Origin of the sequence: Streptomyces sp. MMG1533 (assembly GCF_001279775.1) — a bacterium.
Classification (GTDB): domain Bacteria; phylum Actinomycetota; class Actinomycetes; order Streptomycetales; family Streptomycetaceae; genus Streptomyces.
This window is the reverse complement of sequence record NZ_LGDG01000145.1, coordinates 1-114,007: the sequence shown is the minus strand read 5'-3', so window position 1 is coordinate 114,007 and position 114,007 is coordinate 1. Positions and strand designations below refer to the sequence as shown.

The 114,007-nt window shown below is 70.3% G+C and carries 105 protein-coding genes, 2 tRNA genes and 1 riboswitch (1 of these 108 cut by a window edge); of the genes, 60 read left to right on the top strand and 47 right to left on the bottom strand.

The window, feature by feature from the left end; all coding sequences use genetic code 11:
* Positions 1-1,011 carry the 3' portion of an adenylyltransferase/sulfurtransferase MoeZ gene (moeZ, locus tag ADK57_RS16565; RefSeq protein WP_053750235.1) on the top strand. Its footprint begins 168 nt before the window's first position, so the window shows 1,011 of its 1,179 coding nt (coding positions 169-1,179); the start codon falls outside the window, past its left edge; the stop codon is at positions 1,009-1,011.
* 86 nt (positions 1,012-1,097) lie between these two features.
* Here moeZ and ADK57_RS16560 read toward each other — a convergent pair whose 3' ends face one another.
* From ADK57_RS16560 to ADK57_RS16550, 3 genes are all read right to left on the bottom strand, one after another.
* Positions 1,098-2,648, bottom strand: coding sequence for an alpha/beta hydrolase (locus ADK57_RS16560; RefSeq protein ID WP_053750234.1), 1,551 nt, complete (start codon positions 2,646-2,648; stop codon positions 1,098-1,100).
* A gap of 137 nt (positions 2,649-2,785) precedes the next feature.
* A complete protein-coding gene (locus tag ADK57_RS16555; protein ID WP_053750233.1) occupies positions 2,786-4,330 on the bottom strand; it encodes an alpha/beta hydrolase in 1,545 nt (514 codons plus the stop codon).
* Positions 4,331-4,418: 88 nt separating this feature from the next.
* Complete coding sequence (locus tag ADK57_RS16550) at positions 4,419-7,184, bottom strand: lysylphosphatidylglycerol synthase transmembrane domain-containing protein (RefSeq protein ID WP_053750232.1); 2,766 nt, start codon at positions 7,182-7,184, stop codon at positions 4,419-4,421.
* Positions 7,185-7,370: 186 nt separating this feature from the next.
* On the opposite strand from ADK57_RS16550, the gene ADK57_RS16545 reads away from it, so the two are divergent.
* The 6 genes from ADK57_RS16545 (at position 7,371) to ADK57_RS16520 (ending at position 18,159) form a co-directional block, all read left to right on the top strand.
* On the top strand, positions 7,371-7,757 hold the full coding sequence (locus tag ADK57_RS16545; protein ID WP_053750231.1) for an MGMT family protein: 387 nt from the start codon (positions 7,371-7,373) through the stop codon (positions 7,755-7,757).
* A 339-nt stretch (positions 7,758-8,096) separates the two neighbouring features.
* Positions 8,097-11,417 (top strand): ATP-dependent helicase, encoded by a 3,321-nt coding sequence (locus ADK57_RS16540; protein WP_053750230.1) that lies wholly within the window; start codon positions 8,097-8,099, stop codon positions 11,415-11,417.
* A 106-nt stretch (positions 11,418-11,523) separates the two neighbouring features.
* A complete protein-coding gene (locus tag ADK57_RS16535; RefSeq protein ID WP_053750242.1) occupies positions 11,524-15,036 on the top strand; it encodes an ATP-dependent DNA helicase in 3,513 nt (1,170 codons plus the stop codon).
* A gap of 10 nt (positions 15,037-15,046) precedes the next feature.
* A complete protein-coding gene (locus ADK57_RS16530) occupies positions 15,047-16,459 on the top strand; it encodes a dipeptidase (RefSeq protein WP_053750241.1) in 1,413 nt (470 codons plus the stop codon).
* A gap of 154 nt (positions 16,460-16,613) precedes the next feature.
* Positions 16,614-17,558 (top strand): NAD(+) diphosphatase, encoded by a 945-nt coding sequence (nudC, locus tag ADK57_RS16525; RefSeq protein ID WP_053750229.1) that lies wholly within the window; start codon positions 16,614-16,616, stop codon positions 17,556-17,558.
* Between the two features lie 10 nt (positions 17,559-17,568).
* Complete coding sequence (locus ADK57_RS16520) at positions 17,569-18,159, top strand: class I SAM-dependent methyltransferase (protein ID WP_053750228.1); 591 nt, start codon at positions 17,569-17,571, stop codon at positions 18,157-18,159.
* Positions 18,160-18,201: 42 nt separating this feature from the next.
* Here ADK57_RS16520 and ADK57_RS16515 read toward each other — a convergent pair whose 3' ends face one another.
* Entirely contained in the window at positions 18,202-18,444 is a 243-nt protein-coding gene (locus tag ADK57_RS16515; RefSeq protein WP_053750227.1) for a mycoredoxin, read from the bottom strand.
* 198 nt (positions 18,445-18,642) lie between these two features.
* On the opposite strand from ADK57_RS16515, the gene ADK57_RS16510 reads away from it, so the two are divergent.
* From ADK57_RS16510 to ADK57_RS49940, 5 genes are all read left to right on the top strand, one after another.
* On the top strand, positions 18,643-20,844 hold the full coding sequence (locus ADK57_RS16510) for an ATP-dependent DNA helicase UvrD2 (RefSeq protein WP_199830597.1): 2,202 nt from the start codon (positions 18,643-18,645) through the stop codon (positions 20,842-20,844).
* Between the two features lie 166 nt (positions 20,845-21,010).
* Entirely contained in the window at positions 21,011-21,331 is a 321-nt protein-coding gene (locus ADK57_RS16505; protein ID WP_053750225.1) for a hypothetical protein, read from the top strand.
* A 175-nt stretch (positions 21,332-21,506) separates the two neighbouring features.
* On the top strand, positions 21,507-21,875 hold the full coding sequence (locus ADK57_RS16500) for a WhiB family transcriptional regulator (RefSeq protein ID WP_030038270.1): 369 nt from the start codon (positions 21,507-21,509) through the stop codon (positions 21,873-21,875).
* Positions 21,872-22,195, top strand: a complete 324-nt coding sequence (locus ADK57_RS16495; protein WP_053750224.1) for a hypothetical protein — start codon at positions 21,872-21,874, stop codon at positions 22,193-22,195. Before ADK57_RS16500 ends, ADK57_RS16495 begins: the two co-directional genes overlap by 4 nt.
* A 138-nt stretch (positions 22,196-22,333) precedes the next feature.
* Positions 22,334-22,543, top strand: coding sequence for a hypothetical protein (locus ADK57_RS49940; protein ID WP_159050076.1), 210 nt, complete (start codon positions 22,334-22,336; stop codon positions 22,541-22,543).
* 15 nt (positions 22,544-22,558) lie between these two features.
* Here ADK57_RS49940 and ADK57_RS16490 read toward each other — a convergent pair whose 3' ends face one another.
* The gene (locus ADK57_RS16490; protein ID WP_053750223.1) at positions 22,559-23,926 is read right to left on the bottom strand and encodes an ABC1 kinase family protein; all 1,368 of its coding nucleotides are present in this window, start codon (positions 23,924-23,926) and stop codon (positions 22,559-22,561) included.
* Positions 23,919-25,133, bottom strand: coding sequence for a TOMM precursor leader peptide-binding protein (locus ADK57_RS16485; protein WP_053750222.1), 1,215 nt, complete (start codon positions 25,131-25,133; stop codon positions 23,919-23,921). Before ADK57_RS16485 ends, ADK57_RS16490 begins: the two co-directional genes overlap by 8 nt.
* A 256-nt stretch (positions 25,134-25,389) precedes the next feature.
* Between ADK57_RS16485 and ADK57_RS16480 the strand changes: the two genes are divergently transcribed.
* The 4 genes from ADK57_RS16480 (at position 25,390) to ADK57_RS16465 (ending at position 29,133) form a co-directional block, all read left to right on the top strand.
* Complete coding sequence (locus tag ADK57_RS16480; protein WP_063785960.1) at positions 25,390-25,986, top strand: M48 family metallopeptidase; 597 nt, start codon at positions 25,390-25,392, stop codon at positions 25,984-25,986.
* 138 nt (positions 25,987-26,124) lie between these two features.
* Positions 26,125-27,693, top strand: coding sequence for a TerD family protein (locus ADK57_RS16475; protein WP_053750220.1), 1,569 nt, complete (start codon positions 26,125-26,127; stop codon positions 27,691-27,693).
* A gap of 5 nt (positions 27,694-27,698) precedes the next feature.
* On the top strand, positions 27,699-28,376 hold the full coding sequence (locus ADK57_RS16470; protein WP_053750219.1) for an AIM24 family protein: 678 nt from the start codon (positions 27,699-27,701) through the stop codon (positions 28,374-28,376).
* Between the two features lie 19 nt (positions 28,377-28,395).
* Entirely contained in the window at positions 28,396-29,133 is a 738-nt protein-coding gene (locus ADK57_RS16465; RefSeq protein WP_053750218.1) for an AIM24 family protein, read from the top strand.
* A 101-nt stretch (positions 29,134-29,234) separates the two neighbouring features.
* Here the strand turns inward: ADK57_RS16465 and ADK57_RS16460 are convergent, their stop codons facing one another.
* Positions 29,235-29,756 carry an NUDIX hydrolase gene (locus ADK57_RS16460; RefSeq protein WP_053750217.1) on the bottom strand — a complete coding sequence of 174 codons (522 nt, stop codon included), beginning with the start codon at positions 29,754-29,756 and terminating at the stop codon, positions 29,235-29,237.
* On the bottom strand, positions 29,753-31,201 hold the full coding sequence (locus tag ADK57_RS16455) for a zinc-dependent metalloprotease (RefSeq protein ID WP_053750216.1): 1,449 nt from the start codon (positions 31,199-31,201) through the stop codon (positions 29,753-29,755). The genes ADK57_RS16460 and ADK57_RS16455 overlap by 4 nt, the downstream gene beginning before the upstream one ends.
* 191 nt (positions 31,202-31,392) lie before the next feature.
* Here ADK57_RS16455 and ADK57_RS16450 point away from each other — a divergent pair, with 191 nt between their 5' ends.
* From ADK57_RS16450 to ADK57_RS16440, 3 genes are all read left to right on the top strand, one after another.
* The gene (locus ADK57_RS16450; protein ID WP_053750215.1) at positions 31,393-32,505 is read left to right on the top strand and encodes an SDR family oxidoreductase; all 1,113 of its coding nucleotides are present in this window, start codon (positions 31,393-31,395) and stop codon (positions 32,503-32,505) included.
* Positions 32,506-32,753: 248 nt separating this feature from the next.
* Complete coding sequence (locus ADK57_RS16445; RefSeq protein WP_053750214.1) at positions 32,754-33,215, top strand: molybdenum cofactor biosynthesis protein MoaE; 462 nt, start codon at positions 32,754-32,756, stop codon at positions 33,213-33,215.
* Positions 33,216-33,557: 342 nt separating this feature from the next.
* The gene (locus ADK57_RS16440) at positions 33,558-34,655 is read left to right on the top strand and encodes a PDZ domain-containing protein (protein WP_053750213.1); all 1,098 of its coding nucleotides are present in this window, start codon (positions 33,558-33,560) and stop codon (positions 34,653-34,655) included.
* Between the two features lie 91 nt (positions 34,656-34,746).
* Here ADK57_RS16440 and ADK57_RS16435 read toward each other — a convergent pair whose 3' ends face one another.
* A complete protein-coding gene (locus tag ADK57_RS16435) occupies positions 34,747-35,289 on the bottom strand; it encodes a PPA1309 family protein (RefSeq protein ID WP_053750212.1) in 543 nt (180 codons plus the stop codon).
* Positions 35,290-35,452: 163 nt separating this feature from the next.
* Here ADK57_RS16435 and ADK57_RS16430 point away from each other — a divergent pair, with 163 nt between their 5' ends.
* From ADK57_RS16430 to ADK57_RS16415, 4 genes are all read left to right on the top strand, one after another.
* Positions 35,453-38,413: a UPF0182 family protein gene (locus ADK57_RS16430; protein ID WP_078973161.1), complete on the top strand. Its 2,961-nt coding sequence runs from the start codon at positions 35,453-35,455 to the stop codon at positions 38,411-38,413.
* 89 nt (positions 38,414-38,502) lie between these two features.
* Positions 38,503-38,576 (top strand) — tRNA-Met (locus ADK57_RS16425).
* A gap of 231 nt (positions 38,577-38,807) precedes the next feature.
* A complete protein-coding gene (locus tag ADK57_RS16420) occupies positions 38,808-40,676 on the top strand; it encodes a tetratricopeptide repeat protein (protein WP_053750210.1) in 1,869 nt (622 codons plus the stop codon).
* Positions 40,677-41,349: 673 nt separating this feature from the next.
* Positions 41,350-41,423: transfer RNA gene (locus ADK57_RS16415), tRNA-Met, on the top strand.
* Positions 41,424-41,483: 60 nt separating this feature from the next.
* Here ADK57_RS16415 and ADK57_RS16410 read toward each other — a convergent pair.
* The 6 genes from ADK57_RS16410 to hisN all read right to left on the bottom strand — a co-directional run bounded on the left by ADK57_RS16410 (position 41,484) and on the right by hisN (position 46,446).
* Positions 41,484-42,623: an ABC transporter substrate-binding protein gene (locus ADK57_RS16410; RefSeq protein WP_053750209.1), complete on the bottom strand. Its 1,140-nt coding sequence runs from the start codon at positions 42,621-42,623 to the stop codon at positions 41,484-41,486.
* Positions 42,620-43,480 carry an ABC transporter permease gene (locus ADK57_RS16405; protein WP_053750208.1) on the bottom strand — a complete coding sequence of 287 codons (861 nt, stop codon included), beginning with the start codon at positions 43,478-43,480 and terminating at the stop codon, positions 42,620-42,622. Before ADK57_RS16405 ends, ADK57_RS16410 begins: the two co-directional genes overlap by 4 nt.
* Positions 43,477-44,244, bottom strand: a complete 768-nt coding sequence (locus ADK57_RS16400; RefSeq protein ID WP_053750207.1) for an ABC transporter ATP-binding protein — start codon at positions 44,242-44,244, stop codon at positions 43,477-43,479. Before ADK57_RS16400 ends, ADK57_RS16405 begins: the two co-directional genes overlap by 4 nt.
* Before the next feature lie 168 nt (positions 44,245-44,412).
* Complete coding sequence (locus tag ADK57_RS16395; RefSeq protein WP_053750206.1) at positions 44,413-44,829, bottom strand: Fur family transcriptional regulator; 417 nt, start codon at positions 44,827-44,829, stop codon at positions 44,413-44,415.
* A 276-nt stretch (positions 44,830-45,105) separates the two neighbouring features.
* Positions 45,106-45,498: a cyclic nucleotide-binding/CBS domain-containing protein gene (locus ADK57_RS16390; RefSeq protein WP_053750205.1), complete on the bottom strand. Its 393-nt coding sequence runs from the start codon at positions 45,496-45,498 to the stop codon at positions 45,106-45,108.
* Between the two features lie 147 nt (positions 45,499-45,645).
* Positions 45,646-46,446, bottom strand: coding sequence for a histidinol-phosphatase (gene hisN / locus ADK57_RS16385; protein ID WP_053750204.1), 801 nt, complete (start codon positions 46,444-46,446; stop codon positions 45,646-45,648).
* Positions 46,447-46,623: 177 nt separating this feature from the next.
* Here hisN and ADK57_RS16380 point away from each other — a divergent pair, with 177 nt between their 5' ends.
* Positions 46,624-47,235 carry a TetR/AcrR family transcriptional regulator gene (locus ADK57_RS16380; protein ID WP_053750203.1) on the top strand — a complete coding sequence of 204 codons (612 nt, stop codon included), beginning with the start codon at positions 46,624-46,626 and terminating at the stop codon, positions 47,233-47,235.
* A gap of 44 nt (positions 47,236-47,279) precedes the next feature.
* Here ADK57_RS16380 and ADK57_RS16375 read toward each other — a convergent pair whose 3' ends face one another.
* The 4 genes from ADK57_RS16375 to ADK57_RS16360 all read right to left on the bottom strand — a co-directional run bounded on the left by ADK57_RS16375 (position 47,280) and on the right by ADK57_RS16360 (position 50,942).
* On the bottom strand, positions 47,280-47,603 hold the full coding sequence (locus ADK57_RS16375) for a DMT family transporter (protein WP_053750202.1): 324 nt from the start codon (positions 47,601-47,603) through the stop codon (positions 47,280-47,282).
* A 168-nt stretch (positions 47,604-47,771) separates the two neighbouring features.
* Entirely contained in the window at positions 47,772-48,782 is a 1,011-nt protein-coding gene (gene rsgA / locus ADK57_RS16370; RefSeq protein ID WP_053750201.1) for a ribosome small subunit-dependent GTPase A, read from the bottom strand.
* 10 nt (positions 48,783-48,792) lie between these two features.
* Entirely contained in the window at positions 48,793-50,109 is a 1,317-nt protein-coding gene (aroA, locus tag ADK57_RS16365; protein ID WP_053750200.1) for a 3-phosphoshikimate 1-carboxyvinyltransferase, read from the bottom strand.
* A 110-nt stretch (positions 50,110-50,219) separates the two neighbouring features.
* Complete coding sequence (locus ADK57_RS16360) at positions 50,220-50,942, bottom strand: M50 family metallopeptidase (RefSeq protein WP_053750199.1); 723 nt, start codon at positions 50,940-50,942, stop codon at positions 50,220-50,222.
* Between the two features lie 50 nt (positions 50,943-50,992).
* On the opposite strand from ADK57_RS16360, the gene ADK57_RS16355 reads away from it, so the two are divergent.
* The 10 genes from ADK57_RS16355 to ADK57_RS16310 all read left to right on the top strand — a co-directional run bounded on the left by ADK57_RS16355 (position 50,993) and on the right by ADK57_RS16310 (position 60,922).
* Positions 50,993-51,808 carry an SOS response-associated peptidase gene (locus tag ADK57_RS16355; protein WP_078973160.1) on the top strand — a complete coding sequence of 272 codons (816 nt, stop codon included), beginning with the start codon at positions 50,993-50,995 and terminating at the stop codon, positions 51,806-51,808.
* 1 nt (position 51,809) lies between these two features.
* A complete protein-coding gene (locus ADK57_RS16350) occupies positions 51,810-52,439 on the top strand; it encodes an alpha/beta family hydrolase (protein WP_053750197.1) in 630 nt (209 codons plus the stop codon).
* Between the two features lie 258 nt (positions 52,440-52,697).
* The gene (sigR, locus tag ADK57_RS16345) at positions 52,698-53,384 is read left to right on the top strand and encodes an RNA polymerase sigma factor SigR (RefSeq protein ID WP_053750196.1); all 687 of its coding nucleotides are present in this window, start codon (positions 52,698-52,700) and stop codon (positions 53,382-53,384) included.
* Positions 53,381-53,683, top strand: coding sequence for a mycothiol system anti-sigma-R factor (gene rsrA, locus ADK57_RS16340; RefSeq protein ID WP_053750195.1), 303 nt, complete (start codon positions 53,381-53,383; stop codon positions 53,681-53,683). Before sigR ends, rsrA begins: the two co-directional genes overlap by 4 nt.
* Positions 53,684-53,813: 130 nt before the next feature.
* On the top strand, positions 53,814-55,121 hold the full coding sequence (locus tag ADK57_RS16335) for an HD-GYP domain-containing protein (protein WP_053750194.1): 1,308 nt from the start codon (positions 53,814-53,816) through the stop codon (positions 55,119-55,121).
* Positions 55,118-56,365: an HD-GYP domain-containing protein gene (locus ADK57_RS16330; protein ID WP_053750193.1), complete on the top strand. Its 1,248-nt coding sequence runs from the start codon at positions 55,118-55,120 to the stop codon at positions 56,363-56,365. Before ADK57_RS16335 ends, ADK57_RS16330 begins: the two co-directional genes overlap by 4 nt.
* 104 nt (positions 56,366-56,469) lie before the next feature.
* Positions 56,470-57,450 (top strand): tetratricopeptide repeat protein, encoded by a 981-nt coding sequence (locus ADK57_RS16325; RefSeq protein ID WP_053750192.1) that lies wholly within the window; start codon positions 56,470-56,472, stop codon positions 57,448-57,450.
* 75 nt (positions 57,451-57,525) lie between these two features.
* A complete protein-coding gene (gene def, locus ADK57_RS16320; protein WP_053750191.1) occupies positions 57,526-58,176 on the top strand; it encodes a peptide deformylase in 651 nt (216 codons plus the stop codon).
* A gap of 293 nt (positions 58,177-58,469) precedes the next feature.
* Positions 58,470-59,555, top strand: coding sequence for an epi-isozizaene synthase (gene cyc1, locus ADK57_RS16315; RefSeq protein ID WP_107091565.1), 1,086 nt, complete (start codon positions 58,470-58,472; stop codon positions 59,553-59,555).
* Positions 59,552-60,922 (top strand): cytochrome P450, encoded by a 1,371-nt coding sequence (locus tag ADK57_RS16310; protein ID WP_053750189.1) that lies wholly within the window; start codon positions 59,552-59,554, stop codon positions 60,920-60,922. Before cyc1 ends, ADK57_RS16310 begins: the two co-directional genes overlap by 4 nt.
* Positions 60,923-60,926: 4 nt before the next feature.
* On the opposite strand, the gene ADK57_RS16305 is transcribed toward ADK57_RS16310, so the two are convergent.
* Complete coding sequence (locus ADK57_RS16305; protein WP_053750188.1) at positions 60,927-61,892, bottom strand: GlxA family transcriptional regulator; 966 nt, start codon at positions 61,890-61,892, stop codon at positions 60,927-60,929.
* Positions 61,893-61,985: 93 nt separating this feature from the next.
* Between ADK57_RS16305 and ADK57_RS49935 the strand changes: the two genes are divergently transcribed.
* Positions 61,986-62,159, top strand: coding sequence for a hypothetical protein (locus tag ADK57_RS49935; protein ID WP_159050075.1), 174 nt, complete (start codon positions 61,986-61,988; stop codon positions 62,157-62,159).
* Between the two features lie 82 nt (positions 62,160-62,241).
* Complete coding sequence (locus ADK57_RS16300; RefSeq protein WP_234390221.1) at positions 62,242-63,039, top strand: hypothetical protein; 798 nt, start codon at positions 62,242-62,244, stop codon at positions 63,037-63,039.
* A gap of 43 nt (positions 63,040-63,082) precedes the next feature.
* On the opposite strand, the gene ADK57_RS16295 is transcribed toward ADK57_RS16300, so the two are convergent.
* The 8 genes from ADK57_RS16295 to ADK57_RS16260 all read right to left on the bottom strand — a co-directional run bounded on the left by ADK57_RS16295 (position 63,083) and on the right by ADK57_RS16260 (position 72,506).
* The gene (locus tag ADK57_RS16295; protein ID WP_053750186.1) at positions 63,083-64,111 is read right to left on the bottom strand and encodes a ribonucleotide-diphosphate reductase subunit beta; all 1,029 of its coding nucleotides are present in this window, start codon (positions 64,109-64,111) and stop codon (positions 63,083-63,085) included.
* On the bottom strand, positions 64,111-66,462 hold the full coding sequence (locus ADK57_RS16290) for a ribonucleoside-diphosphate reductase subunit alpha (RefSeq protein ID WP_053750185.1): 2,352 nt from the start codon (positions 66,460-66,462) through the stop codon (positions 64,111-64,113). The genes ADK57_RS16295 and ADK57_RS16290 overlap by 1 nt, the downstream gene beginning before the upstream one ends.
* 145 nt (positions 66,463-66,607) lie before the next feature.
* Positions 66,608-66,690, bottom strand: a riboswitch (cobalamin riboswitch).
* 77 nt (positions 66,691-66,767) lie between these two features.
* A complete protein-coding gene (locus ADK57_RS16285) occupies positions 66,768-67,274 on the bottom strand; it encodes a GNAT family N-acetyltransferase (RefSeq protein WP_053750184.1) in 507 nt (168 codons plus the stop codon).
* A gap of 72 nt (positions 67,275-67,346) precedes the next feature.
* Complete coding sequence (gene mctP / locus ADK57_RS16280) at positions 67,347-68,975, bottom strand: monocarboxylate uptake permease MctP (RefSeq protein WP_053750183.1); 1,629 nt, start codon at positions 68,973-68,975, stop codon at positions 67,347-67,349.
* Positions 68,972-69,226, bottom strand: coding sequence for a DUF3311 domain-containing protein (locus ADK57_RS16275; protein WP_078973157.1), 255 nt, complete (start codon positions 69,224-69,226; stop codon positions 68,972-68,974). Before ADK57_RS16275 ends, mctP begins: the two co-directional genes overlap by 4 nt.
* A gap of 115 nt (positions 69,227-69,341) precedes the next feature.
* A complete protein-coding gene (locus ADK57_RS16270; protein WP_053750181.1) occupies positions 69,342-69,542 on the bottom strand; it encodes a YbdD/YjiX family protein in 201 nt (66 codons plus the stop codon).
* Positions 69,514-71,652, bottom strand: a complete 2,139-nt coding sequence (locus ADK57_RS16265; RefSeq protein WP_053750180.1) for a carbon starvation CstA family protein — start codon at positions 71,650-71,652, stop codon at positions 69,514-69,516. Before ADK57_RS16265 ends, ADK57_RS16270 begins: the two co-directional genes overlap by 29 nt.
* Positions 71,653-71,741: 89 nt before the next feature.
* Complete coding sequence (locus ADK57_RS16260; protein WP_053750179.1) at positions 71,742-72,506, bottom strand: GntR family transcriptional regulator; 765 nt, start codon at positions 72,504-72,506, stop codon at positions 71,742-71,744.
* Positions 72,507-72,927: 421 nt separating this feature from the next.
* On the opposite strand from ADK57_RS16260, the gene ADK57_RS16255 reads away from it, so the two are divergent.
* The 4 genes from ADK57_RS16255 to ADK57_RS16240 all read left to right on the top strand — a co-directional run bounded on the left by ADK57_RS16255 (position 72,928) and on the right by ADK57_RS16240 (position 77,714).
* Positions 72,928-74,214, top strand: a complete 1,287-nt coding sequence (locus ADK57_RS16255; protein ID WP_053750178.1) for an extracellular solute-binding protein — start codon at positions 72,928-72,930, stop codon at positions 74,212-74,214.
* A 144-nt stretch (positions 74,215-74,358) separates the two neighbouring features.
* A complete protein-coding gene (locus ADK57_RS16250; protein WP_053750177.1) occupies positions 74,359-75,345 on the top strand; it encodes a carbohydrate ABC transporter permease in 987 nt (328 codons plus the stop codon).
* On the top strand, positions 75,342-76,208 hold the full coding sequence (locus ADK57_RS16245) for a carbohydrate ABC transporter permease (protein WP_053750176.1): 867 nt from the start codon (positions 75,342-75,344) through the stop codon (positions 76,206-76,208). The genes ADK57_RS16250 and ADK57_RS16245 overlap by 4 nt, the downstream gene beginning before the upstream one ends.
* 9 nt (positions 76,209-76,217) lie before the next feature.
* Positions 76,218-77,714, top strand: coding sequence for a glycoside hydrolase family 3 protein (locus ADK57_RS16240; RefSeq protein ID WP_053750175.1), 1,497 nt, complete (start codon positions 76,218-76,220; stop codon positions 77,712-77,714).
* A gap of 166 nt (positions 77,715-77,880) precedes the next feature.
* On the opposite strand, the gene nagB is transcribed toward ADK57_RS16240, so the two are convergent.
* Both nagB and ADK57_RS16230 read right to left on the bottom strand, forming a co-directional pair.
* On the bottom strand, positions 77,881-78,666 hold the full coding sequence (gene nagB, locus ADK57_RS16235) for a glucosamine-6-phosphate deaminase (protein ID WP_053750174.1): 786 nt from the start codon (positions 78,664-78,666) through the stop codon (positions 77,881-77,883).
* 264 nt (positions 78,667-78,930) lie between these two features.
* Positions 78,931-79,683, bottom strand: a complete 753-nt coding sequence (locus ADK57_RS16230) for an SDR family oxidoreductase (protein WP_053750173.1) — start codon at positions 79,681-79,683, stop codon at positions 78,931-78,933.
* Between the two features lie 95 nt (positions 79,684-79,778).
* Here ADK57_RS16230 and ADK57_RS16225 point away from each other — a divergent pair, with 95 nt between their 5' ends.
* Entirely contained in the window at positions 79,779-80,411 is a 633-nt protein-coding gene (locus tag ADK57_RS16225; protein ID WP_053750172.1) for a TetR/AcrR family transcriptional regulator, read from the top strand.
* A 375-nt stretch (positions 80,412-80,786) separates the two neighbouring features.
* On the top strand, positions 80,787-82,262 hold the full coding sequence (locus tag ADK57_RS16220; protein ID WP_199830596.1) for a sensor histidine kinase: 1,476 nt from the start codon (positions 80,787-80,789) through the stop codon (positions 82,260-82,262).
* Between the two features lie 193 nt (positions 82,263-82,455).
* Here ADK57_RS16220 and ADK57_RS16215 read toward each other — a convergent pair whose 3' ends face one another.
* Entirely contained in the window at positions 82,456-82,713 is a 258-nt protein-coding gene (locus ADK57_RS16215) for a WhiB family transcriptional regulator (protein ID WP_006142322.1), read from the bottom strand.
* Between the two features lie 319 nt (positions 82,714-83,032).
* Complete coding sequence (locus ADK57_RS16210; protein WP_053750170.1) at positions 83,033-84,001, bottom strand: diacylglycerol/lipid kinase family protein; 969 nt, start codon at positions 83,999-84,001, stop codon at positions 83,033-83,035.
* A 116-nt stretch (positions 84,002-84,117) separates the two neighbouring features.
* Between ADK57_RS16210 and ADK57_RS16205 the strand changes: the two genes are divergently transcribed.
* Positions 84,118-84,573: a hypothetical protein gene (locus ADK57_RS16205; RefSeq protein ID WP_053750169.1), complete on the top strand. Its 456-nt coding sequence runs from the start codon at positions 84,118-84,120 to the stop codon at positions 84,571-84,573.
* A 67-nt stretch (positions 84,574-84,640) separates the two neighbouring features.
* Here ADK57_RS16205 and ADK57_RS16200 read toward each other — a convergent pair whose 3' ends face one another.
* From ADK57_RS16200 to ADK57_RS16190, 3 genes are all read right to left on the bottom strand, one after another.
* Positions 84,641-85,750 (bottom strand): RNA polymerase sigma factor SigF, encoded by a 1,110-nt coding sequence (locus ADK57_RS16200; RefSeq protein WP_107091563.1) that lies wholly within the window; start codon positions 85,748-85,750, stop codon positions 84,641-84,643.
* Entirely contained in the window at positions 85,747-86,160 is a 414-nt protein-coding gene (locus tag ADK57_RS16195) for an anti-sigma regulatory factor (protein ID WP_004925829.1), read from the bottom strand. The genes ADK57_RS16200 and ADK57_RS16195 overlap by 4 nt, the downstream gene beginning before the upstream one ends.
* A 250-nt stretch (positions 86,161-86,410) precedes the next feature.
* Positions 86,411-86,671: a UBP-type zinc finger domain-containing protein gene (locus tag ADK57_RS16190; RefSeq protein ID WP_053750168.1), complete on the bottom strand. Its 261-nt coding sequence runs from the start codon at positions 86,669-86,671 to the stop codon at positions 86,411-86,413.
* Between the two features lie 87 nt (positions 86,672-86,758).
* Between ADK57_RS16190 and ADK57_RS16185 the strand changes: the two genes are divergently transcribed.
* Both ADK57_RS16185 and fxsT read left to right on the top strand, forming a co-directional pair.
* Positions 86,759-88,354 (top strand): Na+/H+ antiporter, encoded by a 1,596-nt coding sequence (locus tag ADK57_RS16185; protein WP_053750167.1) that lies wholly within the window; start codon positions 86,759-86,761, stop codon positions 88,352-88,354.
* A 108-nt stretch (positions 88,355-88,462) separates the two neighbouring features.
* Entirely contained in the window at positions 88,463-91,372 is a 2,910-nt protein-coding gene (gene fxsT, locus ADK57_RS16180) for an FxSxx-COOH system tetratricopeptide repeat protein (protein WP_053750166.1), read from the top strand.
* Here fxsT and ADK57_RS16175 read toward each other — a convergent pair whose 3' ends face one another.
* Together ADK57_RS16175 and ADK57_RS16170 are read right to left on the bottom strand one after the other, a co-directional pair.
* Positions 91,373-92,284, bottom strand: coding sequence for a 1-aminocyclopropane-1-carboxylate deaminase/D-cysteine desulfhydrase (locus ADK57_RS16175; RefSeq protein WP_053750165.1), 912 nt, complete (start codon positions 92,282-92,284; stop codon positions 91,373-91,375).
* Between the two features lie 49 nt (positions 92,285-92,333).
* On the bottom strand, positions 92,334-92,924 hold the full coding sequence (locus tag ADK57_RS16170; RefSeq protein ID WP_053750164.1) for an N-acetylmuramoyl-L-alanine amidase: 591 nt from the start codon (positions 92,922-92,924) through the stop codon (positions 92,334-92,336).
* A gap of 312 nt (positions 92,925-93,236) precedes the next feature.
* Here ADK57_RS16170 and ADK57_RS16165 point away from each other — a divergent pair, with 312 nt between their 5' ends.
* The 3 genes from ADK57_RS16165 to ADK57_RS16155 all read left to right on the top strand — a co-directional run bounded on the left by ADK57_RS16165 (position 93,237) and on the right by ADK57_RS16155 (position 96,746).
* Complete coding sequence (locus ADK57_RS16165; RefSeq protein WP_053750163.1) at positions 93,237-94,643, top strand: family 2B encapsulin nanocompartment shell protein; 1,407 nt, start codon at positions 93,237-93,239, stop codon at positions 94,641-94,643.
* A 125-nt stretch (positions 94,644-94,768) separates the two neighbouring features.
* Positions 94,769-95,845, top strand: a complete 1,077-nt coding sequence (locus ADK57_RS16160) for a family 2 encapsulin nanocompartment cargo protein polyprenyl transferase (protein WP_420711863.1) — start codon at positions 94,769-94,771, stop codon at positions 95,843-95,845.
* Positions 95,846-96,140: 295 nt separating this feature from the next.
* The gene (locus ADK57_RS16155) at positions 96,141-96,746 is read left to right on the top strand and encodes a GNAT family N-acetyltransferase (protein ID WP_053750161.1); all 606 of its coding nucleotides are present in this window, start codon (positions 96,141-96,143) and stop codon (positions 96,744-96,746) included.
* Positions 96,747-96,791: 45 nt separating this feature from the next.
* Here the strand turns inward: ADK57_RS16155 and ADK57_RS16150 are convergent, their stop codons facing one another.
* Positions 96,792-97,382, bottom strand: coding sequence for a TetR/AcrR family transcriptional regulator (locus ADK57_RS16150; protein ID WP_053750160.1), 591 nt, complete (start codon positions 97,380-97,382; stop codon positions 96,792-96,794).
* Between the two features lie 111 nt (positions 97,383-97,493).
* On the opposite strand from ADK57_RS16150, the gene ADK57_RS16145 reads away from it, so the two are divergent.
* The 5 genes from ADK57_RS16145 (at position 97,494) to ADK57_RS51200 (ending at position 100,433) form a co-directional block, all read left to right on the top strand.
* A complete protein-coding gene (locus tag ADK57_RS16145; protein ID WP_053750159.1) occupies positions 97,494-98,078 on the top strand; it encodes a dihydrofolate reductase family protein in 585 nt (194 codons plus the stop codon).
* Between the two features lie 27 nt (positions 98,079-98,105).
* Complete coding sequence (locus ADK57_RS16140) at positions 98,106-98,339, top strand: hypothetical protein (RefSeq protein WP_053750158.1); 234 nt, start codon at positions 98,106-98,108, stop codon at positions 98,337-98,339.
* 125 nt (positions 98,340-98,464) lie between these two features.
* Entirely contained in the window at positions 98,465-98,881 is a 417-nt protein-coding gene (locus tag ADK57_RS16135) for a YciI family protein (protein ID WP_053750157.1), read from the top strand.
* A 7-nt stretch (positions 98,882-98,888) separates the two neighbouring features.
* A complete protein-coding gene (locus ADK57_RS16130) occupies positions 98,889-100,103 on the top strand; it encodes an RNA polymerase sigma factor (RefSeq protein ID WP_053750156.1) in 1,215 nt (404 codons plus the stop codon).
* A gap of 9 nt (positions 100,104-100,112) precedes the next feature.
* Positions 100,113-100,433 carry a DUF952 domain-containing protein gene (locus tag ADK57_RS51200; protein WP_053750155.1) on the top strand — a complete coding sequence of 107 codons (321 nt, stop codon included), beginning with the start codon at positions 100,113-100,115 and terminating at the stop codon, positions 100,431-100,433.
* Here the strand turns inward: ADK57_RS51200 and ADK57_RS16120 are convergent.
* The 3 genes from ADK57_RS16120 to sodN all read right to left on the bottom strand — a co-directional run bounded on the left by ADK57_RS16120 (position 100,430) and on the right by sodN (position 102,014).
* Positions 100,430-101,164 carry a VOC family protein gene (locus tag ADK57_RS16120; protein WP_053750154.1) on the bottom strand — a complete coding sequence of 245 codons (735 nt, stop codon included), beginning with the start codon at positions 101,162-101,164 and terminating at the stop codon, positions 100,430-100,432. The two genes, ADK57_RS51200 and ADK57_RS16120, sit on opposite strands and share 4 nt — an antisense overlap.
* Positions 101,165-101,206: 42 nt before the next feature.
* Positions 101,207-101,368 (bottom strand): hypothetical protein, encoded by a 162-nt coding sequence (locus tag ADK57_RS49930; protein WP_159050074.1) that lies wholly within the window; start codon positions 101,366-101,368, stop codon positions 101,207-101,209.
* 250 nt (positions 101,369-101,618) lie between these two features.
* Positions 101,619-102,014, bottom strand: coding sequence for a superoxide dismutase, Ni (sodN, locus tag ADK57_RS16115; protein ID WP_030928916.1), 396 nt, complete (start codon positions 102,012-102,014; stop codon positions 101,619-101,621).
* 144 nt (positions 102,015-102,158) lie between these two features.
* On the opposite strand from sodN, the gene sodX reads away from it, so the two are divergent.
* Entirely contained in the window at positions 102,159-102,593 is a 435-nt protein-coding gene (sodX, locus tag ADK57_RS16110) for a nickel-type superoxide dismutase maturation protease (RefSeq protein ID WP_053750239.1), read from the top strand.
* On the opposite strand, the gene ADK57_RS16105 is transcribed toward sodX, so the two are convergent.
* Positions 102,497-103,126: a CGNR zinc finger domain-containing protein gene (locus ADK57_RS16105; RefSeq protein ID WP_053750153.1), complete on the bottom strand. Its 630-nt coding sequence runs from the start codon at positions 103,124-103,126 to the stop codon at positions 102,497-102,499. The two genes, sodX and ADK57_RS16105, sit on opposite strands and share 97 nt — an antisense overlap.
* A 101-nt stretch (positions 103,127-103,227) precedes the next feature.
* On the opposite strand from ADK57_RS16105, the gene ADK57_RS16100 reads away from it, so the two are divergent.
* Positions 103,228-103,998 carry a class I SAM-dependent methyltransferase gene (locus ADK57_RS16100; RefSeq protein WP_053750152.1) on the top strand — a complete coding sequence of 257 codons (771 nt, stop codon included), beginning with the start codon at positions 103,228-103,230 and terminating at the stop codon, positions 103,996-103,998.
* 116 nt (positions 103,999-104,114) lie between these two features.
* Here the strand turns inward: ADK57_RS16100 and ADK57_RS16095 are convergent, their stop codons facing one another.
* The 3 genes from ADK57_RS16095 to ADK57_RS16085 are packed head-to-tail and all read right to left on the bottom strand — an operon-like array spanning position 104,115 to position 106,814.
* On the bottom strand, positions 104,115-104,876 hold the full coding sequence (locus ADK57_RS16095; RefSeq protein WP_053750151.1) for an amino acid ABC transporter ATP-binding protein: 762 nt from the start codon (positions 104,874-104,876) through the stop codon (positions 104,115-104,117).
* The gene (locus tag ADK57_RS16090; protein ID WP_053750150.1) at positions 104,873-105,817 is read right to left on the bottom strand and encodes an amino acid ABC transporter permease; all 945 of its coding nucleotides are present in this window, start codon (positions 105,815-105,817) and stop codon (positions 104,873-104,875) included. The genes ADK57_RS16095 and ADK57_RS16090 overlap by 4 nt, the downstream gene beginning before the upstream one ends.
* A 34-nt stretch (positions 105,818-105,851) precedes the next feature.
* Entirely contained in the window at positions 105,852-106,814 is a 963-nt protein-coding gene (locus tag ADK57_RS16085) for an ABC transporter substrate-binding protein (RefSeq protein ID WP_053750149.1), read from the bottom strand.
* Positions 106,815-107,475: 661 nt separating this feature from the next.
* On the opposite strand from ADK57_RS16085, the gene ADK57_RS16080 reads away from it, so the two are divergent.
* The 4 genes from ADK57_RS16080 to ADK57_RS16065 all read left to right on the top strand — a co-directional run bounded on the left by ADK57_RS16080 (position 107,476) and on the right by ADK57_RS16065 (position 111,121).
* Positions 107,476-108,699 carry an NAD(P)-dependent malic enzyme gene (locus ADK57_RS16080; RefSeq protein WP_053750148.1) on the top strand — a complete coding sequence of 408 codons (1,224 nt, stop codon included), beginning with the start codon at positions 107,476-107,478 and terminating at the stop codon, positions 108,697-108,699.
* A 574-nt stretch (positions 108,700-109,273) separates the two neighbouring features.
* Positions 109,274-110,242: a zinc-binding dehydrogenase gene (locus ADK57_RS16075; RefSeq protein ID WP_053750147.1), complete on the top strand. Its 969-nt coding sequence runs from the start codon at positions 109,274-109,276 to the stop codon at positions 110,240-110,242.
* Positions 110,243-110,348: 106 nt separating this feature from the next.
* Positions 110,349-110,558, top strand: a complete 210-nt coding sequence (locus ADK57_RS16070; protein WP_004925761.1) for an HTH domain-containing protein — start codon at positions 110,349-110,351, stop codon at positions 110,556-110,558.
* On the top strand, positions 110,558-111,121 hold the full coding sequence (locus ADK57_RS16065) for a Clp protease N-terminal domain-containing protein (RefSeq protein ID WP_053750146.1): 564 nt from the start codon (positions 110,558-110,560) through the stop codon (positions 111,119-111,121). The genes ADK57_RS16070 and ADK57_RS16065 overlap by 1 nt, the downstream gene beginning before the upstream one ends.
* Before the next feature lie 38 nt (positions 111,122-111,159).
* On the opposite strand, the gene ADK57_RS16060 is transcribed toward ADK57_RS16065, so the two are convergent.
* Together ADK57_RS16060 and ADK57_RS16055 are read right to left on the bottom strand one after the other, a co-directional pair.
* Positions 111,160-112,242 (bottom strand): PadR family transcriptional regulator, encoded by a 1,083-nt coding sequence (locus tag ADK57_RS16060; RefSeq protein ID WP_053750145.1) that lies wholly within the window; start codon positions 112,240-112,242, stop codon positions 111,160-111,162.
* A gap of 1 nt (position 112,243) precedes the next feature.
* A complete protein-coding gene (locus ADK57_RS16055; protein ID WP_053750144.1) occupies positions 112,244-113,200 on the bottom strand; it encodes a DUF4097 family beta strand repeat-containing protein in 957 nt (318 codons plus the stop codon).
* Between the two features lie 148 nt (positions 113,201-113,348).
* Here ADK57_RS16055 and ADK57_RS16050 point away from each other — a divergent pair.
* The coding region (locus tag ADK57_RS16050) for a hypothetical protein (protein ID WP_053750238.1) at positions 113,349-114,007 on the top strand (659 nt) is incomplete at its 3' end.

Genomic DNA, 114,007 nt, shown 5'->3' with positions numbered 1-114,007 from the left:
ATGTACCTGGCCGCCGCGGGCGTGGGCACGCTCGGCATCGTGGAGTTCGACGAGGTCGACGAGTCGAACCTGCAGCGCCAGATCATTCACAGCCAGGCCGACATCGGCCGCTCCAAGGCCGAGTCCGCGCGCGACTCCGTCCTCGGCATCAACCCGTACGTGAACGTGGTCCTGCACGAAGAGCGGCTCGAGGCCGAGAACGTGATGGACATCTTCAGCCAGTACGACCTGATCGTCGACGGCACGGACAACTTCGCGACCCGCTACCTGGTCAACGACGCGTGCGTGCTGCTCAACAAGCCGTACGTGTGGGGCTCGATCTACCGCTTCGACGGCCAGGCCTCCGTCTTCTGGTCCGAGCACGGCCCCTGCTACCGCTGCCTCTACCCGGAGCCCCCGCCGCCGGGCATGGTCCCCTCCTGCGCCGAGGGCGGCGTCCTGGGCGTGCTGTGCGCGTCCATCGGCTCCATCCAGGTCAACGAGGCCATCAAGCTCCTCGCGGGCATCGGCGAGCCGCTCGTCGGCCGCCTGATGATCTACGACGCCCTGGAGATGCAGTACCGCCAGGTGAAGGTCCGCAAGGACCCCAACTGCGCCGTCTGCGGCGAGAACCCGACCGTCACCGAGCTCATCGACTACGAGGCCTTCTGCGGCGTCGTCTCCGAGGAGGCCCAGGAAGCGGCCGCCGGCTCGACGATCACTCCCAAGCAGCTCAAGGAGTGGATCGACGACGGCGAGAACATCGAGATCATCGACGTCCGCGAGATCAACGAGTACGAGATCGTCTCGATCCCCGGCGCCAAGCTGATCCCGAAGAACGAGTTCCTCATGGGCACCGCCCTGGAGGCCCTCCCGCAGGACAAGAAGATCGTCCTGCACTGCAAGACGGGTGTCCGCAGTGCGGAAGTCCTCGCGGTCCTGAAGTCCGCGGGCTTCTCCGACGCCGTGCACGTCGGCGGCGGCGTGATCGGCTGGGTCAACCAGATCGAGCCGAGCAAGCCGGTCTACTGACCCGGCATCCCGGCCTGAACGGCGGGGGGCCCCCGCCCCCCCGGGGGCCCGGGGCCCACCGACGGTGCCCGGGGCCCCCGCCGTCGTCATGAGCAGATCCTGCCGTCCCTCGGCACCGTCCCGGTCAGCAGGTACGCGTTCACCGCGGAGTCCACGCAGTCGCTCCCGCTCCCGTACGCACCGTGCCCCTCCCCCCTCCAGGTGAGCACCACGCCGACGTCCTCGCCCAGCTCGTCCGCCATCTTCCGGGCGCCCTCGTACGGTGTGGCAGGGTCCCCGGTGTTGCCGACCACCAGGACCGGCGCCGCACCCGGCGCGCTCACCTCCGGAGTCTCGTGCTGTCCGGCCACCGGCCAGTCGTGACACCAGCCGGCCGTGTCCCAGCCCAGGAAGTCCCCGAAGACGGGCGAGATCTTCTCGAACTCGGGCAGCAGCTTCTTCGTCTCCGCGGCGGTCGGCCGCTGCTTGTCGTCCAAGCACGATATGACCCGTTGCGAGTGGGTCGTCGTGCCGTAGCGGCCCGATGGGTCGCGCTCGTTGTAACCGTCGGCGAGCGCCAGGAGCTCCGACCCGTCTCCCTGCTCCGCCGCCTCCAGGGCGCTGGTCAGCGTCGGCCAGCTGTCCTGGCTGTACAGCGGCAGGATGATGCCGGTGACGGCGAGCGTCTGCGTCAGCTTCCGCCCGGAGGACGTCGGCAGCGGGGTTGCGTCGATCTCCTTCAGCAGGTCCGCGATCTTCTGCGAGCCCCGCTCCGGATCCTGGTCGGTGGACTTCAGGTAGTCGTCCAGCGCGCGCTGGAAGCCTCGGGCCTGGTTCTCCGCGTGGCCCACCGCGTCGGCGCTCGGGTCGACGACCGCGTCAAGGACCAGTCGTCCCACGTTCTTGGGGAACAAGTGGGCGTACACACCGCCGAGTTCGGTGCCGTACGAGATGCCGAAGTAGTGCGTCTTCTTGTCGCCGAGGACCTGGCGCATCAGGTCCATGTCGCGGGCGGTGTCGGTGGTCGAGACGTGCGCCAACAGCTTTCCGGCGTCCTTCGCGCAGCCCTTGCCGAAGTCGGCCGCGTCCTCGAAGTACGCGGTCTCCTCGGCCGGGGTGTCCGGTGAGACGTCCACCGACTCGGCGGCCTGGATCTCCTTGTCGCTGCGGCAGCGGATGCCCCCGCCGGCGCCGACCCCGCGCGGGTCCCAGCTGACCAGGTCGTACCGCTCACGGAGGAGGGAGACGGTGGCGGCGTACGCCGGCATCGTGGACACACCGGAGCCGCCGGGGCCGCCGAAGTTGAACAGGAGCGAGCCGATGCGGTTGTCGCCCCGGGCCTTGGTGCGGATCAGTGCGAGGCCGATCGTCTCGCCGTCCGGCTTCGACCAGTCCAGCGGCACCTTGAGCGTCGCGCACTGCCAGTCGCTGCCCGGCGCGGAGGAGTCCGCGGTGGCCTTGCAGCGTCCCCAGTCGAGCTTCTGGGAGGTCAGTGAGGAGGGCAGGGCGGAGTCGGCCGTACCGGAGGATTCGTCCGACGACTGCGCCCGGCCGGTCTTCCTGCCGCCCTTGTCGTCATCGGATGAGCCGCCGCTGCAGCCCGTCACCAGGAGCGCGGCGGCTGTCCCCAGCGCCGCCCACCGAATGAAACGCGTCATTGCAGGTCCCCCCTCGCAGGCCGTCCGCCCCATGCCGCGGATGGCTGTCCGGCCATAGTAGGCGGATCGCAGCACGGCCGCTGCGGCCTGTGGATAACGCTCTGACCTGCGCATTCTCCCGAGAATTGGGCGGGGTGTCAGGAGCAGACGGTTCCGGCCGCGGGAACCTTTCCGTCCAGCAGATATCCGTTCACGGCGCCCTGGACGCACTTGTTCTTGCTGTCGTACGCCCCGTGCCCCTGCCCCTTGTACGTCAGCTCGACACCGACGCCTTCACCCAGCGCGTCCACCATCTTCCTCGCGCCCTCGTACGGCGTGGCCGGGTCGCCCGTGTTGCCCACGACGAGGATCGGCGCGGAGCCGGGCGCGCTCACGTCGGGGTGGTCGGCTGCGCCCGGCACGGCCCAGTCGGTGCAGCTGACCATGCCCCAGGCCAGGAAGTCGCCGAACAGGGCGGAAGCGGCCTGGAACTTGGGCAGTTTCTGCTCCACGTGGTCGGCGGTGTACCGCGGCTTGTCGTCGGCGCAGTTGATGGCGATGTTGGCGGCGGTGATGTTGCTGTACTCGCCGTCCTGGTTGCGGCCGTTCATCGAGTCGGACAGCGCCATCAGGATCTGCCCGTTCCCGTCGTACGCCTGCTCGAGACCCTCGGTGAGGTACTCCCAGAAGTCCTGCGAGTACAGAGCCTGCGCGATGCCGTTGGTCGCTGCGGTCTGGGTCAACACACGCGGGTAGATACCGGGGATCGGCTTGCTGTCGAGGTCCTTGAGCAGCTTGGCGATGCGGTCCTTGACGTTCTGAGCGGTGTCGCCGACCGGGCAGTCCTCGGTCTTGGAGGTGCAGTCCTCGGCGTAGTTGTCGAGGGCGAGCTGGAACCCCCTGGCCTGCCCGAGCGAGCCCTGTTCGGGGTTCTGCGTCGGGTCCACGACCGCGTCGAAGACGGCGCGGCCGACCTTCTTCGGGAACAAGTGGGCGTAGACGCCGCCGAGTTCGGTGCCGTACGAGATGCCGAAGTAGTGCAGCTCGGCGTCGCCGAGGACCTGGCGCATCAGGTCCAGGTCGCGGGCCGCGTCGGTGGTGCGGACCCGCGGCAGCACCTTCTCGGAGTTGGTCTCGCAGGCTTCGTTGAACTCCTTGGTGTTGTCCAGGAACGTGCTGCGCTCGGCCGCGTCGTCGGGGGTCGCGTCCTGCTGGAAGTAGGCGTCGAGCTGGAGGTCGTTCTGGCACTCCACGGGGGCGCTGCGGCCGACCCCGCGCGGGTCGAAGCTGACCAGGTCGTAGCGGGTGCGCAGTTTCGCGTAGTCCTCGCCGAAGGCGGGCAGCGTGGTGACGCCGGAGCCGCCGGGGCCGCCGAAGTTGAAGAGCAGCGAGCCGATCCGTTTGCTCTCGTCGCCGCTCGCCTTCGCCCGGATCAGCGCGATCTTGATCGTGTCGCCCTTGGGATCGGCCCAGTCCAGGGGCGCCTTCATCGTGGCGCACTGCCATTTGTCGCCGTCCGCCAGGGGCGACGGGGCGTCACCGCCGCCCTCCGCCGCGGACGGTGCCGGGCAGCCCTTCCAGTTCAGTTCCTGAGCCGACAGGTCCTCGTCCTGGGAGTCGTCGCCGCAGCCCGCCAGCACGGAGGGCAGGAGAAGGGCGATGGTGGTGAGGGCAGCGGCGCGCAGCCGGGGAGGGTTCGGCATGAGCCCATCCTGCGGTCGCGCACGGTGAGACGCTCGGGGCGCGAGCCGTACGAGGTACGCCGTCGGACCTCCGTACCGGATGGTCGTCCTACAGCGAGCCCTTGCGCGTGAGGTGGTTGAAGGCGAGCCAACCCGGCAGCACCGGCAGCCACAGCGTCAGCAGACGGAACAGCAGCACCGCCGGCGCGGCGACCTCCTTGGGGAGGCCGACGGCGATCAGGCCGACCGTCAGGGTCGCCTCCACGGCGCCCACACCGCCCGGCGTCGGGGCCGCGGAGCCCAGCGCGTTGCCGGCGAGGAAGACGACGGCGACGCTGGCGATGCTGATCGAGGTCCCCTCGGTGCCGAAGGCCCGGATCGACGCGTCCAGACACATCACGAAGCAGGCCGTCAGGAGCAGCATGCCGCCGATGCCGGTGACCAGCTTCTGCGGCCGCTGGAGCACGTCGAGCATGCGCGGCACGACACCCGCGAACAGCGACCTCACGCGCGTGACGACGAATTTCCGCAGGAACGGCACCGAGGTCACCACGAGCACGAGCACCGCCACCGTCAGCAGACCCGCGATGACCGTCCGGGACGGCGACAGCGACGGGGTCTTCTCGGTACCGGTCAGATAGCCGAAGGACAGCAGCATCAGGATGTGGCAGCCGAGTCCGAACAGCTGCGACGCGCCGACGCTCGCCACCGCGAGCCCGGGGCGTACGCCCGAGCGTTGCAAGAAGCGCGTGTTGAGGGCGACGCCGCCCACGGCGGCCGGCGCGACGATCTTCACGAACGACCCGGCGACCTGAGCCGCCACGGTGCGCACGAAGGGCACCCGCTCGGGCACGAAGCCCAGCAGGGCCATCGCGGCCGCCAGGTAGCTCAGCGCGGAGAAGACCACGGCGGCGGCGACCCAGCCCCACTCGGCGTTCTCGATGAGCGGGCCGAACTCGATGTGCGTGAGCTGCGTCAGCAGGAAGTACGCGCCGATCGCGCCGGCGATGAAACTCAACAGCGTGCGCAGCCGCACCCGCTCCAGCCGGGCCGGCTCCACCGGGGCCTGCGGCCGGATCAGCAGCACCTCGTGGCGGATCTGCGTGAGCAGGTCCTCCTCGCGCGCCTCCTCAATGGCCTCGTCGATGGCCCGCTTCTCGGCCCTGGCTTCCGCCTTCACAGCCTTCTTGTCGAGCTTTTCGAGTACGGGCCCGGTCTCGTGCGGCGCCTCCTCCAGGCGGGCCTGCTTGTCCTGACGGGACGCCTCCAGGACCGCCTCGCGCTCGCGTTCGGCGCGCTCCCGGGCCAGTCTGCGCAGCGTCGCGCGCGTGGAGCGGCTCAGCGCGATGGGCTGCAGCATCGGCAGACAGTCGGCAACGGCGTCGGGGCCGAGCACACTCACGGCCGCGGTCACCGCGCGCTCGGCGCCCACTCTGAGGCCGAGCGTCACCAGCAGCTGGGAGGTGTCCATGCGCAGCAGCAGGTCGCCGGCCGCGATCTCGCCGACGCGCAGGTCGGTGAGGATCACCGTGCCGGAACGATCCACCAGAATCGCGTCGCCCACGAGCCTGCGATGCGCGATGCGCCGGGACTGCAGCGCCCGCACCTGGTGCCAGGTGTCGCGCAGGAGCTCGTCGGTGATCTCCTCGTCCGGCAGGGAGTCGAGGGTGCGCCCGCCGCTGTGCTCGTAGACGAGTATCACCGCGTCGGGGCCGAGCTCGGAGGTCGCGATCAGCTTGGGCGCGTTGGCGCCGGCCGCGATGGCGGCGTATGCGAGCAGTGCCTCCTGCTCCAGCGCCTGCCGCAGCGACTGGAGGCTGCTGCGGGTGGCGAAGCCGCGCAGGGTCAGGTTGCGATAGGCGCGGTAGAAGAAGCCCTGGGCCTGTTGTTCCCGGTCGACCACCGTGACGTCCAGCGGTGGACCGTCCTCCAGGGTGACGAAGTAGCGCCGCCCCCGGTCTCCCGTCTCCGGGGTCTCCGGCACCTCTTCGCGGGCCGCGCTCACCGGGCGGAAGCCGACGTGCCTGAGGCCCGCCATCAACGTCCGGCCGGTGGGACGGACGTTGGGCGAGCCGACCGCGTAGAGCGTCCCGTAGGCCACGGTCCAGCCGATGAGCACCGTCAGGATGATCGAGAACGGGGTCGTGTAGCCGGTGACGAGCATCGAGAACGCGTCGAGCATCAGCACGATCCACAGCACGGCCCGCCAGCGCGGCCGGCGCGACATGCCCACGGCGGTCATGTAGGCGATGACGGGCGCCAGATAGCCGTGCACGGGGTCGGTGAGGGCGTGGATGTCGCCGGGGGAGGGCTGGGTGAGCGCCTCCTGGATCGAGTCGGGGGCGGCCTTGGCGACCCACAGGTCGGTGGCCAGGGTCACTCCGTGCGCGAGGACGGCCGCGAGGACACCGTCGGCGATGCGCAGCCCGTCGCGTTTGATCAGCCGCTCGATCGCGAACGCGACCGGCACCAGGAGGATCGCGATGCTGGACGCCAGCCCCGCGATCTTGATCAGTAGATCCGGTGCCTGTCCGGTGCCCTTGTTGATGTCCTGTTCGAGGCCCGAGGTGGTGCCGTGGGCGAACGCGGCGATCGCGAGCAGTACGGCCACGGCCAGTACGCCCACCAGGAGCCGCATGAGATCGGAGGGCCGGTGCACGCGCGCGGGGAGCAGCGGTTCGTCACCCTCGACCTCGTCGGCGTACACCTCGTCGGGGTCGCCGGCGTCAGGCCCGGACGGGGTCGAGGGCGCCTTTTCGACGGCGTCCCCCGCGCCCTTCTTGGCGGGCTTCTCGTCCGCGTCGGCGGTACCAGGGCGCGACGATGCGGCAGGGGTGCTCTCCGCGTCCTCGGGATGCACACCCTGCTCTTTCATCGTCTCTTCTTGGTCTCGTATCACCAGTCACCGCCCGCACGATGGTGGCATGCCCCACCGACACAGGTGGGTGTCAGGGTGCACATGCGGGGGCGCACAGTCTGCCGGAAGCGCCGTCTCAGGGCGAGGTATACCCACAGTCGCGAGCGCGTCACATTGTCGGTGGGGTGGGGCAGGATGGGGCGGATGAGCGAGGAGAGCCTTCCGAACGACGCCCGCGCGGAGTACGCGGACGCGCTGCCGGAGTACGCCGAGCGGGTCCTCGACGTCGCCGAACGGATTCCGCCCGGCCGCGTCATGACGTACGGGGATGTCGCGGAGTGGCTGGAGGAGGGCGGTCCCCGTCAGGTCGGACGCGTCATGGCGCTCTACGGGGGAGCCGTTCCGTGGTGGCGGGTCGTTCGCGCGGACGGCGTCCTGCTGCCGGGCCACGAACTGGAGGCGCTCGGCCGCTACCGCGCGGAAGGCACCCCTCTGAAGGGGGCGAACAGGGCCGCCGAGGGCCATCTCCCGCGGCTCGACATGAGACGGGCGCGGTGGGACGGCGGCGAACGCGCGGAAGGTCACACCTGACAGCTTCCGCCATCGGACGGCCCCGCGTGCGGCCTGAGGTCCGTACGGGCGAAACGGAGCACGTCCATGACATGACGGCGGAAATGGGGCACGTCCGTGGCATGCCGTACGTTCGTGGGGCGAGGGGCTTACGTGTCTCGAGTGCCGTGAGGGAAGAAGAGGAAGCCCTGCTTCCGCGCCTCCCCTCGGCGTAGCGTCGTCTGCACGTGTCCCTCTCATCCCGCGGTCACCCTCCTCCTCGCGGAGGTCATCCCACCCGTCACCCGACCACCACCCCTCAACAACGGCGCTTCGCGCCGGCAGCGACAGATGGCACACCCACCAGGACCGGCGAACCACGTGAGCTCCTCTTCTTCCACCAAGCGCCTGTCGCACCCACAGGGGCGACAGGGGAACCGTGGCGCTTACCGACTGGTGCGTACCCCACCGGCCCGCGTGGATCCCCCTCGTCTGGACGCCGCACAGCACGCCGTGGTTGACCACGCCACCGGCCCGCTGCTCGTTCTCGCAGGTCCGGGCACCGGAAAGACCACCACGCTCGTCGAGTCGGTGGCGGCGAGGATCGCCCGAGGCGGTGACCCCGCGCGCGTCCTGGTGCTGACGTTCAGCCGCAAGGCGGCCGTCGAACTGCGCGACCGCATGGCGCTGCGCATCGGGGCGGCACGTGCCCCTCAGGCGACCACCTTCCACTCGTTCTGCTACGCCCTGGTCCGCGCCCATCAGGACGCCGACCTGTTCGTCGAGCCCCTCAGGCTGCTGTCCGGTCCCGAGCAGGACGTCGCCGTCCGTGAACTGCTCGCGGGCCAGCCCGACCTGGAACGTCTCGGCCTCGCGCACATGCGCTGGCCGGACGAACTGCGCGCCTGCCTGACCACCCGCGGCTTCGCCGACGAGGTCCGCGCGGTCCTCGCCCGCAGCCGCGAACTGGGCCTGGGCCCGGGCGCCCTGGACGCCTTCGCCCGCCGCATCGGCCGCCCCGACTGGCGCGCGGCAGCCGCCTTCCTCGCCGAGTACCTCGACGTCCTCGACCTGCAGGGCGTGCTCGACTACGCCGAACTGGTGCACCGCGCGGTCCTCCTCGCCCGCCGCCCCGAGGTCGCCGAGCGGCTCGCCGCGCAGTACGACGTCGTCTTCGTCGACGAGTACCAGGACACCGATCCGGCCCAGGTACGACTGCTGCACGCGCTCGCCGGCGGCGGCCGCACTCTTGTCGCCTTCGGCGACCCGGACCAGTCGATCTACGCGTTCCGCGGCGCGGACGTGAACGGCATCCTGAACTTCCCAGAGGCCTTCCCGCGCGCGGACGGCCGCCCGGCGCCCGTGGAGGTCCTGCGCACCTCCCGCCGCTCCGGCGCCGGCCTGCTGGCCGCGACCCGGCTGCTGACCCAGCGCATGCCACTGACCCGCCTCCCGGCCCACAAGGTGCGCGCCCACCGGGAGCTCACGCCGGTCCGGGACGGCGGGCACGCCGAGGTGTACACGTACCCGACGCCCGGCACCGAACTGGACAACATCGCCGACATCCTCCGCAGGGCGCACCTGGAGGACGGCGTCCCCTGGGGCGAGATGGCCGTCCTGGTGCGCGCCGGAGCCCGCACCATCCCCACGGTCCGCCGCGCGCTCACCGCGGCCGGCGTCCCCCTGGACATCGACGGCGACGACCTGCCGCTGCGGCACGAACCGGCGGTGGCGCCGTTGCTGACGGCACTGCGGGCGGTGGCTGCGGCGGAGGCCACGGAACAGCTCGAAGAAGGGGCTCCCTCTGAAGAGCGGGAGCCGGCGACCTGCTGGCTCGACACCGAAACCGCCCTCACCCTCCTCACCTCCCCTCTCGCGAGCATGGACGCCGCGGACCTGCGCCGCCTCGGCCGTGCCCTGCGTGACGAGGAGCGGGCCGCGGGCAACGCCTTGCCGCCGCCCTCGGACGAGCTGCTCGCGCGGGCCCTGGCCGAGCCGGAGCGCCTGGCCGTGCACGACCCCACGTACGCGCGTGGTGCCCAGCGGCTCGGCGCGCTGCTCAGGAAGGCCCGTGAGCGCCTCGCGGGCGGCGGTACGGCCGAAGAAGCGCTGTGGGACCTCTGGGAGGGCACGCCGTGGCCCACGCGCCTGGAGCGGGCCGCCCGACGCGGCGGCGCCGCGGGACGCAACGCAGACCGCGATCTGGACGCCGTGTGCGCGCTGTTCGCGACCGCGGCCCGCGCGGAGGAGCGCACCGGCGGCCGGGGCGCCCTGAACTTCCTGGCGGAGATCGACGCCGAGGACATCGCCGCCGACACGCTCACCCGGCGTGCCGTACGCCGCGACGCCGTCCGTCTGATGACCGCGCACCGCTCCAAGGGCCTGGAGTGGCGGCTCGTCGTCGTCGCGGGCGTCCAAGAAGGGCTGTGGCCGGACCTGCGCCGACGCGGCTCCCTTCTCGAGGCCGACCGCATCGGACGGGACGGGCTCGCCGAACCGCTCACCCCGGGGGCGCTGCTCGCCGAGGAACGCCGCCTGTTCTACGTGGCGGCCACGCGCGCGCGTGAACGCCTCGTCGTCACCGCGGTCAAGGCACCCGCGGACGACGGTGATCAACCCTCCCGCTTCCTGACCGAACTCGGCGTCGAACCGCGGGACGTCACGGGCCGCCCCCGCCGCCCTCTGGCGGTCGCCGCGCTCGTCGCCGAACTCCGCGCGACCACCGTCGACCCGCACGTCTCGGACACCCTCAGGGAGGCCGCCGCCCGCCGGCTGGCCCGGCTCGCCGCACTCGCCGACGAGGACGGCCGCCCCCTGGTGCCGTCCGCCCACCCCTACCGCTGGTGGGGAATGTTCGAGCCGACCGAGAGCAAGGTCCCGCTGCGCAACCGCGACCAGCCCGTCGTGCTCTCCGGCAGCGCCCTCGACCAGCTCGCCAACACCTGCGCCCTGCAGTGGTTCCTGGGCCGCGAGGTGAAGGCCGACGCGCCCGCGACGGTCGCCCAGGGCTTCGGCAACGTGGTGCACGTCCTCGCCGACGAGGTCGCCTCCGGGCACACCCCGGCCGACCTCGCCGTCCTCATGGAACGCCTCGACTCCGTGTGGAACGCGCTCGCCTTCGACGCGCCGTGGAAGTCGGCGCAGGAGAAGGACAACGCGCGCGTGGCGCTCGAACGCTTCCTGAAGTGGCACGTCATGGACCGCACCGGGCGCACACCGGTCGCCAGCGAGCACGACTTCGACGTCACCCTCGAAGCGGGCGAGGTCGAGGTGCGCATCCGCGGCCAGATGGACCGCGTGGAGGCCGACGACGAGGGCCGCGCCTACGTCGTCGACTTCAAGACCGGCAAGCAGGCGCCCAGCGCGGCCGAGGTGGAGCGCCACCCCCAGCTCGCCGTCTACCAGCTCGCCGTCCGCGAGGGTGCCGTCGACGAGGCCTTCGACGGAGCGCGCCCCGAGCCGGGCGGCGCCGAACTCGTCCAGCTGCGCCAAGGTGCCGCCAAGCGGGACGGCGGCGAGACCCTGCCCAAGGTGCAGGCCCAGGAGCCGCTGGAAGGAGAGTGGGTCGGCGACCTGCTCGCCACGGCAGCCGGCAAGGTCCTCGACGAACGGTTCACACCGAGCGCGGGCCAGCACTGCACGCACTGCGCGTTCCGGGCCTCGTGCAGCGCCCAGTCCGAGGGCCGGCACGTGGTGGAGTGAGCACACTGGTGTGATCCGTCGCACCACGCGTGCCGACCTGCGCTTCTCCGGGCCCCGGGGGGCGATGTGTCCTCCACTGTCGGTGGCCGCCGCTAGCCTCTCCGACATGCCCGCCCGTATCACCGATCCCGATCAGCTCAAGGAGCTCCTCGGCATCCCGTTCACCCCGGAGCAGACGGCCTGCATCACCGCGCCGCCCGCCCCGCAGGTGATCGTGGCCGGAGCAGGGTCGGGCAAGACGACGGTGATGGCGGCCCGCGTGGTGTGGCTGGTCGGCACCGGCCAGGTCGCCCCCGAGCAGGTGCTCGGCCTCACCTTCACCAACAAGGCCGCGGGTGAACTCGCCGAGCGCGTCCGCAAGGCGCTGATCAAGGCCGGCGTCACCGACCCCGACGTCATCGACCCGGACAACCCGCCGGGCGAACCGCTGATCTCCACGTACCACGCCTTCGCGGGCCGCCTGCTGACCGACCACGGCCTGCGCATCGGCCTCGAACCGACCTCCCGCCTGCTCGCCGACGCCACCCGCTTCCAGCTCGCCGCGCGCGTACTGCGCGAGGCACCCGGCCCCTACCCGGCGCTGACCCGCTCCTTCGCCGACCTGGTCAGCGACCTCCTGGCACTCGACGCCGAGCTCGCCGAACACCTGGTACGGCCCGAGGACCTGCGCGCGTACGACGCCGACCTGCTGCGTGCCCTCCAGGACGCCAAGCTCACCAACGAGGCCCTGCGCAAGGTCCCCGAGGCGGCTGCCGCCCGCCGTGAACTCGCCGAACTGGTCGTCCGCTACCGCACCGCCAAGCGCGAACGCGACCTGCTGGACTTCGGCGACCAGATCGCCCTGTCCGCCCAACTCGCCCGGATCCCAGAGGTGGGCCGTGTCCTGCGCGACGAGTTCCGGGTGGTGCTCCTCGACGAGTACCAGGACACCTCCGTGGCTCAGCGCATCCTGCTGGCGGGCCTGTTCGGCGGCGGCACCGGCCACCCGGTGACCGCGGTCGGCGACCCCTGCCAGGCGATCTACGGCTGGCGCGGCGCCTCCGTCGCCAACCTCGACGACTTCCCCGAGCACTTCGCCCACACCGACGGCCGCCTCGCCACCCGCCAGTCGCTCAGCGAGAACCGCCGCAGCGGCGGCCGCCTCCTCGACCTCGCCAACGGCCTCGCCGAGCCCCTGCGCGCCATGCACGCGGGCGTGGAGGCCCTGCGCCCGGCTCCCGGGGCCGAACGCGACGGCACGGTCCGCTGCGCCCTCCTGCCCACCCACGCCGAGGAGATCGACTGGATCGCCGACTCCATCGCGCACCTCGTGAACACCGGCAAGGCGCCCGGTGAGATCGCCGTCCTGTGCCGTACGGCCACCGACTTCGCCGAACTCCAGGGCGCGCTCGTCGCCCGGGACGTCCCCGTCGAGGTCGTCGGCCTGTCCGGGCTCCTGCACCTGCCCGAGATCGCCGACCTGGTCGCCGTCTGCGAGGTCCTCCAGGACCCCGGCGCCAATGCCTCCCTGGTCCGGCTGTTGACCGGCCCGCGCTGGCGTATCGGCCCGCGCGACCTCGCCCTCCTGGGGCGGCGCGCCCGACTGCTCGTCTCCCACGCGCGCGTGGACGGCGACGACGACCCGGACCGTCGGCTCGCCGCGGCCGTCGAGGGGGTCGACCCTTCCGAAGTGATATCGCTCGCGGACGCCCTGGACACGTTCTTGGAGACGCCGCTCGACGGCGACGGGGCCGACGACGGGCTGCCCTTCTCGCCGGACGCGCGCGTGCGGTTCGCGCGCCTGGCCACCGAACTGCGCGACCTGCGCCGCTCCCTGTCCGACCCGCTGATGGACGTCCTGCACCGCGTCCTCGCCGTTACCGGCCTGGAGGTGGAACTGTCGGCGTCCCCGCACGCCCTGGCCGCCCGCCGCCGCGAGACCCTGTCCAACTTCCTGGACGTGGCCGCCTCGTTCGCCGCCGGCGACAACGAGACGAGCCTGCTCGCCTTCCTCGGCTTCCTGCGCACCGCCGCCCAGTACGAGAAGGGCCTCGACAACGCCCTTCCCGGCGGCGAGAACACCGTCAAGGTGCTCACCGCGCACAAGTCCAAGGGCCTGGAATGGGACGTCGTGGCCGTCCCCGGCCTGGTCACCGGCACCTTCCCCAGCACCCAGGGCCGCGAGAAGTGGACCGCCCAGGGCAAGGTGCTGCCGCACGAACTGCGGGGCGACACCGCCACCCTCCCCGACATCACCTCCTGGGACTCCCGCGGCCTGAAGGCCTTCCACGAGGACATGAAGGAGCACCAGCACACGGAGGAACTCCGCCTCGGCTACGTCACCTTCACCCGCCCCCGCTCCCTCCTCCTCGGCTCCGGCCACTGGTGGGGCCCCACCCAGAAGAAGCCCCGCGGGCCGTCCGACTTCCTCCAGGCGCTGTACGAGCACTGCGCTGCCGGACACGGCGAGATCGAGGCCTGGGCGGACGAGCCCGCCGAGGACGAGGAAAACCCGGCACTGCACCAGCGGACCGCCGACCAGGTGTGGCCCCTGCCCCTGGACGAGACGTCCCTGGCCCGCCGCCGAGCGGCCGCCGAGACGGTCCTGGCCCACCTGGAACACCTCGCCTCCCACGAGGACGGCCACCCTGCGGCCACGCACGACCCGGACACCTTCGACGACCCGGACTGGCCCGTGCCGCCGGACGACGACGCGGTTCCCGAGGACGACCTCCACGAGCCCGACCTCCACGAGGAGGACCCTTTCGGCGAGGAGGACTCGGTCGGCTGGGACTCCTGGAGCGCGGCCCGCCCGACCGTCCCGCACCAGACTGCGGGTCCGGACGCCGTGGAGCACCCTCGCCCGGAACCCGCGCGCCCCCACCCCACGGAACCCGGGAGCGCACTCCTCACCCCCGAGGAGGCCCGCACCATCGCCTCCTGGGACCGCGACCTCGACGCCCTCACCGGCGAACTCCTGCGCGCCCGCGAGAGCGTCACCGACGTCCCCCTGCCGGCGTCGCTGACCGCGTCCCAGCTGATGCGCCTGGCCGCCGACCCGACCGGCCTCGCACAGGAACTGGCCCGCCCCATGCCCCGCCCGCCGCAGCCCGCGGCGCGCCGTGGCACCCGCTTCCACGCCTGGGTCGAGTCCCGCTTCGAGGCGCTCACGCTGCCCATGCTGGAGCCGGAGGAACTGCCCGGCAGCGAGGCCGAGATCGCCGACGAACGAGACCTCGAAGCCCTCAAAGACGCCTTCGAACGCACCGAGTACGCCCAGCGCACGCCCTACCGGGTCGAGGCCCCGTTCCAACTCGCGATCGCCGGTCGTGTGGTCCGGGGTCGTATCGACGCCGTCTACAAGGAAGGCGACGGCTCGGCGGCGACGTACGAGATCGTCGACTGGAAGACCAGCCGCACCCGCACCGCGGACCCGCTCCAGCTCGCCGTCTACCGGCTCGCCTGGGCCGAGCGGCAGGGCGTACCCCTGGACTCGGTCACGGCGACCTTCCTCTACGTACGCAGCGGCGAGGTCGTACGACCGGATGACCTGCCGGGCCGGGCAGCGCTGGAACGGCTGCTCCTGGAGGAGCCCGGGGGTGAGGAACCGCACGACGAGGATGTCGGTGCGGGCCGATAGGCTCGTGACCATGAGCCAGCCCGTTGACAGTGCCGTCAGCGCCGTCCGTACGTACATCGAGCAACACCGTGCCGCCTTCCTCGACGACCTCGCCGAGTGGCTGCGCATCCCGTCCGTGTCGGCCCAGCCCGACCACGCGACCGACGTACGCCGCAGCGCCGACTGGCTCGCCGCCAAGCTTGAGGAGACCGGCTTCCCGACCGCCGAAGTCTGGGAGACCCCGGGGGCGCCCGCCGTCTTCGCCGAGTGGCCCTGCGACGACCCCGAGGCGCCCACGGTCCTCGTCTACGGCCACCACGACGTGCAGCCCGCCGCCCGCGAGGACGGCTGGGACAGCGAGCCCTTCGAGCCCGTCGTCCGCGAGAACCGCCTCTACGCGCGCGGGGCGGCCGACGACAAGGGCCAGGTGTTCTTCCACACACTCGGCGTCCGCGCCCACCTCGCCGCCACCGGCCGCACCGTCCCGGCCGTGCACCTCAAGCTGCTGATCGAGGGCGAGGAGGAGTCCGGCTCCCCGCACTTCCGGGCACTGGTCGAGGAGCGGTCGGGCCGGCTCGCCGCCGACGCGGTGATCGTCTCCGACACGGGCATGTGGTCCGAGGACACCCCGACCGTGTGCACCGGCATGCGTGGCCTCGCCGAGTGCGAGATCCGGTTCCACGGCCCCGACCAGGACATCCACTCGGGCTCCTTCGGCGGCGCCGTCCCGAACCCGGCCACGGCCGCCGCCCGCCTCGTCGCCGCCCTGCACGACGAGCACGCGCGCGTGACGGTCCCCGGCTTCTACGACGGCATCGTCGAACTCACCGACCGCGAGCGCGCTCTCTTCGCCGAGCTGCCCTTCGACGAACGTCAGTGGCTGCGCACCGCCAAGTCGTACGCCACTCACGGCGAGGCCGGGCACACCACCCTGGAGCGCATCTGGGCCCGCCCCACCGCCGAGGTCAACGGCATCGGCGGCGGCTACCAGGGCCCCGGCAGCAAGACGATCGTTCCGTCCTCCGCCATGGTGAAGCTCTCGTTCCGACTGGTCGCGGGCCAGGACCCCGGCCACATCGAGAAGGCCGTCCGCGACTGGGCCGCCGAGCAGGTGCCCGCGGGCATCCGGCAGGAGATCACCTTCACCGGGTCCACGCGCCCGTGCCTGACACCGCTGGAGCACCCGGCCCTGCAGTCCGTCGTCCGCGCGATGGGCCGCGCCTTCGACAAGCCCGTCCGCTTCACCAGGGAAGGCGGTTCGGGTCCGGCCGCCGACCTCCAGGAGGTCCTCGGCGCACCCGTGCTCTTCCTCGGCATCTCCGTCCCGTCCGACGGCTGGCACGCCCCGAACGAGAAGGTCGAGCTGGACCTCCTCCTCAAGGGCGTCGAGACCACCGCGTACCTCTGGGGCGACCTCGCGGAGAACTGGCGCCATGCTCCCTGATCGCCCCGCACCGCCCGGATCGGCATGGCACGCGGGGCACACTGGAAGAACCGTCCCGCACCGCCACGCCCCGCCGGACGCGGTCGCCTCCCGCCGTACGTCCCGCTGAACCGCCCGTGAAACACCCTTTCCACCGGGGGAGTTGGAAGCACTCGTGACCACCTGGACCGACCACACCGCCGACCGCCCCATCTCGCTCACCGCTCCGAGCGGCATCGACCGGGCCGCCCACCACCGGCTCGACGAGGCCTGGCTCGCGGCGGCGTGGAGCCACCCCACAACCCGTTGCTTCGTGGTCTCCGGCGGCCAGGTCCTCATCGACGAGACGGCCGACGGCCACACCGAACTCGTCATGACCCCGTCCTTCGAGGCCCCCCTCACCGAGGCGCACCGCTACTTCCTCGGCATCGACGAGGACGGCGTGCGCTACTTCGCGCTCCAGAAGGACGCGCTCCCCGGCCGTATCGACCAGTCCGCGCGCCCGGCCGGTCTGCGCGAGGCCGGTCTGCTCCTCTCACCCCGCGAGGCCGGCCTGATGGTGCACGCGGTCGGCCTGGAGAACTGGCAGCGCACGCACCGCTTCTGCTCCCGTTGCGGCGAGCGCACGGTCATCGCCGCGGCCGGTCACATCCGCCGGTGCCAGGCCTGCGGTGCCGAGCACTACCCGCGCACCGACCCCGCCGTGATCATGGCCGTCACCGACGAGGACGACCGCATCCTGCTGGGACGCCAGGTCCACTGGCCCGAAGGACGCTTCTCGACGCTCGCCGGCTTCGTCGAGCCCGGTGAGTCCATCGAGCAGTCGGTGCGTCGCGAGGTCTTCGAGGAGGCCGGTGTCACCATCGGCCAGGTCGAGTACGTCGCCAGCCAGCCCTGGCCCTTCCCGTCCAGCCTCATGCTGGGCTTCACGGCCCGCGCCACCTCGACCGACATAGACGTCGACGGTGACGAGATCCACGAGGCCCGTTGGTTCTCCCGCGACGAGCTGAGCGCCGCCTTCGAGACCGGCGAGGTGCTCCCGCCGTACGGCATCTCGATCGCGGCCCGCCTGATCGAGCTCTGGTACGGCAAGCCGCTGCCGACGAGGAGCTTCGTCTGAGGCGCGGGACATGCCGGACCCGTACTGGAACCACAACGTCCACTACCACCCGGTGGTACTCGCCGCCGTGCCGGACGGCTGCGGTGACGGGCTGCTCGCGCGCAAGCTCGCGGCCGGAACGGGATCCGTCACGGGAATGGACCGCTCGCCGGAGATGATCCGGCTCGCGCGGGAGAGCGCGGAAGGGCTCGGCAACGTCACGTTCCTGGAGGGGGATTACCTCGACGCCCCGCGCCTGCCCGACGAAACGTACGGCTTTGTGAGTGCGGTCGCCGTCGTGCACCACTCGGAGTTCGAGCACGCGGTCGGACGGCTGGTACGGCTGCTGGCCCCCGGCGGACGGCTGGTGATCGTGGGGCTGGCGCGCGACCGGGCACCTCTCGACTGGGTCATCGGCGCACTCGGTGTGCCGGCGAACCTCTTCCACCGGTCACGCCGGAACGAGGGCGGCCCGGCGGGTATGCCCATCGAGGACTCGACGATGTCCTGGAGCGAGGTCCGGCAGGCCGCCCACCGACTCCTGCCCGGCTGCCGCTTCCGGCGCCGACTGCTGTGGCGCTACACGCTGGTGTGGGACAAACCACAAGAAGGCGGCCCCTGAAGCGCCAGGGACCGCCTTCCGGAAACCACGCCCGCGAAGCGGTTACGCGCCGATCCTCTGCTTGACCTGAGCCAGCGAAGGGTTCGTGAGCGTCGAGCCGTCCGGGAAAAGTACGGTCGGAACCGTCTGGTTTCCGCCATTCGCCTTTTCGACGAATGCGGCGGAGTCCGGGTCCTGCTCGATGTTGATCTCGTCGTACGCGATGCCCTCACGGTCCATCTGGCTCTTCAGCCGACGGCAGTAGCCGCACCACGTGGTGCTGTACATCGTCACAGTGCCCGGCATGTCTCTCGTGCTCCTTCGGCGGGTCGGCGGATGTGCGCTCGCAGTGGGGAACGTACTTGAAAGGGCCACCATTCCCAGTGGCCGGGTTCCGCCGGACGTGACGCCTGCCGCATCAGTACTGCCGCATTAGTACGACTGCGGGTGCCTGCCTGTGGACAACCGGCTCACCCGTCTCCGGCGACCTGGCAGCATGGCCGTGTGACAGCAGCAACGCACTCCACCCTCTTCCCGCAGACACCGGGCTCGGCCGACGCGGTGCTCGAAGGGCTCGACCCCGAGCAGCGCGAGGTGGCCACCGCCCTGCACGGCCCGGTGTGCGTGCTGGCGGGCGCCGGTACGGGCAAGACACGGGCGATCACCCATCGCATCGCCTACGGGGTGCGCGCCGGGATCCTCCAGCCCTCCACCGTGCTGGCCGTCACCTTCACCAACCGGGCCGCCGGGGAGATGCGCGGCCGACTGCGCCAGCTCGGCGCCGTCGGTGTCCAGGCCCGCACCTTCCACTCGGCCGCCCTGCGCCAGCTCCAGTACTTCTGGCCGAAAGCCGTCGGCGGCTCCATGCCCCGGCTGGTCGACCGCAAGATCCAGCTCGTCGCCGACGCGGCCGCCGCCTGCCGCATCCGCCTCGACCGGGGTGAGCTGCGGGACGTCACCGGTGAGATCGAGTGGTCCAAGGTCACCCAGACCGTCCCCGCCGACTACTTGCTCGCCGCCGCCAAGGCCGGCCGCGAGGCCCCCCGCGACCCCGCGGAGATCGCCCAGCTCTACTCCGCCTACGAGGATCTCAAGCGCGCCCGCGGGGTCATCGACTTCGAGGACGTCCTGCTGCTGACCGTGGCCGTCCTCCAGGACCGGCACGACATCGCCGAGCAGGTCCGCTCCCAGTACCAGCACTTCGTGGTCGACGAGTACCAGGACGTCAGCCCCCTCCAGCAGCGCCTCCTGGAGCTGTGGCTCGGCGAGCGGGAGAACCTGTGCGTGGTCGGCGACGCCAGCCAGACGATCTACTCGTTCACGGGAGCAACTCCCGACCACCTGCTCGACTTCCGCACCCGCCACCCCGGCGCCACCGTCGTCAAGCTGGTCCGCGACTACCGCTCCACCCCCCAGGTGGTGCACCTCGCCAACGGACTGCTCGCCCAGGCTCGCGGCCGTGCCGCCGACCACCGGCTGGAGCTGGTCTCCCAGCGTGCTGCCGGCCCCGAGCCCGTCTACACCGAGCACACCGACGAGCCCGCCGAGGCCGAGGGCGCCGCCCGCCGCATCCGCGAGCTCATCGACGCAGGCTGCCGGGCCAGCGAGATCGCCATCCTGTTCCGCACCAACTCCCAGTCCGAGACCTACGAACAGGCCCTCGCCGACGCCGGAGTCCCCTATCAGCTGCGGGGTGCCGAGCGGTTCTTCGACCGCCCCGAGGTGCGCAAGGCGGGCATCGCCCTGCGCGGCGCGGCCCGCTTCGGCGGCAACGACTCCCTCCTCGACGACGCCGTCGACCTGCCCTCCCAGGTGCGTGCCGTGCTGTCGGGCGAGGGCTGGACCACTCAGCCCCCGGCCGGATCCGGGGCCGTCCGAGAGCGCTGGGAGTCGCTGGCCGCCCTGGTGAACCTCGCGCATGACTTCGCCGCCTCCAGATCCGGCGCCACCCTCAGCGACCTGGTGGCCGAGCTGGACGAGCGGGCGAGCGCCCAGCACGCCCCGACCGTCGAGGGGGTCACGCTCGCCTCCCTGCACTCGGCCAAGGGACTGGAGTGGGATGTCGTCTTCCTGGTCGGTGTCGCCGAGGGCATGATGCCGATCACCTACGCAAAGACCGACGAGCAGATCGAGGAGGAGCGCCGCCTCCTCTATGTCGGCGTCACCCGTGCCAGAGAGCGCCTGTATGTGTCCTGGGCGCTGTCCCGTTCGCCCGGCGGCCGTCCGAGTCGCAGGCCCAGCCGCTTCCTCGACGGGCTGCGTCCCGGCTCGGCGGGCGTCGCCGGACGGAGTGCCGCGGGCGGTCCCGGGGGCGTCGAGCGCGGCTTCACCACCAGTAGGGCCGGTGCCGCCGTTCCACGGCGCACGCAGCGCACCCCGGCGCGCTGCCGGGTGTGCGGGCGTACGCTCACCGACGCCGGTGAGATGAAACTGATGCGCTGTGAGGACTGCCCGTCGGACATGGACGAGGGGCTCTACGAGCGGCTGCGCGAGTGGCGTGCGGTCCAGGCGCAGCGCAGCGGGCAGCCCGCCTTCTGCGTCTTCACCGACAAGACGCTGATGGCGATCGCGGAGGCCGTCCCCGACGACGACGGGGAGCTGGCGCGGATCCCGGGGGTCGGGGTGCGCAAGCTCAGCCGCTACGGAGCCGATGTCCTGGCGATCTGCGCAGGCCAGCACCTCGAGGGAGAAGAAGATGAGGGCTGACGCGAACTCGTCGAAAAAATAGTTTGCGCATGCCCCGGCAATCCCCATAGGTTCGTAGCCACGAGAACGGAGGCCTTCTCCGAGGCCCCGCTTTCGTGTTGTACTTGCATATCCGTCGGACTGGCTCACCCTCAGTCCCTCTAGACGCCGAGAGGAGGCGATTCCAGTGATCAGCATCAACGTCAGCTCCATCAGCACCGCCAAAGTGACCGATCGCTCGGTCGTCTCCACGTGCATGCTCGGCGTCTCGAACCTGGGCACCGGTCTGTCCGGCATTCCTGCCGTGCGTCCGGCGTCCTCCGTGTCTCTCGCCGGCCTTCCCGTCCGGGAGCGCAATGAGCGACCGACCAAGGCACTGGAAGCAGTAGGGGCACAGGCGCATGCCTATGCCTTTGCGCCCGCCGGTGCCGGAAGCCGGAAGCAGACGACGCAGCACCACCTGATGTGGGCCTTCCGTGGGCCAGAACCCTGGAGTGATCCAGCCTGATCGACGATCAGGTCGGCGCCTTCAGGGCCGCGGAACCCCATCCGGGATCCGCGGCCCTTCTGTTTGTCCCCGAACGGGGACGACGGAGCGAAGGGGCCTCGGGACAAGAAAAGAACCCGGTACCAGCCGCCACTCGGCCCAACAGGGCCGGAACGACAGACGAGGAAGACGAACCGTGCAACTCGAAGCGCACGCCCCGTCCGTACCGCCTTCCGAAACGATCCCCCCGCCCGGCCTCACGGAGGACTCCACCTTGACCCCGCTCACTGCGCTCACCGCGCTCGACGACGCCATCGAGAACCTCGGCGTACCCGTCCCCTGCCGTTCGTACGACCCGGAGGTCTTCTTCGCGGAGTCGCCGGCCGACGTCGAGTACGCCAAGTCGCTCTGCCGCACCTGCCCGCTGGTCGAGGCCTGCCTCGCCGGCGCCAAGGAGCGGCGCGAGCCCTGGGGCGTCTGGGGTGGCGAGCTGTTCGTCCAGGGTGTCGTCGTCGCCCGGAAGCGGCCGCGTGGTCGCCCGCGCAAGAACCCGGTCACGGCATGAACACCGCAGGAACGATCGACCGCCCCCTCACGCACGACCCCAAGAAGCAGGCCCCGATGAAGCCGTCCACCGACGAACTCGCAGGCTCCGCGCCTGAAGACTTCACCACCAGTGGTGCGATCGACTCGCGCCAGAACAGGACCCGAGAGATGCAACTCATCCCAGAAGCCCTGGCTCGTGCGCATATGCACGAGCGCCTGCAGGCCGCCGAGCGGGAACGCCGGGCCGTGCGCCTGGCGACCGCCCGCCGGATGCAGCGTCGGGCGGAGCGCGCCTCGCTGCGTGCCCGCCGCGCGCTCGCCATGGCCGTCATGCAGTAATCCCGAACACACCTGAAGCGGTGGCCTCCCGGTCGGGGAGGCGGAGCTCTCACCGCGGGGGCCGGTCCGTCCGAACGGACCGGCCCCCGCGGTGCGTTGTGTCCGCCGATCCGCAGATCGCGGGGATATCGTCACCGGGTGACGAGTCTTCCCGGAGGCAGTGACGACGGCGGCTCCGCCAAGGAGCTCGAGCCCCTTGTGTGCGCCCGGTGTGGCACCGTGGCCGAGGGCCCGCAGCCCACCTGGACCTGCTCCGTGGAGAGCGGCGTCCGTCAGTACTTCTGCAACGCCTGCTCCCGGGAGAACCTCAGAGCGATCGAGGGGCGGCTGGACTCGGCCTGGTGGTGAGCCTTCCGCGAAGCCTCATGCCTCCGCCGCCGGTTCCTCTTCCAGGCCTTCCTCCGTCACGAACCCAGGCAGCCACTCCTCCAACTCCTCGCGTAGGCGCACCGTCGAGCCCAGCTGGCACAGCACGCCGATTGTGCTCAATGTCACCCGGTGGATGAGGAGATACGCGGGGGGAAGGTTGAGCTGCTTGGCCAGCTGGTAGGCGGGGGAGCGCGGGTCGCCGATCCGGGCCGCCTGGCTGCGCATCCATCCGCGGGTGAAGGTGAACGACTCGGCCTGGGCCGGTTCGATGATCGGCAGGAGGTAGTCGAGGACGGCGTTCGGGTCCAGCTCTATGGACTCCTTGACGAAACCCTCGGTGCAAAGGAGTTCGTAGACCGCGTCCGCCTCGCCGTCGAGCGTCATCCGCAGGGAGGTGCCGATCGGAGTCGGCAGGCCGCCCGGGAGGCGGTCGACCGTGCCGAAGTCCAGGACGCCCAGGCGCCAGTCGTCCTTTCCGTCCGGGCCACCGGGCAGGAGGCGGAAGTTGCCCGGGTGCGGGTCGGCGTGCAACAGCCCGGTGCGGGCGGGCCCGGAGAAAAGGAAGCGGGCCAGGAGCTGGCCGGCCCGGTCGCGCTGCTCCTGGGTGCCGTCGGCGATCACCTCGGACAGCGGGACACCGTCCATCCATTCCGTGATCAGCACCTGGTCGCACTGGTGCACCACATTGGGCACCACGACGTCAGGGTCGTCGGTGAACTCCTCGGCATGCGCCTGCTGGGCCTGTGCCTCCAGACCGTAGTCCAGTTCCTCGGAGACGCGGTCCCTGAGCTCCGAGATCAGAGGTTTGATGTCCACGCCGGGGACGAGGGGGCCCAGCAGGCGGGCAAAACGGCTCAATTGGTTCAAGTCGGACAGTAGGGCCTCGCCCGCGCCGGGGTACTGCACCTTGACCGCCACCTCACGGCCGTCGCGCCACGTCCCGCGGTGCACCTGGCCGATCGAGGCGGCCGCCGAGGGCTTGTCCTCGAACTCGAGGAACAGCTCACGCCAGTTCTCGCCGAGGCGCTCGTCCAGCACTGCGTGCATGGTGCGCGTCGGCATCGGAGGCGCCGCCTCCTGGAGCTTGGTCAGCGCCACCCGGTAGGGGCCGGCGATCTCCTCGGGGAGCGCCGATTCGAAGACGGACAGGGCCTGGCCGAACTTCATCGCGCCGCCCTTGAGCTCGCCGAGCACCTTGAACAGCTGCTCGGCCGTGCGCTGTTGCAGCTCGCGGCCGACCAGCTCGGCGGACTCGCCGACGATCCGCTTGCCGAGTCCCCAGGTCGCCCGTCCGGCGAACCCGAGCGGCAGCGCGGCGAGCTTGGCGGTACGGGTGACCGCCTTGCGGGGAAGATCAGACATGCGCCCTCCAGGTCCCAGCAAGCCGCGCCGCGTGTGTCGTACGGCGAAACTCCTTCGACGGTCGTTGCTCCGCCATTGTCTCGTGCGACTCCTCTTCCTTGGGTGTGTGTTCCCCCTTACCTTTCTCCGCTGCTCCACACGGACATGCGGGGTGCCCCCAGACCGGCCGCGCATGCCAGTGGAGGGCGGGCAGGGAGACCTCCCAACGTGCGCCGGCGCTCGACGGGACCTGGCCGTCCAGGAAGGCGAGCGCGTGTGCGGCGGCAAGGCCCGCGACCGTTGTGGCCAGCGCCAGATCGCAGGACCGCACCCGGCGTGGTCTGCCGGAACGCCACTGTGCGACCAGGCGGGGCCAGACCTGGTCGCGGTCCGTGCGCGCCTCGTGCAGGCAGCCGGCGCAGCCCGTCTCCCCCGGCAGCACGAACGGGCCCACCACTCCGGTCGCCTCCACCACGCCGACGTACAGATGGGGGGTGCCGGAGGTGATCAGGGGGTCGGCGGCGGACGGGAGGGGTGCGTGCACGTCCACGTCGTCCCGTGGGGCGAGGATCACGAGGGACAGGCCGGGGTCGTCGCCCTCGGACGGCGTGCGGGGGCTGCGGCGCGCTGGGCGGTCCGGCGCCGACCGCCGCACGGCGCGCCGCGCCGCCTCCTCCCTGCGGTCACCGACGGACTCGGCGGGCAGCCCGCCCGGCGCGATGTCTCCGGGCTCGACCGAGCCCACGTCGCGGACTTCGACCTCGCCGACCCCGGCCCCCGACAGCAGCGAGGCCAGGACCGCGCCCACCCGCCCGGCTCCTCTCACCTGCACGCGCAGGGAGCCGCGGGCAGCCAGGAGCCTGATCGCATCGCCGGGTTCGGACGTGGTCAGGGAGAGCGAGGCCAGGTCGGGACGCAGCCGGTCGAGGACCTCCTTCTTGGCGCGCAGGGCCTCGGCGGCCGGGCCGCCGCCCTTCGCGTCGTCGACGAGCCCGAACCGCGCGAGGCGTTCCACCAGCGCGTCGACATGCCCGTCCGGCAGATCCATGCGACGGCCCTCCTCCCGCAGAAGCGGAAGCCCGCGCGTGCCGTTGAGCAGGTCCAGGAAACTGCCTGTCGCCGTGTCCATCGGACCCAGCGTCATCGCGTGCGCCGGTGTCATCCCGAACTGCACGGTGTTGAGATCGCGCCAGCCGCGCCGGAGCGCGGGCTTCACGAGCGGAACCATCGGATGTGGATCCATCGACTGCATGACAGGCCCCCGTAGCCCTCGTAGAACATCCCCGCCTGCCGTTGGAAGTCGGTCGCAGCTCCGCCGGCAAGAGCCAGCATGCCCGGGCCCGCCGCCGGGTGCCGAAAGTTGTCCACAGGCAGGGGGTGTTAGTCGTACAAGTCAGTCGTACGAATCAAACGCATGTGGGGGATCGGAACCGAACCGACCCGGAGTCGGGACTTCCCCCGTGTGCAGCGGGTAACGTCGGGGCGTGCCCGCCGACCCACTGCACCGCGCCGGAACGCCACAGCGCAGCACGACGAGCCTGCCGCCGAGCGGCTCGGGGGCGAGCGCGATCGAAGTGCGCAGGAGTTCCCGTCGACGCCGGACGGTCTCCGCGTACCGCGAGGGCGATCGCACCGTCGTGCTCATCCCTGCCCGGATGTCCGAGGCCGAGGAGCAGCGCTGGGTGAGCGTCATGCTCGACAAGCTGGCCGCCCAGGAGAGCAAGCGAGTGCTCGGCGACGCCGAGTTGGCCGAGCGTGCCCAGCGCCTCTCGACCCAGTACTTCGACGGCCGGGCCCGGCCGAACTCGGTGCGCTGGGTCACCAACCAGAACACCCGCTGGGGCTCGTGCACCCCTTCCGAGGGCAGCATCCGTCTGTCGCACCGCCTGCAGGGCATGCCCGAGTACGTCGTCGACTACGTACTCCTCCACGAGCTCGCGCATCTGCTCGTACCCGGACACGGGCCCCGCTTCTGGCGGCTGCTGGAGGCGTATCCGCGCACCGAGCGGGCCCGGGGATATCTCGAAGGAGTGGTCGCCGCCGAGCGGTTGCCCCACCTGTCGGGCGCGGGCGGAGAGTGACGGCCGGCCCGTCGGCGTCGCGAGTCGAGGACCGCGCGGGATTTTGTACCGGATCTGTACCGACTTCCTTCGGTGTCCGAGTTTGCCGTTAGCCTGTCGCGACGCACTCACATTCGGGATGGGGGACGGTCGTTACGCATGGCCAGGGAATTCCAACGCGGCCACAAGGCCAAGATCAGTGACCTCACCGCGGGCACGGATCTGTACGTAGGCGTACAGATCTCCGGCCCCGGACTGACGTTCGACATCAGCTGCTTCGGGCTCGACGCCGACGAACGGCTCTCGGACGACCAGTACTTCATCTTCTTCAACCAGCCGAAGTCCCCCGAGGAATCCATTCAGCTCCTGGGCGCGCAGGCGGGCGACACGGAGGCCTTCAGGGTCACCCTCGACAAGATTCCGCCGCAGATCCAGAAGCTGTCGTTCACGGCGACGATCGACGGCGCCGGTCAGATGTCACAGATCGCCTCCGGATACGTCCGTATCGTCGCCGGCGGCGAGGAGGTGGCCCGGTACTCCTTCGACGGCGGTGAGTTCTCCACGGAACGTGCCGTCATGCTGGGCGACCTGTACCTGAAGGACGTCTGGCGGTTCGCCGCGGTCGGACAGGGCTTCGACGGCGGCCTCGACGCGCTGCTGAAGAACTTCGGCGGAGAGGTCGCCGAGGAGGAGCCGGCCCCGGCCGCCCCCGCGCCGTCCCAGGCGCCGGCGTTCGCGCCCCCGCCTCAGGCCGCCGCCCCCCAGACGCCCCCCGCGGCACCCGGCTTCGGAGCTCCCACGCCGGCCCCCGCGGCCCCGTCCATCCACACCGCACCCACGATCGTCGGCACCACTCCGCCCGGCGGAGTCGGCACCCCGCCCGGCGTCCCGCCGCAGGCGCCCGCGCCGACAAGCCCGCAGATGTTCACGCCCCCCGGGGCACCGGCCGGCCAGTTCGCGCCCCCCGGGGCCCCCGCGGGCCAGTTCACGCCGCCGGGCGCTCCCGCGGCCTTCCCGGGCCAGGCTCAGCCCTTCGGCGGCGGCACGGCGATCGCGCCGGTGCCGCCCGAGGCGAACGTCCGTGTCGTCCTGACGAAGTACGCCGAAGCCCCCGTAGGTGACCGCTGGACGGAGCAGAACCCGCAGCTCGTGCGGGCCACGCTCACCAAGGGCGCCCCCATCCTCGCCAAGCAGGGCAGCATGGTCGCCTACCAGGGCGACATCGACTTCGCTCACAAGGGCTCAGGTCTGCTCGGCAAGCTCACCGGTGCTCTCACCGGTCAGGGCATGTCCCTGATGCGCTGTTCCGGTGACGGCGAGGTGTTCCTCGCCGACGAGGCCAGCCGGGTGTTCGTCATCCGCCTCCAGGGGGAGCAGCTCTACACCAGTGCGCAGGGCGTCCTCGCCTTCGACGAGGCCCTGGACACCGAGGTACGCCGCATCGAGGGCGCGGGCCTGCCGGGCGGCGGCCTGTTCAGCATGCTCTTCTCGGGCACCGGAGCGGTCGCAGTGAAGACACGCGGCGTGCCGGTCGTCATCCCCGTCGGCCCGGCCACCTACGTCGACGGGAACGCCGTGATCGCCTGGTCCGCCGGTGCACAGGCCGTCACCACGACCTCGCTCAGGCTGCGCCGCTCCGGGTATTCCCGGCAGTCCATGGAGGCCGTGAACCTCCAGTTCCGCGGCGCCCCCGGCAACTTCGTCGTCGTACAGCCCTTCGAGGTGTGAGGCCCATGGACACCCAGACTCTCAGCGCGCACCGCGCCGCTTCGACCGGCGTCCGCATGAGCGTGCACAGCTCCAAGACGCTCAAGGTCACCATGGCCACCGGACACGATCTGCTGGCGAAGGCCGGCTCGATGATCGCGTACGACGGCTATGTGCAGTTCGACGGGGCGCCCGCCAGCCTGCGCCGTTCGGCGGAGGAGATGGTCTCCGGCGAGGGCGGCCGGCTGATGATCTGCCGCGGTGACGGCGACCTCTACCTCGCCGACTACGGCGGCGACGTCCTCGTCCTCCACCTGAACGGCGAGGCTCTCTCGGTCAACGGTGCCACGCTGCTGGCCTGCGACGCCTCGCTGGAACTGACCATCGAACCGGTCAAGGGGCTCGCCAAGCTGTCCGGCTCGGGCCTGACCAACCTCGTGGTTCGGGGTACCGGCTGGGTCGCGCTGGTCAGCCGCGGCATTCCGATGGCCCTGGACTGCGCCGAACGGGAGACGTACGTCGACCCGGACGCGCTGATCGCCTGGACGACCGGCCTGGACATGAAGGCCCGGCGCACGGTCAAGGCGAGCGCCCTCATCGGCCGGGGCAGCGGTGAGGCCTTCCAGATCGGCTTCAAGGGACAGGGCTTCGTGGTCGTCCAGCCGAGCGAGGACACCGGCGACCGATTCAAGATCCGGGGCTGAGAGGGGCACCACGCACATCATGCACAGCACACTCTTCGCACACGTCCCGGTGGAGTCCACCGGCCGCTACACGTTGCAGAACCCGCAGCTCCTCAAGACCGACGTCACCCAGGGCAGCAGCGCCGTGCTCGCCCGCCAGGGCGCCATGGTGGCCTTCGAGGGGCAGGTGGAGTTCGACAGCCAGTACCGCAACCGCAGTTGGCGCAATGCCGAGCGGATGACCGGCGAGCGCCTGGAACTGATGCGCTGCAAGGGCAACGGCATCGTCTACCTCGCCAACCTCGCCCAGCACCTGCACATCATGGAGGTCGGCCGCGGCCTGACCGTCGACAGCTCCTACGTCCTCGCCTTCGACGGCTCCCTCGGGGTCGGCATCGTCGCGGTCGACAGTGCCGTGGAGATCGCCGCGGCGGGTGCCTACAACCTGGAGCTGTCCGGCTCCGGACAGGTCGTCCTCATGACCTCCGGCGAGCCCCTGGTGATGGAGGTGACCCCGGAGAAGAACGTCTGCTGCGACGCGGACGCGGTGGTCGCCTGGTCCACGTCCCTGCGCACCCAGCTGCAGGCCCCCACCTCCACGTCCGCCGTGTGGCGCCGCCGCGGCTCCACCGGCGAGGGCTGGGAGATGCAGTTCTCCGGCACGGGGCACGTTCTGGTGCAGCCCAGCGAGCTGCTGCCGCCGCAGCACCTGCGCTCGTCGGGAATGGTCGGCCAGTTCGGTATGCGGGGCAACTCCCTCGGGGGAAGCAACGCCTGATCGTCCGGCAACGCCTGATCGTCCGGCATCGCCCGGACAGCAGACGTAAGGGGCGCCCGCCCTGGCGGGCGCCCCTTACGCAATCCTTTGGAAAGCAGCCTTCAAAGCCGCGCGCGGGTCGCGTCGAGCAGTCGTGCGACCGACTCGTCCGCCACGGCCGCCACCTCGTCGTATCCGAACCAGCGAACGTCGAGCGACTCGTCGCTGACCGCGTGCGCCGCGTCGGGCGGGGCCACGGCCGCGTACTGGACGTCGAAGTGCCAGTGGCACGGCGCCGGGATGGGATGCCGGTCGAGGCGCACCGGGCCGCCGGGAAGCAGCGTCAGCCCCTCGACGCCGGACTCCTCCGTGGCCTCGCGCAGGGCCGCCGCCTCCAGGGAGGCGTCCTGAGGCTCGCAGTGGCCGCCCATCTGGAGCCACATGCGCAGCTTCTTGTGGAGCGTGAGCAGCACCCGGCCGCGCTCAGGGTCGACCACCAGGGCGCTCGCCGTGATGTGGCCCGCCTGGCAGGCCTTCCACATGCCGTCCGGGTGGGCGGCGAGGTGGTCCAGGTAGGCCTGCCGCAGCTCTTGCTGGTCCTCGTGACCCTTCAGCACGAGGACCGCGTCGTCGTACAGGCTCACTCGGTGTCGTCGCCCTTGTCCGTGTCCTCGTCCACGTCCGTGGAGTCCTTCTTCTTGAGGTCGGGCTTGCCCGCCGCCTCGCCGAGCATCTTGTCCAGCTCGGAGAAGTCCAGCTGCTCGCGGTGCACGAAGCCGTCCGGGTCGTCCAGGTCGGAGGCCGTCGGCAGCATGTCCGGGTGCGCCCACAGGGCGTCCCGGCCGTCGACACCGCGCGCGTCGGTGAGCGAGGCCCACAGACGGGAGGCGTCACGCAGGCGGCGCGGGCGCAACTCCAGGCCGATCAGCGTGGCGAACGTCTGCTCTGCCGGACCGCCCGAGGCGCGGCGGCGGCGCAGGGTCTCGCGCAGCGCGTCCGCGGACGACAGCCGCGGCTTCGCCGCCGCGTGCACCACCGCGTCCACCCAGCCCTCGACAAGCGCCAGGGCCGTCTCCAGACGGGCAAGGGCGGCCTTCTGCTCCGGCGTGTCCTCCGGCTGGAACATGCCTTGCTGGAGGGCGTCCTGCAGCTGCTCGGGGTTCTGCGGGTCGAACTGGCCGACCACGTCCTCCAGCTTGGCGGTGTCGACCTTGATCCCGCGCGCGTACCCGTCGACCGCGCCGTACAGGTGCGAGCGCAGCCACGGCACGTGCGCGAAGAGGCGCTGGTGGGCGGCCTCGCGCAAGGCGAGATACAGCTGCACCTCCTCCTTCGGCACGCCGAGGTCCTTGCCGAAGGCCTCGATGTTCACCGGCAGCAGCGCGGCCTTGCCGGCCGGGCCGAGCGGCAGGCCGATGTCGGTGGAACCGACGACCTCGCCCGCGAGCACGCCGACGGCCTGCCCGATCTGCGTGCCGAACATGGCGCCGCCCATCGAGCGCATCATGCCGATCAGCGGGCCGGCCATGGCCTGCATCTCCTCCGGCAGGACATCGCCCATGGCTGCGCCGACGCGCTCGGCGACCGGGTCCACGAGCTCCTTCCAGGCGGGCAGGGTCGCCTCGACCCACTCCGCGCGGCTCCAGGCCACCGCGGATCCCGCGCCGGACGGCAGGGACGTCGCGTCGTCGAGCCACAGGTCGGCAAGTCGGACGGCCTCCTCGACCGCGGTGCGCTCGGCGGGGCCGACGCTCGCGTCCTTGGTGCCGTCCGCCGTGCCCTGGGAGACCGTCTGGCGGGCGATCTGTTTGGCCATGTCCCAGTTCACCGGACCGCCCTCGTACGAGAGCATCTGGCCCAGCTGCTGGAAGGCGGCGCCCAGGTCGTTGGGGTTCAGCGAACCGAACATGGCAGCGAGCGGATTGTCCGCACCGGGGCCGCCAAAGCCTCCGGCACCGGGCAGCCCGCCGAAACCGAACGGGTTGGCCGGGCCCTGACCACCGCCGCTCTGCGGGTCCTTCTTCTTGCCCTCGTCGCCGTCGTCCGGCTCCTCCGGCGGAAGGCCGAATCCGAATGGGGTGTCACTCACGGGATTCCTCGGCTGGTAAGGCCGCCGGTTGTCTCCGACGGCTGACTGCCCGATAACACCACCCAGCGTAGACACCATGGGCGCTTCGGGCCTCGGTGCTTCGCCGACTCTCAGCCTGCGGCAGGATGGATGCCACCTGGTACGTACGCGTCACTCGCGTGCGTACTGAAGACAACCGCTGGAGACGCCCGGTGAGTTCCCCAGATCCGCAGGTTCGCGCAGCGCGAAACCACTCAACCACGCCCGGAGTGCGCGGGCCCGTCGTCGCGGTCACCGGAGCCGCATCCGGCGTCGGCGCGCTGCTCACCGAGCGGCTCGCCGCATCGGACGAGATCAAGCAGGTCATCGCCATCGACGAGCGCCGTGGCGAGTGCGCGGCGGCGCAGTGGCACATCCTGGATGTGCGGGATCCGGCCATCGCGGAGAAGCTGCGGGGGGCCGATGCGGTGGTGCATCTGGCGCTCGACCTTGATCTGGAGACCGACGCCGCCGCCCGTACGGCGTACAACGTACGGGGGACACAGACCGTGCTGACGGCTGCCGCGGCGGCCGGGGTGCACCGGGTCGTGCTGTGCACGTCGGCCATGGTCTACGGGGCCCTGCCGGACAACGAGCTGCCACTCTCCGAGGACGCGGAGCTGCGGGCCACGGCGGAGGCGACCGGGGTCGGCGACCTGCTGGAGATCGAGCGGCTCGGCCGACGTGCTCCGCGGGCGCATCCGGGGCTCAATGTCACCGTGGTGCGGCCGGCGGTGCTGGTGGGCGAGACGGACACCGCGCTGACCAGGTACTTCGAGTCGCCGCGGCTGCTGGTCGTGGCCGGATCGCGGCCCGCTTGGCAGTTCTGCCACGTCGAGGATCTGTGCGGCGCTCTGGAGTACGCCGTCCTGGAGAAGGTCGACGGGGAGCTTGTCGTCGGGTGCGACGGCTGGCTTGAGCAGGAGGAGGTCGAGGAGCTCAGCGGGATCCGGCGGATGGAGCTGCCGTCCGCCGTGGCTCTGGGCGCCGCGGCCCGGCTGCACCGGATCGGGCTGACGCCGTCCCCGGCGGGCGATCTGGCGTACACGATGTACCCCTGGGTGGTGAGCGGGAGCCGCCTGCACGACGCGGGGTGGCGGCCGCGGTGGACCAACGAGGAGGTGCTCGCGGAGCTGCTGGGCGAGGTCTCCGGGAGGCACACGGTGGCCGGGCGGCGGCTCGGGCGGAAGGACGCGACCGCGGCCGGAGCCGCGGGGGCGACGGTGGCCCTGCTGGGTGCGGCGGCGGTTGTACGGCGGGCTCGCAAGGCTCGGCGGCGTATCTGAGGGCGGAGTGCGGCGAGCGCGCCAGAGGACACCGACGCCTGGTGCTGGTGCTGGTGCTGGGGTGGGGTGGATCGCGCGGCCCGGCGCTACGGGCTGCCGCCTGCGCCCACCCGTGCCGCCAGAGGCGGGGCCCCTGTAGGAGGCTCCAAGAGCGGGCAGGTTCCAAGCGGGCACGCGCGCGTGCCGGGCGACAATGCTATTCCCGGTCCTCATTCCCGGTCCTCGTCGGCGTGCGGCACGATGGAGGCATGGCACCCACACACGATCACCCCGGTGAGCAGGCCGCGCAGGATCCCATCAGGCTCCTGGCCATCCGGGAGACGGCTCTCTCCCTGGACGAGGTCTTCCGGGCCGTCGGGGACGATGCCGCCGGCGGGACCGCGTTGTTCGTCGGGACCGTGCGGAATCACGACGGGGGTGCCGACGTCGACGAGCTCGGGTACTCGTGCCACCCCAGTGCCGAGGCCGAGATGCGGCGGATCGCCGAGAAGGTCGTCGCCGAGTACCCGGTGCGGGCTCTCGCGGCCGTGCATCGAGTGGGCGACCTGAAGGTCGGGGATCTTGCCGTCGTGGTGGCCGTCTCCTGCCCCCATCGGGGCGAGGCCTTCGAGGCGTGCCGGAAGCTGATCGACGACCTCAAGCACGAAGTGCCCATCTGGAAGCACCAGAAGTTCTCCGACGGGACCGAGGAGTGGGTCGGCGCCTGCTGAGCCCGCCTCACTCCCCGTGACCCCCCTTCCGGTTGCGTAACCGCACCCCTGGCGTGAGCGTTGTCAGTGCGGATGGTTAATCTGCTGATCAGTCAGTTTGCGGTCGCTCATCGGGGTTGGGAGGACGGCATGGCAGCGCTCGCCTGGTTGTTGATTCCGCTTGTGGCTGCGGTCGGCGCCGGTCTCTGGGGCAGTTGGGCCAACCGGACCCGAAAGGTCCGCAGCGACGGCCCGGAGCTCGACGGTTACGCCCGATTCCGTGCCGCCATGGAGAAGCCCCACTCCGGCACATGGACACGGCCCTGAAGGTGCGCTGACAGGAGCGTCCCGTACTGTCGTGCCATGCCACGCCGCACCGCGACGATGCTCGCCTCCACCCTGATGCTGATCGCGCTCCTGTGCGCGGGAGTCTTCATCAATGTGCCGTATTCGGAGATGTCACCGGGTCCGACGGTGAACACGCTCGGGGACCACGACGGCGAGCCGGTGCTGCAGATCTCGGGGCGCAAGACGTACGCGACGAGTGGGCATCTGAACATGACCACCGTCCGGGTCACCAGCGCCGACTACAAGATGAACCTCGTCGAGGCCGTCTACGGGTGGCTTGCGCACGACAACAAGGTCGTGCCGCACGACACCCTCTACCCGGACGGCACGACCGAGGAGCAGTCGACCCAGGAGAACGCGGAGGAGTTCAGCCAGTCCCAGGAGAGCGCCAAGGTCGCGGCCCTCAAGGAGCTGGACGTCCCGGTGAAGTCCTGGGTGATCGTCTCGACCGTCGTCAAGGACTCCCCGGCCGAGGGCAAGCTGCACGCCGGTGACGTGATCAAGGCCGTCGACGGGACGGTGGTGAAAGAGCCCACCGACGTCGCCGAACTGGTGACCAAGCACAAGCCCGGCCAGGACGTCGTCTTCACGATCGTGCCCGCCAAGGAGCAGGCCGCCGCCGAGAAGGAGAACAAGACGGCGACCGGGACCGAGGACGTCACCATCACGACGAAGGCCTCCGACGACGACGGCGAGAAGCGCGCCATCGTCGGGATCTCGGCGGGAACGGACCACACGTTCCCCTTCACCATCGACATCAAGCTCGCCGACGTCGGCGGGCCGAGTGCCGGGCTGATGTTCGCGCTCGGCATCTACGACAAGCTCACCCCGGGCAACCTCACCGGCGGCAAGTTCGTCGCCGGCACCGGGACGATCGACGACGACGGCAAGGTCGGACCGATCGGCGGCATCGAGATGAAGACGGTCGGCGCGCGCAACAAGGGCGCCCAGTACTTCCTCACGCCCGCCGACAACTGCGCGGCAGCCGCTAGCGACACCCCGGAGGGGCTCACCCTCGTCAAGGTGAAGACCATCGACGACGCCCTCGGCGCCCTGGAGGACATCCGCTCCGGCGACACCGCCGACCTGCCGAAGTGCACGACCAAGGGCTGACGAACCGAGCGTCGTACGCGGCTGGGGGCGCCCTTCAGGAAGAAGGGCGCCCCCAGCGTCGTACCGAAGACCATCGCCGTACCGGAGAACGTCAGTCCTCGAACGTCGCCGCCAGTGCCTCCGCAAGCCCCGGCACCAGGTCGCCGCCCGTGAGGACCTCGGTCGGGGAGTCCTTCTCGCGCAGCCGCAGGGCCGAGTCGCGGGCGCCGTCCCGCAGGACCGCGACCGTCATCCGGACCTCCTGGCGGTCCGGGTGCTCGGCCACCCACTGGGCGAGCTTCTTCTCGCTCAGCCCTTCCGGGACGGACGCCTCGGCGGACGGCGGCAGCATCAGGCGCTCCACCGTGAGCGCGCAGCCGACCACGGCGTCGGGCCAGGCGATCGTGCCGAGGAACTCGTCGAGCGGCTTGCCCGCCGGGATCTCGTCCTGCTCGATCGGGGTGAGGCCGGTGGTCTCCTGCTCGGCATCGAGGCCGAGCTGGGCCGCGAGGGCGGGTTCCTGAGTGCGCAGCCGTGCGGTGTCTACGAGGGCGAAGAGGCGGGCGGGCTGGTCCCAGCCGAGGCCGGAGGCGTACTCGTCGATCTCGAGAACGGCCCGGGTCAGCGGGCTCGCCGCCATGGGAGTGTTGGACATGGTCACAATCCTCTCTCGTTCAGGGCCGGAATCGGGAACCGAGTAAAGCGTGAGTAAGTTGCATAGGTGTGGGCCTACGATCACGAGGCCCACGGACGGCCCGTGAAGACGCGGGTCTGACGGACCAACAGCGACTTTCGAGGTGCGCACCTTGGCTTTCCAGATGCCGGACCGCGGCGGAGGCCCGACGGGGCCACGGATCAGAGTGGGCCGCCCGTCCCGGCGAGTCCGGACCCTGCTCATGACACTGGGCGTACTTGCCGTTCTCGGCATGGCGTTCACGATGTTCGCCGGGTTCTGGACGGACTGGCTCTGGTACCGGTCGGTGAACTACTCGTCCGTGTTCACGACCACCCTGTGGACCAAGATCGGGCTCTTCTTCGTCTTCGGTCTGCTGATGGCTCTGGCGGTCGGCTTCAACATCTGGCTGGCCCACCGGCTGCGCCCCCCGCTGAGCGCCATGTCGATGGAGCAGCAGAGCCTCGACCGCTACCGGATGGGCATCGCGCCGTACAAGAAGTGGCTGCTCCTCGGAATCACCGCCCTGGTGGGCCTCATCGCCGGCGCCTCGGCGTCGAGCCAGTGGCGGACCTGGCTGATGTGGGTCAACGGCGTGTCCTTCAACCAGAAGGACCCGCAGTTCCACCTCGACGTCTCCTTCTACGCCTTCGACCTGCCCTGGTACCGGTTCCTGCTCGGCTTCGGCTTCGCCGCCGCGATCCTCTCCGTGATCGCAGCCGCGCTCACCCACTACCTGTACGGCGGGCTGAGGATCACCTCCCCTGGCGCGCGTGCCACGGCCGCCGCGACCGGGCACCTGTCGGTGCTGCTGGGCATCTTCGTCGCCCTCAAGGCGGTCGCGTACTGGCTCGACCGGTACGGACTGGCCGTGAAGTCCAGCGACTTCAAGGCCACCGACGCCTGGACCGGCCTCAGGTACGTCGATGCGAACGCCTATCTGCCGGCCAAGACGATCCTGTTCTGCATCGCCGTCATCTGCGCCGTGCTGTTCTTCGCCACCCTGTGGCGGCGCACCTGGCAGCTGCCCGTCATCGGCTTCGGTCTGATGGTGCTCTCGGCGATCCTCATCGGCGGTCTGTACCCGGCGATCGTCCAGAAGTTCCAGGTCCAGCCCAACGAGCAGGCCAAGGAAGCGCCGTACGTCGCGAAGAACCTCAAGGCGACGCGTGAGGCGTACGGCATCGACGACACCAAGGTCACCGAGTACGCGGGCAAGTCCACCACCACGGACAAGACCAAGCTGCGCGACGACGTCGACGGCACGGCCAGCATCCGCGTCATGGACCCGAACGTCGTCTCGCCGACGTTCCAGCAGCTCCAGCAGATGCGCAACTACTACGCGTTCCCGACCAACCTGGACGTCGACCGCTACAGCAAGGACGGCAAGGACCAGGACACGGTCATCGGTCTGCGTGAGCTGAACCTCAACGGCATTCCGAAGAACAACTGGATCAACGACCACTTCCGCTACACCCACGGCTACGGCGTGGTAGCCGCCAAGGGCACCACCGGCGACGCCGAGGGTCGCCCGGTCTTCACCGAGTCCGACCTGCCGTCCCAGGGCGACCTCGGGACGTACCAGCAGCGGATCTACTACGGCGAGAAGACCACCTCGTACTCCATCGTCGGCGGTCCCCAGAAGGAGATCGACTACTCCGACGACAGCGGTGAGAAGACCTTCAGCTACACGGCCGACAGCGGGGTCAACCTCTCCAACCCGGTCAACCGGGCCGCATACGCGGTGGCGTTCAGCGAGCCGCAGATCATGTACTCCGGCGCGATCGGCGAAGGGTCGCGGATTCTGTACAACCGCACGCCCAAGCAGCGCGTCGAGGCGGTGGCCCCCTGGCTGACCATCGACGGCGACGCCTATCCGGCGGTCGTGAACGGCAAGATCCAGTGGATCGTCGACGCGTACACGACGACGAACGGCTACCCGTACTCCTCGCGTACGACCCTCGGTGACACGACGGCCGACTCGCTGACCGCGACGAACAACTCGCGCGCGGTGGTGGCCCAGCAGAACCAGGTCAACTACATCCGCAACTCGGTGAAGGCGACCGTCGACGCGTACACCGGCCAGGTCAAGCTCTACCAGTGGGACACCCAGGACCCGGTCCTGAAGACCTGGATGAAGGCGTTCCCGGGCACGGTGAAGTCGAAGGCCGACATCTCCGATTCGCTGATGGCCCATCTCCGGTACCCGCAGGACCTGTTCAAGGTCCAGCGCGAGCTGCTCAGCCGCTACCACGTCGAGGACGCGGACACGTTCCTCAGCGGCAGCGAGGTGTGGCAGGTGCCGGACGACCCGACCAACAAGTCGGGTGACGCGGTGCCGCCGTACTACCTGAGCATGAAGATGCCGGACCAGTCGGCGCAGGCGTTCTCGCTGACGACCACCTTCACGCCCAACGGGCGGGACAACCTCAGTGCGTTCATGGCGGTCGACGCGGAGGCGGGTACTCCCGACTACGGCAAGATCAGAATCCTGAAACTGCCGACCAGTACGACCGTCAACGGGCCCAAACAGGTGCAGAGCCAGTTCAACTCCGAACAGGACATCGCCGAGTCCATCAGACTTCTGCAGGGCGGCGACTCCGAGGTGGAGTACGGCAACCTGCTGACTGTGCCACTCGACGGAGGACTGCTGTACGTGGAGCCGGTCTACGTACGCGGTGGTGGACTCAAGTACCCGCTGCTGCGGAAGGTGTTGGTGACCTACGGAGGCAACACCGCCTTCGAGGACACCCTCGACCAGGCCCTCAACAAGGTCTTCGGAGCGGAGGGTTCGACCACGGAGCCACCGGACGAGGGTGAGGACCAGGGCACGACCCCACCACCGACGTCCAGTAACCCAACGGTCCAAAAGGCCTTGGACGACGCCCAGAAGGCCTTCGACGCCGGCCAGGAAGCCCTGAAGAAGGGCGACTGGGAGGCGTACGGCCGGGCTCAGGAGGACCTGGAGGACGCGCTGCAGCGGGCCGAGGACGCGCAGGCCGCGGCGGACAAGACGGGTGGCAGCAGCACCAGTAGTCCAAGTCCCGGCGGCAGTCCGAGCCCGAGCGGTAGTCCGAGCCCGAGCGGCAGTCCTGACAGCAGCTGATCGGCAGTCCCCGGAGCGGCTGATCGGTCGGCCGGAAAAGTAGCTGGTCAAAGCCCACCCCGCGCCGTGATACGGTTGCAGAACAACGGCGCGGGGTGGAGCAGCTCGGTAGCTCGCTGGGCTCATAACCCAGAGGTCGCAGGTTCAAATCCTGTCCCCGCTACTCAAGGTCGGCGACGCGAGTCGTAGACCGGCGAAGGCCCGGATCCTGAAAAGGATCCGGGCCTTCGTGATGTGCGAACGCATGTGCCGACACGAGGGACGGCCGTGCCGCCGAGGGGAGTTGGGCGACTCTGTGTTTGACTTGTCTCTCTGTGGGCATGTCGACAAAACGCTGAAGTGACCTCACTGGCTGCGGTATACCAGGTGTACCCAGGTTGCAGGTGGTGCGACGATGGACGTTATGGGGGACAAGGCAACTCTGTTCGAGACAGGGCGTTTTGTGCAACCTTCCGGGCGGGACGAGGCCGGGGAGGTGATCGAGGGTGTCGCCGAGGACGCGGCCGAAGAGGCCCGTCGGCGGATCGCCGCCGAGGCCGGCGACGTCGAGGCGATGAGCGTCCTCGGGGCCATGCTGCTGCGCCGCGGTGATCTCGACGGAGCCGAGCCCCATCTGCGTGCCGCCACGGCGGCCGGTGACCGAGCCGCCGCCAACAACCTGGGAGTCCTCCTCCACCAGCGCGGGTACGCCGACGACGCTGCCGGATGGTGGCGGATCGCCGCCGTCGCCGGATCCGCGGCGGCCGCACACGCGCTGGGCCGGCACCACCGGGAGCGGGGCGACGAGCCGGCGGCGGAGTACTGGCTGCGGCAGTCCGCCGAACAGGGGCACGCGCTGGGCGCGTACGCCCTCGCCGATCTGCTGGAGCACCGTGGGGACGCCAGGGCCGAGCTGTGGATGCGGTCCGCGGCCGAGCGGGGGCACCGGGAGGCGGCGTACCGGCTGGCCCGGGCGCTTGATCGCAAGGCGGTGGGTGAGGGGGACGCCGGGGCTGACGACGGTGTGTCCGGTTCCACCGGTGTCTCCGGTGTCTCCGGTGGCTCCGGTTCCTCCGCGGCGGAAGAGGTCGAGCAGTGGTACCGGCAGGCCGCCGCGCGCGGGCACCGGCGGGCCGCGCTGCATCTCGGGGCGATCCTGGAGAAGCGCGGCGAGCTCAAGGAGGCCGGGCGCTGGTACCTGACCTCCGCCAAGGACGGGGAGGCGCGGGCCGCCTGCGCGCTCGGCTTCCTGCTGCGGGACGCCGGGGACACCGAGAGCGCCGCCGTGTGGTGGCTGCGGGCCGCGCAGGACGGCGACGGCAACGCGGCCAACGCGCTGGGCGCGCTGCACGCCGAGCGTGGCGAGCCGCAGACCGCCGAGCGGTGGTACCGGGCGGCGATGGACGCCGGTGACGACAACGGGGCGTACAACCTCGCGCTGCTCTGCGCCGAGCAGGGGCGGACCGCACAGGCCGAGCAGTGGTACCGGCGGGCTGCGTACGCCGGGCACCGCGAGGCGGCGAACGCGCTGGCGATCCTGCTGCTGCAGGGCGGGGACGCGAGGGGGGCGGAGCCGTGGTTCTCCAAGGCCGCGGAGGCCGGGAGTGTCGACGCCGCGTTCAACCTGGGGATTCTGTTCGCCGGGCGGGGTGAGGATGCCGTCGCGCTGCGGTGGTACGAGCGGGCGGCGGGCGCCGGGCATACGGAGGCGGCGCTTCAGGCCGGGATCGCGCGGCTGCGGGACGGGGACGAGCGGGAGGCGGAGCGGTACCTGCGGTGTGCGGCGGGGGGCGGCAGTGCGGAGGCCGCGTACCGGCTGGCGACTGTCCTGGATGCCCGGCGGCCGCCGGTGCCTTCGCATGAGCTCGGGGAGACGGTGCACGAGAAGAGCGAGTGCGAGGAGTGGTACGAGCGGGCGGCGTCGCTCGGGCATCGTCGGGCGCAGGTGCGGGTCGGGATGCTGGCCGCTGCGCGGGGCGATGTCGTGGAGGCGGCTCGGTGGTATCGGGAGGCGGCCGAGGCCGGATCCCGTAATGGTGCGTTCAATCTGGGGCTGCTGCTTGCTCGGGAGGGGAGTGAGCCGGAGGCCGCGGTGTGGTGGGCGCGGGCGGCTGATGCGGGGCATGGGCGGGCGGCGTTGCGGCTGGCCCTCGTCTACGCGCGTCGGGGGGAGTTGGCCGAGGGGCAGCGGTGGGCTGATCGGGCGGTGGCGCTCGGGCCGGAGGAAGTTGCGGAGCGGGCGGCTCGGCTGCGGGATGCGTTGCGGCAGGAGTTGTCGGCGTGACGCTGCGCTGAGCGCGGGCGGGGGTGTGGTCGGCGCCGGGTTGTTCTCGCCCCCGCCGCCCCTACCCGTCCCATCCCCAGGGGCTGCGCCCCTTCGACCCCGCGAGGGGCTGTGCCCCTTCGACCCCGCGAGGGGCTGCGCCCCTATACCCGGGCGGGGGCTGCGTCCCCTGCGCCTCGCGGGGGTTCGGCTCCTGCGTCCTTGCGGGGCTCCGCCCACGCCCCCTGGCAGGGAGTCTCCGGCCACCCTTGCGGGGGCTGCGCCCCTGCACCCCGGCGGGCTGCGCACCTGCACTCCCGGCGGGGACTCCAGCCTCCGCCAGCCCTTGCGGGGCTCCGCCCTGCCCGCCCCGCTGAGGCTGCACCCCCCTTCGGGCTCCGCCACCGAACGCCGGCCGGGCTGACCGGTGCCCACCGGCGTCGGCAGGTGGGCCGCTTCCGGGTGGGTGGGGGCTTGGGAGGGTCTCTTTTGTCGTCGAACGCCGGGCGGGACGGGCCGGACAGGGGGATCGCTCTCGTTCTCGGATGCCGGGCGGCTGGAGGTGCGGGACGGGGATCAGAGGGAGGGGCGGGCGCTGGCCCGCGGTGCCCTGGTGCTGTTGACCTGCGCTGATGGGTGGCAGGTAATCGATTTGCCTCTGCTGGTGTCCTTGACGTAGTGTTCCATTCATCGACGCGGGGTGGAGCAGCTCGGTAGCTCGCTGGGCTCATAACCCAGAGGTCGCAGGTTCAAATCCTGTCCCCGCTACTGAAGGCCGAGGGCCGGGACCCAGAAATGGGTTCCGGCCCTCGGTGTTTTGTCGTGTGGTTATGGGCGGTGGCCTATCGCCTCCTCGTACAAGGCTCTGTTCACCGTCTTCGACTCCGGTAGCGGGTCGCCCTCGGTCACGCCCTGGGCGCGGTATGCGGACTGGAGGCGGTCCGTGGTGCCGGTGCGGATTTCCCAGTCCATGCGGAGGGACGGGGTGGAGTCGAGGATCGCCTTGTCGGCCTTCATGAGATTCGCCAGGTAGGTGACGAAGTCGGCGTTCTCCTTGTAGTCGGACGTGAAGTACGTGTTGATCGTGCGGATGTAGGCCCGGAGCAGGGCCACCCCCGCGTCCACGTCGTCGTTCAGCAGGCTCGGGCCGTACAGCATGCCGCCCAGGGGCTCGCCAAGCGGTTGGCCGCCGAGGAAGGCGTATCCGGGCTCGCCGTCGACCCTGCGCCAGACCGGGTCGAGGAGCCAGGCCGAGTCGACTCCTCCGTTCTGGAGGGCGGTGAGGACGTCGGCGGAGCCCAGTTGGGCGTACTGGATCTTGTCGAGGCCGCCATCGTGCTTCTCCAGCGCCTTCTCCATGGGGTACGCGATCACGGAGCCCTTGCCGATCATCGTGCCCATCCTGCGGCCGGCCATGGCCACCCGGTCCGCGCTCTCGCCCTTCTTCAACCGCACCCACAGGCCGCTCTTGGACTCAGGGTCGGGTGAGAAGTTGCCCGCGACCCACCTGATGTCGAAGCCGCCCCGGATGCCGTTCATGACGGCCGCCTCAGGGGCCGCCCACTGTGCGTCGATGTCCCCCTTGGCCAGGAGGGGGAGCGCGTCCGGTGTGGGCAGCACCTTCAGGGTGACGTCCAGGCCCTCCTTCTTGAACTCACCCTTGTCGAGGGCAACTTGGAGCGGTGCCACGTACTCGGCGCTCAGCGTCCCCGTCGCGATCGTCAGCTTCCGGGTCTTGGCGAGGGGCTGCGGGGGAGGGGCACCGGGCTGGCAGCGGGCCGGCAGGCGGTTCGGGGAGAGGTCGGCGGGGTCCGTCCAGGACGTGTCGCCGCAGCCCTCCACCGGGCGGACGGTGCGGTCGCCCGCCCCCGCCTTCGGCTCGGAGTCCGACTCGTACGGCGACGAGCAGCCCGCCGACGCCAGCAACGCGGCGGCGACGACCACGACAGCGTACGTACGGCCCCTCATGACTGCCCCCGTCCGCGGTCCCGGGGTGCCCACGGAGTGAGCAACCGCCCCACGATCCGCACCAGTTCGGAGAACACGACGCCGAGCAGGGCAACACAGACGATGCCTACGAACATCACGTCGTTCTGGAACAGCGCACGCGAGTCGAAGATCAGGTGGCCCAGGCCGTTCGTGGCGGCGATCTGTTCCGAGGCGACGATCACCAGGACCGCCACGCCCGCCGCTATCCGGGCGCCGACCAGGACGGACGGCAACGAGGCCGGCAGCAGGACGTGCCGGAACATCTGCCATGGAGAGGCGCCGAAGACCCGGCCCGCGTCGCGGTGGCCGGTGGGGACGGCGAGCACCGCCGACATCGTCGATATCCATACGAAGAAGAAGACCGTTGCCGCCACCAGGGCCACCTGCGGGCCCTCGCCCAGGCCGAACATGTTCAGGAAGATCGGCAGCAGGGCCAGTTTCGGTACGACGTACAGGGCGTCCAGGAGGGGTTCGAGGGCGGCTCGGACCAGGGAGAGGGAGCCCATCAGCAGGCCCAGCGCGTAGCCCGCCGCCGTGCCGAGCGCGTAGCCGGCCAGGACGCGCTTCAGGGTCGCCCACACGTCCGGCCACAGGTCGCCGGCCGCCGCGCGGTCCCACCCGTCGGCGAGGATCGTGGACGGCGCCGGATAGACGCGGTCGTCGATCCAGGCCTGGGTGGCGGCCAGTTGCCAGAGAAGGATCAGCATCAACGGGACCGCGGCGGCGAGCGACAGTTCCAGGGCGCGCCTACGGCGGTGGGTGCGTACGGGGTGGAGTTCCCGGGGGCCGGGGCGGCGGACGAGGACCGAGGTCCTGTCAGGAGTGATCGTCGTCATGCGGGCACCGCCTCCTTCCGGAGGAGGTCCCACAGATCGCTCTTGAGGGAGGTGAACTCGGGCGTGGAGCGGATGTCGCCGGTGCGCGGGCGCGGGAACGGCGGTTGGTGTTCGGCGATGATCCGGCCCGGTCGGGCGGACATCACCAGGACGCGGTCGCCGAGGACGATCGCCTCTTCCAGGCTGTGGGTGACGAAGAGGGTGGTGGTGCGGGTGGTTTGGGTCAGCTCCAGCAGCTCCTCCTGGAGGATCATTCGAAGTTGGGCATCCAGGGCGGCGAACGGCTCATCCATGAGGAGGAGTTCCGGCTCGACAGCGATCGCTCGGGCTATCGCCACGCGCTGACGCATGCCGCCGGAGAGGGCCGCCGGGTAGGCGTGCGCGAAGTCGGCGAGGCCCATGCGGGCCAGCCACTCGTCGGCACGTGCGTTCGCCTCGCGGCGGGGGACACGCTGGATGTCCAGACCGAAGCGGACGTTCGCACGGACCGTCTTCCAGTCGTAGATGCCGTAGTCCTGGAAGATCATGGCCGCGGGGCGGGGGCTCGTCGTACGTATCTCCAGGCGGCCCGTGCTCGGACGGAGCAGGCCCGCCGCGATGCGCAGGAGAGTGGACTTGCCGCAGCCCGACGGGCCCACGAGGCAGACGAACTCGCCTGGGGCGATGGTGAGGTCGACGGGGCCGAGGGCGTCGACGGCACGGGGTGCGCGGCCGAAGGTGCGGGTCAGTTCGGTGGCGTGGAGTTTTGGGTGCGGATCTCCCACGGTTGCTCCTTGCGGAGTTCGGTATGGGGTGGGGGGTGTGCCGCACGACGATATGACGACCCGTCAGATACGGGAAGGGTGCGGGAAAGGTGCGTGAAGGTCGCGCACGGCAGAAAGCCCCGGCGTCCATCGGTGCCGGGGCTTGCGGAAGCGTTCGGAAGGGGAGTGCTACGCCGCCGCGCAGTTCGGGCACACGCCCCGGTACGTCACCTCGACGTCCGAGACCGTGAAGCCGAAGCGCTCGGAGTCGGGGAGGTCGGCCAGCGGGTTGCCGCCGGGGTGGACGTCCCGGATGGTGCCGCACTGGGCGCAGACCAGGTGGTGGTGCGGCCGGTGCGCGTTCGGGTCGTAGCGCTTGGCTCGCTTGTCCGTGGCGACCTCGAGGACCTCGCCGAGGGAGACCAGCTCGCCCAGCGTGTTGTAGACGGTCGCCCGGGAGATCTCGGGCAGCTTGGCGACGGCCCGCGAATGGACCTCGTCGGCCGTCAGGTGGACGTGTTCGCCGTCGAGTACCTCGGCCACGACACGCCGCTGCGCGGTCATCCGCCATCCGCGTCCGCGCAGTCGTTCCAGAAGGTCACTCATGCACACCAGCCTAACAGCAAGGGGGACCAGGTCGCGACCAGGTGTGACTTTGGATCCATACTTGAATTGGACATGGTCTATTGTAGGATCGAGTTCGACATTGACCATGGGGCAGGAACGGCCGTCAGGCCGACGGAGACTACGGCAAGCGGCTGGAGGCCGCGGTCCAGGCCCTGCGCGGCCGAACGAACCACCAGCACTGGATCGCTTGTCGTGAGCGGACGGGCCGGACTTTCCCGGGAGGGGGTCCGGCCCGTCCGCATGCGAGGACAGGTCCTAGGCCGGTACGTGCTGCCGTGCCGGGGCCCAGCAGCGGATGATGTCGCGGACCGAGACGATGCCCACGGGTTCGTCGCGGTCGAGGACGATGAGGTGGCGGAAGCCGCCGTGCGCCATGGCGCGGGCCGCCTCCTCCAGGGTCCAGGTCGGGGCGGCGAACACGACGTCGGTGGTGGTGTGGGCGTGGACGTGTTCCGAGTCAGGGCTTTCGCCGAGGCCGACGGAGTTGAGGACATCGCGTTCGGTGAGGATGCCGATGCCGCCTGCGTCCGGGTCGTGGACGATGGCCGCGCCGACCCGGCGGGCGGACATCAGGGCGGCGGCCTGGCGGAGGGTGTGGGTGGGGCCGATGGTGAGGACTACCGTGCTCATGGCGTCGCGGACCAGCATGGGTTCCGAGTCACCTCCTAGGAGCCGCTGTTAGTTCAGCGGTTCACAAGTTCACAAATGAGGGTGTCCTCAGAGTGGCAGGTAAAGCGGAGGTCAACAAGGGGGCGCGTGCGGCCGATTGAGGGCGTGCGCGCTCATTTGTGCCAACTAGTAGCGCTCGTTGAGGTAACCCAGGAACTCGTCGTGGAGCAGGCCGTTCGACGCGGCAGCGTTGCCGCTGTGCGGGCCGGGTCGGCCGTCGAGGCCGGTGAAGGTGCCGCCGGCCTCCGTCACGACGATGGCGTTCGCGGCCATGTCCCAGAGGGAGAGCTCGGGTTCGGCGCACATGTCGACCGAGCCCTCGGCGACCATCATGTACGGCCAGAAGTCGCCGTACGCGCGCGTGCGCCACACCTCGCGGGTCAGGTCCAGGAAGCCGCCCAGGCGGCCCTGGTCCTCCCAGCCGGTGAGCGAGGAGTACGCGAAGGAGGCGTCGGAGAGCTTCGAGACACGGGAGACCTGCAGGCGGGAGGCCGAGGTGAGGCTGCGGCCGGAGAAGGCGCCGTGGCCCTTCGCCGCCCACCAGCGGCGGCCGAGGGCGGGGGCGGAGACGACACCGACGACGGGCTGGTAGCCGCCCTCGGCCGCTTCCATGAGGGAGATCAGGGTGGCCCAGACGGGGACGCCTCGTACGTAGTTCTTCGTGCCGTCGATCGGGTCGATCACCCAGCGGCGCGGCCCTGTGCCCTCGATGCCGTACTCCTCGCCGAGGACCGCGTCGCGTGGGCGGGCGCGCTGCAGCTGGCCGCGGATGAGTTCCTCCGCGGCCTTGTCCGCTTCGCTGACCGGAGTCATGTCCGGCTTCGTCTCCACCTTGAGGTCGAGGGCCTTGAAGCGGGCCATGGTCGCCGCGTCGGCGGCGTCCGCGAGGACGTGGGCGAGGCGGAGATCGTCGTGGTAGTCCGGCATGTGATGAACGCTATCTGTCGGACGTCGTACGGGGCTACACGGGGCCAGGGTGCGGACAGCGGGCCGGCCGAGAGGCTCGCAGGGACCGATGGGCGCCCCCGTGTGCTCTCGCGACCCCTTGACAGTGCCCCCGTGCGCGTCAAATCTGGGCGCAGTGCCGCTCGCCCTCGGGAGGCGATGATGCCTGCAGCGCGGGAATCCCTGCTGGACGCCGCATATTCGGCGCTTGCACGTCGGCCGTGGTCCGCTGTGCGGATGGTGGACGTGGCGGCGGCGGCCGGAGTGTCCCGGCAGACGCTGTACAACGAGTTCGGGAGCAAGGAAGGGCTGGCCCGTGCCCTCGTCAGGAGGGAGGCGGACGGCTATCTCGTCGGGGTCGACCGCGCGCTCACCGCGAACGGCGACGCCCGCGAGCGGCTGACCGCCACCGCCGAGTGGACCGCGTCGACGGCCCGCGAGAACGCGCTCGTACGGGCCATGCTCACCGGCTGCTGGAGCGAACGGCTGCCCTCACCGACCCTGTCGGCGGTGCCGTCCTCCTCGGCCGTACCGGCGCAGCGCCGGGCGGACGGCCCGCTGCCGTCACCCGGCGACTTCGTGGCCCTGGTGCGCGACCGGGCCGTGACGGTCCTCTCCGGACCCGGCGCACTCAAGTCGGACACCGCCGAACTGGCCCGCTCCTGCGAACTCGTCGTCCGTCTCGCCCTGTCCTGCGTGGCGGCCCCGCCCGGCGAGGGCGGCGTCGCGGACCTCGTACGCAGCGCGCTCCAGCGCCAGTTGGCGGTCTAGGGACTGATCCGCCGGACAGGCCCCCGGGCAGGCCTCGGGCTCGCTCAGTGGGCCGATCCCGACAGTTGGAGTCCGATCACCCCGATGATCACCAGGCTGATCGAGACGATCTTCAACGTCGAGACGAGGTCGCCGAGGAAGATCATCCCGTAGATCGCCGTGCCGGCCGCGCCGATGCCCGTCCACACGGCGTACGCCGGGCCCACGTCGAGCTTCCTCAGAGAAAGAGTCAGCAGACCGAAGCTGCCGAGGGCGAAGATAGCGAATGCGACGGTCGGCCAGAATCTGGTGAAGCCGTGCGACAGCTTCAGACAGACGGCGAAACCGGTCTCGAGCAACCCGGCCACGACGACCAGCAGCCACGCCATGTGCTGTCCTCCCGTAGGTCCACGTGTCCCAGCGTTTGTGACCGCCGTGTTGTGACCGTTTCATCAGGCTTTGGTCAGGCTTGGATCCGGCTCGGTGCGATTATGCCCTTACCGGACCTACCCAGGGACAAACAACGCGGAGGTCAGTCGCCTTCCTCGGTTCCCGTCCTAGTCGCCTTCCGTCCGCTCCCTCGTCGCCAGCATCCGGCGCAGCGAGTACAGGCGGGCCGGGTCCGCGTGACCGTCCGCAACCCACTGGTCCAGCGCGCAGTCCGGCTCGTCGTGACTGCACGCGCGCGGGCAGCCCTCGGTGCCCGGCTCCAGGTCGGGGAAGGCGTGGATCACCCGGGACGGATCCACGTGGTGCAGGCCGAACGACCGTAGGCCCGGGGTGTCGACCACCCAGCCCGCGTCGCCCGCGAGCGGCAGGGCCAGTGCCGAGGTGGTGGTGTGGCGGCCGCGGCCCGTCACCGCGTTCACATGGCCGGTCAGCCGGCGGCGGTCCTCCGGGACCAGCGAGTTGACCAGGGTCGTCTTGCCGACGCCCGAGTGGCCCACGAAGGCGGTGATCCTGTCGTCGAGCTGCTCGCGGACCCGGCCCACCGCGGCACCGCTCTCCAACTCCTCGCGGCTGGTGACGACGTACGGGATGTCCAGGTGGCCGTAGAGCTCCAGCAGCTTGTCGGGGGAGGCGAGATCCGACTTGGTCATGACCAGGAGGGGTTCCAGGCCGGCGTCGAACGCCGCCACCAGGCAGCGGTCGATCAGGCGCGGGCGGGGTTCCGGGTCGGCGAGGGCGGTGACGATGGCGAGCTGGTCGGCGTTGGCGACGATCACGCGCTCGTACGGGTCGTCGTCGTCCGCCGTGCGGCGCAGGACCGACTTGCGTTCCTCGATGCGGACGATGCGGGCGAGAGAGTCCTTCTTGCCGGTCATGTCGCCGACGATGGCCACCCGGTCGCCGACCACCGCGGCCTTGCGGCCGAGCTCGCGGGCCTTCATCGCCATCACGATCCGGTCGTCGACCAGGCAGGTCAGACGGCCCCGGTCGACGGTGACGACCATGCCCTCGACCGCGTCCTCGTGCTTGGGGCGGATGTGCGTACGCGGCCGGTTGCCCTTGCGGTTCGGGCGGGAGCGGATGTCGTCCTCGTCGGTGTGCTTGCCGTAGCGGCGCATGAGTGAGTCCCTACGCCCCGAGCATCCCGGTCCACAGGTCGGGGAAGTCCGGGAGGGTCTTCGCCGTCGTCGCCACGTTCTCGATCTGCACGTCCTCCACCGCCAGCCCGATGATCGCGCCGGCCGTCGCCATGCGGTGGTCCTCGTACGTGTGGAAGATCCCGCCGTGCAATCGGCGCGGGCGGATGTGCAGGCCGTCGGCGGTCTCCGTCACGTCACCGCCGAGTTCGTTGATCTCCTTGGTGAGCGCGGCCAGACGGTCCGTCTCGTGCAGGCGCAGGTGCGCCACGCCCCGGAGGGTGGAGGGGGAGTCCGCGAGGGCCGCGACCGCCGCGATGCCCGGGGTCAGCTCACCGACCTCGCCCAGGTCGACGTCGATGCCGTGGATCGAGCCCGAGCCGGTGAACACCAGGCCGTACTCGGTGAGTTCGCAGGAACCGCCCATTTCGGTGAAGATCTCCCGCAGTCGGTCACCGGGTTGGGTGGTGCGGGCCGGCCAGTCGGGGACGAGGACCTTGCCGCCGGTCACCAGGGCCGCCGCCAGGAACGGCTGGGCGTTCGACAGGTCCGGCTCGATGGTCAGGTCCCGGCCGAGCAGGGCACCCGGCGTGACCCGCCAGACGTTCGGCTCGCCGCCCGACTCCGGGGTGTCCACCTGTGCGCCGACCGAGCGCAGCATGTCGACGGTCATCCGGATGTGCGGCATGGAGGGGAGCGCCGAGCCGATGTGGCGGACCTCGACGCCCTGGTTGAAGCGCGGGCCGGACAGCAGCAGGGCCGACACGAACTGGGAGGACGAGGAGGCGTCGATCTCCACCGCGCCGCCGTCCAGCGCGCCCCCGCCGTGCACCGTCAGCGGCAGGGCGCCGCGGCCGTCGTCGTCGATCCGGGCGCCGAGGACGCGCAGGGCGTCGATCACGCCGTTCAGGGGACGCTCGTAAGACCTGGGGTCGCCGTCGAAGCGGATGGGGCCGTCGGCGAGCGCGGCGACCGGCGGCAGGAAACGCATCACCGTGCCGGCGTTGCCGACGTCGACCGTGGCCGGTCCGCGGAGGCCTGCCGGCAGCACGCGCCAGGTCTCGCCCGTGCCGTCGGGGCCCACGCCCTCCTCGATGCCGACGCCCATCTCCCGCAGCGCACCGGCCATCAGCAGGGTGTCGCGGGAGCGGAGGGGACGGCGGAGCCAGCCCGGTTCGGAGGCGAGGGCGGCGAGGACCAGGGCGCGGTTCGTGACCGACTTGGACCCCGGCACGTGGACCGTCGCGTCGACGGCTCCGCTTGCGTGCGGGGCGGGCCAGAGAGCGGTGTGTGCGGGGTTTGGGGCCATGGCCCCACTTTAATGGTCGGCCGTACTTCGAGTGCGGCGCCGTTGTGGCTGGTCGCGCCCCGCGGGGAAGCCGCACATCGATACGACCCCGCACCCCTGATAGGGGCGCGTCAGCCCTCCAGCAACCAGCGGCCGCCGCCTATCAGGGAACACAGCGAGACCGCGTGGAACAGGAAGAGCCACAGGCCGGCCGGAACATGCGTCAGCCGCGACAACTGGTCCGCGTCCGAGTCCCCGGCCCCTCCGCGCGCCCTCTTCGCCTGGAGCTCGAACGCCGGGCGCACCCCGCCGATCAGCAGGAACCACACCACCGCGTACGCGAACGCCGCCTGCACCTGTGGTCCCGCCAGCCAGGACACCACCACGAACGTGCCGCCGGTGAGGAGGACCGTCAGGGCGCCGTACGCGTTGCGGATCATCACCAGCATCGCCACCAGCAGGAGCGTCGCCAGCCACAGCAGGGCGGTGATGTGACCGGCGCCGAGGAGGGCGGCGCCGCCGAGGCCGAGGAGCGGGGGAGCGGTGTAGCCGGCGGCCGCGGTGAGGATCATGCCGATGCCGTGCGGCTTGCCGCGGCTGACGGTGAGGCCGCTGGTGTCGGAGTGGAGGCGTATGCCGGTGAGGGTGCGGCCGGTGAGCAGGGCGATCAGGCCGTGGCCGCCCTCGTGGGCGATGGTGATGGCGTTGCGCGCGATGCGCCACAGGACGTGTGGGACGACCACGGCGAGCGCGGCGACGAGGGTCGCGAACACCACCCAGAGGTCGGGGTCGGGCTGGCTGCCGAGGACCTCGTCCCAGAGGGAGGCAAGCGAGTCGGATGCGATGGTGTGCATTGTCGGCTGTGGCTCCCGTAGGTCTTGTCGAATCTGGCAGTGTGGCACGTATGTGCGGACGGTATGCAGCGAGTCGTGGGCCCGAGGATCTCGCAGGAATCTTTGAGATCGAGAAGTGGGAACCCGAGGAGACCTTGGCGCCCGATTACAACGTGGCCCCGACCAAGGAGGTCTACGCCGTCCTGGACCGTCCTTTGAAGGACGTGGAGGACCCGAAGCCGGTTCGACAGCTGCGCAAGCTCAAGTGGGGGCTGGTCCCGTCCTGGGCGAAGACCCCCGAGGGCGGCGCCCGGATGATCAACGCCCGCGCGGAGACCGTCCACGAGAAGCCGTCGTACCGCCGTGCCTTCGCCTCCCGGCGCTGCATCATCCCCGCCGACGGCTACTACGAGTGGGTCACCGGTCCGCAGGAGCGGGATCTGGAGGTCGAGGGGAAGAAGAAGCGGCCGCGCAAGCAGCCGTACTTCGTGCTCCCCGCCGACGGGGCGGTGTTCGCGATGGCCGGGCTGTACGAGTTCTGGCGGGACAAGACCCTGCCCGACGACCACCCTCAGGCATGGTGGGTGACGTGCTCGGTGATCACCACGGAGGCGGAGACGACCCCGCTGGCGGTCGCCCCCGCGGACGGGCCGTATGCGCTCGCCGACATCCACCCGCGGATGCCGCTGATGCTGACGCCGGACCGATGGGACACCTGGCTCGACCCGTCCCGCACGGACCCGGACGACCTGCGTGAGCTGCTCGCCCCGCCGCCCGCCGGGATGATGCGCGCGTACCCCGTCTCCACGGCGGTCAGCAATGTCCGCAACAACGGACCGGAGCTGCTGAAGGAGCTTGAGGGCCCCGAAGAGGGCACACTCTTCTGACGTGACGAAAGAGACCATCGAGACGGATGCGGGTACCGCCCGCATCACCTGGTACGAGGCGAAGGATCCCCGGCTGCTGCTGGCCGTCAGCCATGGCGCCGGCGGCGGCATCGAGGCCCGCGACCTCCAGGCGCTCGCACGGGTCCTCCCGGAACACGGCGTCACCGTCGCCCTCGTCGAGCAGCCCTGGCGGGTCGCCGGCAAGAAGGTGGCGCCCGCGCCGAAGACCCTCGACGTGGGGTGGCGGGGCATCTGGCCCGCCCTTGCCGAGCCCGGCCTGCCGGTGATCTCCGGTGGCCGCAGCGCCGGTGCCCGGGTCGCCTGCCGTACGGCCGTCGAGCTCGGCGCGCACGCCGTCCTCGCGCTCAGCTTCCCGCTGCACCCGCCGGGCAGGCCGGAGAAGTCCCGCGCCGGGGAACTGCTCGGCGCCGGGGTGCCCACACTCGTCGTCCAGGGCGGCAACGACCCGTTCGGGAAGCCGGAGGAGTTCCCCGAGGGAGCGTACGAACTGATCGAGGTGCCGCACGGCGATCACGGCTTCGCCGTGCCCAAGCGGGCGCCCCTCGATCAGGACCAGGCCGTGGCGATCGTCACCGACGGTGTCGCGAGGTGGGCCGGGTCACTCGGGTAAAGCCTCGGGAATGTTGAGGAGCGGACCTCTGTTGAGCGGGACAGAAGTGCTGAGGAAACCGGCACCGACGTCGTAGGAGAGGAAGTCCGCCGCATGGGTTCGACCTACTGCCCGAGCCGCAGCAGCCGCGCCGACCTGGACTGGACGGTGCTGCACGCGGCCAAGGCCACGCCTATTCGGGCGGCGGCGGGTACGGATCGTCGTCTATCCTCCGATTCTGGTGGGACCGGTCTCGGCCCCGCCCGGAATCTTGAGGAGGTGGGTCCGGTTCCCGGTACCGACGCAGGGACCGAACAAGGCCAGGCGGAGCAGCCCGAGGGCCAGGGCGGCACGAGCGCGGAGTCGACCGCGGAGCGCAGCGCGCGCTTCGAGCGGGACGCGCTCGAGTTCCTCGACCAGATGTACTCGGCGGCGCTGCGCATGACGCGCAACCCGGCCGACGCCGAGGACCTGGTGCAGGAGACGTATGCCAAGGCGTACGCGTCCTTCCACCAGTTCCGCGAGGGCACCAACCTCAAGGCGTGGCTGTACCGCATCCTCACCAACACCTTCATCAACTCGTACCGCAAGAAGCAGCGCGAACCCCAGCGCTCCGCGGCCGAGGAGATCGAGGACTGGCAGCTCGCGCGCGCCGAGTCGCACATGTCGACCGGTCTGCGCTCCGCCGAGTCGCAGGCGCTCGACCACCTGCCCGACTCGGACGTGAAGTCGGCGCTGCAGGCGATCCCCGAGGAGTTCCGCATCGCCGTCTATCTCGCCGATGTAGAGGGCTTTGCGTACAAGGAGATCGCGGACATCATGGGGACACCCATCGGTACGGTGATGTCCCGGCTGCACCGGGGCCGCCGTCAACTGCGCGGCATGCTCGAGGACTACGCCCGCGAGCGCGGACTGGTCCCGGCCGGTGCCGGAGAGTCGAACGAAGCGAAAGGCTCGGGCTCATGAGCTGCGGAGAGCCGCACGAAACGGACTGCAGTGAAGTGCTGGACCATCTCTACGAGTTCCTCGACCGGGAGATGCCGGACGCCGACTGCACCAAGTTCGAGCACCACTTCGAGGAGTGCTCGCCGTGCCTGGAGAAGTACGGCCTGGAGCAGGCCGTGAAGAAGCTGGTCAAGCGGTGCTGCGGACAGGACGACGTGCCGACCGACCTGCGCTCCAAGGTCATGGGGCGGATCGACCTGATCCGCTCCGGGCAGGCCGTGCCCGAGCATGACGTGACAGCGACCCCGCAGGAGTCCTGAACTCCCGCCCGGGAACGGGCTGTCATCACTCGAACGTGCTAATCCGCGGGACATCGGCCCGCGGACTCCCCCCTCGCCGACTTAGGCTCCGGACGCTGGACAGTCATGGCCGGAGCCGGGGGAGGCGTGTATGGAGGCGATTCCGGCACGGGCGCGTGTGTACGTGGCCTGTGTGGTCCTCGGCGCCCTGTGCTGTCTGCTTCCGCCGCCGGCCGTGCGGACGCCCTGGTGGGCGGTCCTCCTGCTCGCCGGGCTGTACGCCGGCTGCGAGTGGGGCGCCGCCCGGTGGCGGTTCGCCGGAACGTTCCACCCCGTGCTGCTCGCCGGGGCCTTTCTGCTGTCCCCGCCCGCCGCCGCACTGGTGGCGCTGCCGGGGGCGCTGCTGTCCGGGGTCGAGCAGCGGCCGCGACGGCTGCGCCGGATCTGGCGGGCCGCCCAGCTCGTCGTCGGCGTGTGGGTGGCCGCCCGGGTGCACTGGGCACTGGACGGTCGGGACGCCGTCGTCGCCTCCGACTTCCCGGACGCGCTGGCGCCCGCCGGGGCCGCGGTGCTGGCGTTCTGCCTGGTGCTGACCGTGCTCGACGGGGGGATCCTGGCGTTCGCCGAGCGGGTGCCGGTACGCCGGGCCTGGCGGGGCCTGTTCGTACGGTCGCTCGCACCCGGTGTCGTGCACGGGCTCGCCGGGCTGATGATGGCCGTGCTGTGGCGCAGCCCGTACGGGCCCGTCGCCGCCCTGCTCGTGCTGCTGCCGATGTGTGTGTCCTGGTGGGTGTTCGCCCAGTACCACCGCGAGAGGGCCGCGCATCAGGCGACGATCCGGGCGCTCGTGCAGGCCGTCGACATCAAGGACCAATACACGCGCGGGCACAGCGAGCGGGTCGGCCAGGCGTCGATGATGATCGCGCGCGAACTGGGGATGCCCGACGAGCGTGTCGAGGTGCTGCGGTTCGCCGGGATCCTGCACGACGTGGGGAAGCTGGGCGTTCCCACGCGGTTGTTGCGCAAGGACGGGCCGCTGACTCCCGAGGAGCGGCGCGTGATCGAGCTGCATCCCGAGTACGGGCACGAGATGGTGCGGGGGATCTCGTTCCTCGGGGAGGCCCGGGCGGCGGTGCTGCATCACCATGAGCGACTGGACGGGAGCGGCTATCCGTACGGACTGGTCGGGGGCCAGATCCCGGAGTCGGCCCGGGTGGTGGCGGTGGCGGACGCCTTCGACGCGATGACGTCGACCCGCTCCTACCGAAGGGCCCGGCCCGTCCCCGTCGCCCTGGAGGAGCTGGAGCGCTGTGCGGGGACGCAGTTCGACCCCCGGATGGTGGAAGGCCTGGTCAGAGCGCTGGGTCGGTACGGCTGGCGCCCTGCCGTGACCGCCGACGAAGCCCGGCCGCCGCGTCCCCGTCCCTCGGTGCCCGGCCAAGAGAGAGCACGTCGATGAGCTGCCGACGGCCCCCCTTCCTGCTCGCGCTCGTCCACACCGCCGCCGTCCTCCTCGCCGCCCTCTCCCTCGCCGTCACCCTCTGGACCGGCCTCGACGACCGGGGCATCGCCCTCGCCTTCGGGGTGCTCGTCACCGTCGGCGAGCTGAGCCGGTGGACCGGGGCACAGGTCAGGGAGGCCGCGCCGCTCGGGGCCGCGGGGGCCTTGTCGTACGCCCTGCTGGGGGCGGACGCGGGGGAGCCGACGCAGCACGGAGTGCCCCAGGTCGTCACCGTCGTCCTCGCCGCCGCCCTCCTCGGCGCCGTGCCGCACATCGCGCGGGGGCAGCGCGGGACGCTCGACCATCTCGCCCGGCGGGTGCTCACCGTCGGGTTCACCGCCGTCTGCTTCCATCCCCTGTACAGCCAGGGGATGTTCAGCCGCTGGGGCGGGCCCGCCTACGCGCTGCTGCTGCTCGCGCTGCTCTCCCTCACCGCCCTGTGCGACACCGTGCTCGCCGCCGCGCTGGCGCACTCCCGCACCCGGTGGCCCTTCGGGCCGCTGCTGCGGGACGAGCTGCGGGCGCTGCTGGGGATCGGGTCCGCCGTCTGCGCGACGGGGGCCGTGATGGCGCTGGCGGTCGCCGTGGTGGGGCTGTGGGCGCTGCCCGTGTTCTCGCTGCCCCTGCTGCTCACCCAGATGTCCTTCCGGCGGTACGCGGCCGTCCGGGGCACCTACCGGCAGACCATCGCCTCCCTCGCCCGGGCCACCGAGGTCGCCGGGTACACCCCGGCCGGGCACGCCCGCCGGGTCGCCGCGCTCGGGCAGGCCGTGGGGCGGGACCTGGGGCTCACCGAGCCGGAGCTGACCGTGCTGGAGTACGCGGCCCTGATGCACGACATCGGGCAGCTCAGCCTCGTCGATCCGGTGCCGGCGGGCGCCACGGCCGGGCTGCCCGCCCAGGAACAGCGCCGGATCGCACTGCTCGGCGGGGCGGTCGTACGGCAGACCGGGGTGAATCCGCAGGTGGCGATGGTCGTGGAGCGGCAGGCCGACCCCTGGCGGGAGCAGCCGGTCGCCGCGCGGGTGGTCCGGGCCGTGAACGCGTACGAGGAGAAGGCCCGGGACGCCGGGCCCGGCGGGCCGCTGACGGCGCTGGAGGAGCTGCGGCTGGCGACCGCGGAGGAGTACGCGCCCGAGGTCGTCGAAGCGCTGGCCCGCGTCCTGTCGCGGGACTGTCTGACCCTGCCCATGGCTGGGTAACCCATGGGTAATGAGCGCCCTTCCAGCCGTACGTGGTTGGATGCGATTGAGAGGGTGTCCGGGGGCACAGCCAGCCCACTGAACGGAACTGGCAGGCGGGAATCGTGAGGATCTTCGGCAAGGGACGGCACCGGCCCTCCGCCTCCTGGCGGCAGGCCACCGACCGTGCGTTCACGCTGATCGGGGACGGTCGGTACGAGGACGCGGGGGCGCTGCTCACGCGCGCCGCCGACCTGGAGCCCTGGCTGTCCGAGTCCTGGTTCAACCTGGCCCTCCTCCACAAGTTCCGGCACGACTGGGAACAGGCCCGGGCGGCCGGCCTCAGGGCCGTGGCCCTGCTCGACCGGGAGACCGGCGCACCTGACTGGTGGAACGTCGGCATCGCGGCCACCGCCCTGCAGGACTGGCCGCTGGCCCGGCGGTCCTGGCAGGCGTACGGGCTGCGGGTGCCGGGCGGTGCCACCGCCTCCGGCGAGCCCGTCGGGATGGACCTCGGCAGTGCGGCCGTCCGGCTGTCCCCGGAGGGCGAGGCCGAGGTGGTGTGGGGGCGCCGGCTGGACCCCGCGCGCATCGAGGTGCTGTCCATCCCGCTGCCCTCGTCCGGGCGGCGCTGGGGCGAGGTCGTGCTGCACGACGGCGTGCCCCACGGGGAGCGGACCACCGCCGCCGGGCACTCCTACCCGGTGTTCGACGAGATCGAGCTGTGGGCGCCCTCGCCCGTGCCCACCTGGGTGGTCCTCCTGGAGGCCGCCACCGAGGCCGACCGGGACGCCCTGGAGCAGCTCGCGGCCGACGCCGGCTTCGCCGCGGAGGACTGGTCCTCGTCCGTACGGCTGCTGTGCCGGATGTGCTCCGAGTCCCGGATGCCGTCCGACGAGGGCGACGGGGAGCATCTCGACCCGCACGACCACAGCGAGCCCGGGCATCCGGGGCCGCTCGGCCATGTGACGGACGGGCAGCTGTGGGTGCCGGAGCGGGAGTGCGGGGTGGCTGCGCCGGCCTCGCTGGTCCGGGGGCTGCTGGACGGTTGGGTCGCGGACAGCCCGGATTCCCGGGACTGGCGGGACCTCGAAGAGGTCTGCTGAGGCCGTGGCGCCTCGCCGTCCCCTTTAGGCTGTACTCGCAGATTTCCCAGGCATGCAGGAAGGCATACGTCGGTCATGGCGCAGCAGGACACCGATCAGCAGCACACGGGCGTGCTCCCCGTGGACGACGAGGGCTTCGTCATCGACACCGAGGACCCGGAGGAGCGCGAGAACGCCTGGCGTGAGCGCGGCACCTCGCGGCCGATCACGGTGGTCGGGAACCCGGTCCTGCACAAGGAGTGCAAGGACGTCACCGACTTCGGCGCGGAGCTGGACCAGCTGATCGCGGACATGTTCGCCTCCCAGCGCACCGCCGAGGGCGTGGGCCTGGCCGCCAACCAGATCGGCGTCGACCTGAAGGTCTTCGTGTACGACTGCATGGACGACGAGGGCAAGCGGCACGTCGGTGTCGTCTGCAACCCGAAGCTCGTCGACCTGCCCGCCGACCGGCGCCGGCTGGACGACAGCAACGAGGGCTGTCTGTCGGTGCCCACCGCGTACGCGCCGCTCGCCCGGCCGGACTACGCCGAGGTGACCGGGCAGGACGAGAAGGGCAACCCGGTCAAGGTGCGTGGCACCGGCTACTTCGCTCGGTGTTTGCAGCACGAGACCGATCACCTGTACGGGTACCTCTACATCGACCGGCTCTCCAAGCGTGAACGCAAGGACGCGCTGCGGCAGATGGCCGAGAACGAGCCCCGCTACCCCGTGGTCGCCAACGACTGAGTGCCCCTGCCGCCCCACAACTCCCTTACGTACGGCGTCCGGTCAGGAGAACCTTCCCGACCGGGCGCCGTTCGTCTGTCCTTCGCACACTCGACCGCTTGCGCTCTTCCGGTGATCCAGAACCAGTCACGCAAGGGGGAGATCTCAGCACTGTGGGGTAGTGAATGGAGCAAATCCGTTCCCAGAATGGTCAGTTGTGGTGCTGAATGGGATGTGCGGGGATACGCAACGGCGCACGCCCGGCACAACGGGAGAGGTGCGTGCGCCAACTGGCGGCTGGAAGGGGTTTGTTCGTGCCTGCTTTCCCACACAGCACCACATCGACACCGACGGCGATCGGGGTTCCACCATCGCTCTCTCTCCCGGTGATCGAGACAGCGTTTCCCAGGCAACTGCATCCGTATTGGCCCAGGCTCCAAGAGAAGACACGCATCTGGCTGTTGGAAAAACGGCTCATGCCTGCGGACAAGGTGGAGGAATATGCCGATGGTCTGTGCTACACGGACCTCATGGCGGGGTACTACATCGGCGCCCCCGACGAGGTCCTCCAGGCGATAGCGGACTACAGCGCGTGGTTCTTCGTCTGGGACGACCGTCACGACCGTGACATCGTGCACGGCCGTCCGGCCGCCTGGCGGCGGCTCAGGTTCCGCCTGCACCTGGCCCTCGACTCCCCACGGACCCATCTGCACCACGAGGACTCGCTGGTCGCCGGGTTCGCGGACAGTGTGCTGCGGCTGTACTCGTTCCTGCCGCAGACCTGGAACACCCGGTTCGCCCGGCACTTCCACCAGGTGATCGAGGCCTACGACCGGGAATTCCGCAACCGCACCGAAGGTGTCGTCCCCACGGTCGAGGACTATCTCGCGCTGCGGCGGCTCACCTTCGCGCACTGGATCTGGACCGATCTGCTGGAGCCGACCGCGGGCTGCGAACTCCCGGACGGCATACGAAAACACCCGGCATATCGGCGGGCGGCGTTGCTCAGCCAGGAATTCGCCGCCTGGTACAACGACCTCTGCTCACTCCCCAAGGAAATAGCGGGCGACGAGGTGCACAATCTCGGAATCAGCCTCATCAAACACCAGGGGCTGACTCTGGAAGAAGCGGTTGCCGAAGTCAGGCGACGCGTCGAGGAATGCGTGGACGAATTTCTGGTCGCCGAACAGGACGCCTTGCGTTTCGCCGACGACCTCGCCGACGGAACGGTGCGCGGAAAGGAACTGAGCGCCGCGGTGCGGGCCTGTGTCTGCAATATGCGGAACTGGTTCAGCACCGTCTACTGGTTCCACCACGAGTCCGGCCGGTACATGGTCGACAGCTGGGACGACCGGTCCACGCCCCCGTACGTCAACAACGAAGCGGCAGGTGAGAAATGACCGTCGAATCTGTGAAGCCCGCGACCCCGGAGGTTCGGGAGCTGCGCGAGCCGCCCCTGGCGGGCGGCGGTGTCCCGGTCCTCGGCCACGGCTGGAAGCTGGCGCGCGACCCGCTCGGCTTCATGGCCCGGCTGCGCGACCACGGCGACGTCGTACGCCTGAAGCTCGGCCCCAAGACGGTGTACGCCGTCACCGCGCCTGCCCTCACCGGAGCCCTGGCGCTGAGCAGCGACTACATCATCTCCGGCCCGTTGTGGGAGTCGCTGGAGGGCCTGCTCGGCAAGGAGGGCGTGGCCACCGCCAACGGGCCCACGCACCGGCGCCAGCGGCGCACCATCCAGCCCGCCTTCCGGCTCGACGCCATCCCCGCGTACGGGCCGATCATGGAGGAGGAGGCGCACGCGCTGACCGAGCGCTGGAAGACCGGTGAGACCGTCGACTGCACCTCCGAGTCGTTCCGGATCGCGGTGCGCATCGCGGCCCGCTGTCTGTTGCGCGGCGACTTCATGGACGAGCGGGCCGAGCGGCTGTGTGTCGCCCTCGCCACCGTCTTCCGGGGCATGTACCGGCGGATGGTGATACCCGCCGGGCCGCTCTACCGGCTGCCGCTTCCGGCCAATCGCCAATTCAACCGCGCCCTGGCCGATTTGCATCTCCTCGTCGACGAGATCGTCGCCGAGCGGAGGGCGTCTGGTCAAAAGCCGGACGATTTGCTGACGGCATTGCTGGAGGCGAAGGACGAGAATGGCGACCCCATCGGGGAACAGGAGATCCACGATCAGGTGGTGGCCATCCTCACGCCCGGCAGCGAAACCGTCGCGTCCACGATCATGTGGCTGCTCCAGGTCCTGGCCGAACATCCGGAACACGCGGACCGGGTGTGCGCGGAAGTCGAATCCGTCACCGGTGGGCGCCCGGTGGCATTCGAGGACGTCCGGACGCTCAGGCACACGAACAATGTCGTCGTCGAAGCCTTGCGTTTGCGGCCCGCCGTATGGATTTTGACGCGTAGGGCGGTGCGGGACACCGAACTCGGCGGGTATCGCATTCCGGCCGGTGCGGACATCGTCTACAGCCCGTATGCGATCCAGCGCGACGGACGGTCCTATGCGGACAACCTGACGTTCGACCCCGACCGCTGGCTTCCGGACCGGGCCAAGGACGTGCCGAAATACGCGATGAGCCCGTTCAGCGTGGGCAACCGCAAGTGCCCCAGCGACCACTTCTCGATGGCCCAGCTGACGCTCGTCACGGCGGCGCTGTCGACGAGGTACCGCTTCGAGCAGGTGCCCGGGTCCGACGACGCGACCCGGGTGGGGATCACGCTGCGTCCGCAGCGGCTGCTGCTGAAGCCGGTCCCGCGGTGAGGGATCAGGCCGCTTCGGGGCCCCGGAAGGTGCGCCTGTAGGCGTTCGGGGTGGTGCCCACCGACCGGACGAACTGGTGACGCAGCGCGGCCGCGTTCCCGAACCCCGTTCGACCGGCGATCGCGTCCACCGTCTCGTCCGTCGCCTCCAGCAACCGCTGGGCCAGCAGCACGCGTTGGCGCAGGATCCAGCGGTAGGGAGTCGTCCCCGTCTCCTGCTGGAAGCGACGGGCGAAGGTGCGCGGTGACATGTGGGCGCGGTCGGCGAGCTGCTCGACGGTGACCTCCTCGTCGAGGTGCTGCTCCATCCACACCAGCACCTCGCCGACGGTGTCGCACTGCGACCGGGGCAGCGGCCGCTCGATGTACTGGGCCTGTCCGCCGTCCCGGTGGGGCGGTACGACCATCCGCCGGGCGATCTTGTTGGCGGCCTCGGGTCCCTGCTCCTTGCGCACGATGTGCAGACAGGCGTCGATGCCGGCCGCGGTGCCGGCCGAGGTGATCACCGGGTCCTCGTCGACGTACAGCACGTCCGGCTCGATGATCGCCTTCGGATAGCGCCGGGCCAACTCCTCCGCCTGCCGCCAGTGCACGCTGCACCGCCGTCCGTCCAGCAGCCCGGCGGCGCCGAGCACGAAGACGCCGGAGCAGACGCTGAGCACCCGGGCACCGCGGTCGACGGCTCGGACCAGGGAGCCCAGGAGCTCGGGCGGATAGTCGCGCGTGACGTAGTCGCTCCCGGCCGGTACGGCGATCAGGTCGGCCTCCTCCAGCCGGTCGAGGCCGTACGGCGTGGAGACGGTGAGGCCGCCGACGTGGGTGCCCAGCGAGGGGCCCTCCGCCGAGACGACGGCGAAGTCGTAGGCCGGCAGGCCCTCGTCGCTGCGGTCGATGCCGAAGACCTCGCAGACGACGCCGAGTTCGAAGGGGTGCACGCCGTTGAGCAGGACGGTGGCCACGTTGTTCAGCATGCTGCCAGTGTGCCTCGAAGGTGGCAGTAAATCGATGGTCCACGGCAGTCCTGCCACTGTTGGTAAGGAGTGTCCGGCGCCACAGTGGTGTCCATGGATACGACACAGCTGCAAGGACTCATCGGAATGCTGGCCGTCCTCGGGATCCTGGTCCTGATGATCACCCCGGCGGTGATCGGCGTCCTCCACGAGCGACGTATCGACCGCCAGATCAAGGAGGCGCAGGAGCGCCGCCGGGCCGGCCGCCCCATGGCCCGCGCGGCCTGACAGGCCCGATCGTCCTGATCGCAAACCTGTACGACACTGTCCGACCTCGTGTGTAGCCTCTCCTCACCATCAGGGGAGGATCATGAGACACACAACGCGCCCCGGGCGCGGCAGAACCTGGGCCGTGGCGGGCGGGGCCGCGGCCCTCGTACTCGTGACGGCCACCGGCGCCCACGCGGAGGGGCGGGGCGACGTCAGGGTCACGAAGACTGTGGTCAACGGCGGGAACAACGTTCTCATCGGCACGTCGAAGACCGTCAAGTACCCGATCTCCGTGACGATCAAGGACGACTCGGGCGTCAAGGGGATCACGGACGTCAGTACGTTCAACACGTCCAACGGCTACGGCTTCGTCACCTGGGACGGCGACTCGACCTGCGTGAAGAAGTCGTCGACGACCTCGGTGTGCACGGCCACCATGACCGTCGATCCCCGCTGGATCGCCGACAGCGACGACATCGACTCCAACAGGGTCGCCGGCGTCTGGCAGGTCAACGCCACCGTCAAGGCGAAGGACGGCGACTACTGGATCTCCGACCACATCGCCGAGTACAAGGTCAAGCGCGCCTCGAAGCTGACCACGGACGCGACCCCCGAGCCGGTCGCCAAGGGGGCCCAGCTCACCGTCAACGGCAAGCTGATCCGGGCCGACTGGGAGAGCCTGGAGTACCACGGGTTCACCGGCCAGTCGGTCAAACTCCAGTACCGTCCGGCCGGTGCCGCCCACTACAGCACGGTCAAGACCGTGAAGACGGGCGCCCACGGCAAGCTCAGCACCAAGGTGACCGTCACGAAGGCGGGCAGCTGGCGCTGGTACTTCCCCGGCACGACGACGACCGCGAGGGTCGTGTCGGCCGGGGACGCGGTCACCCTCAAGTGACCTCGGCTCGAGTGGCCTCGGCGAACCGGGGCCAGGACAGGCCCTAGAAGTCCTCGTCCAGGTCGACGGTGCCCTCCACCGCGACCTGGTACGCCGACGGACGCCGCTCGAAGAAGTTGGTCAGCTCCTGAACACCCTGGAGCTCCATGAAGGAGAAGGGATTCTCCGAGCCGAACACCGGGGCGAAGCCGAGGCGCGACAGGCGCTGGTCGGCGACGCACTCCAGGTACTGGCGCATGGAGTCGGTGTTCATGCCCGGGAGGCCGTCACCGCACAGGTCGCGCGCGAACTGCAGCTCGGCCTCGACGGCCTCCTTCAGCATGTCGACGACCTGCTGCCGAAGCCGGTCGTCGAACAGCTCCGGCTCCTCCTTGCGGACGGTGTCGACCACCTCGAAGGCGAAGCTCATGTGCATCGTCTCGTCCCGGAACACCCAGTTGGTGCCGGTGGCCAGACCGTGCAGCAGACCCCGGCTGCGGAACCAGTAGACGTAAGCGAAGGCGCCGTAGAAGAACAGGCCCTCGATGCACGCGGCGAAGCAGATGAGGTTGAGCAGGAAGCGGCGGCGGTCGGCCTGCGTCTCCAGGCGGTCCAGCTTCTCGACCTCGTTGATCCACTTGAAGCAGAACTCGGCCTTCTCGCGGATGGAGGGGATGTTCTCCACGGCGTCGAAGGCGGCCGCCCGGTCCTCCGGGTCGGGGAGGTAGGTGTCCAGGAGGGTCAGGTAGAACTGGACATGGACGGCCTCCTCGAACAGCTGCCTGCTCAGGTACAGGCGCGCCTCGGGGGAGTTGATGTGCTTGTACAGGGTCAGCACGAGGTTGTTCGCGACGATCGAGTCGCCCGTCGCGAAGAACGCGACCAGCCGGCCGATCATGTGCTGCTCGCCCTGGGACAGCTTCGCCAGGTCGGCGACGTCCGAGTGGAGGTCGACCTCCTCGACGGTCCAGGTGTTCTTGATGGCGTCCCGGTAGCGCTCGTAGAAGTCCGGGTAGCGCATGGGGCGGAGAGTCAGCTCGAAGCCGGGGTCGAGCAGGTTCTTGGAAGGCACGGTCTTGGCTTCGCTGGACATTACTGGCAGGCCTCGCAGGACTCGGGGTTTTCCAGGGAGCAGGCGACGGCGTCTTCGGGTGCCGGCTGCTGGACGGGGACAGCGGCCCGGGCCGCGCGGGCGATGCGGGTCGCCGGGCGCGAGCGCAGGTAGTACGTCGTCTTCAGGCCCGACTTCCAGGCGTACGCGTACATCGAGGAGAGCTTGCCGATGGTCGGCGTCTCCAGGAACAGGTTCAGGGACTGGGACTGGTCCAGGAACGGGGTGCGGGCCGCCGCCATGTCGATCAGGCCGCGCTGGGGGATCTCCCACGCCGTGCGGTACAGCGCCCGTACGTCCTGAGGGATCCAGGCGAAGCCCTGCACCGAGCCGTTCGCCTCGCGCAGCGCCTCACGGGTGCGGGCGTCCCAGACGCCCAGCTCCTTCAGTTCCCTGACCAGATACGAGTTGACCTGGAGGAACTCGCCGGACAGCGTCTCCCGCTTGAACAGGTTGGACACCTGCGGCTCGATGCACTCGTACACGCCCGCGATCGACGCGATGGTGGCGGTCGGCGCGATCGCGAGGAGGAGGGAGTTGCGCATGCCGGTAGTGGCGATGCGCGCCCGCAGGGCCGCCCAGCGCTCCGGCCAGGTCAGCTCGGCGTCGTAGTGGTCGGGGTGCAGAACGCCCTTGGCCGTGCGGGTCTTCTCCCAGGCCGGCAGCGGGCCGTTGCGCTCGGCGAGGTCGGCGGAGGCCTCGTACGCGGCGAGCATGATGCGCTCGGCGATGCGCGTGGAGAGGGACTTGGCCTCGGGTGAGTCGAAGGGCAGACGCAGCTGGAAGAAGACGTCCTGGAGACCCATCGCGCCGAGGCCGACCGGGCGCCACTTGGCGTTGGAGCGGCCCGCCTGCTCGGTCGGGTAGAAGTTGATGTCGACGACTCGGTCGAGGAAGGTGACGGCGGTGCGGACGGTCTCGTCCAGCCGCTCCCAGTCGATGTCCTGACCGACCACGAACGCGCCCAGGTTCACCGATCCCAGGTTGCAGACCGCCGTCTCCCCGTCGTCCGTGACCTCCAGGATCTCCGTGCAGAGGTTGGAGGAGTGGACGACATGGCCCGGCTCGGCCGTCTGGTTGGCGGTGCGGTTGGCGGCGTCCTTGAAGGTCATCCAGCCGTTGCCGGTCTGCGCGAGGGCGCGCATCATGCGGCCGTACAGGTCCCGGGCGGGGATGGTCCTGCGGGCGAGCCCCTGCGCCTCCGCCTTGCGGTACGCCGCGTCGAACTCCTCGCCCCACAGGTCGACCAGCTCGGGCACGTCGGCCGGGGAGAACAGCGACCACTGCGCGTCGGCGTTCACGCGCCGCATGAACTCGTCCGGGATCCAGTGCGCGAGGTTCAGGTTGTGCGTACGGCGGGCGTCCTCACCGGTGTTGTCCCGCAGCTCAAGGAACTCCTCGATGTCGGAGTGCCAGGTCTCCAGGTAGACCGCGGCCGCGCCCTTGCGCCGGCCGCCCTGGTTCACGGCGGCGACCGAGGCGTCGAGGGTCTTCAGGAACGGGACGATGCCGTTGGAGTGCCCGTTCGTGCCCCGGATCAGTGAACCGCGGGAGCGGATGCGGGAGTACGCGATGCCGATGCCGCCCGCGTGCTTGGAGAGCCGGGCGACCTGGTGGTAGCGGTCGTAGATGGAGTCCAGCTCGTCCTTCGGGGAGTCGAGGAGGTAGCAGGACGACATCTGGGGGTGCCGGGTGCCGGAGTTGAAGAGGGTGGGGGAGGAAGGAAGGTAGTCGAGGCGGCTCATGAGCCGGTAGAGCGCGGCGACTTCGTCGACGGCCCTTGCCGTGTCGTCCTCGGCGAGGCCGGAGGCCACCCTGAGCATGAAGTGCTGGGGCGTCTCGATCACGCGCCGGGTGATCGGGTGCCGGAGCAGATAGCGGCTGTGGAGCGTGCGCAGGCCGAAGTACCCGAAGCGGTCGTCGGCGTGGGTGTCGACCAGTGCGTCGAGGCGGTCGGCGTGGACCCGCACGAACTCGGCCGTACGGTCGGCGATGAGACCCTCGCGGTGGCCCACCGCGACCGAGTCCGTGAAGGACGTGACGCCCTGGGAGGCGGCCTCGGCGCGGATACTGATCGTCAGCAGCCGGGCGGCGAGCCGCGAGTAGGCGGGGTCCTCGGAGATGAGGCCGGCGGCCGCCTCGGTGGCCAGCTCGCGCAGTTCCGTCCCGTCCGCCCGCGCGGACCGGCCGCGCAGCGCGGCGGCGGCGACCCGGCCGGGGTCGGCGTCGGGGAGGTCGGCGGTCAGCTCGGTCAGGGTCCGCAGCAACGCGGTCCCGGGACCGTCGTCGGCCACCGGAGTCACTGAAGCCGGGTCTGCTGGCGCGATGGTCACGTGGGGCTCTCCCTCGCTCGGCACGGGGGCCTTGCGGAGGGCAGACGGCAGCACACGAGCGCACACGGCGTCGCGTCCACCGGCCCACTCCACGAGGCCCGGACGTCATGGCACCCGGGCCTGATGGCCGGGCGCACTGTCGACAGGTCCTCGGACTGACTCTCATGCGCGCATATGCACGCATGAGTACACCGTTGCGGGACAGTTCCGGATTCGCACCGGATTCCCCTGCGGCGACAGCGAGCATGAGCATACATCTTGTGCCAGGCGAGGACAGCACCCCCATATGTTGTGTCGCGCTGGTTTCAGAGCGTCAACTGATAGGTGAGAAGCGTGATGTCGTCGAGGTGCGGCAGGGGATTCCAGTCGCGCTCGGGTGTGCGGACGAAGCCCAGGCGTTCGTAGATCCGGTGGGCGGCGTGCATGGTCCGCTGGGTCGACAGGACGATGCGTACGCACCCGTCGACGGCGCGTGCCCGTTCCGTGCACGCTCTGACGAGGGCCTCGCCCGCGCCCCGCCCGCGAGCGCCGCGGGCGACCGCGAGCATGCGGATCTCTGCCTCGCCGGGGGCGGCGATGTCGGCCATGGGGCCGCCGGACGGCACGAAGGTCACGCCGCCGAGGAGACGGCCGTTCTCCAGGGCCACGAGGACCTCGGCGGCCGCCGCCCGCTTGGCCACGTCCTTCAGCTCACCGAGGTACTCGTCGCTCTCGCCGAAGTCGAGGAGGCCGTCCCGGAGGTAGGCCTGGGCGGTGATGTCGCCGAGGGCTGCGTACTCGTGGGGTTCTGCCTGCCGGATCACGATGTCCATGCCGCGCAGTGTGCATCAGGGGCACGGCAACGGGCCGCCGGATTTCTCCGACGGCCCGTGACGACGTACGACTCAGTGCCCGGCGCCCGCGGTTGCCGGCGGCAGCTCCACCTGCACTCCCGGGTCGCCCGCGTCCGCCGTGTAGTCCTCCGGGGACGTCTCGTCGACGCCCTCGGGGGCCTTCAGCGCCTTCAGGACGAAGGTGAGGACTACCGTGACGACCACGTTCAGCACGAACGCCGTCAGGCCGATGTAGCCGATCTCGCCGATGCCGGGGATCTCCTTGGCCGAGCCGCCGAAGTGCTTCTGCGTCGGCGAGGCGACGCCGTACGCGGCGAGCGTGCCGTAGGCCATGCCGACCGCCCAGCCGGCGAGCAGGGCCCAGCGGTGGAACCAGCGGGTGAACAGGCCGCCGACCAGGGCCGGGAAGGTCTGCAGGATCCAGATGCCGCCGAGGAGCTGGAAGTTGATGGCGACGGTCTTGTCCATGGTGAGGACGAAGACCAGCGCGCCCACCTTCACCAGCAGGGACACCAGCTTGGAGACCTTGGTCTCCTGCTGCGGCGTGGCGTCGGGCTTGATGAAGTCCTTGTAGATGTTGCGGGTGAAGAGGTTCGCGGCCGCGATCGACATGATCGCCGCCGGCACCAGCGCACCGATGCCGATCGCCGCGAAGGCCACGCCCGCGAACCAGTCCGGGAACATGTTCTCGAACAGCTGCGGGATCGCCAACTGCCCGTTGGTGACCTTGACTCCGGCCGCGATCGCCATGAAGCCCAGCAGCGCCAGCAGGCCCAGCATCAGCGAGTACAGCGGCAGGATGGTGGTGTTGCGGCGGATCACCTCACGGCTCTTCGAGGACAGCGTCGCCGTGATCGAGTGCGGGTACATGAAGAGCGCGAGGGCGGAGCCCAACGCCAGTGTGGCGTACGTCCATTGGCCCGCCTGAGCCGGGACCAGCGCCCCGCGCGGGGCGCCCGTCGCCGGGTTGGGCTGGCTGTACGCCTCGCTCGCCCTGGCGAAGATCTCGTCGAAGCCGCCCAGCTTGATCGGGATGTAGATGATCGCCACCGCGATGACGATGTAGATCAGCGTGTCCTTCACGAACGCGATCAGCGCGGGGGCGCGGAGGCCCGAGGAGTAGGTGTACGCGGCCAGCACGCCGAAGGCGATCAGCAGCGGCAGGTCCTTGACGAACCAGTTGGTGTCCTCGCCGCCGCCGACGCCCATCACGTCGAGGACGGCCTGGATGCCGACCAGTTGGAGCGCGATGTACGGCATGGTCGCGAGGATGCCGGTGACGGCCACGGCGAGGGACAGGCCCTTCGAGCCGAAGCGGCCGCGCACGAAGTCCGAGGTCGTCACGTAGCCGTGCTTGTGCGAGACCGACCACAGGCGGGGCAGGAACGTGAAGATCAGCGGGTAGATCAGAATCGTGTAGGGCACCGCGAAGAAGCCGGCCGCGCCCGCCGCGTAGATCGCCGCCGGTACGGCGACGAAGGTGTACGCCGTGTACAGGTCGCCGCCGAGCAGGAACCAGGTGATCCAGGTGCCGAACGACCGGCCGCCCAGGCCCCATTCGTCGAGGCTGTGCTCGTTCTCGGCCTTGCGCCAGCGCGCGGCCAGGAAGCCCAGGATCGTGACGGCCAGGAAGAAGAAGATGAAGACGGCGAGTGCGACGCCGTTCACGCCGTCGTTCACTTGTCGGCACCTTCCTGACGGCCGCTCTGGTCACGGCGCCACAGCTTGTACGCGATCATCGTCAGCGCCGTGGAGATCAGCACCCACGCCATCTGGTACCAGTAGAAGAACGGGATACCGATGAAGGCGGGGTCGACCTTCGCGTACGAACCCACCCACAGCATCGCCACGAACGGTGCGAAGAGGCAGAGCGCGATGACCACGCGGACCGGTGTCACCACCGGTGGTCTCACTTCAGGCGCATTGGACATACCGCGGCTCCGTTTCCTCACTGATCATCTGCGATGCGCAGGCAATCTAGGCGACGGTGTCAGGAGAGCGGAAGTCTCGTTCGCATATCGGTATGTGGCGGTTCTGTGTCCGCCCTCAGCAGCAGCGGAACCCCTGCCGGGGGTCGGCTTCCTGCCGGTCCGTGCGCATCCGCTCGAAGTCGCGCCGGGACGGCACCGGCGCCTGAGGATGCTCCTTGCGTACGTGCGCGACATAGCGGTCGTACGCCGACTCGTCGGTCAACTCCCGTACGTACCAGCGCACGCCCCTAAGGGCCCGTACGAGTGCCGACCGCACTGCGCTCCTCCTCCTTCTCCTCGCTCGTCGGGAACAGCCCGGCCGGGGCGACGATCTTCGACTCGACGTACGTCGCCTCGCTGAGCGTGGACAGCGCGGGGCGGCGTACGTGCCGGATGCACACCCGGACCGCGTCCACGATCACGACGACGATCAGCACGGCGAGGACGGCTGCCAGGACGCCGTCCACCGTGGAGTTGGTGACCACGGTGTGCATGTCGCCCATGTTCTTGGCGGGCGGCAGCACCTCGCCCCGGTCGATCGCGTCCCGGAAGACCGAGCGTTGCTTGAAGAAGCCGACCTTCGGGTCGCTGGAGAACACCTTCTGCCAGCTCGCGGTCAGCGTGACCGTCGCGTCCCAGGCGAGCGGAATCCCGGTGATCCAGGCCCACTTGAGGCGTCCCGACTTGACGAGCAGGGTCGTGCAGACGGCCAGGGCGACGGCCGCGAGGAGCTGGTTGGAGATGCCGAAGATCGGGAAGAGCTGGTTGATGCCGCCGAGGGGTTCGTGGACGCCGACCCACAGGAAGTAGCCCCACAGTCCGCACACCACCGCGCTGGTGCCGACCAGGCCGGGCTTCCAGCTGACGTTCTTGAAGGGCCGGTAGACGTTGCCCAGCATGTCCTGGAGCATGAACCGGCCCACGCGGGTGCCGGCGTCCAGTGCGGTCAGGATGAACAGCGCCTCGAACATGATCGCGAAGTGATACCAGAAGGCCTTGAGGCCTCCACCCGTCACCTCGGAGAAGATCTGCGAGACGCCGACGGCGAGCGTGGGCGCGCCTCCGGTGCGGGAGAGCAGGGTCGACTCCTCGACGTCCTTCGCCGCCCGGGCGAGGTCGGCGGGGGAGATGGAGTAGCCCCAACCGGTCACCACCTGCGAGGCGCTTTCGACCGTCGTCCCGATCGCCCCCGCGGGCGCGTTCATCGCGAAGTAGAGACCGGGGTCGATGATGCTCGCCGCGACCAGCGCCATCACGGCGACCGACGACTCCATCAGCATGGAGCCGTAGCCGATCATCCGGACCTGTGTCTCCTTCTGGATCATCTTCGGTGTCGTACCGGAGGAGATCAGGGAGTGGAAGCCGGACAGGGCGCCGCAGGCGATGGTGATGAAGACGAAGGGGAACAGGGATCCCGCGAAGACCGGGCCGTCGCCGCGCGAGGCGAAGTCGGTGACCGGGTCCATCTTCAGCGTCGGCAGCGCGATGACGACACCGAGGGCGAGCAGGGCGATCGTGCCGATCTTCATGAAGGTGGAGAGGTAGTCGCGGGGCGCGAGCAGCATCCACACCGGCAGGATCGAGGCGATGAAGCCGTACGCCACCAGCCAGACGACCAGTGTGGACGGCGCGAGCGTGAAGGCGTCCGCCCACGACGACTCGGCGACCCAGCGGCCCGAGACCAGCGCGAGCAGCAGCAGTCCCACGCCGATCAGCGAGACCTCGGTGACCCGGCCGGGGCGCAGGACCCGCAGGTAGAAGCCCATCAGTAGGGCGATCGGGATGGTCATCGCGATGGAGAAGGTGCCCCACGGCGAGGCGGCCAGGGCGTTCACGATGACCAGGGCCAGCACGCCGAGCAGGATGATCATGATGGCGAAGGCGGCGAGCAGCGCCGCCGCCCCGCCGAACGGGCCGATCTCCTCGCGTGCCATCTGGCCGAGCGACCTGCCGTCCCGGCGTGTGGAGAAGAACAGCACCACCATGTCCTGGACCGCGCCCGCGAAGATGACGCCGACGATGATCCAGATCGTGCCCGGCAGGTAGCCCATCTGTGCGGCCAGCACGGGCCCGACCAGCGGTCCGGCGCCGGCGATCGCCGCGAAGTGGTGGCCGAGCAGGACCCGGCGGTCGGTGGGGTGGAAGTCGATGCCGTTGTTCAGGCGTTCGGCGGGGGTCGCCCGGGTGTGGTCGACCTTGAGCACCTTGTACGCGATGAACTTCGAGTAGAAGCGATAGGCGACGGCGTACGAGCCGAGGGCGGCCGCCACCATCCAGGCGGCCGAGACCTCCTCGCCCCGGGAGAGCGCGAGTACGGACCAGCCCGCCGCACCGACGAGCGCGACGAGGGTCCAGACGACGATGGTTCGGACGTTCGCGGTACGCACCGGGGAGTCCTCCCGTCCATGCGGCGACGGGAGGACCGTAGAGCAGGAAGGGCAGTTGCGCTACACCGCGTGCAGTACCGAGAGGGTGCTCAGTCCTGCGGGCGCTTGAGCCTCGCCACGAACTTGTACCGGTCTCCCCGGTAGACGGACCGCACCCACTCCACCGGCTCCCCCTGCCGGTCCACCGAGTGCCGGGACAGCATCAGCATCGGCAGGCCGACATCGGTGCCGAGCAGGCCGGCCTCGCGCGGGGTGGCAAGAGAGGTCTCGATGGTCTCCTCGGCCTCGGCGAGATGGACGTCGTACACCTCGGCGAGCGCGGTGTAGAGGGACGTGTACTTGACCAGTGACCTGCGCAGCGCCGGGAAGCGCTTGGCGCTCAGGTGCGTCGTCTCGATGGCCATCGGCTCGCCGTTGGCCATGCGCAGGCGCTCGATGCGCAGCACCCGTCCGCCGGCCGTGATGTCGAGCAGGCCGGCGAGGCGGTCGTCGGCGGTGATGTAGCCGATGTCGAGCAGCTGGGAGGTGGGTTCGAGGCCCTGGGCGCGCATGTCCTCGGTGTACGAGGTGAGTTGGAGTGCCTGCGAGACCTTCGGCTTGGCGACGAAGGTGCCCTTGCCCTGGATGCGTTCCAGGCGCCCCTCGACGACCAGTTCCTGAAGGGCCTGGCGGACGGTGGTGCGCGAGGTGTCGAACTCGGCGGCCAGCGTGCGCTCGGGCGGCACGGGCGTGCCGGGCGACTGCGTCTCCGTCATGTCGAGGAGGTGCTTCTTCAGGCGGTAGTACTTGGGCACGCGCGCGGTACGGACGGTCGTCCCACCCTCGTTCTCCGCACTGCTGACGTCGGTGCTCATGCTCTGCCTTCCCGGCTCCGGGTGCCGAAGCGACCGACGTCCCGTCGGCCACGGCTCACATCGTGGCACGGCAGCGTACCGGGATGTCCCCGCACGCTGCGTGATCCCCTCTGTATACCCCCGAGATCGCTGCTGGTCTAGTCCACGCAGTGCGGTCGGTGGGTGTTACACGCGCGAAATGGTCCGTCCGATCTGTCGCTTGTCTGTCACTTGCGGAATGAAAGGTCCCTGCATATCTCGGTACCGCAACGGACGCCCGGAGCCTGCTTGAACACCCTTGACAGCCCAATTGGTCTGGGCCAAGCTCCCCCTACTGGTCTACACCATTGGTCCAGGTCCCGGCCCCATGGGCGGTAGGTGCTTTCGACGCCGTTCACCGCAGGGAGCAGGGGGGTTCGTGGGCATCCCTGAGGAGGGTGGCGTGAAGCGCAAGCTGATAGCCGCGATCGGTATCGCGGGCATGATGGTCTCCATCGCGGCGTGCGGGGGCGACAGTGGCAGCGGGGGTTCGGACAAGAGCGGGGCGGACGCCAAGGAGCTGACCGTCTGGCTCACCGTCGACGCTCAGAACAACTGGCCGCAGCTGGTGAAGGCGGCCGACGCCGCGGTCACGAAGGCGCACCCCGGCATCAAGATCAACCACGAGTACTACGGCTGGCCGGACAAGAACGCCAAGCTCGACGCGGTCCTCGCCACCGACAAGGCCCCCGACGTGGTCGAGATGGGCAACACCGAGATGCTGAGCTACATGGTCAAGGGCGCCTTCGCTCCCCTCGACCCGGCGAAGTTCGACAACTCCTCCGCCTGGCTGGACGGCCTCAAGGCCTCGGTGACGTACGAGGACAAGACCTACGGCGTTCCCTACTACGCGGGCGGTCGCGTCGCCAACTGGCGCAAGGACCTGTTCGCCTCGGTGGGCGTGAAGTCCACCCCGAAGACGTACGACGAGCTCACCGCCGCCCTGGACGAGGTCCAGAAGAAGGAGGGCGACAAGTTCAGCGCCTGGTACCAGCCCACCCGTGACTGGTACGCGGCCATGTCCTTCGTCTACGACGCCGGCGGCTCCATCGCCGTCGAGTCCGGCGGCCAGTGGAAGGGCAACCTCTCCTCGCCCGAGTCGGTCAAGGGCCTGAAGGAGTTCAAGAACGTCGTCGACACGTACATGCACGGCGACAAGACCAAGGACGAGTCCGACCGCTACATCGTCTACGGCCAGGGCAAGTCCGGCATGATCTTCGCCCCCGCCTGGGAGGGCGCGACCGCCGCGGCGAAGGAGAACGACAAGACCGGCAAGCTCGCCGGCAACGTCGAGAACTTCGTGATGCCCGGCCCGTCCGGCAAGAGCCTGCCCGTCTTCCTGGGCGGCAGCGACCTCGCCGTCCCGGTGAAGTCCGACGCGCAGGCCGTGGCCGCCGAGTGGATCAACGCCTTCACCGGTCCCTCCGGCCAGAAGGGCCTGATCGCCAAGGGCAACCTGCCCAACAACAAGACCGACCTCGCCACGCTGAAGGACGACCCGGCGACGGCGGTCCCGGCCACCGCGGCCGAGTCCAACTGGTTCGTCCCGATGGCACCGGGCTGGGGCCAGGTCGAGAAGGCCCAGGTCCTGCAGACCATGCTGCAGAGCATCGGCACCGGCAAGAAGTCGGTCGAGGCCGCCGCGAAGGAAGCGGACGTCGCGATCGACAAGGTCATCAACACCAAGTGACCACCGGCGGGGCCCCGCTGAAAGCGGCGGGGCCCCGCTTCTCGTACTACCCCTGCCTGTGCGGGGCGTTGCCAGCGAACGACCTGCCCCGGTGGGGCGTACGAGGGCTTCGGACGACCTGAGGGACCGCTGAGGAGCACACGGATGAGTGCCGACACGACCACCCCTGCCAAGGTGCCGCCGCCGCGGCAGGCACCGCCACCGCCGGCCGTGGCGAAGAAGCCACCCAGAGGGCGGACTTCCGGCGGAGCGGGTACCCCCTGGCTCCTGCTCGCGCCCTGCCTCCTGATCCTGGCGCTCGTCCTCGGCTATCCGCTGGTCCGCCTGGTCGTCCTGTCCTTCCAGAAGTTCGGGCAGTCCCAGCTGTGGGGCTTCCAGCCGGCCGAGTCGGTCGGGTTCGACAACTTCACGGGCGTGCTGGGCGACGGCGAGTTCTGGGCGGTCGTGGTCCGCACGATCGTCTTCGCGGCCGGCTGCGTGATCTTCACGATGGTCGCCGGCATGCTGATCGCGCTCCTGCTCCAGCGGGTCTCCGGCTGGGTGAAGACACTGGTCAACATCGCGCTGGTGGCCAGCTGGGGCATGCCGATCATCGTCGCCACCACCGTCTTCAAGTGGCTGTTCGACGCGGACTACGGCATCCTCAACGCGCTCCTCAGCAAGCTGCCGGGTGTGGAGATGATCGGCCACAACTGGTTCGCGAGCGGGCCCCAGGGTCTGGCCGTGATCATGCTGCTGGTGGTTTGGGGGGCCGTGCCCTTCGTGGTGATCACGCTGAGTGCCGGTCTCACCCAGGTCCCGAAGGAGATGGAGGAGGCGGCCCGGCTCGACGGCGCGGGCGCCTGGGGCGTCTTCCGATACGTCACGCTCCCCATCCTCAAGCCGATCATCGTGATGCTGACGACCCTGTCGGTCATCTGGGACATGGGCGTCTTCCCGCAGGTCTTCGTGATGCGCAACGGCCATCCCGAGGCCGAGTTCCAGCTCCTCACCACGTACTCGTACGACCGCGCCTTCGTGGTCAACGACTACGCCCAGGGCTCGGCGATCGCCCTGCTCACCGTGCTGTTGCTGCTCGGCGTGGTCGCCGTGTACATGCGTCAGATGCTGAAGATCGGAGAGGTCGAATGAGTACGCTGACGACTCCCGTGAGGACGCCCGGGGCGGCTCGCGGGCGCCGGAAGCCGAAGCTCGGCTGGAACCTCCTCGGCCTTCTCGTCTTCGTCACCGCCGGCTTCCCCGTCTACTGGATGCTCAACACGGCCTTCAAACCGGCCAAGGACGCCATCGACCCGGACCCGAGTGTGCTGCCCACGGGCCTCACCCTGTCCAACTTCAACCGGGCGCTGGACATCGCCGACTTCTGGGGCCCGGTGGGCCGCAGCCTGATGGTGTCCCTCGCGGTGGTCCTGATCGGCATGGCCGTCGGCATGCTGGCCGCGCTCGCCATCTCCCGCTTCGCCTTCCGCGGCCGGAAGATCGTGATCGTGGGGATCCTCGCGGTCCAGATGGTTCCGCTGGTGGCAATGATCATCCCGGTCTTCCTGCTCCTGAACGACCTGGGCCAGTACGACCGGCTGACGGGCCTGATCATCACCTACCTGACCTTCATCCTCCCCTTCACGGTGTGGACGCTGCGCGGCTTCATCGTCAACATCCCGAAGGAGCTGGAGGAGGCGGCAATGGTCGACGGCTGCAGCCGCACCGGCGCCTTCATCCGCGTGGTCTTCCCCCTCCTCGCCCCCGGCATGGTCGCCACCTCGGTCTACGGCTTCATCCAGGCCTGGAACGAGTACCTGTACGCCCTCATGCTGCTCAGCCAGAAGAACCAGACCGCGACCGTCTGGCTCGGCAACTTCACCACCAAGCACGGCACCGAATACGCCCCGATGATGGCCGGATCCACCATGATGGCCGTGCCGATCGTCGTCCTGTTCCTCCTCGTCCAGCGCAAGATGGCCGCGGGCCTGACCGCGGGCGCCGTGAAGGGATAACGCCACCCGATGACGACATTCGCCAGTGGTACGGACACCCTGACGCGAGACGCGCTCACGGTCCTCCAGCCCGGCTTCCCGGGCACCACCGCCCCCGACTGGCTGCTGCGCCGACTGGGCGAGGGCCTCGCCTCCGTCGGCCTGTTCGGCCGGAACATCGCCTCGCCCGAGCAACTCGCGGCCCTGACCGCCCAGTTGCGCGTGGAGCGCGACGACGTCCTTGTCGCGATCGACGAGGAGGGCGGTGACGTGACGCGCCTGGAGGTGCGGACGGGCTCCAGCTTCCCCGGCAACAACGCGCTGGGGGCGGTGGACGACGTCTCGCTCACGCAGGAGGTGGCTGCCGAACTCGGCCGCCGCCTCGCGGCCTGCGGGGTGAACCTCAACTGGGCGCCGTCGGCCGACGTGAACTCGAACCCGTCGAACCCGGTGATCGGCGTACGGTCCTTCGGCGCCGACCCCGACCTGGTCGCCCGGCACACGGCGGCCTACGTCACCGGCCTCCAGTCGGCCGGAGTCGCCGCCTGCACCAAGCACTTCCCGGGCCACGGAGACACGTCGGTCGACTCCCACCACGCGCTGCCCCGCATCGACGTGGACGCGTCGGCACTGCACGAACGCGAACTGTCCCCGTTCCGCGCGGCGATCGCCGCCGGCACCCGGGCGATGATGACCGCCCACATCCTGGTCCCGGCCCTGGACCCGGAGCGCCCGGCCACTCTGTCCCGCCGGGTCCTGACCGATCTGCTCCGCCGCGAACTCGGCTACGACGGCCTTATCGTCACCGACGGCATGGAGATGCAGGCCATCGCCGGCACGTACGGCATCGAACGCGGCAGCGTCCTCGCCCTCGCCGCCGGCGCAGACGCGATCTGCGTGGGCGGCGGCCTGGCCGACGACGCCACGGTGCGCCGCCTGCGCGACGCCCTGATCACCGCCGTACGCACCGGTGAACTTCCCGAAGCACGCCTGGCGGACGCGGCGGAACGGGTACGGGGCCTGGCCCGATGGACGGCATCGGCGGCCCGCACGGCAGGGGACGTCTCCCGGGGCTCCGCCGGCAACGACGTCGGCCTGCGCGCGGCCCGGCGCGCCCTGCGGCTCACCGGCGGGGAGACCTTCACCCCGCTCACCGAACCGCCGTACGTCGCCGCGTTCACCCCGGTGGCGAACTTCGCCGTGGGCGACGAGACCCCGTGGGGCGTGGCCTCGGAGCTGTCGCGCCTGCTGCCCGGCACGGAGACGGGCACCTTCACCGACGAGGACGCCGGGCACACGGCCCTGCGGGCGGCCGGTGGCCGCCGCATCGTGGCCGTCGTGCGCGACGAACACCGCCACCCCTGGACGGCCGCGGCCCTCGACACCCTGCTGGCGGCCCGCCCCGACACGATCGTGGTCGAAATGGGCCTTCCACAGGCCACTCCCCGAGGCGCCCTGCACATCGCCACGCACGGCGCGGCCCGCGTCTGCGGCCGGGTGGCGGCGGAGGTCATCGCGGGGGTGTAGTCCTACGCGTGTAGTCCTACGCGTGTAGTCCTTCCGCGTGTAGTCCTACGGCAAGGCGCACGCTTCCCTCGAACGACGAAGGCGCCGGGCTCCCGCTCAGGGAACCCGGCGCCTCTCCACGCCGGCCAGGGGCTGCTGAACCCCTGGTCCCCCTGCGCAACCTCCGCTAAATCCCCTGCCACTCCGGCTTGTTGGCGTACGTGTGCCGGAAGTAGTCCGCCAGCTTCAGCTTGGACGCGGCCGCGTCGTCGACCACGACCGTCGCGTGCGGGTGGAGCTGGAGCGCTGAGGCGGGGCACACCGCGGCGACCGGCCCCTCCACGGTCGCGGCGACCGCGTCCGCCTTGCCCTCGCCCGTCGCCAGCAGCACCAGGTGCCGCGCCTCCAGGATCGTCCCGATGCCCTGAGTGATGACGTGGTGCGGCACCTGCTCGATGTCGCCGTCGAAGAACCGCGCGTTGTCGATCCGCGTCTGCTCGGTCAGCGTCTTGATCCGTGTCCTTGAGGCCAGCGAGGAGCACGGCTCGTTGAACCCGATGTGCCCGTCGGTCCCGATCCCCAGCAACTGAAGGTCCACCCCGCCGGCCTCGGCCAGCGCCCGGTCGTACACCTCGCACGCTCCCTGCACGTCCTCCGCCGTGCCGTCGGGCCCCATGAACGCGTCCATGCCGATACCGAGCGGCTCCAGCACCTCGCGCCTGAGCACCGAGCGGTAGGACTCCGGGTGCTCGGCAGGCAGCCCCACGTATTCGTCGAGCTGCGCGATCCGCGCCCGCGAGGCGTCCACGGCACCGGATTGCACCTTGGCCGCCAGCGCCTCGTAGATGGGCAGCGGCGTCGAGCCGGTGGCCACGCCGAGCAGGGCCCCGGGCTTGCGCCGCAGCAGCTGCGCCATGGCCTCGGCGATGAGTTCGCCGCCCGACTTGGCGTCCGGAACGATGACAACTTCCACGCTGGGCCTGCCGATCTGAAGAGGGGAGCTCGACTCTGAAGAGGGGACTCGACTACGACCCGATAGGGCCTATGTGGTTTAGACCAATCTAACAGAGGCTGGTCCCACCAGCCCAGGGGGCAGAAGGCGCGCAGGGCGACGCCCCAGCAGGTGACCGAGGCGCGCGGGGCCACGCCCCAGCCAGTGACGGAGGCGTGCTGACCCTGTGACCGCACACCCTCTGCTCGGCTGCTTGCCCCGGCTCGGTTGCCTGCCCCTGCTCGGTTACTTGAGCGACCCCCCCGTCGCGTCCACCCAGCTCCCCGTGACCCACCGGCCGGCCTCCGACGCCAGGAACGCCACCACGTCGGCGACGTCGCCCGGAGTCCCGACCCGCCCCAGCGCAGATATGGCCGCCGCGCCCGCCCGCGCCTCGTCGCCGGCCCGCAGCCAGTCGGCGTTGACGTCGGTGTCGACGATCCCGGGGGCCACGGTGTTCACGGTGATGCCCCGAGGGCCCAGCACCTTGGACAGGTCGCGGGTGAAGACGTCCAGGGCCGCCTTCGTCATCGCGTACGCCATCTTCTCCGGCATCACGGCGTTGCGCGCGAGGCCCGAGGAGATGTTGACGACCCGCCCGCCGTCGCGCAGTCGTGAGGCGCCCTGCTGCGTGATGAAGTGCGGCGCCTTCACGTTCACCGCGAAGACCCTGTCGTACTCCTCCTCGTCGATCTCCCCGAACGGTGCCGACGTCCCGATCCCCGCGTTGTTCACCAGGATGTCCAGCCCGTCCGCGTGACGGTCGAACTCCTCCCACAGCGCCTCGGCGTCCCCTGGCCGCCCCAGCTCGACACCGATCGTGAAGGCAGAGCCGCCCGCCTCCTCGATCGCCGCGACCGTCTCCTTCGCCGCCGCCTCGTTCCTGCCGTAGTGCACCGCGACCCGTGCGCCGTCGCGCCCCAGCCGCTCGGCGATCCCTCGCCCGATACCCCTGCTCGCCCCCGTGACGAGTGCCGTCCTGCCGGTGAACACGCCCATGTCGGAACCCCCTCGCATTTGTCTAGCGGTCGCTACAGAAAAACCGTACAACATCCCGCCGACATTTCTCTAGCACCCGCTATAGAATGCACCCCATGGTGAGCACCGAGGACACCCAGACGAAGTCCGGGCCGGCGTCCAGGCCGCGCGGCCGCCCCCGCTCCTTCGACCGCGCGACCGCCTTGGAGAGGGCCGTCATGGCCTTCTGGGAGCACGGTTACGAGGCGACCTCGGTCTCCGACCTCACGCGGACCATGGGCATCGGCGCCCCGAGCCTGTACGCGGCCTTCGGCGACAAGCGGTCACTGTTCGACGAAGTCGTCCGCGTGTACGGCGGGAAGTACGGCTCCTTCGCGCAACGCGCCCTGGAGGAGGAGCCGACCGCGCGCGCCGCGGTCGAGCGGATGCTGCGCGAGGCCGCGGCGGAGTTCACCGATCCCGCCCATCCGTACGGCTGCCTGGTGATCCATGCGGCCACCAACTGCACGACGCCCGAGGTGGAGGACGCCCTGCGGCGGCAGCGCAACGCGAACATCGCCGCCATGGAGGGTCGCATCAGGGCGGACATCGCGGACGGCGAGCTGCCCCGGGAGGTCGATGCCGCCGCCCTCGCGCGTCATGCGGCCGCCGTCTTCCAGGGCATGTCCCAACAGGCGCGCGACGGCGCGAGCCGGGGGGAGTTGGAGGCGCTCGCGGGAATTGTCATGGCCATCTGGCCCCGCACATGAACCCACACGGGTTAGGCTGCGTGATGGTTGCCAGGACGTCCTACTAGCGCGAACACCGCAGCGACTCCGGTGGGAAAGTCCCAACAACAAACACGCTTCAACGCATGGACACACGTAGTGGTCTAGTCCACAATGCGTGGAGACAAGTAAAAATGAACACGCTTCCGTCTTCCCCGCACAGGAAGGCGGACCGAGGAACCGGAGCTCTCTGCCCTGACTGCCCCGGGTCCTCATCCTTCGGCCGACTGGGACCGCACACCCCACGGTCGATATTGCTCCGGGCTGCGGTGCCGGGAGGGTTGAGGGTCCCTCTCAGGCGCCGCGGCCCGCGGGTGTTTTTCGGGCCGGTCCAAATGCCCGGGTACGCTCGCACACGTGCCCTCCATGAACGAACTCGTACGCCAGCACACGGCCCTCGACGACTCCGACCTCGAGTGGCTCCACCTGCTGGTCTCGGAGTGGCAGCTGCTCTCCGACCTCTCCTTCGCCGACCTCGTGCTGTGGGTCCCCACCCGCGACGGCACCCGCTATGTCTCCGTCGCCCAGATGCGGCCCAACACCGGCCCCACCTCGTACCAGGACGACATGGTCGGCCACCTCGTCCCCCGCGGCCGCCGCCCCCTGCTGGACGCCGCCCACGACGAGGGACGGATCGTGCGCGAGGGCGACCCCGAGTGGCGCGAGGAGGTCCCGGTCCGCGTCGAGTCGATTCCCGTGCGACGGGAGGGACGCGTCCTAGGGATCATCGCGCGCAACACCAACCTCCTCACCGTGCGCACCCCGAGCCGCCTGGAGCTGACGTACCTCCAGAGCGCCTCGGACCTCGCGCAGATGATCGCGGCCGGCGCCTTCCCGTTCGCGAACCAGCAGGTCGACATGGACGCCTCGCCCCGCGTCGGCGACGGCCTGATCCGCCTCGACGCGGACGGCGTCGTCCAGTACGCCTCGCCGAACGCGCTGTCCGCCTACCACCGCATGGGCCTCGCCTCCGACCTCGTCGGCCACCACCTCGGCAAGACCACCGCCGAACTCGCTCCGACCCACGGGCCGGTGGACGAGGCGCTCGCCAAGGTCGCCAGCGGGTGGGCGCCGCGCGAGTTCGAGATCGAGGCCCGCGACGGTGTGATCCAGTTCCGGGCGATCCCGCTCAAGCCCAAGGGCACCCGGATCGGTTCGCTGGTCCTGCTTCGCGACGTCACCGAACTGCGCCGCCGCGAGCGCGAGTTGATCACCAAGGACGCGACGATCCGGGAGATCCACCACCGCGTCAAGAACAACCTCCAGACGGTGGCGGCACTGCTGAGGCTCCAGGCCCGGCGCATCGACTCCGAAAGAGGTCGTGAGGCGCTCGAAGAGGCCGTACGGCGGGTCGGGTCGATCGCGATCGTGCACGAGACGCTGTCCCAGAACCTGGACGAGCGGGTGGAGTTCGACGAGATCGCCGACCGCGTCCTCGCGATGGTCGCCGAGATCTCGCCGGGCAAGGTAGCCGGTCGGCGCACCGGCCGCTTCGGCATCCTGGACGCGGAGGTCGCCACCCCTCTGTCGATGGTCCTGACCGAGATCCTCCAGAACGCCCTGGAACACGGCTTCCGCGAAGGCGACACCGGCACCGTCGAGGTCTCCGCGGTCCGCGGCGGCACCACCAAGGAGTCCCGTCTCCTCGTCACCGTCCAGGACGACGGCGTCGGCCTCCCCGAAGGCTTCGACCCGCACACCGCCGGCAACCTCGGCCTGCAGATCGTACGGACGCTGGTGGAGGGCGAGTTGGGCGGCACGTTCGACATGGTCCGGGCACCGGAGCGGGGAACCCAGGTGATCCTGGACATTCCGGTGCGGGCGCACAAGTAGGGCGCCCCATGGAGCGGGCCGGACACGTCTCCTGAACAGCAAAGAGCCCCGGACCGTTCAGGGTCCGGGGCTCAACATGCTCGTTGCCAGCATTTGCTGCGCATCGGGGGTACTGCGCGCTGCGGCTCGGGGGCGGGAGATGCGTACTCGCTGTACGCGCCGCCAAGCTCAGGCTGTTCGCGGGGCGGGTGTGTCAGGCGGAAGCCTGACGGGCCCGGTTGCGGGCGGCGCGGCGCTTCATGGCGCGGCGCTCGTCCTCGCTGAGACCACCCCAGACGCCGGAGTCCTGGCCGGACTCGAGCGCCCACTGCAGGCACTGATCCATAACGGGGCAGCGACGGCAGACGGCCTTGGCTTCCTCGATCTGCAGCAGCGCAGGACCGGTGTTGCCGATGGGGAAGAAGAGCTCGGGGTCTTCCTCGCGGCAAACGGCGTTGTGACGCCAGTCCATGGCTGCTACCTCTCCTTGGTATTACATGCAGGTTGCTTGTGAATGTGAACGCTTTCACGAATCCCTCAACAAGTGAAGGGCCGACTGCCAGGTTCCCTGGTGTGGTCCTGTGGTTTGAAGAGGGGTTCCGGTGATCTGCTGAGGCCGGTCTTGCGGGCCGTCTCGATCGCCACGTAGAGACTCGCAAACCTCAGCGGCGGATACAACCCCTTCTGGAAAGTTTTTTTTGATTCCTCGGTGTCGACTAGGTCACAGCCGTACTTCCATGGGGTGGACCCTGGTCTAAACGTTCGAGTGAAAGGACTTTAGCCCCTTCTGCTCACACAATCACACGCAGTGCACGGCGAACGCCTGTGAACGTCACGCTCGTACGCAGTCCGAGGTGGTCGCCGTCCATCTGGAGGGGGAGTGGCACCTTCGAATGCAAGGTGAACTGGTCCAGGTCGTGCAAGGAGACCGCGTGCTTGCCATGCGGTCCACGCTCGGGGGACGAAGTGAGCAACTGGGTGCCATACCGGGCAACCGCGGTCGTCGTCATGCGGCTGAGACCGAGTACGTCGAGGCCTTTATCGAACGAGGCCTTAGGTGATGCGTACATCGGGTGATTGCCCAGGAAGGTCCACGGAGAGGTGTTCGAGACTATGGACAGCACCAGATCGGTCACCGGCTCCGCGTCCGGCCGCTCCAGCGTGATCGTCCCGTGCCGGCGGTGTGCCTCGCCGAAGAACTGGCGCATTGCCTGGCGTACGTAGAGCGCGTGGGTGGATTTTCTGCCCCGCTCGCGCTGCTGTTCGACTCGCCCGACCACGCCGGCGTCGAAGCCGAGGCCCGCGTTGAAGGTGAACCAGCGGGACGGCACGGCCTCGTCGTCCGAACCGGGGGTGCCCGAGGTCAGGCCCAGGCCCACCTTGCGTTCGCTGCCCTCGCGCAGGGCGTCGAGGAGGGCGCCGGTGGCCTCCACGGCGTCATTGGGCAGCCCCAGGGCGCGGGCGAAGACGTTCGTCGAGCCGCCGGGGACCACCGCGAGGCCGGGCAGGCGCTCCGGGTCGGGGCCGGCGTGCAGGAGGCCGTTGACCACCTCGTTGACCGTGCCGTCGCCGCCGAGGGCCACGACGAGGTCGACGTCCGCGCTCTCCGCCGCCTGCCGGCCCAGGTCGCGCGCGTGGCCGCGGTACTCGGTGGTGACCGCTTCCAGCTTCATCTCGCTCGCGAGCGCGTGGATCAGGACATCGCGCGTACGTGCGCTTGTGGTGGTTGCCGCCGGATTGACCACGAGAAGTGCACGCATGAGTTGCAGCGTACCTACTGGGTGGTACCGGGCACAGGGCGAGGTAGGGATCAAGTAAGACTTCCGGGCGTGAACCTCGCCACGGGGGCGTATCGGCCGAGGGCTAACCTTCAGGGGTGAGCGCTGAGCAGACCCCCACCCCCGAAGCCTCGGAAGCCGCCCGAGAGGCGGAGCCCCGTCCCGGCCGGCTGACCGCCGCGGCTGCGCTGGCCGCACTGGAGGGGCTCGCCCTGGTGGCCGGCGGCGTCTGGATGCTGGTCGAGGGCCTCGCGGGCGACCCGGACGACCGTCGGTCGGCCGTCACCGGGGGCATCACCCTGATGGTGCTCGCGCTGTTGCCGCTGCTCGCCGCGCGCGGGCTGCTCGCCCGGCGCAGCTGGAGCCGGGGGCCGGCCGTCATCACGCAGATCATGGCGCTGCCGGTGGCCTACAACCTGCTCCAGGCCGACAGCGTGGCGATTCCGGCGGGGATTGCGCTGGCGGTCGTGGCCCTGACCGCGCTGGTCCTGCTCGTCAATGCGGAGACGACCCGGGCCCTCGGGATCCGGGGGCCCGGCAACGTACAGAAGTAACTGCCGCGAGCAACTGCCGCAGGCGTTACTCCTGAGGCGTTGCTCCTGAGGTGTTACTCCTGAGGTGTTACTCCTCCACCAGCAGCTTCTCGCGCAGCTGTGCCAGGGTCCGGGCCAGCAGCCGGGACACGTGCATCTGGGAGATGCCGACCTCCTGCGCGATCTGCGACTGGGTCATGTTGCCGAAGAAACGCAGCAACAGGATCCGCTTCTCGCGCGGGGGCAGGTCCTCCAGCAACGGCTTGAGCGACTCCCGGTACTCGACGCCCTCCAGCGCCTCGTCCTCCGCGCCCAGGGTGTCCGCGACCGCCGGGGACTCGTCGTCGGTGTCGGGGACGTCCAGGGACAGCGTGGAGTACGCGTTGGCGGACTCCAGGCCCTCCAGGACCTCCTCCTCCGAGATGGCCAGCTTCTCGGCCAGCTCGTGCACCGTCGGGGAGCGGCCGTGCTGCTGGGACAGCTCGGCCGTGGCCGTGGTCAGCGCCAGCCGCAGCTCCTGGAGCCTGCGCGGCACGCGCACCGCCCAGCCCTTGTCGCGGAAGTGCCGCTTGATCTCGCCGACGACCGTCGGGGTCGCGTATGTCGAGAACTCCACCCCGCGGTCCGGGTCGAAGCGGTCGACCGACTTGATCAGGCCGATGGTGGCGACCTGGGTGAGGTCGTCCAGCGGCTCACCGCGGTTGCGGAAGCGGCGCGCGAGGTGCTCGACGAGCGGCAGATGCATACGGACCAGCTGGTTGCGCAGCTCCGCGTACTCCGGGCTGCCGTCCTTCAGGGTGCGCAGCTCCAGGAACAAGGCACGCGCCCCGCTGCGGTCCTGATGGTCGTGCCGCGTGGCCTGCACGCGCTGCGCGGCCTTCTCGTCGTCTCGCTCGTGCTCGCTCATCGTCCCGCCCGTAGCCCTTCCCCGAGCCCTCGCCTGCGCTCGGACAGGGGACACCCCGATCCGTCCGTCCAGAGGCGTGCTCTGTACGGCACCTTCCCGATCACCCTGCCCGTCGCCCCGGAAGTCGGTCTCCGAGGAGTCGTCCTCCGGGTGCGGCCGGGCCTGCTCGGGGATGCCGTCGATGCCGTCCGTCATGCGTCGGGACGTGCTCGGGCCGCCCGTGCCTTCGGCGGCCGGCAGCTCCCGTGTGCCGCGCTCTTCGTCCCGCACCGGCCCGTCCCCGTCCCTCACGCCGGCCCGGGTCCCGCGCCGCGCTGTTTGTAGAGGCTGATCGAAACGGTCTTGTCCTCGTCGACGGCCGACGAGACCTTGCCCGCGAGGGCCGACAGCACGGTCCAGGCGAACGTGTCGCGTGAGGGGGCGTGACCGTCCGTGGTCGGCGCCGAGACGGTGACTTCCAGCGAGTCGTCGACGAGCCGGAAGACGCAACTGAGTACGGAGCCGGGCACGGCCTGCTGCAGCAGAATCGCGCAGGCCTCGTCCACCGCGATGCGCAGATCCTCGATCTCGTCGAGGGTGAAGTCCAAACGGGCCGCGAGGCCGGCCGTGGCCGTACGCAGCACCGACAGGTAGGCACCCGCAGCCGGCAGCCGGACTTCCACGAAGTCCTGGGTCGCGGGCTCGCCTGCGATCTGGGACACCCTCACCTCCAAGGTGGTACAAGCTTTTCGGGGCCGAGGGTCGCCCCCCGGGGTAACGCGATACGTGGTTCTGCGGTGACGCTACCGCGCTATCAACTTTCCTGTCCCCGGGACCCCAACCCCTTGCTGTCACTCATAGTAAACATGCGAACACGCTCCGTGGCTAGGGGGTTCGCGAACCCAATTGGGAAGAGCGCGCGCCGGGTTGACGTACCCAGACGTCAGACGGTCGAACCGTCCGGATCGGGGGTCATACGAGGACGTGGTCGACGAAGCACCAGCGCCACGCCTCACCGGGCTCGAACGTCCGCATGATCGGATGTCCGGAGTCCTTGTAGTGCTCCGTCGCGTGCCGTCCCGGAGAGGAGTCGCAGCAGCCGACGTGGCCGCAGGTCAGGCACAGCCGCAGCTGTACCGGGTGCGTGCCGGTCGCCAGACACTCCGGGCAGGTGTCGCTCAGCGGCCCGGGTTCCGGGTGCGGCAGCGCGTCGGCATGCGTGCACTGTTTCATGATTGCCAGGTTACGACGGGTGTGCGGACGACCGCGCGAAAAACCGAGGGGCGGGCGAACGGCGATGAACGAGGGTGGGCGAGGACCATGGACGTGATGCCCCTGCTGTTGCTGGTGGCGGGCAGCGCGATGATCGCCGCGGCCGCGCGGCGGACCCCCGTGCCGGCGCCGCTGCTGCTGGTCGCCGCAGGGCTCGCGATCTCGTACGTCCCGGGAGTCCCGGAGTACACCCTCGACCCGCACATCGTCCTGCCGCTCGTCCTGCCCCCGCTGCTGTACACGGCGGCCACCGACAGCTCGTACCTCGATCTGCGCGCACAGCTGCGCCCCGTGGCTCTGCTGTCGGTCGGGTACGTCCTCTTCGCGACCTTCGCCGTGGGCTGGGCCGCCTACCTGATCGTGCCGGACCTGCCGCTGACCGCGGCGCTGGTGCTGGGGGCGGTGGTGGCGCCGCCGGACGCGGTCGCGGCCACGGCGGTCGCGCGCCGGGTCGGGCTGCCCTCCCGGGTCACCACGATCCTCCAGGGCGAGTCCCTGGTGAACGACGCCACCGCGATCACCGCCTACCGGGTGGCCCTGGCTGCGGCGGTCGGCGAGGGTGCCACCTGGGCCGGCGGGATCGGCGAGTTCCTGCTCGCCGCGGTCGGCGGCGTCGGCTTCGGGCTGGTGCTCATGGTGCCGCTCCACTGGCTGCGCACCCACCTCAAGGAGGCGCTGCTGCAGAACACGCTCTCCCTGCTGATCCCGTTCGTCGCCTACGCGACCGCCGAACAGGTGCACGCCTCCGGTGTCCTCGCCGTCGTCACCGTCGCGCTCTACCTCGGACACCGCGCGTGGGAGGTCGACTTCGCGACCCGCCTCCAGGAGGAGGCGGTGTGGAAGATGGTCGCGTTCGTCCTGGAGTCGGCGGTCTTCGCCCTGATCGGACTGCAGCTGCCTCTGATCCTCAAGGGCCTCGGGGAGTACGAGGGCGGGCGCGCCGCCCTGTACGCGGTCGCCGTCTTCCTGGTCGTGGTCGTGTCCCGGTTCGTGTGGGTGTACCCGGCCACCTTCCTGCCGCGCCTGCTGTCGGCGCGGATCCGGGAACGCGAGGACGATCCCACCTGGAAGGGGCCCTTCGTCATCGCCTGGGCGGGGATGAGGGGCGTGGTCTCGCTGGCCATCGCCTTCTCGATCCCGCTGACCATGCACGGCGGTGAGCCGTTCCCCGAGCGCAACCTCATCCTGTTCCTGACCTTCACCACGGTCATCGGAACCCTGGTCCTGCAGGGCCTGAGCCTGCCTCCGCTGATCCGCGTGCTGAAGCTTCCCGGCCGGGACCCGCAGGCCGAGACGCTGGCGGAGGCCAACGCCCAGGCGCAGGCCTCCCGGGCCGCCGAGCGACGCCTGGACGAACTCCTCTCCGACGAGCGCAACGCCCTCCCGGCGCCGCTGGCCGACCGCCTGCGTCAGGTCCTGGAGCGTCGCCGCAACGCCGTCTGGGAACGCCTCGGCCAGGTCAACCCCCTCACCGGCGAAAGTGTCGACGACACCTACCGCCGCCTGTCCCGGGAGATGATCAGCGCCGAGCGTGAGATCTTCGTCAGACTGCGCGACGGCCGCTACATCGACGACGAGATGCTGCGGACGCTGCTGCGCAGGCTGGACCTGGAGGAGGCGGCTGTCTACCGGGAGGCGGCGTGAGCCGTCGTGAGCGGTCGTGAGACAGGTGCGCATTTCCCTGTCCCCACCGGCTCCTGACGGGGGATCATTGCCGGGACAGGATCGGGACGGGGTGACTCGGGGGACTTGGTGACCGACACCACACAGCAGTTCTTCATCAGTTACGCGGGTGTGGACCGCCCCTGGGCGGAATGGGTCGGATGGCATCTGGAACGGAGCGGCCACCGGGTCACCCTCGACGTGTGGGACTGGCGGACGGGGGACGACTTCGTCCAGCGCATGGACCAGGCGCTGGAACAGGCCGACGCCGTAGTGACGCTGTTCTCCAAGGCGTATTTCGAGGAAGGGCGTTGGACGCAGGAGGAGTGGTCCGCGGCGGTCGCCGGACGGGACCGGATCATTCCGCTGACCGTCGAACCCGTCACCGGCGCCGAGATCCCACCGCTGCTCGCCCCGAGGATCCGCAAGGATCTGCACGGGCTGGAGGAGACGGCTGCCGTCGCCGCGTTGCTGGAGGCGGTGAACGGCGGGAGGAGGCCGAGCGATCCGCCGGCGTACCCGGGGGCCGCCCCCGCGGTGCCGGACGAGCACGGAGCGTCGGACGAGCCCGTGGTGCCCGAGGGGCCGAAGCCCCGGCTGCCCGGGAGCACCGAGCGGCCCGAGGTGTGGCACGTGGGCCCCGCGAACCGTGATTTCTCCGGCCGGGAGGCCGAGATCGTGCAACTCCGGGAGGGGCTGCTCAGAGGGCGGCACTCCGCCGTGTACGCGCTGCACGGGATGGGCGGCTGCGGCAAGACCCAGATCGCTCTGGAGTACGCGCACCGGTTCGCCGACCAGTACGACCTGGTGTGGTGGATCGACGCGGAACAGAGCGACCAGATTCCGGTTCACTACACGGAGTTGGCCGACCGGGCCGGCATCGCGGTCGCGGAGGCAGGTGCCGAGCACAACGCCCGTACGCTGTTGCAGCATCTGCGCAAGCGGTCCCGGTGGCTGATCATCTTCGACAACGCGGAGGACCCGGACCAGATCGAGCCGTGGCTGCCGGAGGGCCCGGGGCATGTCCTCATCACCTCGCGCAACCCCAACTGGCGCAGGCTCGCCCAGCCGACCGCCCTGGACGTGTTCACGCGCGCGGACTCGCTGGCGTACCTCCGGAGTCGTATCCAGGGCATCGCCGAGGAGCAGACGGAGCTCCTGGCCAAGGACCTCGGGGACCTTCCGCTGGCCCTCGCCCAGGCCGCGGGCGTGATCGAGAACGGCATGACCGTCGACCGGTACCGGCGGCTGCTGACCGAGAGCACGGGACGGATTCTGCGGGAGGGGGAGGCGCCCGGGTACACGGCGTCGCTGGAAGCCGCGGTCAGCATCGCCGCGGCGCGTCTGGACGACGAGCACCCCGACTCGGCGGCGCTGCTCCGGCTGGCCGCGTTCCTGGGCCCCGAACCGATCCCCACCGAATGGCTGGAGAAGGCGCGCCCTCGCCTGTCCACGATTCCGGGTGACCCCCACGACCTGATGTGGTCGCAGGCCGCACTCGAGCCCCTGCGCCGCTACGGGCTCGCCCGCATCGACGGCGAGTCGCTGCAGATCCACCGGCTGACCCAGGCAGTGCTCCGCGATCACGTCGACCCCGCGCAGAGGCAGGCGATCCACGACGACGCCGCGGCCGTCCTGGCCGCCGTCACGCCCGGCGACCCGCAGTCGCCGGTCAGCTGGCCCGTCTGGGCAACGCTGACCTCCCATCTCACGGCACAGCACATCGATGTCAGGAAGCGCACCGAGCTGCGGGCGACGCTCCTTGACGCGGTCCACTTCCTGATCCGCAGCGGTCAGCCGCGGTCCAGTGCCGAGCTTGCCGCCGATCTACGGACGGCGTGGACCTCTCAGACGGGGCCCGACGATCCGGACGTCCTCACGTGCACGCAGTACCTCGGCCATGCGACGACGGACATCGGGGACCTCCGGGGGGCCCGGCCCATCATCGAGGATGCGTTCTCCCGTCGTCGGCGCACTCTCGGCGACGATCACCCCGACACCCTGAAGTCCGCCAACGACCTCGGGGCGATTCTCGGCGGGCTCGGCGAGTACGCGGAGTCCCACCGGATGGACGAGGACACGTTCGGCCGTCGTCGCCGTCTCCTCGGCGAGGATCATCCCGACACCCTGCAGTCCGCCAGCAATCTGGCGGCCTCCCTCCACGCGATGGGCAGATTTGCGGAGGCTCTCCGGATGGCCGAGGACACGCTCGATCGTCGTCGTCGTGTCCTCGGGGAGGATCACCCCGACACCCTCCATTCCGCAGGCAATCTCGCCGGCTCCCTGGCCGAACTCGGCCGTCTGTCGGAAGCTCGGCACAGGCTCCGTGACGTCGTGACCCGTTGCCGGACCGCGCTCGGTGACGACGACTTCACCACTCTGACGGCTGCCAACAGACTCGCCAGTACTCTGTACGCGCTGAATGAGTTCGAAGAGGCCCGTCGCCTTCACGAGGACACCCTGGCCCGTCGTCGCCGTCTTCTCGGCGACGATCACCCTGACACCCTCACGTCTGCTCACAACCTTGCCAGCACCCTGTACGCGCTGGGTGAGGGGGACGAGGCTCGTCGCCTCCACGAGGACACCCTGGCCCGTCGTCGCCGTCTCCTCGGCGACGATCACCCCGGCACCATCGGTTCCGTGTCCCACCTGGCCGCTGCCCTGCGGGAGGAGGGCCAGTACGCGCAAGCCCATGTCATGGAGGAGGACGGGCTGGCTCGTTGTCGCCGCCTTCTCGGTGATGATCACCCCGCCACGCTCAGGTCCACCAGGAACCTCGCCATCACGCTGCTCGGCCTGCGCAACCACAGGGAGGCGGCACGACTGCTCGAGGACACCCGGGCACGTCAGCTTCGTATCTTCGGGGTCGACCACCCCGACACCCGGTCCACCACGCAGAGCCTCGCCGAGGTGTACACGGCGATGGGAAAGAAGTTCAAAGCGCAGCAACTGCTGGCCAAGAAGCCGCCCAAGCGCCGTTTCAACCGCAAGTCCCGTTAGTCACTGGGCAAAAGGGGCCCCGGTCACCACCGCGACCACCGTGGCCCCCTTCTCGAACGTCCCTTCCTCCACCATCACGACAAGGCCATACAGCAACTTGGCGACATAGAGACGCTCGACCGCCACCCCGTGCCGCTCCTCGAACTCATCGGCGAAGGCATCGAGGTCAGAGGTCGTACGGCCGTAACCCCCGAAATGGAAACGCTCGTCGAGGGCCCAGTCGCCGCGCCGCCCACCGAAGGCCCGCTCCTGCAGCCCCTCTATGTCGGCCGTCAGGAAGCCGCCTTTCAGTACAGGGACCCCCGACGCCCGCTGCCCGGGCCCCAGCCCCGCGGCCAGTCCGGCCAGCGTCCCTCCCGTACCGCAGGCGATCGCCACGATGTCGGCCTGCCCGCGCAACTCCTCGCCGAGCGCCCGACACCCTCGTACGGCAGGGACATTGCTGCCACCTTCCGGGACGACGTACGCCTCCTCGGCGTCGGCCCGCCGCAGCAGCCCCGTCAGGATCTCCGCCTCGCCCTTACGCCGATATGTCGCCCTGTCGACGAAATGCAGGCGCATGCCGTCGGTGACGCATCGCGCCAGTGACGGATTGAGCGGTCGGTCGGCGAGTTCCTGGCCCCGGACGATGCCGATCGTGGGCAGGCCGAGGAGGTGGCCCGCCGCAGCCGTGGCGCGTAGGTGGTTGGAGTACGCGCCGCCGAAGGTGACGACCGTGCGGCCGGCCGCGGCGGTGAGGTTGGGGGCGAGTTTGCGCCACTTGTTGCCGATGAGTTCCGGGTGGATCAGGTCGTCGCGCTTGAGGAGCAGACGGACGCCCCGGCGGGCGAAGCGGTCGTCGGTGACCTCCTGCAACGGCGACGGAAGCCGGGGGCGGAGAGCGGCGAGGTCGGAGGCGTCGGGGCTGGTCACGGCACCATTGTCACCACCCGTCGACGCCGGCCGTCACGTCAGGGCACGGTCACTTCAGGCGGTCCCGGATCCGCTGCCGCATCGACGCCATCGTGAAGCCCCGCGGATCCACCTTCCCCGGCTGCCACTCCAGGTGGCCGATGACCGATCGCTCCGTCCAGCCGTGGTGGCGGCAGATCGCGGCGGCCGCTCTTTCGATCGCGTCCAGCTGGACCTCGGGCCAGGGGTCCTGGCCGTCGCCGAGGTTCTCGCACTCGAAGCCGTAGAAGTGGCGGTTGCCGTCGGTGTTGGCCTCGTTGTCGTGGGGGAGTGCCTTCTCGGCGATCACCGCGCGCAGGACGTCGTCGTCGCCGAGCCCGGCGTGGTTGGCGCGGCCGTAGCCGACGAGGTGGACGGTGCCGTTCTTGGTGATCACGCCGTGGCACAGCGGGCCCGGGAGGTCCTCGTAGCCGTCCCGGCAGAGCTGCACCGTCCGCGCACTGCCCTTGGTCACGGTGTGGTGGATCATGACGCCGTGGACGGGGCCCCACGGGCCCTTGTGGTTGCGGTTGTGGTGCTCCCAGTCGCCGACCTCGACGACGGTGAGCCCCTCCGCCCTCAGTCCGGCCAGGAAACCGCCCGCGGACATGGGTGAGGCCATGGCCGCCTCCTTCGCGCTGCGCGCCGACCGCCGTGCGCGGCCGTCTCGTACCGTTTGCTTGTACCGGAAGCGGAGGATCCGGACTACTCGTTCGCACGGCGTGCGAGCCGATCCGGACAGCCTCCTTCCGCTCCCGGAACAGTCGAAGCGGAGGCCGGGCTGGACAGGATTCCCCTGTGTGCCCAGGCGGATGGTGATCCATTCCCGCTCTTTCGTGTAATAGCACCGGCACGGTCCGTGATGGAAGGCTTCTGCATGCAGATCGATGCGCGGCGCAGATGAGCACCGTGCAAACCGGGAGGGCAATTCCTTATGTCGGTAGGCGAAGAGATCCGCACCGAGCAGGACAGGCCGCAGCAGAGCCTCGGCACGGCGGCCGCGCGGAACCTGGCCACCACCACCAAGTCCGCACCCCAGATGCAGGAGATCAGCTCCCGCTGGCTGCTGCGCACGCTGCCCTGGGTGAATGTGCAGGGCGGCACGTACCGGGTGAACCGACGGCTCACGTACGCCGTGGGTGACGGCCGGGTCACCTTCGTGAAGACCGGCGACCGCGTCGAGGTGATCCCCGACGAGTTGCGTGAACTCCCCGCGCTGCGGTCCTACGAGGACGAGGACGTGCTCACCGAGCTCGCCCGGCGCTGCGAGCAACGCGAGTTCAACCCGGGGGACGTGATCGCGGAGTTCGGCAGCCCGACCGACGAGGTCTTCCTGCTGGCACACGGCAGGGCGGAGAAGGTCGGCACCGGTCCGTACGGTGACGACGCGGTCCTCGGAGTCCTCGCCGACGGCGCCTACTTCGGCGACCAGGCGCTCCTCGACCCGGACGCCATCTGGGAGTACACGGCCCGCGCGGTCACCGCCTGCACGGTGCTCGTGCTGCCCCGCCAGGACGTCGAGCAGGTCGCGGAGCGCTCCGACTCCCTGGGCGGGCATCTCCAGGAACTGCGCGCGATCCCCTCCCAGCGCACCAACAAGTTCGGCGAGAAGGAGATCGACCTCGCGGCCGGCCATGACGGCGAGCCGGACATCCCGCACACCTTCGTCGACTACGAGGCCAGGCCCCGCGAGTACGAACTGAGCATCGCCCAGACCGTGCTGCGCATCCACTCCCGGGTGGCGGACCTCTACAACCAGCCGATGAACCAGACCGAGCAGCAGATCCGGCTGACGGTGGAGGCGTTGAAGGAACGCCAGGAGCACGAGCTCGTCAACAACCGCGAGTTCGGACTGCTGCACAACTGCGAGTACGACCAGCGGATCCAGCCGCACGACGGCGCGCCCAGCCCCGACGACCTGGACGAGCTGCTCAGCAGGCGGCGCGGCACCAAGCTGCTGCTCGCCCACCCGCGCGCGATCTCCGCGATCGGGCGTGAGCTCAACAAGCGCGGGCTGGTCCCGGAGACCATCGAGGTGGCCGGCAACCGGATCCCCACCTGGCGCGGGGTGCCGATCTACCCATGCAACAAGATCCCGGTCACCGAGGCCCGTACGACCTCGATCATCGCCATGCGTACCGGCGAGGCCGAACAGGGTGTCATCGGACTTCAGCAGGCCGGCATCCCGGACGAGATCGAGCCGAGCCTGTCCGTGCGCTTCATGGGCATCAATGAGCAGGCGATCATCAAGTACCTGGTGACGGCCTACTACTCGGCCGCCGTCCTCGTGCCGGACGCGCTCGGCGTCCTGGAGAACGTCGAGATCGGTCGCTGGAGGTGACGTCCCCGCACCCGGAAGCCGTGTCCCCGCCCTTCGGGGCGGGTACACCCCGGTCGTATGCGCCCAGCCACAGCGGAAGCGCAACCGTCCGCGGACTCTCCGAGGGAGACCCCATGGCCGAGTTCATGACGGAGACGAAGCAGAGCGCCGGCCCGCACCCCACCGGGACGCATCCGCTCGACGGGCACGAGGCGGGGGTGATCCTGGAGCGGGCCCGGACCTCGGTCCACCCCGAGCTGCGCTCCGCCCTCGAGTCGCTGCCCGACTCCATGCGCCGCATCGCGCTCTACCACTTCGGCTGGCAGCACGCGGACGGTACCCCGGCGGCGGGCAACGCGGGCAAGGCGATACGCCCCGCGCTCGTCCTCACCGCGGCCGCCGCACTCGGCGGACCGGGAGCGCGCACAGCGGCCGTACGGGCGGCCGCGGCGGTGGAACTGGTCCACAACTTCACGCTGCTGCACGACGACGTGATGGACCGGGACACCACCCGGCGCCACCGACCCACCGCATGGACCGTGTTCGGCGACGCCGACGCGATCCTCGCCGGGGACGCCCTTCAGGCGCTCGCCCTGCGGCTGCTCGCCGAGGATCCGCATCCGGCGTCCGCGCGGGCCGCCGCCCGGCTCGCGGACTGTGTCGTCGAGCTGTGTGCCGGCCAGCACGCGGACACGGCCCTGGAGCTGCGCCGCCCGGGCGAGGTCACCCTCGACGAGACGCTCGCCATGGCCGAGGCCAAGACGGGCGCGCTGCTCGGATGTGCCTGTGCGCTGGGCGCGTTGTACGCGGGGGCACCCGAGGAGGATGTCGAGGCGCTGGACGCGTTCGGCCGTGAGGCCGGGCTCGCCTTCCAGCTCATCGACGACGTGATCGGCATATGGGGCGACCCCGGCAGCACCGGCAAGCCGGCCGGCGCGGACCTCGTCGCCCGCAAGAAGTCGCTGCCGGTGGTCGCCGCGCTCACCTCCGGCACGCCGGCGGCCGGCGAACTGGCCGAGCTGTACGGCGTTCCGTACGAGGAAGGGGACCTGGAGCGGACGGTCCTCGCCGTGGAGCGGGCGGGCGGTCGTGACTGGGCGCAGGTCCAGGCCGCCGACCGTATGGCCCGCGCCATGCAGGAGTTGGCCCGCGCGGTGTCCGACCCGGTGGCGGCGGGCGGGCTGCTGGCACTGGCGGAGTTCGTGACGCGGCGCAGCAGCTGAAGCCATCGACGCCCGGTCATCGAGACGCCGTCGTCGAGACCTGGTCATCGAGACGCCGTCGTAGACACCTGGTCACCGAGACGCCGTCGTAGAGACACCGTCATCAAGACCCCGGAGCCGCCGGGGCCGTGCGGTCCTGACCCCGCGCGGCTGTCGGCGGCTCCGGTCGGGCGGGTCCCGCACATCCCCACGGTGTGCGGGCCTCGCCGGTTCGCCCCTGCCGACGCCCCGTTCACCCCTGCCGATAGGCTCAACGCCCGTACGATCAAGGTCCGTTGACGCGAAGGGACGGAACATGGGCGTGGCGATCCGGACGGCGAGTGCGGGCGACCGTGAGCTGGTCGTCCGACTGCTGGACGCGGCCTTCCAGGACGATCCGGTCAGCCGCTGGGTGTTCCCTGGTGACGAGTACCGCCGTGCGACGCACCACAGGCTGATGGCCGCGTTCACCGACATCGTGCTCGCCGAGGGCCGCGTCGACGTCACCGAGGACGGCACGGCCTGCGCGCTGTGGCTGTCCGTACCGGAGGCGGACGACCACGGCCAGGACACCGGCGAGGACGACGGCCTCGCCCGGGTACGCGCCGCCGTCGACCCGGAGAACGAGCGCGTCGAACTCGTCGGCCGTCTCACCGGGGAGATCCACCCCTCGGGCCGCGCCCACGCCTACCTGTGGATGATCGGCGTGGCCCCCGAGCACCAGGGCGCGGGCCTCGGCACCGCGCTCATCGCCCCGGTCCTCAACCGCTGCGACCGTGAGGGCCTGCCCGCCTACCTGGAGGCCAGCAACTCCCGCAGCCGCAAGCTCTACGAGCGCCTCGGCTTCGAGCTCACCGGCCGCCCCCTCGACCTGCCGGAAGGCCCGCGGATGTGGCCGATGTGGCGCGAGCCCCGCAGCTGAGCCACGCCTGAGGTACATCCGTCCTGCCGGCGTGGTGTCGCCGGCCTACCCCTCCGGCGCCACCGTCGCCACGATCCGCTCCACCAGTCCGTTGGGCACGCTCACCCCGGGCAGTACGCCGTCCAGGACGCCCGGCAGGGTCAGGTGCTCCAGGATCAGCCCGAGCATCGCGAGGTAGAGCACGGTGACGGTCTCGTCGCCGCCGGGCAGCCCGGCGTCCCGGTGGAACTCCATGCCGTACTCCAGGTCGCCGCGCACCGACCTGGTGTAGGAGGCCAGCAGTTCCGGGCGGCGGGTGGCTTCGAGGCGCATCTCCAGGAGGGCGAGATAGCCGGTGCGGTCGCGGGTCGCGCGGGCCATGAGGTCGTGCATGAAGGCGGTGACCAGTGAGCGGTCTCGCGGCCCCTTCAGCAGTTCGCTCATCACCTCGGGGTCGGGCGCGAGCCGCTCGTGCAGCCGGGCGTCGATCTGCCGCAGCAGGTCGTCGCGGCCGGTGAAGTAGTTGGAGGCCGTACCCACCGGGACCTCCGCCTCCCCGTCCACCGCGCGGAACGTCAGCCCGCGCGCCCCCTCGCGCGCGAGCACTTCGACCCCGGCGTCCACGAGCGCGGCCCGGCGCTCCGGATTGCTGGCCATACGGAATCTCCTCTGTCACTTGATTCCGTACCCGGAATCCGCTTGCAACCACTACAAGAGAAGTACTACAACTGAAGTCGTTCACGAGGCAGCCTACGAAAAGAGACCGGCTTGCGAAAGCTCACCTACTTCATCGCCTGCTCCATCGACGGGTTCATCGGGGACCCGGGCGGCGACGCGTCGTCCATGTACCGCTTCGCCGACGAGGAGTTCTTGGAGTTCCTCAGCACCGAATATCCGGAGACCGTGGCGACGCACGGCCGCCGGTCCGTCGGCATCGACGACCGGCCGAACCAGAAGTTCGACACGATCATCCAGGGCCGCGCCAGCTACGACGTCGCGCTGAAGGAGGGCATCACCAGCCCGTACGCCCATCTGCGCGAGTACGTCGCCTCGCGCACCCTCAAGGAGTCGCCCGACCCGAAGGTCGAGATCGTCGCCGCCGACCTGGTCGCAAAGGTGCGCGAGCTCAAGGCGGAGGAGGGTGAGTTCGGCATCTATCTGTGCGGCGGCTCGGTGCTCGCGGGCGAGCTGCTCGACGAGATCGACGAGCTGGTCATCAAGACGTACCCGATCGTGCTGGGCACGGGCATGCCGATGTTCGGGTCCGGTTTCGCGGTCACCGACTTCGAGCTCGGCTCGGTGCGCACCTTCAAGAACGGGGCGCTGGTGCGGACGTACAGCAGGAAGCGCTGACGCCCCGCTCGCCCTACTCTGGAAGGCATGGACAGCGACGCACACGTCTGTCCCGCCTGCGGACAGCACGTCGATACAGTCGTCCGGCGCCACAAGACGCTGGGCGCGTGGGTCCCGGTATGGGTGTCAGGCCCGTGCCGCAACCCGAAGTGCGAGGCATACGCCGACAAGACCGCGGAAGCGCCCGCGGCCGAGGGCCGGCACCGCACCCCCGCGACGAACACCCCCTCCACGAACACCGCCGCTCCGAAGAAGACCTGAGCCGGGTCGAAGAGAACCCGAGCCGAGTTGTCGAGAACCCCCGACCGGCTCCGACGTCCCCTGTGAGAGTCGCCCACCACGGGCGGCCCGGCGCGAAGACGCCGAAGACGCGAAGGAGCGGACTCATGAAGTACCTGGTCATGGTGCAGGGCACACAGTTGGACTACGAGGCGATGCGCGGCAAGGCATCCCCTCACTCCCCGGCCTGGAGCGAGCAGGACGTCCAGGCGATGTACGCCCACATGGAAGCGATCAACAACGACCTCTCCGAGACCGGCGAGCTCGTCGACGCGCAGGGCCTGGCCGAGCCCGCGAAGATCCGCACGGTCACGCTCGGCGACGACGGCAAGGCAGTGATCACCGACGGCCCGTACAGCGAGACCAAGGAGCTGATGGCCGGCTACTGGGTCCTGGAGTGCGAGAGCCTGGAGCGGGTCACGGAGATCGCCGACCGCGTCACCCGCTGCCCCCAGCCCGAGGGCGCCCCCAACCACCCGGTGGCGATCCGGCCCATCCAGGACGGCGCCGGGGACCTCTGCTGACCCGGCCGTGAGCACCGGCCGCGAGATCGAGGACCTGCTGCGCCGCCACGCGCCGCAGGTCCTCGGCGCGCTGGTCAGGCGGTACGGCCATTTCGACGCCGCCGAGGACGCCGTACAGGAGGCACTCCTCGCGGCGGCCGGGCAGTGGCCCTCGGCGGGGCTGCCGGACAACCCGCGCGGGTGGCTCATCAAGGTGGCCTCGCGGCGGCTGACCGACGCCCTGCGGTCGGAGGAGGCGCGGCGGGCGCGGGAGGAGAAGGCGGCGGCACTCGCCCCGCGCGACGCGTTCGTCACCACGGACCGGGCGCCCCGCGAGGACGACACGCTCTCCCTCCTCTTCCTGTGCTGCCACCCGGATCTGCCCCCGCCCGCGCAGATCGCGCTCACCCTGCGTGCGGTCGGCGGCCTCACGACGGCGGAGATCGCCCGCGCGTACCTGGTCCCCGAGGCGACCATGGCCCAGCGCATCAGCCGCGCCAAGCAGAAGGTGCGGGGTGTGCGCTTCGGGCGGCCGGACAACTGGGCCGAGCGCCTGCCCGCCGTCCTGCAGACCCTCTACCTGATCTTCAACGAGGGCCATACCGCGACCTCCGGACCCTCCCTCCAGCGGCGCGACCTCGCCGGCGAGGCGATCCGCCTGACCCGCACGGTCCACCGTCTCCTCCCCGACGCCGGCGAGGTGGCCGGCCTGCTGGCCCTGATGCTGCTCACCGACGCCCGCCGCGACGCCCGCTCCGGCCCGCACGGCGAACTGATCCCCCTCGACGAACAGGACCGCGACCGCTGGGACAAGGCCGCGATAGAGGAGGGCGTCGCCCTGGTCACCCACGCCCTGAGCCGGGGCCCCGCCGGCCCCTACCAGGTGAGGGCCGCCATCGCCGCGGTGCACGACGAGGCGCCGGCCGCCGAGGCGACCGACTGGCGGGAGATCCTCGGCCTCTACGACGTCCTCGTACGCCTCGTCCCCGGCCCCCTCGAACGGCTGGGCCGCGCGATCGCCGTCGCCATGGTGCAGGGCCCGCAGGCCGGACTCGCCGAACTGGACGCGCTGGAGGGCGAATTGAAGACGGGCCACCGTCTGGACGCGGTCCGGGGGCACCTCCTGGAACGCGCCGGTTCGTACGACGACGCCCGCGCCGCCTACGAGTCGGCCGCCGCCAAGACCCTGAGCCTGCCGGAACAGCGCTACTTGCGGGCGCGGGCGGCCCGCCTGAGGCCGTAACTTGATCCCATGACCACCTCGACGCCCATCCTCCACATCACCGAACGCTCCCTCTGGGAGGCGGCCCGCGCGCGAGGCACGTACGAGATGTCGACCCGCGGCCGCACCCTCCAGGAGGAGGGCTTCATCCACTGCTCGACCCGCGCCCAGCTCCCGCGCACGGCGGCCTTCTACGAGGGCGTCGACGATCTGGTGGTCCTCGTCGTGGACCCCTCCCGCCTCGACGCGCCGGTGAAGTACGAGGCGGCGAAGCCCGGCGGCGAGGAGTTCCCGCACGTGTACGGGCCCATCCCGGTGGACGCCGTGGTGGACGTGGAGACGTGGGACTAGGCGGGAAGCCCGCCAGTCTCCGGATCGCGGCCCGTCAGGCAGTACGTGCCGCCCGCCGGATCGCGCATCACCGTCCAGTGGCGGCCGCGGGCGACGAGCTCCGCGCCGAGCCGCTGGTGCTCGGCGCGGGTCGCCTCGATGTCCGAGCAGGCCAGGTCCAGATGGGCGGTCAGGGGCCGCTCCTCGCCGAGGCGCTGGAGCAGGATACGGATCGGAAGCCCGGGCGGCGGCTTGACCACGTGGAACTCGGGGAGCGAACCGGGCAGGGACTGCCAGTCGGGCAGCAGCGCGCCCCAGAAGGCGACTTCGGCGTTGTACACGGACGGCGGGACGTCGACGCACACCTGGTCGAGCCGGCTGCCCCGCACCATCGGCGGCCGCACCGACTCCCCGTGCCAGGGCACGGCACAGAACAACTGCCCCGCGGGCGACCGCAGTACGGCCCACCCCTCGTGCTCGGCGGCCATGGACGCCCCGCACCCCACCGCCGCCTTCACGAACTCCGGTACGTCCGCCACGGCGAAGTCGAGATGCGCGCCCCCGGGGCCCTCCGCCACGCCCTGGACCTTCACGCAGGCGTCGGCGCCGTCCGCCACGAGGGTCGCGAACTCGCCCTGCTCACCCCGCGGTGCGGACAACCGTGTGTCCGTGACGGCCGTCCAGAACTCCTGGGCCCGGCCGAGGCCCCGGGCGGGCCGGTCGATGAAGGCGTACGTCCAGCGGATGCTCATGCGGTGATCGTAGGCGGGGGAGGCCCTGTACCCGCCGGAATTTCAGGCCCGCTCCTGCCCGGAGGCATTCAGGCGGTGTGTGCGAGAACCGGGACGTCGACCAATTCCCGCCCCGGCGTCGACGAAGCGATCGGTGAGGGCCTCCGCCTGCTCCGACGTGGCCTCCAGGGCGAAGTCCTGCTGGACCGCGACGTCGACGGCCATGGCCCCCAGGACAACGGCGGCACCTGTCCCGGCGGTCAGGGCGAGCCGATGTCTCGCCGCGTCAGTCGGTTGGTTCGGCATGGGGCGGCCAGGTGGTCGGCGGCGCGGGAATGCGCACGGAGCCCGGTCCGAGGGTTCCGGTGCTGACGGCGAAGGGGCCCGGCCGGAACGAGTCCGGTCGAGCCCCTTCGGGGTGCCCGTCGACCTGCGATGGTGCACCGATCGCCGGTCGGGAAGGCTGACTTGGCGGTCAGGCCTTCTTGGTCTCCCAGAAGATCTTGTCGATCTGGGCGATGTAGTCCAGGGCCTTCTGGCCCGTGGCCGGGTCGGTCGAACCCTTGGCGGCCGAGAGGGCCTTCAAGGCGTCGTTGACCAGCTGGTGCAGCTCCGGGTACTTCTCGAAGTGCGGGGGCTTGAAGTAGTCGCTCCACAGCACGGAGACGTGGTGCTTCGCCAGCTCGGCACGCTGCTCCTTGATGACGGTGGCGCGCGCCTGGAAGTGCGGGTCGTCGTTGCCGGCCATCTTCTCCTGGACAGCCTTGACCGACTCCGCCTCGATGCGGGCCTGGGCCGGGTCGTACACGCCGCAGGGCAGGTCGCAGTGGGCGCTGACCTTGACCTTGGGGGCGAACAGGCGGGAAAGCATGCGCAATCCTTCCTCGTGATCGTCTTCTCAGGTGGGACATTACTCCCTGGGAGAAGGGATTTCGCGAGTGCCCCCATGGGCTTAGGACAAAAGTCCGGGGTGAGACTGAGACTGGTGGAGGAACGGACCGGGGAGGTGCCGGCGATGCCGGAGCTGTCGCAGGAGACCGAGCGCAGGGGGGCCGTACTGCCCTTCGGGCTGGCCGAGGTGTCCGGGCCGTCCATGGTGCCCACGCTCAGTCACGGGGACCAGCTCGTGGTCCAGTGGGGGGCCAGGATCAGGCCGGGTGACGTGGTCGTCCTGCGCCATCCGTTCCAGCAGGACCTGCTCGTCGTCAAACGGGCCACGGAACGGCGCGAGGGCGGCTGGTGGGTGCTCGGGGACAACGCGTACGCCGGGGGCGACAGCACCGACTACGGGACCGTGCCGGACGAACTGGTGCTCGGCACGGTCCGCTTCCGCTACCGGCCGCGCAGGCCGGATCAGCGCTCGCCGTTCGCCGCGGTGCGCTGGGCGCTGTCGGCCGCGAGGCCGGTCTTCTCCGACCGGTCGGCCTCCAGGCGCTTGCGGGCGCGGTAGGCCGCCACGTTGGCGCGGGTGGCGCAGCGGTCGGAGCAGTAGCGCCGGGAGCGGTTCGTGGACGTGTCGAGGTAGGCGTTGCGGCACGGTGCGGCCTCGCACAGGCCGAGGCGGTCGACGCCGTACTCCGTGAGGTGGAAGGCGAGGCCCATCGCCGCGATGGCCGCGTAGCCCGCGGTCGCGTTCGACGGGTGGTCCGCCAGGTGCATGTGCCACAGCGGGCGGCCCTCGTCGTCCCGGTAGTCGTGGCCGGAGATCTGCGGGCTCACCGGGAACTCCAGGAGGAGTGAGTTCAGCAGGTCCACCGCCAGCGTCTCGCTGCCCGCGTCCGCCGCCTCGAAGACCGCCCGGAGCCGGGCCCGTACGCCCCGGAAACGGGTGACGTCCGCGTCCGTGGCGCGCCGGGCGGCCCCCTGGTTGCCGCCGAAGAGGTCGTGGATTGCCTCGACCGAGGTCAGCGCGTCCTTGCCCCGGGCCGGCTCCTCGCTGTTGACGAGTCGTACGGCGTAATCCGAGTAATAGGCCAGTTCCACTTGTAGTCCTTACGGAGGCGTTCTATGGTCGTGGTGCGGTCGGGGTAACAGCCGGTCGTGCATCCAGGGTATTACGTGACCTCGTGCGACGGAGGGGCTCGATGACGGACACGAACACCACCACGGCCGGTACCGACTGGCGGGCCTGGCAGGAGAGCTGGGACCGGCAGCAGGAGTGGTACATGCCCGACCGGGAGGATCGCTTCCGGATCATGCTCGACATGGTCGAGGCCCTCGTCGGCACCGCCCCGCGCGTCCTGGACCTCGCGTGCGGCACGGGAAGTATCACGGCCAGGCTGTTCGCGCGGTTCCCGGAGGCCACCAGCACCGGCGTCGACCTCGATCCGGCGCTCCTCGCCATCGCCGAGGGAACCTTCGCGGGCGACGACCGGGTCACCTTCGTCACCGCCGACCTCAAGGACCCGAACTGGCCGTCGGGGCTGCCGTACGACTCGTACGACGCGGTCCTGACCGCCACGGCCCTGCACTGGCTCCACAGCGAACCCCTCGCGGCCCTCTACGGTCAGGTCGCGGAACTCGTCCGCGACGGCGGTGTCTTCATGAACGCGGACCACATGATCGACGACACCACCCCCCGGATCAACGCGGCCGAGCGGGCGCAGCGGCACGCGGGCATGGAACAGGCCAGGGCCGACGGCGACCTCGACTGGGCCGAGTGGTGGCAGCTCGCCGCCAAGGACCCCGTCCTGGCCGGGCCCACGGCCAAGCGCTTCGAGATCTACGGCGAACACGCCGACGGCGACATGCCGTCCGCCGCGTGGCACGCGCGCGTGCTGCGCGAGAAGGGCTTCGGGGAGGCGCGTCCGGTGTGGTGCTCGCCGTCGGACACGCTGCTGCTGGCGCTGAAGTAGCGCCGGAGCACACGGAGCCGGAGCACACGGGCCGGAGCACACGGGCCGGAGCACACGGGCCGGAGCACACGGAAAGGGGCGGTACGGGGGACCCGTACCGCCCCTTTGTCCGACTGCTACAGAACCTTGGACAGGAACGACCGCGTCCGCTCGTGCTGCGGGTTCGTCAGGACGTCCCGCGGGTTGCCGGACTCGACCACCACACCGTCGTCCATGAAGACCAGGCTGTCGCCGACCTCGCGGGCGAAGCCCATCTCGTGGGTGACGACGATCATCGTCATGCCGGACTCGGCGAGGTCGCGCATGACGTCGAGGACGTCGCCGACCAGCTCCGGGTCGAGAGCCGAGGTCGGCTCGTCGAAGAGCATCAGCTTCGGGTCCATGGCCAGCGCACGGGCGATCGCCACGCGCTGCTGCTGGCCGCCGGAGAGCTGCGAGGGGTAGCTGCCGGCCTTGTCGGCCAGGCCGACACGTTCGAGCAGCTGCAGCGCGCGCTCCCGGGCCTGGGCCCGGCTCACGCCCCTGACCTGGACCGGCGCCTCCATGATGTTCTCCACGGCCGTCATGTGCGGGAACAGGTTGAAGCGCTGGAAGACCATGCCGATGTCCCGGCGCTTGACCGAGACCTCGCTGTCCTTCAGCTCGTACAGCTTGTCGCCCTTCTGGCGGTAGCCGACCAGGTCGCCGTCGACGTACAGACGACCCGCGTTGATCTTCTCCAGGTGGTTGATGCACCTGAGGAAGGTCGACTTGCCGGAGCCGGAGGGGCCGATGAGGCAGAAGACCTCGCCGGACTTCACTTCCAGGTCTATGCCCTTGAGGACTTCGACCAGGCCGAAGGACTTGTGGACGCCTTCGGCCTTCACCATGGCGGTCATGCGGTACCTCCCGCCGACGGACGGTTCGACAGGGACAGCAGGTTCGCCCTGATCTTCTGGAACGGCGTCGCCGGCAGACTTCGGCTCGAACCGCGGGCGTAGTACCGCTCCAGGTAGTACTGGCCGACGCTGAAGATCGAGGTCAGGACCAGGTACCAGGCCGCGGCCAGGAACAGCATCTCGGCCGGGGCGCCGGAGGTCTGGCCGATGTCCTGGGCGACGCGGAGCAGCTCCGAGTACTGGACCACGGACACCAGCGAGGTCGTCTTCAGCATGTTGATGACCTCGTTGCCCGTGGGCGGCACGATCACGCGCATCGCCTGCGGGACGACGATCCGGCGCAGCGTCTTGCCGTGGCTCATGCCCAGCGCGTGCGACGCCTCGGTCTGGCCCTCGTCGACCGAGAGCAGGCCGGCGCGGCAGATCTCCGCCATGTACGCCGCCTCGTTGAGGCCGAGGCCCAGCAGCGCCGTCAGGAACGGGGTCATGAAGTCCGACCACTCGTTCTTGTAGAGCGGCCCGAGGTTGATGTACTCGAAGACCAGGCCCAGGTTGAACCAGACGATGAGCTGGACCAGGACCGGGGTGCCGCGGAAGAACCAGATGTAGAACCACGCGATGGACGAGGTGACCGGGTTCTTCGACAGGCGCATCACCGCCAGCAGGATGCCGCCGACGACGCCGATCAGCATGCACAGCACCGTGAGCAGGAGCGTCTTGCCCACGCCGCTGAGGATGCGGTCGTTGAAGAAGTAGTCCGGGATCGCCCCCCAGTTGATCCTGCCCTGGGAGAACGCGTAGATGATGCCGACCAGCACGGCGAGGGCGAGCACGCCGGAGACGTACCGTCCGTAGTGACGGACCGGGATGGCCTTGATGGCCTGCGGGCCGGCCGGCGGGGTGTCCGCCGGTCCGTCCGTCTTGTCGATGTCAACAGTCACGGGTGTTGCCTTTCAGTGGCCGCAGATCACGCGGTCACTTGCCGCCGTTGATGGTGGCTTCCTTGACGGCGCCGTCGCCGACGCCCCACTTCGAGATGATCTTGTCGTACTCGCCGTTCGCGATGATCGCGTCCAGCGCGGCCTTCAGGGCGTCCCGGAGCTGCGTGCTGTCCTTGGCGACCGCGATGCCGTACGGGGCGGCCTCGACCTGCTCGCCGACCAGCTGGAAGTCGTTGCCACCGCCGGAGGTCTTCACGGCGTACGCGGCGACGGGGAAGTCGGAGGAGCCGGCGTCGGCGCCGCCCGCGCGCAGGCGGGTCTGGGCCTGCTGGTCGTTGTCGAAGGCCTGGATGGAGATCGTCTTGCCGCCGGTGCACTTCTTGGCCTCGGCCTTGGCGAGGTCCTCGGAGACTGTGCCGCGCTGCACCACGATCTTCTTGCCGCACAGGTCGGACCAGGTCTTGATGCCCTGGTCGTCGCCCTTCTTGGTGTAGATCGAGACACCGGCGGTGAAGTAGTCCACGAAGTCGACGCCCTCGCCGACCTTCTTGCCGGTGTCGGAGTCGATGCCCTCCTGGCGGTCCTTGGTGTCGGTCATCGCGGACATGGCGATGTCGTACCGGTCGGAGCGCAGACCCGTGATCAGCGTGTCGAAGGTGCCGTTCTCGAACTTGAACGTCACGCCGAGCTGCTTGCCCATGGCGGCCGCGAGGTCGGGGTCGATGCCGACCGTCGCGCCGGCGCTGTCCTTGAACTCGACCGGCGCGTAGGCGATGTCGGAGCCGACCTTGATGACGCCTGCGTCACGGATCGCCTTCGGCAGCTTGTCGGCCAGCGGGGCCGTGCTCGCCGAGGCGGTGTCGGTGCTCCCCGAGCCGCCGTCCTCGGTCTGGTCACCGCAGCCGGCGAGCAGCAGCGTGCCCGCGACCGCGATCGCACCGACCGCTGCTAGCCGGGTGTGCGCTGCGGTCGTACGACGGGTGGAGCTTGCGGTCATGGTGGGTTCCTCCGGCGGATGGGTGGAGTTGCCGATGGGGCGGACAGCTGCCGATGGGTTCGGCAGGTGCCATGGGACCTCGGCTGGTGCTTGGGCCCTGGGTCGACGAGAGCACACGTCTTCGAGTGTCGCGACCTCGTGTGATGACCGCATCTTGCCATTCGGACCAAGGCGTGCAGGGGGGCAGCCATGTCAAAATCGGATAACGGGCAACTCCCGAACCACACCAGGTCGGTACATCCCGACCGCACCATCTACGGGAATCCGTACTTCCGGCCGCAAGATCTTCGGTGTATCTCGGGATGCGGACGCCGGGCCGATGCAGGTCGGGGCGGGTCGAGCGCCGTTCGAACGCCAGTCAAGCGGATCTTGAGAGCTTGTGTCGGTATGTCCCATGATTCATGTCACCGGTAAGTGGACGTTCGTGTTCCGCCGTGTGACCTTGCACGTATTGGACTCGTCGTCGGTGTGGTCCGTCCGGTAAGAAGGTTCTTTACACCCCTCATCCGGGGCTCAGGGCGCGTGTGCGGCGCGCCCGTCGCGTATGGCTCGTACGTATCCCGTGCGGGAGCAGCACCATCAGGGCCGTGCGCGGTGCCCGCCCACTTCTCAACCAGGAGTGGCCACCCTCAAACCATGAAGACCTAAGGGGTAAGACAAAGTGGCAGCGGAGATCGTCAATCCTCGCAGCGACAGCAGTACGGACCAGGAGGGCGGGGCCGAGCCCCTCGATTCCTTCGATCCGGCGTTCGCGCTGCACCGCGGCGGCAAGATGGCCGTGCAGGCCACCGTGCCGGTCCGTGACAAGGACGACCTGTCCCTGGCGTACACGCCCGGCGTCGCGAAAGTGTGCAGCGCGATCGCCGAGCAGCCCGAACTGGTCCACGACTACACGTGGAAGTCCTCGGTCGTCGCCGTCGTGACGGACGGTACGGCGGTCCTCGGACTCGGCGACATCGGTCCCGAGGCCTCCCTCCCGGTCATGGAGGGCAAGGCGATCCTGTTCAAGCAGTTCGGCGGCGTGGACGCCGTCCCGATCGCGCTGAACTGCACGGACGTCGACGAGATCGTCGAGACCGTGGTCCGGATCTCGCCGTCCTTCGGTGGCGTGAACCTGGAGGACATCTCGGCGCCGCGGTGCTTCGAGGTCGAGCGCAAGCTCCAGGAGCGGCTGGACATCCCCGTCTTCCACGACGACCAGCACGGTACGGCGGTCGTGACGCTGGCGGCGCTGCGGAACGCGGCGAAGCTGACCGGTCGTGGGATCGGCGAGCTTCGGGCCGTCATCTCGGGCGCGGGCGCGGCCGGTGTCGCCATCGCGAAGATGCTGGTCGAAGCCGGCATCGGCGACGTGGCGGTGGCGGACCGCAAGGGCATCGTGTCCGCCGACCGGGACGACCTGACGTCGGTCAAGCGTGAGCTGGCCTCGTTCACCAACAAGGCGGGCATCAGCGGGCCTCTGGAGGCCGCTCTGGAAGGCGCCGACGTCTTCATCGGCGTCTCCGGCGGTACGGTGCCGGAGCCCGCCGTGGCCTCCATGGCCGAGGGTGCCTTCGTCTTCGCCATGGCCAACCCGAATCCCGAGATCCACCCCGATGTCGCGCACAAGTACGCGGCGGTCGTGGCCACCGGGCGGTCGGACTTCCCGAACCAGATCAACAACGTGCTGGCGTTCCCGGGCATCTTCGCGGGGGCGCTGCAGGTGCGGGCCTCCCGGATCACCGAGGGCATGAAGATCGCGGCCGCGGAGGCGCTGGCGTCGGTGGTCGGCGACGACCTTGCCGCTGACTATGTGATTCCGTCGCCGTTCGACGAGCGGGTGGCGCCTGCGGTGACGGCTGCTGTGGCGGCCGCGGCGCGGGCGGAAGGCGTTGCTCGGCGCTGAGGTTTGGTGTGGTGGCCCCGTCCGGATTTGGGCGGGGCCATTTTTTTTGCCTGCGTGCCCGGCCGTTCGGGTGGTTTCGGGGTGCCCGTTGCGCCTTCGGGTGTGGTGGGGTCGGGGCCGTGTCGGGGGGTGTCCGTCCTCGGAACGGCGCGGAATCGGCTTCTTACGGGGGCGAACGTGTTGACGCGCCAACCGCTGCGGGCGGACACCCCCCGACACGTCCCCTTGCCGCCGTACGCGGGTGCGGGTGCGTACGGCGTCCCCTTGCCGCCGTGCGCGGGATCGTGCACCGTGCGACGCCGGTGGCGGCCGGGTGACGGTCACCTCTCGACCGATCGAGTCGGGTGGTGGGCAGAGGCTGTCCCCGACCCCACCCACCCGCTGGGGCGCAGCCCCCAGGGCGAGGCCCACCTCTCGACTGACCGAGTCGGGTGGGGGGTGGGGCATAGGCCGGGGGTCTGGGGGCGGAGCCCCCAGGTGTTGCACGCACCGGGGGCGGGCGCCTTGACAAGAGGGTGTGTGTCACAGAGCCCGGCGGTTCCGCCCGCCTGCCTCGCCGCCTATCGTCAAGGTCATGTTCGCTGTCTACGCCGCCCGAATCGACCGCGACCAGCCGCTCTCCGGCCTGGAGTTGGGGGAGCGCCCGGCCCCTGAGCCCCGCCCCGGCTGGAGCGTCGTTGACGTCAGGGCCGCCTCCCTCAACCACCACGACCTCTGGTCCCTGCGCGGCGTGGGCCTCGCGGAGGACAAGCTGCCGATGATCCTCGGCTGTGACGCCGCGGGCGTCGACCAGGACGGCAATGAGGTCGTCCTGCACTCCGTCATCGGTCAGACCGGCCACGGTGTCGGCCCCAAGGAGCCCCGTTCCATCCTCACGGAGCGATATCAGGGCACCTTCGCCGAGCAGGTCGCAGTACCGACGTGGAACCTGCTGCCCAAGCCCAAGGAGCTCTCCTTCGAGGAGGCCGCCTGTCTGCCCACGGCCTGGCTGACGGCGTACCGGATGCTGTTCACGAACGCCGGAGTACGACCCGGCGACTCCGTCCTCGTGCAGGGCGCCGGCGGCGGTGTCGCCACGGCGGCGATCGTGCTGGGGAAGGCTGCGGGGCTGCGGGTCTTCGCGACCAGCCGGGACGAGGCGAAGCGGAAGCGGGCCGTCGACCTGGGGGCGGTGGAGGCGGTGGAGCCGGGTGCGCGGCTGCCGCAGCGGGTCGACGCCGTGATCGAGACCGTCGGCGCGGCCACCTGGTCGCACTCGGTGAAGTCGCTGCGGCCCGGCGGGACGCTGGTGATCTCCGGCGCGACGAGTGGTGACCGCCCCTCGCACGCCGAGCTGACCCGGATCTTCTTCCTGGAACTCAAGGTCGTCGGCTCCACGATGGGCACCAAGGACGAGCTGGAGGACCTGCTCTCTTTCTGTGCCGCCACCGGTGTCCGTCCCGTCATCGACGAGGCGCTGCCGCTCGACCGGGCCCGCGAGGGCTTCGAACGGCTGGAGTCCGGGGACCAGTTCGGGAAGATCGTACTTAAGAACGGCCTGTAGTCCCTGCTGTCCGATGCTTGCTGACGGCCGGTCCGGTTCGCCGGGCCGGCCGTCGGTCATGTCAACCACGGTTGACAAGCGAGGCGTGTCAACGTAAGTTGACAGCATGACCGAAGCAACGGATCTCGCCGAGCGCGCGGGCGACCGGGACCCCCGGGTCGGCCTGCGGGCCGTCGCCGCGCTGCGCAGGCTGCTGGAGCAGCTGGAGGCGGTGCAGGTGCGCAACGCGCGCAATCAGGGCTGGTCGTGGCAGGAGATCGCCGCGGAACTCGGTGTGAGCAGGCAGGCCGTGCACAAGAAGTACGGGAGGCATTGATGTTCGAGCGGTTCACGAAGGACGCCCGGGACGTGGTGCGCGGGGCGGTGGAGCATGCCGAGGGGGCGGGCGCACAGTCCGTGGAGGCGGAGCATATGCTGCTCGCCCTGCTGGACCGGGAGGCCTCCCGCGCCTCCTTCGGGTTGGCGGCGCTCGGGCTCGCCGACCGCAAGGAGTCCGTACGGCATGCCCTGGCCGAGGCGCGGCGACGTGCGGGCCTCACCCAGGCCGACACCGATGCCCTCGCGGGACTCGGCATCGACGTCTCGGAGATCGTCGCCCGGGTGGAGGAGGCGCACGGTGTCGGGGCGATGTCCGGCGACCGCAAGGACCGGAGCTGGTGGTCGGGGCGCCGCTCCTTCGGCCGCGACGCCAAGGAGGTCCTGGAGAGGTCCCTGCGCATCGCCGTCGCCCACCGCGACCGCCATGTCGGCGACGAACACATCCTCCTGGCCCTGACCGCCCGCCCGGGTGTCCCCGCGGAGGTACTCGCCGACCACGGGGTGACGCACGAGGCGCTGATGCGGGTGCTGTACGGGGGTGGGGAGGCGAAGGCGGGCTGAGCCGGCCCAGGTGCTCGTGGCCGCCGGGGCCGCTTCCCTCAAGCCTTCGGCGTCCGCAGCAGCGCCCCGATGTGTGCCGCCGCGGTCGAGAGGTGGCGGCGGGCGTCGCGGAGCTGGTCGGGTGTGACGCCGTGGTCCCGGGCGGTGTCGCGGATGTCGTCCCGGAAGCGGTCGAGCAGGCGGTCCAGGTCGCGGGCCGGGTCGCCGGTGGGGTCCTCGTGGGCCCACGTCGGTTCGTACTCGGCCGGGAAGCCCTCCGGGGTGTGTGAGTACTCGGGGGCGGGTGCCGCCTTCTCCGCGGTGCCGTTGCCCCGGCCGAAGCCGAAGTCCTTCCCGAACTCCTTGCCGTAGTCCTTCCCGAACTCGCCGAATTCCTTGGCCAGTTCGGTCAGCCCCTCGCGTACCCCCGTCGGCCAGTCGCCCCGCGCGAAATGGTCCTGCACCTGCTCCTGGACCCGCCGGGCGATGCGCTGTACCTCCTCCTGCGCCTGCTCCCGGGCCCGTTCCTGCGCCTCTTTGGCCTGACGGCGGGCCCGCTGGGCCTCGTCCCGCGCTCGGCGGCTCTCGTCCTTGGCGCGCCGGGCCTGTTCCTTCCACTCCTGCTTGACGCGACGCATCTCCTCCTTGGCCGCGCGCCATGCCTCCTTGTCGGTGTACTCCCCGAAGTCTCCGAAGGGGCCGTCCTGTTCGCCGTCGCCGGCCTTGGTGCCGGTGCCGCCGGGCCCGGTGCCCCGCCGGGCCTCGGAGGCCGCCGCCCGCATCTCGCGCCGCAGGTCGCCCGCGGCGCCGCGCACGTCGGCCCGGATCTCGGCGGCGAGTTCCGCGACCGACTCCCGGATCTCCAGCTCCAGGTCGGCCAGTTCGCCGCTGCGGTCGGCCAGCTCGGCGCGGCCCGCGTCCGTGATGGCGTACACCTTGCGGCCGCCCTCGGTCGTGTGGGTGACCAGGCCCTCGGCCTCCAGCTTGGCCAGACGCGGGTACACGGTGCCCGCGGACGGCGCGTACAGCCCCTGGAAGCGCTCCTCCAGTAGGCGGATCACCTCGTAGCCGTGGCGCGGGGCCTCGTCCAGCAGCTTCAGCAGGTAGAGGCGGAGGCGGCCGTGCGCGAAGACGGGGGGCATGTCAGAGCACCTTCTTGTCGGTCGTACCGTCGGCCGGGGCACTGGTCGAGCCGTCGCCCGGGCCGGAAACCGAATTGTCCCCTGCGTCGCTCCGAGGGTTGTCCGGCGGGTCGCCGGCGCCGGAGTCCGTGGCGTCGTCCCACGGCTCGTCCTCCCGGGGAGGGCGGCGCAGGAGGGCGATCGAGCCGGAGATGGTCGTGGCCCGCAGCTTGCCGTTGCCCGGGCCGAGACGGCCGGTGATCTTGTGGGCGCCCCACTGGCCGTGCACCCGCAGGCCGTCGAAGGCGTTGGAGATGGTCCCGCTCGCCGTGTTGGCCTCGACCTCGGTGTCCGCCGGCTGGGGGAGCCGGATGGCGATCTCGCCCGAGATGCTGGTCAGCCGGACGTCGGTGGGGCCGTCCGGATCGAGGTCGACGATCATGGAGCCGCTGACCGAGTCGGCCCGCACGGCGGAGCCCGAGCCGTCGACGACGGTGAGGTCGCCGGAGACGGAGTTGAACCGGAGGTCGCCGGTGACGGCCTGGGCCTCCAGGTTCCCGGCGACCGTGTCGGCGCGGACCGGGCCGGAGAGACCGACGAGTGTCGTGTCGCCGGTGACCCCCTTCACCACGGACTGCCCGCGCACCCCGGAGACGACGGCCCCCGCGCTGATCACGCCCACCTCGACATGCGTGTCGGCCGGTACGGCGAGGGAGACGACGGCACTGCGACGCCACCCCTTGCGGTCGAGCCACTTGAGGAAGCCCTTCCAGGGCAGGTCGTCGTACGCCACGGTGAGCGTGCCGGCCTCCTGGGTCACGACCAGGGGCGGCCCCTCGATCTCGGAGACTTCCAGACGGGCGGAACCTTCGTCGGTGCCCACCACGTTCACTGTTCCGTCGACGATGCGTACGCGGAGGGTGGTGACGGGATCGTCGAAGGTGAGCTTCCTGGGCTCTGTGACGGACCACTCGGGCATCGGTGCAGACCTCCCCGTAGCAACGCGCCATATCGCGTCTCCTGCTATTCACGATATATCGCGGTCGGGGAAAGTCAAGGCACCCGTTCTGGGGATCTTTGGGTCATCGAAAGTGCTCAAATAGGGTGAATCGCCCTAGCGTGTGACCATGTCGACGGAAGCTTCCCGAACCGGTCCTGCCGGTCGCGCCCCCGGCGCTCTCCTGCTCTGCCGGGCGGAGCCCGATTCCGTCGCCCCCGCGGCCGGGCTGTTGCGCGAGCGCATGCTGCTCACGCGCGCGGGCGAGGACTGGAGCGTCCTCGTCCCCGAGGGCAGGCCCTGGCTGCACGGCGGTGAACCCGTCGACCGCGTCCTGACCGGCTGGGCCACCGCCCTCGCCGTCGGCGCCTCCCGGCCCGTCCTCGCCCTGTGGTGGGACGCGGACCGCGCCGGCTACACCCTTGCCGCCGGCTTCCGCCGCCCCGTCGGCTACGTCTGGCTGGCCAACGGCACCCCCGCGGGCGAGGACGAGGCCATGCGCACCTTCGCCGCCCGCCTCGGCCTCGATCCGGTCCTCGACATGGAGTCCCTCGACCAGCTCATGAAACCGGCCTCCGCGACCGACGCCCGTGCCCGCCTGCGCGCCCTGCTCGCCGTCCTCACGCGCGCGGGAGTCACCCTGCCCACCGGCCTCACCCCCGGAGAACCCGCCGACCGCCTCCGTGAGGCGGCCCGCGCCCAGCCGGACACCCGCCCGGTCGAGTGGCCCGGCCCGCACGACGTGGTCCGCACGGAGATCGACGCCGTGCCCCACCCCCACCCCCACCC

Bases quoted from the DNA above. Each gene is read 5' to 3' on its own strand.
- def (WP_053750191.1), top strand. From the start codon at position 57,526: ATGGCGCAGCAGGACACCGATCAGCAGCACACGGGCGTGCTCCCCGTG.
- ADK57_RS16440 (WP_053750213.1), top strand. From the start codon at position 33,558: ATGCCACGCCGCACCGCGACGATGCTCGCCTCCACCCTGATGCTGATC.
- ADK57_RS49930 (WP_159050074.1), bottom strand. From the start codon at position 101,368: ATGGCCGTCGACGTCGCGGTCCAGCAGGACTTCGCCCTGGAGGCCACG.
- ADK57_RS16405 (WP_053750208.1), bottom strand. From the start codon at position 43,480: ATGACGACGATCACTCCTGACAGGACCTCGGTCCTCGTCCGCCGCCCC.
- ADK57_RS16520 (WP_053750228.1), top strand. From the start codon at position 17,569: ATGCCGGACCCGTACTGGAACCACAACGTCCACTACCACCCGGTGGTA.
- ADK57_RS16380 (WP_053750203.1), top strand. From the start codon at position 46,624: ATGATGCCTGCAGCGCGGGAATCCCTGCTGGACGCCGCATATTCGGCG.
- ADK57_RS16295 (WP_053750186.1), bottom strand. From the start codon at position 64,111: ATGTCCAGCGAAGCCAAGACCGTGCCTTCCAAGAACCTGCTCGACCCC.
- ADK57_RS16065 (WP_053750146.1), top strand. From the start codon at position 110,558: ATGTTCGAGCGGTTCACGAAGGACGCCCGGGACGTGGTGCGCGGGGCG.
- ADK57_RS16530 (WP_053750241.1), top strand. From the start codon at position 15,047: ATGAGCCAGCCCGTTGACAGTGCCGTCAGCGCCGTCCGTACGTACATC.
- ADK57_RS16210 (WP_053750170.1), bottom strand. From the start codon at position 84,001: ATGCGTGCACTTCTCGTGGTCAATCCGGCGGCAACCACCACAAGCGCA.
- ADK57_RS16555 (WP_053750233.1), bottom strand. From the start codon at position 4,330: ATGCCGAACCCTCCCCGGCTGCGCGCCGCTGCCCTCACCACCATCGCC.
- ADK57_RS16230 (WP_053750173.1), bottom strand. From the start codon at position 79,683: ATGGGCGTGTTCACCGGCAGGACGGCACTCGTCACGGGGGCGAGCAGG.
- ADK57_RS16430 (WP_078973161.1), top strand. From the start codon at position 35,453: ATGCCGGACCGCGGCGGAGGCCCGACGGGGCCACGGATCAGAGTGGGC.
- ADK57_RS16095 (WP_053750151.1), bottom strand. From the start codon at position 104,876: ATGACCGCCATGGTGAAGGCCGAAGGCGTCCACAAGTCCTTCGGCCTG.
- ADK57_RS16390 (WP_053750205.1), bottom strand. From the start codon at position 45,498: ATGCTGGTCCGCGACGCCATGAGCACGGTAGTCCTCACCATCGGCCCC.
- aroA (WP_053750200.1), bottom strand. From the start codon at position 50,109: ATGGCCCCAAACCCCGCACACACCGCTCTCTGGCCCGCCCCGCACGCA.
- ADK57_RS51200 (WP_053750155.1), top strand. From the start codon at position 100,113: ATGACCACCTCGACGCCCATCCTCCACATCACCGAACGCTCCCTCTGG.
- ADK57_RS16070 (WP_004925761.1), top strand. From the start codon at position 110,349: ATGACCGAAGCAACGGATCTCGCCGAGCGCGCGGGCGACCGGGACCCC.
- ADK57_RS16165 (WP_053750163.1), top strand. From the start codon at position 93,237: ATGTCGGTAGGCGAAGAGATCCGCACCGAGCAGGACAGGCCGCAGCAG.
- ADK57_RS16310 (WP_053750189.1), top strand. From the start codon at position 59,552: ATGACCGTCGAATCTGTGAAGCCCGCGACCCCGGAGGTTCGGGAGCTG.
- ADK57_RS16490 (WP_053750223.1), bottom strand. From the start codon at position 23,926: ATGTCTGATCTTCCCCGCAAGGCGGTCACCCGTACCGCCAAGCTCGCC.
- ADK57_RS16535 (WP_053750242.1), top strand. From the start codon at position 11,524: ATGCCCGCCCGTATCACCGATCCCGATCAGCTCAAGGAGCTCCTCGGC.
- ADK57_RS16215 (WP_006142322.1), bottom strand. From the start codon at position 82,713: ATGGACTGGCGTCACAACGCCGTTTGCCGCGAGGAAGACCCCGAGCTC.
- hisN (WP_053750204.1), bottom strand. From the start codon at position 46,446: ATGCCGGACTACCACGACGATCTCCGCCTCGCCCACGTCCTCGCGGAC.
- ADK57_RS16100 (WP_053750152.1), top strand. From the start codon at position 103,228: ATGACGGACACGAACACCACCACGGCCGGTACCGACTGGCGGGCCTGG.
- ADK57_RS16515 (WP_053750227.1), bottom strand. From the start codon at position 18,444: ATGCCGGGCACTGTGACGATGTACAGCACCACGTGGTGCGGCTACTGC.
- ADK57_RS16410 (WP_053750209.1), bottom strand. From the start codon at position 42,623: ATGAGGGGCCGTACGTACGCTGTCGTGGTCGTCGCCGCCGCGTTGCTG.
- ADK57_RS16170 (WP_053750164.1), bottom strand. From the start codon at position 92,924: ATGGCCTCACCCATGTCCGCGGGCGGTTTCCTGGCCGGACTGAGGGCG.
- ADK57_RS16285 (WP_053750184.1), bottom strand. From the start codon at position 67,274: ATGGACATCGTGATCCGGCAGGCAGAACCCCACGAGTACGCAGCCCTC.
- ADK57_RS16445 (WP_053750214.1), top strand. From the start codon at position 32,754: ATGGCACCCACACACGATCACCCCGGTGAGCAGGCCGCGCAGGATCCC.
- ADK57_RS16150 (WP_053750160.1), bottom strand. From the start codon at position 97,382: ATGGCCAGCAATCCGGAGCGCCGGGCCGCGCTCGTGGACGCCGGGGTC.
- ADK57_RS16140 (WP_053750158.1), top strand. From the start codon at position 98,106: ATGGACAGCGACGCACACGTCTGTCCCGCCTGCGGACAGCACGTCGAT.
- ADK57_RS49935 (WP_159050075.1), top strand. From the start codon at position 61,986: ATGGATACGACACAGCTGCAAGGACTCATCGGAATGCTGGCCGTCCTC.
- ADK57_RS16190 (WP_053750168.1), bottom strand. From the start codon at position 86,671: ATGAAACAGTGCACGCATGCCGACGCGCTGCCGCACCCGGAACCCGGG.
- sodN (WP_030928916.1), bottom strand. From the start codon at position 102,014: ATGCTTTCCCGCCTGTTCGCCCCCAAGGTCAAGGTCAGCGCCCACTGC.
- ADK57_RS16330 (WP_053750193.1), top strand. From the start codon at position 55,118: ATGAGCTGCCGACGGCCCCCCTTCCTGCTCGCGCTCGTCCACACCGCC.
- ADK57_RS16120 (WP_053750154.1), bottom strand. From the start codon at position 101,164: ATGAGCATCCGCTGGACGTACGCCTTCATCGACCGGCCCGCCCGGGGC.
- ADK57_RS16355 (WP_078973160.1), top strand. From the start codon at position 50,993: ATGTGCGGACGGTATGCAGCGAGTCGTGGGCCCGAGGATCTCGCAGGA.
- ADK57_RS16495 (WP_053750224.1), top strand. From the start codon at position 21,872: ATGAACACCGCAGGAACGATCGACCGCCCCCTCACGCACGACCCCAAG.
- ADK57_RS16300 (WP_234390221.1), top strand. From the start codon at position 62,242: ATGAGACACACAACGCGCCCCGGGCGCGGCAGAACCTGGGCCGTGGCG.
- ADK57_RS16275 (WP_078973157.1), bottom strand. From the start codon at position 69,226: ATGTCCAATGCGCCTGAAGTGAGACCACCGGTGGTGACACCGGTCCGC.
- ADK57_RS16225 (WP_053750172.1), top strand. From the start codon at position 79,779: ATGGTGAGCACCGAGGACACCCAGACGAAGTCCGGGCCGGCGTCCAGG.
- ADK57_RS16240 (WP_053750175.1), top strand. From the start codon at position 76,218: ATGACGACATTCGCCAGTGGTACGGACACCCTGACGCGAGACGCGCTC.
- ADK57_RS16550 (WP_053750232.1), bottom strand. From the start codon at position 7,184: ATGAAAGAGCAGGGTGTGCATCCCGAGGACGCGGAGAGCACCCCTGCC.
- ADK57_RS16335 (WP_053750194.1), top strand. From the start codon at position 53,814: ATGGAGGCGATTCCGGCACGGGCGCGTGTGTACGTGGCCTGTGTGGTC.
- ADK57_RS16360 (WP_053750199.1), bottom strand. From the start codon at position 50,942: ATGCACACCATCGCATCCGACTCGCTTGCCTCCCTCTGGGACGAGGTC.
- ADK57_RS16545 (WP_053750231.1), top strand. From the start codon at position 7,371: ATGAGCGAGGAGAGCCTTCCGAACGACGCCCGCGCGGAGTACGCGGAC.
- rsgA (WP_053750201.1), bottom strand. From the start codon at position 48,782: ATGCGCCGCTACGGCAAGCACACCGACGAGGACGACATCCGCTCCCGC.
- ADK57_RS16485 (WP_053750222.1), bottom strand. From the start codon at position 25,133: ATGGTTCCGCTCGTGAAGCCCGCGCTCCGGCGCGGCTGGCGCGATCTC.
- ADK57_RS16395 (WP_053750206.1), bottom strand. From the start codon at position 44,829: ATGAGTGACCTTCTGGAACGACTGCGCGGACGCGGATGGCGGATGACC.
- ADK57_RS16085 (WP_053750149.1), bottom strand. From the start codon at position 106,814: ATGACCGCAAGCTCCACCCGTCGTACGACCGCAGCGCACACCCGGCTA.
- ADK57_RS16245 (WP_053750176.1), top strand. From the start codon at position 75,342: ATGAGTACGCTGACGACTCCCGTGAGGACGCCCGGGGCGGCTCGCGGG.
- ADK57_RS16420 (WP_053750210.1), top strand. From the start codon at position 38,808: ATGGACGTTATGGGGGACAAGGCAACTCTGTTCGAGACAGGGCGTTTT.
- ADK57_RS16075 (WP_053750147.1), top strand. From the start codon at position 109,274: ATGTTCGCTGTCTACGCCGCCCGAATCGACCGCGACCAGCCGCTCTCC.
- ADK57_RS16260 (WP_053750179.1), bottom strand. From the start codon at position 72,506: ATGAGCACCGACGTCAGCAGTGCGGAGAACGAGGGTGGGACGACCGTC.
- ADK57_RS16465 (WP_053750218.1), top strand. From the start codon at position 28,396: ATGCACAGCACACTCTTCGCACACGTCCCGGTGGAGTCCACCGGCCGC.
- ADK57_RS16305 (WP_053750188.1), bottom strand. From the start codon at position 61,892: ATGCTGAACAACGTGGCCACCGTCCTGCTCAACGGCGTGCACCCCTTC.
- ADK57_RS16135 (WP_053750157.1), top strand. From the start codon at position 98,465: ATGAAGTACCTGGTCATGGTGCAGGGCACACAGTTGGACTACGAGGCG.
- rsrA (WP_053750195.1), top strand. From the start codon at position 53,381: ATGAGCTGCGGAGAGCCGCACGAAACGGACTGCAGTGAAGTGCTGGAC.
- ADK57_RS16250 (WP_053750177.1), top strand. From the start codon at position 74,359: ATGAGTGCCGACACGACCACCCCTGCCAAGGTGCCGCCGCCGCGGCAG.
- ADK57_RS16470 (WP_053750219.1), top strand. From the start codon at position 27,699: ATGGACACCCAGACTCTCAGCGCGCACCGCGCCGCTTCGACCGGCGTC.
- ADK57_RS16375 (WP_053750202.1), bottom strand. From the start codon at position 47,603: ATGGCGTGGCTGCTGGTCGTCGTGGCCGGGTTGCTCGAGACCGGTTTC.
- ADK57_RS16055 (WP_053750144.1), bottom strand. From the start codon at position 113,200: ATGCCCGAGTGGTCCGTCACAGAGCCCAGGAAGCTCACCTTCGACGAT.
- sodX (WP_053750239.1), top strand. From the start codon at position 102,159: ATGCCGGAGCTGTCGCAGGAGACCGAGCGCAGGGGGGCCGTACTGCCC.
- ADK57_RS16435 (WP_053750212.1), bottom strand. From the start codon at position 35,289: ATGTCCAACACTCCCATGGCGGCGAGCCCGCTGACCCGGGCCGTTCTC.
- ADK57_RS16475 (WP_053750220.1), top strand. From the start codon at position 26,125: ATGGCCAGGGAATTCCAACGCGGCCACAAGGCCAAGATCAGTGACCTC.
- ADK57_RS16060 (WP_053750145.1), bottom strand. From the start codon at position 112,242: ATGCCCCCCGTCTTCGCGCACGGCCGCCTCCGCCTCTACCTGCTGAAG.
- ADK57_RS16560 (WP_053750234.1), bottom strand. From the start codon at position 2,648: ATGACGCGTTTCATTCGGTGGGCGGCGCTGGGGACAGCCGCCGCGCTC.
- ADK57_RS16160 (WP_420711863.1), top strand. From the start codon at position 94,769: ATGACGGAGACGAAGCAGAGCGCCGGCCCGCACCCCACCGGGACGCAT.
- ADK57_RS16185 (WP_053750167.1), top strand. From the start codon at position 86,759: ATGGACGTGATGCCCCTGCTGTTGCTGGTGGCGGGCAGCGCGATGATC.
- ADK57_RS16155 (WP_053750161.1), top strand. From the start codon at position 96,141: ATGGGCGTGGCGATCCGGACGGCGAGTGCGGGCGACCGTGAGCTGGTC.